99 protein-coding genes and 1 tRNA gene are annotated in these 89,156 nt (G+C 63.2%); 40 read left to right on the top strand and 60 right to left on the bottom strand.

All coding sequences use genetic code 11. From position 1 onward, the window contains the following. Positions 1–168: IS3 family transposase (locus J7I84_RS13170; protein ID WP_396020066.1), on the top strand; the 168-nt coding region annotated here is incomplete at its 5' end. A 344-nt stretch (positions 169–512) separates the two neighbouring features. Continuing rightward, positions 513–1,175 carry an isoprenylcysteine carboxylmethyltransferase family protein gene (locus J7I84_RS13165; RefSeq protein WP_214944989.1) on the top strand — a complete coding sequence of 221 codons (663 nt, stop codon included), beginning with the start codon at positions 513–515 and terminating at the stop codon, positions 1,173–1,175. Between the two features lie 141 nt (positions 1,176–1,316). Here the strand turns inward: J7I84_RS13165 and glmM are convergent, their stop codons facing one another. The 3 genes from glmM to rplM form a co-directional block, all read right to left on the bottom strand. Continuing rightward, complete coding sequence (glmM, locus tag J7I84_RS13160; protein ID WP_214944988.1) at positions 1,317–2,678, bottom strand: phosphoglucosamine mutase; 1,362 nt, start codon at positions 2,676–2,678, stop codon at positions 1,317–1,319. Positions 2,679–2,856: 178 nt separating this feature from the next. Beyond that, positions 2,857–3,363, bottom strand: a complete 507-nt coding sequence (rpsI, locus tag J7I84_RS13155; RefSeq protein WP_142117185.1) for a 30S ribosomal protein S9 — start codon at positions 3,361–3,363, stop codon at positions 2,857–2,859. 38 nt (positions 3,364–3,401) lie between these two features. Then, positions 3,402–3,845, bottom strand: coding sequence for a 50S ribosomal protein L13 (rplM, locus tag J7I84_RS13150; RefSeq protein WP_015937805.1), 444 nt, complete (start codon positions 3,843–3,845; stop codon positions 3,402–3,404). Positions 3,846–4,140: 295 nt separating this feature from the next. Here rplM and J7I84_RS13145 point away from each other — a divergent pair, with 295 nt between their 5' ends. The 18 genes from J7I84_RS13145 to J7I84_RS13060 all read left to right on the top strand — a co-directional run bounded on the left by J7I84_RS13145 (position 4,141) and on the right by J7I84_RS13060 (position 20,042). Beyond that, positions 4,141–4,806, top strand: a complete 666-nt coding sequence (locus J7I84_RS13145; RefSeq protein ID WP_214944987.1) for a prepilin peptidase — start codon at positions 4,141–4,143, stop codon at positions 4,804–4,806. A 280-nt stretch (positions 4,807–5,086) separates the two neighbouring features. Beyond that, complete coding sequence (locus J7I84_RS13140) at positions 5,087–5,296, top strand: Flp family type IVb pilin (protein ID WP_251046554.1); 210 nt, start codon at positions 5,087–5,089, stop codon at positions 5,294–5,296. Between the two features lie 106 nt (positions 5,297–5,402). Further along, positions 5,403–5,810, top strand: coding sequence for a TadE/TadG family type IV pilus assembly protein (locus tag J7I84_RS13135; protein WP_214944986.1), 408 nt, complete (start codon positions 5,403–5,405; stop codon positions 5,808–5,810). Continuing rightward, the gene (locus J7I84_RS13130; RefSeq protein ID WP_214944985.1) at positions 5,798–6,841 is read left to right on the top strand and encodes a pilus assembly protein TadG-related protein; all 1,044 of its coding nucleotides are present in this window, start codon (positions 5,798–5,800) and stop codon (positions 6,839–6,841) included. The genes J7I84_RS13135 and J7I84_RS13130 overlap by 13 nt, the downstream gene beginning before the upstream one ends. Positions 6,842–6,893: 52 nt before the next feature. Next, positions 6,894–7,670: an RcpC/CpaB family pilus assembly protein gene (locus tag J7I84_RS13125; RefSeq protein WP_214944984.1), complete on the top strand. Its 777-nt coding sequence runs from the start codon at positions 6,894–6,896 to the stop codon at positions 7,668–7,670. Continuing rightward, positions 7,667–8,866 (top strand): AAA family ATPase, encoded by a 1,200-nt coding sequence (locus J7I84_RS13120; protein ID WP_214944983.1) that lies wholly within the window; start codon positions 7,667–7,669, stop codon positions 8,864–8,866. The genes J7I84_RS13125 and J7I84_RS13120 overlap by 4 nt, the downstream gene beginning before the upstream one ends. Further along, positions 8,863–10,338, top strand: coding sequence for a CpaF family protein (locus J7I84_RS13115; RefSeq protein WP_214944982.1), 1,476 nt, complete (start codon positions 8,863–8,865; stop codon positions 10,336–10,338). The genes J7I84_RS13120 and J7I84_RS13115 overlap by 4 nt, the downstream gene beginning before the upstream one ends. 4 nt (positions 10,339–10,342) lie before the next feature. Further along, positions 10,343–11,284: a type II secretion system F family protein gene (locus tag J7I84_RS13110; protein ID WP_214944981.1), complete on the top strand. Its 942-nt coding sequence runs from the start codon at positions 10,343–10,345 to the stop codon at positions 11,282–11,284. A 9-nt stretch (positions 11,285–11,293) separates the two neighbouring features. Continuing rightward, a complete protein-coding gene (locus J7I84_RS13105) occupies positions 11,294–12,178 on the top strand; it encodes a type II secretion system F family protein (protein ID WP_214944980.1) in 885 nt (294 codons plus the stop codon). Between the two features lie 264 nt (positions 12,179–12,442). Beyond that, complete coding sequence (locus J7I84_RS13100; protein WP_214944979.1) at positions 12,443–12,658, top strand: Flp family type IVb pilin; 216 nt, start codon at positions 12,443–12,445, stop codon at positions 12,656–12,658. A gap of 71 nt (positions 12,659–12,729) precedes the next feature. After that, complete coding sequence (locus J7I84_RS13095; RefSeq protein WP_251046553.1) at positions 12,730–13,125, top strand: TadE/TadG family type IV pilus assembly protein; 396 nt, start codon at positions 12,730–12,732, stop codon at positions 13,123–13,125. Beyond that, positions 13,113–14,180, top strand: coding sequence for a Tad domain-containing protein (locus J7I84_RS13090; RefSeq protein ID WP_214944978.1), 1,068 nt, complete (start codon positions 13,113–13,115; stop codon positions 14,178–14,180). The genes J7I84_RS13095 and J7I84_RS13090 overlap by 13 nt, the downstream gene beginning before the upstream one ends. A gap of 28 nt (positions 14,181–14,208) precedes the next feature. Further along, positions 14,209–14,955 carry an RcpC/CpaB family pilus assembly protein gene (locus J7I84_RS13085; RefSeq protein WP_214944977.1) on the top strand — a complete coding sequence of 249 codons (747 nt, stop codon included), beginning with the start codon at positions 14,209–14,211 and terminating at the stop codon, positions 14,953–14,955. Then, a complete protein-coding gene (locus tag J7I84_RS13080; protein WP_214944976.1) occupies positions 14,952–16,145 on the top strand; it encodes an AAA family ATPase in 1,194 nt (397 codons plus the stop codon). Before J7I84_RS13085 ends, J7I84_RS13080 begins: the two co-directional genes overlap by 4 nt. Next, positions 16,145–17,629, top strand: a complete 1,485-nt coding sequence (locus J7I84_RS13075) for a CpaF family protein (RefSeq protein WP_214944975.1) — start codon at positions 16,145–16,147, stop codon at positions 17,627–17,629. The genes J7I84_RS13080 and J7I84_RS13075 overlap by 1 nt, the downstream gene beginning before the upstream one ends. Positions 17,630–17,639: 10 nt before the next feature. Further along, on the top strand, positions 17,640–18,572 hold the full coding sequence (locus tag J7I84_RS13070) for a type II secretion system F family protein (RefSeq protein ID WP_214944974.1): 933 nt from the start codon (positions 17,640–17,642) through the stop codon (positions 18,570–18,572). 7 nt (positions 18,573–18,579) lie between these two features. Continuing rightward, positions 18,580–19,464: a type II secretion system F family protein gene (locus J7I84_RS13065; protein ID WP_214944973.1), complete on the top strand. Its 885-nt coding sequence runs from the start codon at positions 18,580–18,582 to the stop codon at positions 19,462–19,464. A gap of 95 nt (positions 19,465–19,559) precedes the next feature. Then, positions 19,560–20,042, top strand: coding sequence for an Hpt domain-containing protein (locus J7I84_RS13060; RefSeq protein ID WP_214944972.1), 483 nt, complete (start codon positions 19,560–19,562; stop codon positions 20,040–20,042). A 3-nt stretch (positions 20,043–20,045) separates the two neighbouring features. Here the strand turns inward: J7I84_RS13060 and J7I84_RS13055 are convergent, their stop codons facing one another. Then, positions 20,046–20,831 carry a response regulator transcription factor gene (locus tag J7I84_RS13055; RefSeq protein ID WP_214944971.1) on the bottom strand — a complete coding sequence of 262 codons (786 nt, stop codon included), beginning with the start codon at positions 20,829–20,831 and terminating at the stop codon, positions 20,046–20,048. A gap of 248 nt (positions 20,832–21,079) precedes the next feature. On the opposite strand from J7I84_RS13055, the gene J7I84_RS13050 reads away from it, so the two are divergent. Continuing rightward, positions 21,080–22,747 (top strand): cell wall metabolism sensor histidine kinase WalK, encoded by a 1,668-nt coding sequence (locus J7I84_RS13050; RefSeq protein ID WP_214944970.1) that lies wholly within the window; start codon positions 21,080–21,082, stop codon positions 22,745–22,747. A 13-nt stretch (positions 22,748–22,760) separates the two neighbouring features. On the opposite strand, the gene J7I84_RS13045 is transcribed toward J7I84_RS13050, so the two are convergent. The 8 genes from J7I84_RS13045 to J7I84_RS13010 form a co-directional block, all read right to left on the bottom strand. Next, positions 22,761–23,654 (bottom strand): tRNA pseudouridine(38-40) synthase TruA, encoded by an 894-nt coding sequence (locus tag J7I84_RS13045; protein WP_214944969.1) that lies wholly within the window; start codon positions 23,652–23,654, stop codon positions 22,761–22,763. 32 nt (positions 23,655–23,686) lie between these two features. After that, complete coding sequence (rplQ, locus tag J7I84_RS13040; protein WP_214944968.1) at positions 23,687–24,265, bottom strand: 50S ribosomal protein L17; 579 nt, start codon at positions 24,263–24,265, stop codon at positions 23,687–23,689. A 68-nt stretch (positions 24,266–24,333) separates the two neighbouring features. Then, positions 24,334–25,344 (bottom strand): DNA-directed RNA polymerase subunit alpha, encoded by a 1,011-nt coding sequence (locus J7I84_RS13035; protein ID WP_013601812.1) that lies wholly within the window; start codon positions 25,342–25,344, stop codon positions 24,334–24,336. 130 nt (positions 25,345–25,474) lie between these two features. Then, entirely contained in the window at positions 25,475–25,876 is a 402-nt protein-coding gene (gene rpsK, locus J7I84_RS13030; RefSeq protein WP_018760435.1) for a 30S ribosomal protein S11, read from the bottom strand. A gap of 54 nt (positions 25,877–25,930) precedes the next feature. Continuing rightward, positions 25,931–26,305: a 30S ribosomal protein S13 gene (gene rpsM / locus J7I84_RS13025; protein WP_028275004.1), complete on the bottom strand. Its 375-nt coding sequence runs from the start codon at positions 26,303–26,305 to the stop codon at positions 25,931–25,933. 184 nt (positions 26,306–26,489) lie between these two features. Further along, the gene (gene rpmJ, locus J7I84_RS13020; protein ID WP_009358722.1) at positions 26,490–26,603 is read right to left on the bottom strand and encodes a 50S ribosomal protein L36; all 114 of its coding nucleotides are present in this window, start codon (positions 26,601–26,603) and stop codon (positions 26,490–26,492) included. Between the two features lie 71 nt (positions 26,604–26,674). Continuing rightward, positions 26,675–26,896: a translation initiation factor IF-1 gene (gene infA, locus J7I84_RS13015; RefSeq protein ID WP_009358723.1), complete on the bottom strand. Its 222-nt coding sequence runs from the start codon at positions 26,894–26,896 to the stop codon at positions 26,675–26,677. 171 nt (positions 26,897–27,067) lie between these two features. Beyond that, complete coding sequence (locus tag J7I84_RS13010) at positions 27,068–28,072, bottom strand: P1 family peptidase (RefSeq protein ID WP_214944967.1); 1,005 nt, start codon at positions 28,070–28,072, stop codon at positions 27,068–27,070. Between the two features lie 215 nt (positions 28,073–28,287). On the opposite strand from J7I84_RS13010, the gene J7I84_RS13005 reads away from it, so the two are divergent. From J7I84_RS13005 to J7I84_RS12995, 3 genes are all read left to right on the top strand, one after another. Beyond that, positions 28,288–29,247: a carbohydrate ABC transporter permease gene (locus tag J7I84_RS13005; RefSeq protein WP_214944966.1), complete on the top strand. Its 960-nt coding sequence runs from the start codon at positions 28,288–28,290 to the stop codon at positions 29,245–29,247. Next, a complete protein-coding gene (locus J7I84_RS13000) occupies positions 29,244–30,164 on the top strand; it encodes a carbohydrate ABC transporter permease (protein ID WP_214944965.1) in 921 nt (306 codons plus the stop codon). Before J7I84_RS13005 ends, J7I84_RS13000 begins: the two co-directional genes overlap by 4 nt. A 74-nt stretch (positions 30,165–30,238) precedes the next feature. After that, complete coding sequence (locus tag J7I84_RS12995; protein ID WP_214944964.1) at positions 30,239–31,588, top strand: ABC transporter substrate-binding protein; 1,350 nt, start codon at positions 30,239–30,241, stop codon at positions 31,586–31,588. Between the two features lie 106 nt (positions 31,589–31,694). On the opposite strand, the gene map is transcribed toward J7I84_RS12995, so the two are convergent. The 23 genes from map to rpsJ all read right to left on the bottom strand — a co-directional run bounded on the left by map (position 31,695) and on the right by rpsJ (position 44,695). Next, entirely contained in the window at positions 31,695–32,522 is an 828-nt protein-coding gene (gene map, locus J7I84_RS12990; protein WP_214944963.1) for a type I methionyl aminopeptidase, read from the bottom strand. A 72-nt stretch (positions 32,523–32,594) separates the two neighbouring features. Further along, a complete protein-coding gene (locus J7I84_RS12985) occupies positions 32,595–33,164 on the bottom strand; it encodes an adenylate kinase (RefSeq protein WP_214945009.1) in 570 nt (189 codons plus the stop codon). 5 nt (positions 33,165–33,169) lie between these two features. After that, positions 33,170–34,480 carry a preprotein translocase subunit SecY gene (gene secY / locus J7I84_RS12980; RefSeq protein WP_214944962.1) on the bottom strand — a complete coding sequence of 437 codons (1,311 nt, stop codon included), beginning with the start codon at positions 34,478–34,480 and terminating at the stop codon, positions 33,170–33,172. 212 nt (positions 34,481–34,692) lie between these two features. Next, positions 34,693–35,178 carry a 50S ribosomal protein L15 gene (gene rplO / locus J7I84_RS12975; protein WP_104998630.1) on the bottom strand — a complete coding sequence of 162 codons (486 nt, stop codon included), beginning with the start codon at positions 35,176–35,178 and terminating at the stop codon, positions 34,693–34,695. After that, on the bottom strand, positions 35,179–35,385 hold the full coding sequence (gene rpmD / locus J7I84_RS12970) for a 50S ribosomal protein L30 (RefSeq protein ID WP_056626615.1): 207 nt from the start codon (positions 35,383–35,385) through the stop codon (positions 35,179–35,181). Positions 35,386–35,387: 2 nt separating this feature from the next. Further along, positions 35,388–36,104 (bottom strand): 30S ribosomal protein S5, encoded by a 717-nt coding sequence (rpsE, locus tag J7I84_RS12965; RefSeq protein ID WP_214944961.1) that lies wholly within the window; start codon positions 36,102–36,104, stop codon positions 35,388–35,390. Beyond that, complete coding sequence (rplR, locus tag J7I84_RS12960) at positions 36,101–36,484, bottom strand: 50S ribosomal protein L18 (protein WP_159631366.1); 384 nt, start codon at positions 36,482–36,484, stop codon at positions 36,101–36,103. Before rplR ends, rpsE begins: the two co-directional genes overlap by 4 nt. A gap of 2 nt (positions 36,485–36,486) precedes the next feature. Continuing rightward, complete coding sequence (gene rplF, locus J7I84_RS12955; RefSeq protein WP_214944960.1) at positions 36,487–37,023, bottom strand: 50S ribosomal protein L6; 537 nt, start codon at positions 37,021–37,023, stop codon at positions 36,487–36,489. An 18-nt stretch (positions 37,024–37,041) separates the two neighbouring features. Next, the gene (gene rpsH, locus J7I84_RS12950; protein ID WP_015937843.1) at positions 37,042–37,440 is read right to left on the bottom strand and encodes a 30S ribosomal protein S8; all 399 of its coding nucleotides are present in this window, start codon (positions 37,438–37,440) and stop codon (positions 37,042–37,044) included. A gap of 82 nt (positions 37,441–37,522) precedes the next feature. Beyond that, positions 37,523–38,104, bottom strand: coding sequence for a 50S ribosomal protein L5 (gene rplE / locus J7I84_RS12945; protein WP_018769138.1), 582 nt, complete (start codon positions 38,102–38,104; stop codon positions 37,523–37,525). Then, positions 38,104–38,466 (bottom strand): 50S ribosomal protein L24, encoded by a 363-nt coding sequence (gene rplX, locus J7I84_RS12940; protein ID WP_015937845.1) that lies wholly within the window; start codon positions 38,464–38,466, stop codon positions 38,104–38,106. The genes rplE and rplX overlap by 1 nt, the downstream gene beginning before the upstream one ends. A gap of 3 nt (positions 38,467–38,469) precedes the next feature. Further along, the gene (gene rplN / locus J7I84_RS12935; RefSeq protein ID WP_003803789.1) at positions 38,470–38,838 is read right to left on the bottom strand and encodes a 50S ribosomal protein L14; all 369 of its coding nucleotides are present in this window, start codon (positions 38,836–38,838) and stop codon (positions 38,470–38,472) included. 504 nt (positions 38,839–39,342) lie between these two features. Then, entirely contained in the window at positions 39,343–39,648 is a 306-nt protein-coding gene (gene rpsQ, locus J7I84_RS12930; RefSeq protein WP_214944959.1) for a 30S ribosomal protein S17, read from the bottom strand. After that, complete coding sequence (gene rpmC, locus J7I84_RS21805; RefSeq protein ID WP_018760452.1) at positions 39,645–39,974, bottom strand: 50S ribosomal protein L29; 330 nt, start codon at positions 39,972–39,974, stop codon at positions 39,645–39,647. The genes rpsQ and rpmC overlap by 4 nt, the downstream gene beginning before the upstream one ends. Before the next feature lie 2 nt (positions 39,975–39,976). After that, positions 39,977–40,393: a 50S ribosomal protein L16 gene (rplP, locus tag J7I84_RS12920; protein ID WP_015937848.1), complete on the bottom strand. Its 417-nt coding sequence runs from the start codon at positions 40,391–40,393 to the stop codon at positions 39,977–39,979. Beyond that, positions 40,394–41,224, bottom strand: coding sequence for a 30S ribosomal protein S3 (rpsC, locus tag J7I84_RS12915; RefSeq protein ID WP_214944958.1), 831 nt, complete (start codon positions 41,222–41,224; stop codon positions 40,394–40,396). Beyond that, on the bottom strand, positions 41,225–41,590 hold the full coding sequence (rplV, locus tag J7I84_RS12910) for a 50S ribosomal protein L22 (RefSeq protein WP_009358304.1): 366 nt from the start codon (positions 41,588–41,590) through the stop codon (positions 41,225–41,227). It abuts the gene before it with no gap. 38 nt (positions 41,591–41,628) lie between these two features. Then, positions 41,629–41,910, bottom strand: coding sequence for a 30S ribosomal protein S19 (gene rpsS, locus J7I84_RS12905; RefSeq protein WP_003803803.1), 282 nt, complete (start codon positions 41,908–41,910; stop codon positions 41,629–41,631). Between the two features lie 12 nt (positions 41,911–41,922). Continuing rightward, positions 41,923–42,762 (bottom strand): 50S ribosomal protein L2, encoded by an 840-nt coding sequence (gene rplB / locus J7I84_RS12900; protein ID WP_026264302.1) that lies wholly within the window; start codon positions 42,760–42,762, stop codon positions 41,923–41,925. Between the two features lie 29 nt (positions 42,763–42,791). Beyond that, positions 42,792–43,097, bottom strand: a complete 306-nt coding sequence (gene rplW, locus J7I84_RS12895) for a 50S ribosomal protein L23 (protein WP_011692807.1) — start codon at positions 43,095–43,097, stop codon at positions 42,792–42,794. Continuing rightward, complete coding sequence (gene rplD, locus J7I84_RS12890) at positions 43,094–43,714, bottom strand: 50S ribosomal protein L4 (protein ID WP_214944957.1); 621 nt, start codon at positions 43,712–43,714, stop codon at positions 43,094–43,096. The genes rplW and rplD overlap by 4 nt, the downstream gene beginning before the upstream one ends. A 4-nt stretch (positions 43,715–43,718) precedes the next feature. Further along, a complete protein-coding gene (gene rplC, locus J7I84_RS12885) occupies positions 43,719–44,369 on the bottom strand; it encodes a 50S ribosomal protein L3 (protein ID WP_214944956.1) in 651 nt (216 codons plus the stop codon). 17 nt (positions 44,370–44,386) lie between these two features. Next, positions 44,387–44,695: a 30S ribosomal protein S10 gene (gene rpsJ, locus J7I84_RS12880; protein WP_003803825.1), complete on the bottom strand. Its 309-nt coding sequence runs from the start codon at positions 44,693–44,695 to the stop codon at positions 44,387–44,389. Between the two features lie 396 nt (positions 44,696–45,091). On the opposite strand from rpsJ, the gene J7I84_RS12875 reads away from it, so the two are divergent. Then, positions 45,092–46,528: a GH1 family beta-glucosidase gene (locus tag J7I84_RS12875; RefSeq protein ID WP_214944955.1), complete on the top strand. Its 1,437-nt coding sequence runs from the start codon at positions 45,092–45,094 to the stop codon at positions 46,526–46,528. A 19-nt stretch (positions 46,529–46,547) separates the two neighbouring features. Here J7I84_RS12875 and J7I84_RS12870 read toward each other — a convergent pair whose 3' ends face one another. The 9 genes from J7I84_RS12870 to J7I84_RS12835 form a co-directional block, all read right to left on the bottom strand. Then, the gene (locus J7I84_RS12870) at positions 46,548–47,798 is read right to left on the bottom strand and encodes an Nramp family divalent metal transporter (protein ID WP_214944954.1); all 1,251 of its coding nucleotides are present in this window, start codon (positions 47,796–47,798) and stop codon (positions 46,548–46,550) included. Positions 47,799–47,902: 104 nt separating this feature from the next. After that, complete coding sequence (locus J7I84_RS21800; protein WP_285291221.1) at positions 47,903–48,028, bottom strand: hypothetical protein; 126 nt, start codon at positions 48,026–48,028, stop codon at positions 47,903–47,905. 164 nt (positions 48,029–48,192) lie between these two features. After that, on the bottom strand, positions 48,193–49,383 hold the full coding sequence (tuf, locus tag J7I84_RS12865; RefSeq protein WP_003803827.1) for an elongation factor Tu: 1,191 nt from the start codon (positions 49,381–49,383) through the stop codon (positions 48,193–48,195). Between the two features lie 249 nt (positions 49,384–49,632). Beyond that, entirely contained in the window at positions 49,633–51,747 is a 2,115-nt protein-coding gene (gene fusA, locus J7I84_RS12860) for an elongation factor G (protein WP_214944953.1), read from the bottom strand. Between the two features lie 69 nt (positions 51,748–51,816). Beyond that, positions 51,817–52,287: a 30S ribosomal protein S7 gene (gene rpsG, locus J7I84_RS12855; RefSeq protein ID WP_003803829.1), complete on the bottom strand. Its 471-nt coding sequence runs from the start codon at positions 52,285–52,287 to the stop codon at positions 51,817–51,819. A 1-nt stretch (position 52,288) separates the two neighbouring features. Then, on the bottom strand, positions 52,289–52,663 hold the full coding sequence (rpsL, locus tag J7I84_RS12850; RefSeq protein ID WP_018773658.1) for a 30S ribosomal protein S12: 375 nt from the start codon (positions 52,661–52,663) through the stop codon (positions 52,289–52,291). A gap of 344 nt (positions 52,664–53,007) precedes the next feature. After that, positions 53,008–56,907, bottom strand: coding sequence for a DNA-directed RNA polymerase subunit beta' (locus J7I84_RS12845; RefSeq protein ID WP_214944952.1), 3,900 nt, complete (start codon positions 56,905–56,907; stop codon positions 53,008–53,010). A gap of 100 nt (positions 56,908–57,007) precedes the next feature. Beyond that, the gene (gene rpoB, locus J7I84_RS12840) at positions 57,008–60,517 is read right to left on the bottom strand and encodes a DNA-directed RNA polymerase subunit beta (RefSeq protein WP_214944951.1); all 3,510 of its coding nucleotides are present in this window, start codon (positions 60,515–60,517) and stop codon (positions 57,008–57,010) included. Positions 60,518–60,826: 309 nt separating this feature from the next. After that, positions 60,827–61,504, bottom strand: a complete 678-nt coding sequence (locus tag J7I84_RS12835) for a hypothetical protein (protein WP_251046551.1) — start codon at positions 61,502–61,504, stop codon at positions 60,827–60,829. 89 nt (positions 61,505–61,593) lie between these two features. Here J7I84_RS12835 and J7I84_RS12830 point away from each other — a divergent pair, with 89 nt between their 5' ends. Both J7I84_RS12830 and J7I84_RS12825 read left to right on the top strand, forming a co-directional pair. Further along, positions 61,594–62,793, top strand: a complete 1,200-nt coding sequence (locus J7I84_RS12830) for an acetyl-CoA C-acetyltransferase (protein ID WP_214945007.1) — start codon at positions 61,594–61,596, stop codon at positions 62,791–62,793. Further along, a complete protein-coding gene (locus tag J7I84_RS12825) occupies positions 62,793–63,290 on the top strand; it encodes an aminoacyl-tRNA deacylase (protein ID WP_214944950.1) in 498 nt (165 codons plus the stop codon). Before J7I84_RS12830 ends, J7I84_RS12825 begins: the two co-directional genes overlap by 1 nt. Positions 63,291–63,375: 85 nt before the next feature. On the opposite strand, the gene rplL is transcribed toward J7I84_RS12825, so the two are convergent. The 8 genes from rplL to J7I84_RS12785 form a co-directional block, all read right to left on the bottom strand. Next, positions 63,376–63,753, bottom strand: a complete 378-nt coding sequence (gene rplL, locus J7I84_RS12820; protein ID WP_214944949.1) for a 50S ribosomal protein L7/L12 — start codon at positions 63,751–63,753, stop codon at positions 63,376–63,378. 77 nt (positions 63,754–63,830) lie between these two features. Next, positions 63,831–64,412, bottom strand: a complete 582-nt coding sequence (rplJ, locus tag J7I84_RS12815) for a 50S ribosomal protein L10 (protein WP_214944948.1) — start codon at positions 64,410–64,412, stop codon at positions 63,831–63,833. Positions 64,413–64,709: 297 nt separating this feature from the next. Next, positions 64,710–65,828, bottom strand: coding sequence for a GNAT family N-acetyltransferase (locus J7I84_RS12810; RefSeq protein ID WP_214944947.1), 1,119 nt, complete (start codon positions 65,826–65,828; stop codon positions 64,710–64,712). Between the two features lie 274 nt (positions 65,829–66,102). Beyond that, positions 66,103–66,810, bottom strand: coding sequence for a 50S ribosomal protein L1 (gene rplA / locus J7I84_RS12805; protein ID WP_214944946.1), 708 nt, complete (start codon positions 66,808–66,810; stop codon positions 66,103–66,105). Between the two features lie 178 nt (positions 66,811–66,988). After that, entirely contained in the window at positions 66,989–67,420 is a 432-nt protein-coding gene (gene rplK / locus J7I84_RS12800; RefSeq protein WP_018760472.1) for a 50S ribosomal protein L11, read from the bottom strand. Positions 67,421–67,548: 128 nt separating this feature from the next. After that, positions 67,549–68,370: a transcription termination/antitermination protein NusG gene (gene nusG / locus J7I84_RS12795; RefSeq protein WP_214944945.1), complete on the bottom strand. Its 822-nt coding sequence runs from the start codon at positions 68,368–68,370 to the stop codon at positions 67,549–67,551. 114 nt (positions 68,371–68,484) lie between these two features. Further along, positions 68,485–68,769, bottom strand: a complete 285-nt coding sequence (secE, locus tag J7I84_RS12790; protein ID WP_142133076.1) for a preprotein translocase subunit SecE — start codon at positions 68,767–68,769, stop codon at positions 68,485–68,487. Positions 68,770–68,851: 82 nt separating this feature from the next. Beyond that, positions 68,852–68,924, bottom strand: a tRNA-Trp gene (locus J7I84_RS12785). A 277-nt stretch (positions 68,925–69,201) separates the two neighbouring features. Here J7I84_RS12785 and J7I84_RS12780 point away from each other — a divergent pair. Further along, a complete protein-coding gene (locus J7I84_RS12780) occupies positions 69,202–70,419 on the top strand; it encodes a pyridoxal phosphate-dependent aminotransferase (RefSeq protein ID WP_214944944.1) in 1,218 nt (405 codons plus the stop codon). Positions 70,420–70,552: 133 nt separating this feature from the next. Here the strand turns inward: J7I84_RS12780 and J7I84_RS12775 are convergent, their stop codons facing one another. After that, positions 70,553–71,242, bottom strand: a complete 690-nt coding sequence (locus J7I84_RS12775) for a response regulator transcription factor (protein ID WP_214944943.1) — start codon at positions 71,240–71,242, stop codon at positions 70,553–70,555. Beyond that, positions 71,239–72,591: an ATP-binding protein gene (locus tag J7I84_RS12770; RefSeq protein ID WP_214944942.1), complete on the bottom strand. Its 1,353-nt coding sequence runs from the start codon at positions 72,589–72,591 to the stop codon at positions 71,239–71,241. Before J7I84_RS12770 ends, J7I84_RS12775 begins: the two co-directional genes overlap by 4 nt. Before the next feature lie 125 nt (positions 72,592–72,716). On the opposite strand from J7I84_RS12770, the gene J7I84_RS12765 reads away from it, so the two are divergent. From J7I84_RS12765 to J7I84_RS12745, 5 genes are all read left to right on the top strand, one after another. Beyond that, the gene (locus J7I84_RS12765) at positions 72,717–74,186 is read left to right on the top strand and encodes a PspC domain-containing protein (RefSeq protein ID WP_214944941.1); all 1,470 of its coding nucleotides are present in this window, start codon (positions 72,717–72,719) and stop codon (positions 74,184–74,186) included. Between the two features lies 1 nt (position 74,187). Continuing rightward, positions 74,188–74,445, top strand: coding sequence for a hypothetical protein (locus J7I84_RS12760; RefSeq protein WP_214944940.1), 258 nt, complete (start codon positions 74,188–74,190; stop codon positions 74,443–74,445). Between the two features lie 3 nt (positions 74,446–74,448). Then, entirely contained in the window at positions 74,449–74,706 is a 258-nt protein-coding gene (locus J7I84_RS12755) for a PspC domain-containing protein (protein WP_214944939.1), read from the top strand. 184 nt (positions 74,707–74,890) lie between these two features. Further along, positions 74,891–75,916, top strand: a complete 1,026-nt coding sequence (locus tag J7I84_RS12750; RefSeq protein ID WP_214944938.1) for an ATP-dependent 6-phosphofructokinase — start codon at positions 74,891–74,893, stop codon at positions 75,914–75,916. Between the two features lie 27 nt (positions 75,917–75,943). Then, a complete protein-coding gene (locus tag J7I84_RS12745) occupies positions 75,944–76,660 on the top strand; it encodes a GNAT family N-acetyltransferase (RefSeq protein WP_214944937.1) in 717 nt (238 codons plus the stop codon). Here J7I84_RS12745 and J7I84_RS12740 read toward each other — a convergent pair. The 6 genes from J7I84_RS12740 to J7I84_RS12715 form a co-directional block, all read right to left on the bottom strand. Further along, positions 76,622–78,151: a DHA2 family efflux MFS transporter permease subunit gene (locus tag J7I84_RS12740; RefSeq protein ID WP_214944936.1), complete on the bottom strand. Its 1,530-nt coding sequence runs from the start codon at positions 78,149–78,151 to the stop codon at positions 76,622–76,624. The two genes, J7I84_RS12745 and J7I84_RS12740, sit on opposite strands and share 39 nt — an antisense overlap. 52 nt (positions 78,152–78,203) lie before the next feature. After that, positions 78,204–78,635, bottom strand: a complete 432-nt coding sequence (locus J7I84_RS12735) for an ankyrin repeat domain-containing protein (RefSeq protein WP_214944935.1) — start codon at positions 78,633–78,635, stop codon at positions 78,204–78,206. Continuing rightward, a complete protein-coding gene (locus J7I84_RS12730) occupies positions 78,635–79,717 on the bottom strand; it encodes a folate-binding protein YgfZ (RefSeq protein ID WP_214944934.1) in 1,083 nt (360 codons plus the stop codon). The genes J7I84_RS12735 and J7I84_RS12730 overlap by 1 nt, the downstream gene beginning before the upstream one ends. Positions 79,718–79,739: 22 nt before the next feature. Further along, complete coding sequence (locus J7I84_RS12725) at positions 79,740–80,477, bottom strand: flavodoxin family protein (RefSeq protein WP_214944933.1); 738 nt, start codon at positions 80,475–80,477, stop codon at positions 79,740–79,742. 40 nt (positions 80,478–80,517) lie between these two features. Further along, a complete protein-coding gene (locus J7I84_RS12720; RefSeq protein ID WP_214944932.1) occupies positions 80,518–81,126 on the bottom strand; it encodes an FABP family protein in 609 nt (202 codons plus the stop codon). A gap of 172 nt (positions 81,127–81,298) precedes the next feature. Further along, entirely contained in the window at positions 81,299–82,066 is a 768-nt protein-coding gene (locus J7I84_RS12715; protein ID WP_214945006.1) for a permease, read from the bottom strand. Between the two features lie 340 nt (positions 82,067–82,406). Here J7I84_RS12715 and J7I84_RS12710 point away from each other — a divergent pair, with 340 nt between their 5' ends. From J7I84_RS12710 to J7I84_RS12680, 7 genes are all read left to right on the top strand, one after another. After that, positions 82,407–83,105 (top strand): response regulator transcription factor, encoded by a 699-nt coding sequence (locus J7I84_RS12710; protein ID WP_133345752.1) that lies wholly within the window; start codon positions 82,407–82,409, stop codon positions 83,103–83,105. 34 nt (positions 83,106–83,139) lie between these two features. Beyond that, positions 83,140–84,108, top strand: a complete 969-nt coding sequence (gene mshD / locus J7I84_RS12705; protein ID WP_214944931.1) for a mycothiol synthase — start codon at positions 83,140–83,142, stop codon at positions 84,106–84,108. Between the two features lie 131 nt (positions 84,109–84,239). Continuing rightward, positions 84,240–86,489 (top strand): RNA degradosome polyphosphate kinase, encoded by a 2,250-nt coding sequence (locus J7I84_RS12700; protein WP_214944930.1) that lies wholly within the window; start codon positions 84,240–84,242, stop codon positions 86,487–86,489. An 11-nt stretch (positions 86,490–86,500) separates the two neighbouring features. Beyond that, complete coding sequence (locus J7I84_RS12695) at positions 86,501–87,469, top strand: NUDIX hydrolase (protein ID WP_214944929.1); 969 nt, start codon at positions 86,501–86,503, stop codon at positions 87,467–87,469. A 25-nt stretch (positions 87,470–87,494) separates the two neighbouring features. Then, a complete protein-coding gene (locus J7I84_RS12690) occupies positions 87,495–88,298 on the top strand; it encodes a thymidylate synthase (RefSeq protein WP_214944928.1) in 804 nt (267 codons plus the stop codon). Continuing rightward, positions 88,295–88,879 (top strand): dihydrofolate reductase, encoded by a 585-nt coding sequence (locus J7I84_RS12685; protein ID WP_214944927.1) that lies wholly within the window; start codon positions 88,295–88,297, stop codon positions 88,877–88,879. Before J7I84_RS12690 ends, J7I84_RS12685 begins: the two co-directional genes overlap by 4 nt. A 4-nt stretch (positions 88,880–88,883) precedes the next feature. Next, on the top strand, positions 88,884–89,102 hold the full coding sequence (locus tag J7I84_RS12680; protein WP_214944926.1) for an NF038396 family protein: 219 nt from the start codon (positions 88,884–88,886) through the stop codon (positions 89,100–89,102). Positions 89,103–89,156: the final 54 nt, after the last annotated feature.

Raw genomic sequence — 89,156 nt, 5'->3', positions numbered from 1 at the left:
AAAAACGTCCTGGACCGTCAGCCGTGGCTCAGCAGACAGGACCTCCGGCTGGCCATCACAACCTGGATCGAGAGGACCTACCACCGCCGGCGACGGCAAAGACGGCTGGGAAAACTCACGCCCATCGAATATGAAACAATCAACCGGATCGCGCTCACAGCGGCCTAAGACCCCGAGTCAACAAAAGCCGGGGCAGTCCCGCCCGTCTCCTTTGAGGAGGCGGGCCGCTTTTCTTGCTTCTAGTTTGAGGCCAGTTCGAGCGCTAGTTCGGTCCGGACAACGTGGGCCAGGTGTTCGGCGATGGACTGGGCGGTCTCTTCGTCTGCGGTCAAACGCCCTTGATGTTCTGAATATCTGCGGGAGCTTGGTCAGAACCGCTGGCAATTTATGGCAAGTTACACCCAATAATTCCCCGAGTCCTATTAGGCTCATTGCAACTGCCACCTCAACGGGGAGGCCGCGGAACTGTGACTGCAGATGTTGGGTCTGCAACTCTCTGGAAGGCTTTTTCGATGAAATTTCGCCAGCAGTTAAGGTCAATTGACATTGAACGGGTGATTCTGGTCCCGGTCATGGCGCTCTTGTTATTGTGGGCGGTCTCCGCACTATTCTCGGGTGTGAATGGCGATTCGGCTTCTGTGCCTGCCACCGCACTGCGCCTCACCTACCAAGTGTTGCTGACCGTTTTTTATATCCTGACTGTCTTCTTCCTTCTCACCAGGAAGCCTGCAAGTGCCCGGAGTGGAAGGATTGCTCCGACGGCCGCTGCCTACGTCGGGACCTTTCTGCCCTTCCTGTTCGCGTTTGCCGGTGGGTCGGAAGTATCTGAAGGATTTGCTTTGTTTGCGGTGGGGCTCATGGCCCTGGGAATGGTCTTCACTGTCTGGTCCCTGATGACGCTCGGTAAGAGTTTCGGCGTAGAGCCCCAGGTAAGAACGCTCGTGCAGCACGGCCCCTATCGGCTGATCCGCAATCCTCTCTACGTGGGAGAGATGGTGACTCTGACCGGCGCAGTGTGCTTCAGTCCCACATTGTTGAAGACGGCAATTCTTGTGGTGCTCGCCCTTCTTCAGGCCTACCGGGCCATGCAGGAGGAGCTGCTACTGGAGGAGAACTTGCCCGAATATGCCGCATACAAGCTACGAACTAAGCGATTTGTGCCCGGCCTGTTCTGACTATGCTGCTTGTGTTGCAGGCACCGCCTGCGGGGTGGGAGCTGACCGAAATCCGCGATTCCTAAGGGATTACGTGATGTACATCTACCAATCCAAAGTGGCCCGTCTCCCTTGGGAGGCGGGCCACTTTTCTTGCTGCGCCTAGTTTGAGGCCAGTTCGAGGGCAAGTTCCGTGCGGACCACCTGCGCGAGGTGTTCAGCGATGGACTGTGCGGTTTCTTCGTCAGCCGCCTCCACCATCACACGGACTACGGGCTCGGTGCCCGAGGGGCGGAGCAGGACGCGGCCGGTGTCACCCAGTGCGGCTTCCGCAGCTGCCACGGCCTGGGCCAGGACGTCGCTGCTGCCCACACGGCTCCGGTCAACGCCCTTGACATTAATGAGCACCTGCGGGAGCTTGGTCATCACCGTGGCGAGGTCCTTGAGCGGCTTTCCGGTCAGGGCCACCTGCGCGGCGAGCTGCAGTCCGGTGAGGAGGCCGTCGCCCGTGGTTGCATGGTCCGAAAAGATGACGTGGCCGGACTGTTCGCCACCAAGGTTGTAGCCGCCGTCGCGCATGGCTTCCAGGACGTACCGGTCCCCTACGGCGGTTTCCAGGATGGTGATGCCTGTTTCGCGGAGGGCGATCTTGAGGCCCAGGTTGCTCATGACGGTGGCCACAAGGACGTCGTCCTTGAGCTTGCCGGACTTCTTCAGCGCTACGGCGAGGATGGCCATGATCTGGTCGCCGTCCACCTCGTTGCCCTCGTGGTCAACGGCCAGGCAGCGGTCGGCGTCGCCGTCATGGGCGATGCCGAGGTTCGCACCGTACTTGATCACGGCCTCCTTGAGCGGGCCAAGGTGGGTGGAGCCCACGCCGTCGTTGATGTTCAGGCCGTCGGGATCGGCGCCGATGACTATGACGTCGGCGCCCGCGTCCTTGAAGAGCTGGGGCGAGCAGCCGCTGGCGGCACCGTTGGCGCAGTCCAGCACCACAGTGAGGCCGTCCAGTCGGTGTGGGAGGGTGCGGAGCAGGTGGACGATGTAGCGGTCCTCTGCGTCGGAGAAACGCTGGATGCGCCCGACGTCGGGGCCGGTGGGGCGGACGGCCTCCTTGCTCATCTGGGCCTCGATGGCATCCTCCACCTCGTCGGGCAGCTTCTGGCCGCCGCGGGCAAAGAACTTGATGCCGTTGTCCGGCGCCGGGTTGTGGGAGGCGGAGATCATGACGCCGAAATCGGCGTCCAGGTCTGCCACAAGGTAGGCGGCGGCGGGGGTGGGCAGAACGCCTGCGTCATACACGTCGATGCCTGAGCTGGAGAGGCCGGCTTCAACGGCAGCGGCGATGAATTCGCCGCTCGCACGCGGGTCGCGGGCCAGCACGGCGCGGGGCCGGGAGCCGTTGGAGTTGCGGTCGTGGCCAAGCACGACGGCGGCCGCCTGGGCCAGCTGCAGGGCCAGTTCTGCTGTCAGCAGGCCGTTGGCCAGCCCCCGGACACCATCAGTTCCAAATAATCTAGACACCGGTCAAGTGTAGAGGATGTGGTCGCCGCGGCTTTAAACGGCTGGCCAACGGCCTGTTCCATGCGCCTCTATGGGCGTCCAGCGAGAACACGAGGGTATACAGAAGTGAGCGGCGGTTCGCCTTAACGGCAGAAGCCCGCCCCACCAAACGGGGGGACGGGCTTCTACTTAAGCGGATTTAGCGCTTGGAGTACTGCTGAGCCTTACGGGCCTTCTTGAGACCGGCCTTCTTACGCTCGATGACGCGGGCGTCGCGGGACAGGTATCCGGCCTTCTTTAAGGTAGCGCGGTTGTTCTCGACGTCGATCTCGTTCAGGGAACGGGCGATGCCGAGGCGCAGGGCACCGGCCTGGCCGGAGATGCCGCCGCCATGGATGCGGGCGATAACGTCGTAGGCGCCTTCGAGATCAAGGATCTTGAAGGGCTCGTTGACGTCCTGCTGGTGCAGCTTATTCGGGAAGTAGTTGTCCAGCGCGCGGCCGTTAATTGTCCACTTGCCGGAGCCGGGCACAACGCGGACGCGTGCAACGGCTTCCTTGCGGCGGCCAACAGCCGCGCCGGCAACGGTCAGTGCCGGGCGCTCCTTCTTGGGAGCTGCAGCATCTGCTGCGGAGCTCTCAGAGGTGTAGCTGGTCAGGTTTTCCTCGGCCTCGACGACCTCGGTGGTCTCTTCGTTCTGAGCCACGATTCTCCTTGTATAGATAAGTTGTTTGGTGGCCAGGACTACTGGGCGACCTGGGTGATTTCGAAAGTCTTGGGCTGCTGGGCGGCGTGGGGGTGCTCAGCACCGCGGTACACCTTCAGCTTGCCGAGCTGCTGAGCAGCAAGGGAGTTCTTGGGGAGCATGCCCTTGATAGCCTTCTCAACGGCGCGGACCGGGTTGGATTCCAGCAGTTCCGCGTAGTTGACGGAGGTCAGGCCGCCCGGGTAGCCGGAGTGGCGGTATGCGCGCTTCTGCTCCAGCTTGGCGCCGGTCAGGGCTACCTTTTCAGCGTTGATGATGATGACAAAGTCGCCCATGTCCATGTGGGATGCGAAAGTGGCCTTGTGCTTGCCGCGCAGCAGGATTGCGGTCTGGCTTGCAAGACGACCAAGGACAACGTCGGTGGCGTCAATGACGTGCCACTGGCGGTTGATATCGCCGGGCTTCGGGGTGTACGTACGCACGGTGTTTGCCTCGTTCTTGTTCTGGCGTTCTTGTTTAGGTGTCGCTAGCTCGCGCACCTACTGTCTGCGCGCTACCGGAACAGAGGTGAGGGCTCCATGTAACCAGTCATCCTGAAGTTCCGAATGTGCACGTTGAGTAGTTATCCTGCAACCGGATTCTCAATCGGGCACGCACCATCGGAATAGGACACGCACAACGACTACCAAGATTAGCGCGTCAGGTGGTTCGGGGTCAAAATGAGGTAGCCGGAGGCGGTCTCAGCGCCTGCCGGCCTTACGGACGCAGGGGGTCGCGGTGGTTGCTGTGGGTAATGAGGGTTCTGCAGGGTGGCTTCTTGTCATTGGCGCGGGTCTCTTGGGTTTGACACTCTCCCCCATCGCGGAGCTCCTCATCGTCAAGCGGTTGACCAGACTAGGTGGGCGGTGCACCCTTCCCGTCCGGATAACGACCGCGACGCTCACCGGCGTCGCCTGCGCGGCCTTTGCGCTTCGGTTCGGAGCTACTTTGGGACTGCCGGCATTCCTATTCCTGGCAGTACTCGGCGTGCAGCTCGCCAGAATTGATATCTCGTTGCATCTCCTTCCAAATTCCCTGGTATTAATACTGCTCCTGGGTGGGTTTTTCTTGTTTTTGATGCCAGGGCTATTCAGTAAGCAGGCTGATGATACGCTCCGTGCGCTGCTCGGTGCCGTCATTTTGTTTGTTGGCTACCTAATTTTGGCATTGATTTCCCCCGGAAGCATCGGGATGGGCGACGTGAAGCTCGCAGCACCCGTAGGCCTTTACCTGGGGTACCTAGGTTGGAGCCAGCTGCTCTATGGGGGACTCCTCGGGTTCGTCCTGAACGGGGTAGTCACGGTGCTGATCCTTAGCCGAAAAGGGCGGGATAAAGCTTCAGAAGTAGCCCACGGGCCTTCGATGCTTGGCGCGGTCGTCGCCGCAGGCTTCTTCATTTTGTAGCTGCTTTCGGTGGCACTGCCGGTTCCTCTTCGGGCTCAAATGCGCCTCATAACCAAGTAGTAAAGCCTGGTACTCGCTTCTCTCTCCGAGTACTGCCGCAGTCTTTCGAGTACGTACTTTCTGTAGTCCCCAAAAAAGTCGAGTACCACTACGCATTGTTGCCCGGTACCCCCAAATGACAATCTCTTCTTAGCGAAGTCCAGCCGCTAAGGATTTATGGGGGCAGCTGGAAATTCGTTGAAATCAAACAAACCCATTTCACCGAATTAAGGAAATTACAATGACTTCTCTCATGGTCTCAATGACTGCTTTCATCGCCGGCATCAAGGATCGTCTCGCACCCGAAAAGGGCGCCACGATGGTGGAGTACGGCATCATGGTCGCTCTTATCGCTGTCGTCGTTCTTGCTGCCGTAGGTCCCCTTGGCACCACGATTCAGGGCTTGTTCAACGGAGTCACCACCTCGCTCGGTGGTACGCCCGCCCCGTAGGCGCCGTCGGCTGGCTTTGGGTACTCAAAGAGCACCCAAAGCCAGCCAATTTTCTCTTAGAAGAAAACTATAGGTTTATTTTGCGATGTAGGGCCGGGAGCGCGTTGTGAAACCGAAACGGAAAGAGCGCGGCGCGGTAGCCGTGGAGATGGCAATGATACTGCCGCTACTACTCCTAATAGTCATGGGAACTATCGAGTTTGGCCGTGTTTTCAATGTTCAGGTTTCAATGACTCAAGCTGCACGTGAGGGCGCACGTTATGCCGCGATCCACTACAAGGACGCTGGCCTGAATGTGACTGGCACCACCTTGGCGGCCGCTCCTTCGCTCTCCGGCCTTCCAGTAAGTGTCACGAACAATGCGAGCAGTTGCGGTGCTGGCAAAAACGTCACCGTTACCACGAGGGTCTCACTGACATCGCTTTCCGGATTCCTGGATGCCGGCTTTTTCGGGTCACCTGGGATCTTCCCAATGACCCTCACCGGAGTAGGAGTGATGAGATGCGGGGGTTGAAAAGCCTCAGAAGAAGGCAGGACCAAAGCTCTGATGACATGTCCGAGCATGGGGCAGCGAGTGTTCTTGTCGCGATCGTGTTGGTGGTTCTCTTGGGTTTCGCCGCACTCGCGGTTGACGTGGGTGCAATGTATGCCGAGAAAGCGCAGCTTCAAAACGGCGCAGATTCAGCCGCCCTGGCAATCGCCAACCAATGCGCAAATGGTCCGTGCGGCAACACGACAGATACCGGAAACCTTTTCGCGAACAGCAACGCTAACGACGGTACAAGCGGGGCCACGGTGACGTTTCCAAACTCAACCACCGTGCGCATCGTCACCAAAGCTCGCGCGGCTGGTTCCACGACTGACGGTTTTCCGCTGTTCTTCGCACGCGTGATGGGCATTAACAGCACAGAGATTGGTGCTACGGCGGAAGCTTCCTGGGGCGCCGTATCAGGGGCCACGTCCCTCCCCTGGACGATCAGTGACTGCGTGTTCAAAAGTTACCTAAGCGCATCTCAGCTGAGCGATTTCAATTCCACGGGTACGTTTACCGGCAGTCCAACGCCCACGCACATTCTTCTCCGTTATGACACTAATGCTCCCACCTACCCTGGTTGCGCGGCCCAGAACGGCTATGCACCAGGAGGTTTCGGCTGGCTCGACGCCGGCACCAACTGCTCAGCGACCGTAAATGCGGCAACATCCGTGGTCGGCGCCAAGCCAGGAATTTCCGTGCCAAGCGTCTGCTCGTCTCTGCCGTCGACTATCAAGGGCACGACTGTTTTGGTTCCAGTCTTTTCGTCGGCCGTATCACTCAACAACGGCAACAACACAAAGTACACGATCGTCGGCTTTCTAGCCTTTCACGTAACAGGCTATGCGTTCAGCGGCAACGTCACGGACCTGGATCCGGCTGCACCTTCGTGCACCGGCAACTGTCGCGGCATACAGGGCTATTTCACCCGCTTTGCGTCCCTTGCTGAAGGGCTGTCTACGAGTAGCGGGGTCAAGAACTACGGCGGTTCAGAGGTGTTCCTCAAGAACTAGAACCCGCCGCACCCGGCTAAATCGACGCAAACCCATTCAAAGGAGTACCACAGTGAAATCTCGCCTACTGGGAGGCATTGCAGCATTGGTGCTGGCAATCATTGGAACTGCCCTGTTGGTCGTCTATGTCCAAGGCGCCGACGCTAGAGCTGCACAGGGACTAAACCCCGTAAAAGTTCTCGTCATTAAGGATGCCGTCCCTGCCGGCACCAAGGTTGAAGACTTGGCCGGCAAGGTGAAGGTAGAAGAGCTTCCGCAGTCTGCCGTGCCGGCAGCCGCTCTGGAAAGCCTGGATGGCCAGACGGGACGCGTTACCGCATCCGCTCTGCAACCCGGCGAACAATTGCTTGCAGCAAAACTGGTGGATCCGAAAGAACTTGTTCCGGGGACCGTGCCGGTACCGGACGGAATGCAAGAAGTTACCTTTCTGTTGGCGCCTGAACGTATCCTCGGTGGCCGGCTCGAGGCTGGCGACGTGGTGACCGTCTTCAGCTCGTTCAAGACTGACGACAATATTCCCGCCGAGGCCAACGTGCCTGCTGAGATCAAAGGCTGGAAGCAATCGACTGGGCTGCTTTTTCACGACGTGCTTGTTACGGCCGTCCAACAGGCTGCACCAAATGACAGCAAGAACTCGCCCAACCCCTCGAGCGATTCCACAGTGGCGATGCCGAACGGTTCTGCCTTTGTAACGGTGGCCAGGAGCGACGCGGACGCCGCAAAGATGGTTTTCGGGGCCGAATACGGCACGCTCTGGCTCTCGAAGCAGACCGACAAGAGCACCAAGACGCAGCCGCCCGTGACGACCTTTGGTGGGCTGTACCGGTGAGTCGCTTCGTTGCCATAACAGGAGTACGCGACTTCGAGTCCCGGGTCCGTGAGTCCGTATCGACCGCTCTTCACGGCGACCTGGAAACACTCAGCCCTGCAATTCTGTCCGGCGGCCCGGAAGACGTATTCCGGCAGCTAACAGGAGCACCGCCTGAAGTTCTTATTCTTGGGCCAGGCGTCGGCGAAGAGGATGCGCTAAAACTCGCGACCGTCTTTGACCTCCAGTATCCGGAAATCAGCCTGCTCCTTGTTGCAGAGCCTTCACCAGAGTTGGTGCTCCGTGCAATGCACGCAGGCATTCGAGATGTATTGAAACCCGACATCGAGGTAAACGACTTACGCGTTTTACTAGAACGTGCGTGCCTGGCATCCGCCAGTCGTCGGCGTGGGATGTCGTTGCCCACAGACCCAGGGCAGGAACGCGGCAGGGTTATCGCCGTTATGTCGCCAAAGGGAGGAGTTGGCAAGACCACAGTCGCCACTAATCTCGCCGTTGGGTTGGGCAAAGTGGCGCCGATGAGCGTCGTCCTTGTCGATCTGGACCTGCAGTTCGGGGATGTTGCCTCAGGTTTGTTACTCGAGCCCGAGCACTCCATCACAGATGCCGTCCACGGAATTGCATCCCAAGACTCGATGGTCCTCAAGGCGTTTCTTACTGTCCATCCGGCCGGAATATACGCTCTTTGCGCCCCACGGACTCCCGCGGAAGCCGATTACATCACTGGCGAGCACGTGAGCCGGCTCCTCGAGCAATTGGCCAGCGAATTCAAATATGTTGTGGTGGATACCGCTCCAGGCCTGGGCGAGCATGTACTCGCAACTCTGGAGCAGGCAACCGACGGGGTTTGGGTATGTGGCATGGACGTTCCAAGTGTCCGTGGTTTACGGAAATGCTTTGGAGTGCTCAAAGAACTGCAGCTCATGCCGCAAGGAAGGCACACGATCCTCAACTTCGCCGACCGCAAAAGCGGACTTTCAGTCCAGGACGTGGAAGCTACCGTTGGCGTCCCTGTCGACACTGTCATCCCTCGCTCGCGGACCCTTCCATTTTCCACAAACCGCGGCATACCCGTCCTTCAGGGCTCAACAAGGGATTCCGCGGCCAAAGGGCTAAAGAAGCTCGTAGATCGGTTTGATCCGGAGTGGGTATCTTCTCCACGCACCAAGTTGCATCGAAGGGTGGTTGTGTCATGAAACTCTCAGATAGGCTCGCAGGCTCCCAAGGAAATTCCCGCAAACCAACTGCCAATACGCCCAACGTTCGAACTCTGTCTGAAATTTCGAGGACAGGCGCCGAGCCCGAAAGCACACCTTTTCCTGCAGTTGGTGGCCCTAGTTCTCCTGGTTCATCACTTGGCGGCAGTGTGGTGTCCCCGCCAGTTGATGCTCTTGCCGGACTAAAACAAAGAGCTGCCCTGGCACTATTCGACCGTCTGGGGACGCGTTTCGGCGACACATCTTCGTCCGACGAGGAGCTGCGAACCATAGCCGTCGATGAACTGTCGGCAGTCATCGACGACGAACAAGTGCCTCTTTCGCCCGAAGAACGTCGCAGGCTTATTCGCGAAATCGCAGACGAAGTGATGGGATACGGTCCCCTTCAGAAACTGCTCGAAGACCCGTCGGTGACGGAAATAATGGTCAACAAGTACGACCAGATATACATTGAGCGCAACGGCCAATTGAGCCTAACCGGATCACAATTCAGCTCGGACGACCATCTACGAAGAGTGATCGACCGAATCGTTTCGAGGGTGGGCCGGCGAATTGATGAATCCTCGCCGTTGGTGGATGCTCGGCTTGAGGACGGTTCGCGCGTCAATGCGATCATCCCTCCCCTGGCTGTCAACGGACCTTCTTTGACCATCAGGAAGTTCAGCCACGTACCTCTCACAGTCCGAAACCTCATCGAGTGGGGATCTCTGACACCGGAAATGGCCGAACTACTAAGCGCATGCGTACGCGCCCGCTTGAACGTCATCGTTTCGGGCGGAACGGGTACAGGCAAAACGACGCTCCTAAACGTACTTTCGTCGTTCATCCCCGAAGACGACCGCATCGTCACCATCGAGGACGCAGTGGAACTTCAGTTGCAGCAGGAGCACGTTGTCCGGCTGGAAAGCCGCCCTCCGAATATTGAAGGTAAAGGTGCTGTCGGGATCCGCGATCTTGTCCGTAACTCTCTTCGCATGCGCCCTGACCGAATCATCGTAGGTGAGGTCCGTGGCGGCGAGTCGCTGGACATGCTGCAGGCAATGAACACTGGCCACGACGGGTCCCTCTCCACGGTCCATGCAAACTCTCCACGAGATGCTATTGCTCGCTTGGAGACTCTGGTGCTCATGGCAGGTATGGATCTTCCGCTGAGAGCTATCCGCGAACAGGTTGCTTCGGCAGTTGACCTCATTATCCAGGTCACTCGCCTGCGTGATGGCAGCCGCAGAGTAACGCATGTCACTGAGGTTCAAGGTATGGAAGGTGAGATTGTTACCCTCCAGGACGCGTTTCTGTTCGACTACTCAGCGGGCGTTGACCAGCACGGCAGATTCCTAGGCAAACCGATCCCTACGGGCATCCGTCCCCGGTTCCTTGACCGGTTCTCTGAACTTGGTATAACTGTTTCCCCGTCCGTATTCGGGGCGGCAGTTGCGACCGGTAGGAGGTAGGTCGATGGACTCGCCATTGGTATTCATTGGCGCCATTAGCCTATGCTTCGGTGCGCTTTTTATCCTGGTGCTGGTTGTCCTCAGGCCACGCTATGCGGCTATTCCAATCGAACGCCGCAGGCCTGACGGACAGCCAGATCCGTCTACACTGTCAAGATTTTCCGAATCGGCGGCGAACGCGATGGGCGGTTTGATCGGTAAGTCCGGAGGGCCTTACAGCCGCGACTTGCTCTACAACGCAGGTGTCAAGATGACGCCCGCAGAGTTCAGCGCATTCGTGGCCGCAATGGCCATAGCTGTCGGGCTCCTGTCCAGCCTTCTCAGTAACCTCGCATTCGGAATATTGCTAGCGCTTGCGACCCCATTCGTGGCGCGGCTTGTACTAACAGTTCGAAGGGACAGGCGCCGGAGCAAATTCGACGCGCAACTGATAGGCACCATTCAAATGCTGATCGGCGGGTTGCGGGTTGGCCACAGCGTAATGCGGACAATTGAGGCTGCAGCAAACGAATCCGAAGCACCCACATCTGAGGAACTGTCCAGAATCGTTAACGAGACAAGAATCGGCAAAGATGCCAGGGAAGCCATCGACGACTCCGCCAGTCGTATGGACAGCGAAGACTTCCGATGGATTGGTCAGGCAATCCAAATCAATCGTGAGGTCGGGGGAGACCTTGCGGAAGTCCTGGAGCAGGTAGCCGGCACAATACGTGAGCGAAGCGAAATAAAGGGCCAGGTACGAGCACTAAGTGGGGAAGGAAAGATGTCCGCGTACATCCTTATGGCCTTGCCAGTCGGGGTCGCGTTCTTCGTCGGAATGATCAACCCGGGCTACTTGGATGTCCTTGTCCAGAAACCAATCGGCTGGTTCATGCTGGGCCTCAGCGCGCTGATGTTCATCATCGGCGGTTTCTGGATGAGCCGCATCGTCAAGATCAAGTTCTAAGGATCCAACATGACTCCAATTGTTTGGGTGATAATCGCCACGGTTATCCTTCCTCTCACCTATTTCGTGTGGTCCTGGGCCACGCTGGACCGAAAAGGGGCCCTCGCCGTCCGAGGAAACCTTGCTCGCGGCTTCAACACTGGAGGCCGCGACGCGGGACAGCAGGCTCCAATGCTCCTGGGAATATCAAAAAGACTTACGCCGGGCAGCTACGAATCCAAACTCGACCACTGGCTCTCGTTGGCAGGGCGGCCTGCCTCTATGCCTCTTGAGAAACTGATTGTCGCCAAACCCTTGCTCGCCCTTGCCGGTGCAGTCGTCGGAATACTACTCATCTCAAATAGCCCAACTTCGACCAACATTGCGGCCGGGCTATTTGCGACCGCCTTCCTATACTTTGTCCCGGATTTATTGGTCTACAACACGGCAGTCAAGAGACAGGAAGCAATAGAGCGTGAATTGCCCAACACTCTCGATCAGATGCTTATTTCTGTTGAAGCTGGGTTGGGTTTCGAATCGGCCATGGCCCGAGTGGCTTCTTACGGTGGCGGCCCATTGGCCCAGGAACTCACGAGGACCTTGCAGGATATCCAGGTAGGGCGACCCCGGCAGGAGGCCTATGAAGCCCTCGCAGCAAGATCGTCAGTTCAGGACCTCAAAGGTTTCGTTCGGGCTGTAGTACAAGCCGACAAGTATGGCATTGGTATAGCCAAGGTTCTACGCGCCCAGGCCAAAGACGCACGAGTTAAGCGCCGCCAGCGCGCCGAAGAAAAAGCCATGAAACTACCGGTCAAGGTCTTGTTCCCGCTGATCTTCTTCATCTTCCCTGTCCTGTTCATCGTTCTCCTCGGACCAGCAGCTATCAAAATCATCGAAGCCTTCAGTCACACCTGAGAGAACCACAAGCGCACCAATCGGTGCCACATAGACCGGACCCCCTCGGCACCCAGAACCGAGGGGGTCCTTTTTGTATGCATGAAGTTTCCGCAAAAGCCCAGCTTCAGCGCAGCAAAAACCAAGCAAAAGCGCAGGAAAAGCGCATGCTGTAAAGCGTTTGCACAGGATGTTGCAAGAACCGATCAAGCTGGCTAATTCCGTTGCTAGCTTCGTATCAGTGCTGGTGCTGGGCCAGCCAATCCGTCTCGCACAGGAGTCAAAATGCTTTCTCTCATCGCAACCCTTCAGACCCTCGGTTTCAACCTCAAGAACCGCCTCGCTGGCGAAAAGGGAGCAACCGCCGTTGAATACGGCATCATGGTTGGCCTCATTGCCGTAGCCATCATCGTTGCCGTCAGCACCTTGGGTGGCACACTCAACGACTTCTTCACGTCGATCAATGGGACGTTGGCCCCGAAGGTGCCAACTGCCGGCTAAGCACACCAAGGTCACATCCGGTTCCGAACCCCGTATCGGAATCGAACAACACAGTGCTCGGTAAAAGAGCGATGCAAGAGGAGGTGCAGCGGGTGAAAGGTGAATCGGAACGCGGCGCAGCCGCCGTCGAATTTGCCATTCTGCTGCCCCTCCTCTTGATGCTGGTGCTGGGAGTCATCGAGTTTGGCAGGGCGTACAACACTCAACTCACTCTCACGAATGCAGCGCGCGATGGCGTGCGTGTAATGGCGATTGGCAACAATCCAACGGCCGCCGCAACTGCAGTCCAAACCGCTGCCGCTTCCATAAGCACCACCATCCCCGCATCCGCCGTTACCGTCAGCCCCACAGTGTGCAGCACGGGCGTTCAAGTTACAGTTACCGTCAATTACACGCTTTCCAGCATTACCGGAATTGCCGGTCCGTTCGCCATGACGGGCAAGGGAGTCATGCTTTGCGGCGGCTGAAGACCATAACGCCAACAGGAAAATCCGCGGATGAGCGTGGCGCCATTTCGGTGATCATTGCGATTCTCCTGGTGGTTCTGCTTGGGTTTGCGGCAATCGCCATCGACGTTGGGGTGTTGTACTCAGAGCATTCGCAGCTTCAAAATGGTGCCGACGCAGCCGCTATCGGGATGGCCCAGAAGTGCGCCCGCAACGCCACAGATACGTTATGCACCACACCGACTTTGGCCGCAACGCTCGCGAACCAAAATGCTCTGGACGGCAGCAGCAACGTACGTTCCGTTGCGCTGGACACGCTTGGTCGCAAGGTAACGGTGTTTACAACGGCAGCGGAAAAGGGCGCACCCCCCGATTCTGTCTCTCTCTTTTTCGCCGACGTGCTGGGAATTCCGACGGCGAAGGTCGGAGCAAGCGCGTCCGCTCTCTGGGGTAGTCCCAACAAAGGGCCTACAGCGTTTCCGCTGGCTTTCTCCGTATGCCAGGTCCAGAACATGGTGGACCAAGGCCTGCAGGTACTTCAGAATAAGGACAGCAAATCCGCGAACCCTGGCTGCACCCTTCCTTCCGGAGGGACTGTTCCGGGAGGCTTCGGCTGGCTGGCCCAGGATTCCGGCAAGTGCGGAGCCAGTATCGATTTGAGCGTCGACAAAGGCGGCAGCGACCCGACAAGCACCAAAACGGGCAACAGTGCCCCCAGCAACTGCGAGGGCACACTCAACGGCTGGGCCGCCGACATCACAGCTGGACGCAAAGCTGTCGTGCTCCTACCGGTTTTCGACAGAGTCACCGGCACTGGCGCTGGCGCCGTCTATCACTTAACAGCCTTCGCCGCCTTCAACATTGTCGGCTGGAAGTTCAGCGGACAGGACAACACCACTCCCTACTCGTTCAACAACACCGCGCCGAAGGCTTCGGGCTCCACTGCTACAGCCTCATGCACAGGCGATTGCCGCGGCATCATCGGACAATTCGTGACGTACGTTTCGCTAGCCGATGGCTACATCCTGGGCCCCGTTAGTCCTTACGGGGCCACAATAGTCCGTCCGTCGCTCTGATCCAGCCAACAACACTACGGAGTCCAACGTGAAGTCTCGCCTGCTCGCCGGAACGGCCGCCGTCGCCTTGGCGCTTGTGGGAGCTCTCCTCATCATCGTCTACGCCAGCGGAGCAGACCAGCGGGCAGTAGCCAGCATCGAGCCCAAGGATGTGCTCGTAGTGTCAAAGGCAGTTCCCGCCGGCACCCCCGTCAGCGAAATGGCTGCTTCCTTGGTGACCAAAAAAGTCCCAGCATCCGCCGTTTCGACTAGCGCACTCAGCAGCTTGGACGGCAAGGCAGGCACAGTGTCCGCGATAGACCTCGTTCCCGGCGAGCAGCTTCTGGCCGAACGCCTTATAACGCCGGCGGATGCTACCGACAATGGCACCGTCAAAGTGCCAGCTGGGTTCCAGGAGGTTTCCTTCCAGCTGGATCCTCAACGAGTGGTCGGCGGCAGAATTGCTGTTGGTGACCACGTAGGAATTGCCCTCAATTTCAAAGACGGCACCGACAAGGCCAAGCCTGATGCACCAACTACCCAGATGACGCTCCGCAAGGTCCTGGTTACTAACGTGCAAGGGGCGCCTCAGGGTACGCCAAAGAACTCCGACACTAAGACACAGGACTCCACCACCCCAACAGGGGCAATTATCGTCACCGTCGGCGTCAACGATTTGGACGCCAACAAGATCATCTTCACCTCTATTAACGGCGAGCTCTGGCTCACCAAGGAACCCCTCGACGCCCAGGACAACGGACCCGCAATCGCCAGGAAGGACAACGTGTACAAGTGAGCCGCTTCGTCCTCCTCTCCCCCAGCGCCGAGTTCGACCACAAGCTGCGCGCCGCCGTCGCCAACGGCCTGCGCGGCAGCGTCCAAACCATCGCAAGTGACATCCTCCCAGCGGGCCCCGCGGAACTGTTCGCCCTCCTCAACCAGGAGCAGCCCGAGGTCCTGATCATCGGCCCGGACGTCCCTTATGAGGAAGCGCTCAGGTTCGCCAAGGTCTTCGACGTCCAGCTCCCCGGCCTCAGCCTGGTCCTGGTCAGTGACGTGGAGCCCGCCGCATTGCTGCACGCCATGCGCGCCGGCATCCGCGACATCCTCAGCCCGCAGGCTGACGCCGCGGAAATCAGGGTGCTGCTTGAACGCGCCTGCCAATCCTTCGCCACCCGCCACCGGAGCCCGGAAACACAAGCTGAACCAAACAGCAAGGGCCTGGTCATCGGCGTGTTCTCCCCCAAGGGCGGAGTGGGGAAGACCACCCTGGCGACCAACATCGCCATCGGCCTGGGCCAGATCGCGCCCATGAGCGTGGTCATCGTGGACCTTGACCTGCAGTTCGGCGACGTCGCCTCCGGCCTCTACCTCAACCCGGAACACACGGTCACGGACGCCGTCACCCCCGCCGCCGCGCAGGACTCCCTGGTCCTCAAGGCCTTCCTCACCGTGCACCCGGCGGGCATCTACGCCCTGTGCGCCCCACCCAACCCCGTGGACGCGGACCACATCACCCCGGACCAGGTCAGCCACCTCCTGGAACAGCTGGCCCAGGAGTTCCAGTACGTGGTCATCGACACCGCCCCGGGTATGCCGGAAATCGGTCTCGCCGCCATGGAACAATGCACCGACGTTGTCTGGGTCAGCGCCATGGACATCCCCAGCCTGCGGGGCCTGCGCTCCGGCCTGGAGGTCCTCCGCCAACTCGAGATCATGCCCGAATCCCGCCACGTGGTCCTCAACATGGCCGACTCCAAGGCAGGACTGAACGTCCAGGACGTCGAATCGACCATCGGCGCGCCGGTGGACGTCAGCGTCCCGCGGTCCCGCGCCGTGGCACTGTCGACCAACCGCGGCATCCCCGTCCTCCAGGAACCAAAAAAGGACCCCGCTGTCAAAAGCCTCCGCCAGCTCGTGGAGCGCTTCAACCCGGCATGGCGCACACAAACCCAGCGGAAACTTCACCGAAGGGTCGTCATCTGATGAAACTCTCCGAACGCATCAACGCGGTCCAGGGCCGCAACCAGGCATCCGGCACCGCGCTGCTTGAGGCACCCCGTCCGGCACCCGCGCCTTCACCGTCCCCGGCGGAAAGCACGGATAGGCGCCTTCCCGTCCAAGCCGCCGTCGTGCACTCAACGCACGACGCCGGCGCCCCCTCGGTGCCGACGGCACCGAAAGTGGACGTCTTCGCAGCCATGAAGCACAGGGCGGCCACAGCGCTTTTCGAGCGGATGGGGACGCGCTTCAACGACGGTGCCGTCACCGAACAGGAACTGCGGAGCACCGCCAAGGAGGAACTTACCCGCATCGTCGACGCCGAGCAGGTCCCGCTGACCCCCGAGGAACGCACCCGTCTGGTCCAGGACGTCGCCGACGATGTGCTGGGCTACGGCCCCCTCCAGCGCCTGCTGGACGATCCCGCCGTCACCGAAATCATGGTCAACCGCATGGACCAAATCTATGTGGAACGCAAGGGCAAGCTGACGCTCACCGAGTCGCGGTTCAGCTCTGAGGAACACCTGCGCAAAGTCATCGAACGCATCGTCTCCAAGGTGGGCCGGCGCATCGACGAGTCCTCCCCGCTGGTGGACGCGCGCCTGGAGGACGGCTCCCGCGTCAACGCGGTCATCCCGCCGCTGGCCGTGGGCGGCTCCTCGCTGACCATCCGTAAATTCAGCAAGACCCCCCTGACGGTCCGCAACCTCATTGACTTCGGCACACTCACGCCGGAGATGGCCGAACTTCTCAACGCCTGCGTCAAGGCCAAGCTCAACATCATCGTCTCCGGCGGTACCGGCACGGGCAAGACCACGCTGCTCAACGTGCTGTCCTCCTTCCTTCCCTCGGACGAACGGATCGTCACCATCGAGGACGCCGTGGAACTGCAGATCCAGCAGCAGCACGTGGTCCGGCTTGAGAGCCGCCCGCCGAACACCGAAGGCAAGGGCGAGGTCACCATCCGCGAACTCCTCCGCAACTCCCTCCGTATGCGGCCCGACCGAATCGTGGTGGGCGAGGTCCGCGGTGGTGAATCGCTGGACATGCTGCAGGCCATGAATACCGGCCACGACGGCTCCCTTTCCACCGTGCACTCCAACTCTCCCCGCGACGCCGTGGCCCGCCTGGAAACCCTGGTGCTCATGGCAGGCATGGACCTTCCGCTTCGCGCCATCCGCGAGCAGATCGCCTCCGCCGTGAACCTGATCGTCCAGATCTCCAGGCTGCGCGACGGCTCCCGCCGCATCACCCACGTCACCGAAGTGCAGGGCATGGAAGGCGACATCGTCACCCTCCAGGACGCCTTCGTCTTCGACTACTCGGCAGGGGTGGACGCACAGGGCCGGTTCATGGGAAGGCCTGTTGCCACCGGCATCCGCCCCCGGTTCATCGACCGGTTCGAGGACCTGGGCATCCACGTATCGCCTGCAGTGTTCGCCGGACCGCTGTCACCCGGCGCGAAGTAGGGACGCTGCCATGATCATCGCCATCGGAAGCGTCATCCTCCTCGCAGCCACCTGCCTGCTAGGCGTCGCCGTGCTCCTGCCGAGCGCCCCCTCGGTGCCGCTGGACCGCCGTCGTCCGTTTGAACCCGAGCCGCCCTCCTCGCTGTCCCGCCTGGCTCTCTCCGGCGTCAGGTCTTTCGAACGCCTCCTCTCCGGCCGGAACGTCAAGCTCTTCTCCCGCCCCGAACTGGAGAACGCGGGCCTGCGGCTCACCCAGGCCGAATTCTTCCTGCTGGTGGGGATCGGCGCCTGCGTGGGGATGCTGGTGGGTCTGGTGACCGTGGGCCCCCTCGTGGGACTTTTGCTCGCCCTGATGTCACCGTTCGTGGGCAAACTGGTCCTCGGGTTCCTCGCTGGCAAGCGACGCACCGCCTTCGACAGCCAGCTTGGCGACACGCTGCAGCTGCTCTCCGGCGGCCTGCGGGCCGGTCACAGCATCCTGCGGGCCATTGAAGCCGCGGCAACCGAGTCACAGAAGCCAACGTCCGAGGAGATGCGGCAGGTGATCACGGAAACCAGCCTGGGTCGTGACCTGCTCGCGGCCCTCAATGACACCGCGGACAGGATGAAGAACGAGGACTTCGTCTGGATCTCGCAGGCCATCCAGATAAACCGCGAAGTGGGCGGCAACCTGGCCGAAGTGCTGGACCAGGTGAACGAGACCATCCGCGAGCGCGCGGAGATCAAGGGCCACATCAAGGCCCTGGCAGCCGAAGGCAAGTTCTCTGCCTACATCCTCATCGCCATGCCGTTCGGCATCGTGGCCATGCTGCTGGCCGTGAGCCCAAGCTACATGAATGCGATGTTCACCCATCCCCTGGGCTGGGTGATGATCGGTGCCTCCTTTGTCCTCATGACCATCGGCGCGCTGTGGATGCGCAAGATCATCGACCTGAAGTTCTGAGACTGCCATGAACCTGATAGTCCTCCTCTCCGTCCTGCTGGTCTGCCTCCCCCTGGCGGGCCTGGCCTGGTCCGTCCTCACCGTGGACAAGCAGGGGCGCGTCGCCGTCACCGACCTGCTGTCCCGCGGCGCCCCGGCCATAGCTGCCGCGCCGGCATCCAAGCCGGGCCTGCTGGAAGGCATCGGCCGGCGCCTCACTCCGCCGGCGTATGTGGCATTCCTGGACCGGCTGCTTTCCCTCGCCGGCCGGCCCGCCTCCATGCCGCTGGGCAAGGTCCTGGGCTCAAAGCTCGGTCTCGGCCTGGTTGGCGTCGCCCTGGGCGGCTACCTGGCCTCCGTGGGCAGCAGCCCGATCATGAAACTCGCCGGGCTCTTCGTCCTGGTCCTTGGCTACTTCATCCCGGACCTGCTCCTGTACAGCAAGGGGCAGGAGCGGCAGAAGGCCATGCAGCTGGAACTGGCCAACACGCTGGACCAGATGCTGATTTCAGTCGAGGCCGGGCTTGGTTTCGAAGGCGCCATGGCCCGGGCGGGCGAAAACGGCAAGGGCCCGCTTGCTGAGGAACTGGTCCGCACCCTGCAGGACATGCAGGTGGGCCGCAGCCGGCGGGAGTCCTATATCGCGCTGGCGGAACGGACCAATATTCCGGAGCTGCGCAGCTTCGTGCAGGCGGTTGTCCAGGCCGACACGTACGGGATCGCCATCAGCCGGGTCCTGCGCGTCCAGGCCAAGGTCATGCGCGTCAAGCGGCGTCAGCGGGCCGAGGAAAAGGCCATGAAGCTGCCCGTCATGATCCTATTCCCGCTGCTGTTCTTCATCTTTCCGGTCCTGTTCATCGCCATCCTTGGACCGGCCGTGATCAACGCCATTGCGACGTTCAGCGGGCAATAAAGGGATACTCAGGGCGGCGGCAAGGTTGCCTCAAGGTTTACACAGAATGACCAGAAATTGGACGCCGACGGATTTCCAGGAAGTAGCCTTGAACAATGCAGAGTCAAGATCCCGGTCCCAGCGGAAAGAGCCCCGCTGTGGACTCCCCGCTGACCTGGGTCACGTTGCCTGCCGCCCCCGTTCCGGCCGCAGCCGCCGCCCACACACTGGAAGGGGTTGCCCTCTTGCCGCTCATTGATTCAGCAGTGCTGGACGAACTTGAGGATGAACTGGCCGGTTCCGGACTGGCACAGCGCTTCGCCCGTGACTACGCCGCCATGTGGGACCTGCGCCTGGCCCGGTTGGGAACAGCTGTGGACAGCGAGGACGAGGCCTCGGCCCTGGATGCCGTCATCAGCCTGAAGATCAGTTCCGCCATGGTAGGCGGCGTCCGCCTGGCACGGCTCGCCGAACTCCTCGAAGACCTGATCCGGCAGGGCGACTTTGTCCAGGGCCAGGCCATGATGGCCGGCGTGGCCCAGGACGGGGCACGGACGGTGTCCGAGCTGCAGTCAACCTACATCCTGGAAAAGGGCTGACGCTCAGGCATCGTCGGGCCGCCGCGGCGCCAGCCGGTACCCCACCCCGCGGACCGTCTGCAGCCAGCGCGGCGCCAGCTGGTCCTCCTTGAGCTTGCGCCGCAGGTTGCCCACATGGACTTCCACCGCCCGCTCGTCAGCCTCGCTGATGTACGTGTCCCGGTCATAAAAGTCGCCCCGTACGGCCCGCACCAGGTCAGCCCTGGTGCACACGGCACCGCCGCCCTTCAGCAGCACGTGCAGCAGGTCGAATTCACTGCGGGTCAGTCCCAGCGGTTCACCCTTGATTTCCACCGTGCGTGTCCGGTGGTTCAGCAGGAGCCCGTTGTGCTGCAGCACGCCGGGTTCCGGCTGCCGGGCCACAGGAGCCGGAGCCTGTCCCCAGTGGGCCGGAGACGGCCCTTGCCCCGTCACTTCGTGGCGCGGCCTGCGCATCATCGCAGCCACCCGGGCCCGCAGTTCCCTCGGCCGGAAGGGTTTGGCGATGTAGTCGTCCGCGCCCGCGTTAAGTGCTGACAGCAGGTCCGGTTCATCCGTACGCCCCGTCAGCATCACCACGTAGGCATTACTGAAATTCCGGATGCGCCGTAAAACTTCGAACCCGTCTATATCCGGCAGGCCGATATCGAGTGTCACAACGTTGGCCTGCTTGCTGCGGACCATCTCAACCCCGGCCCGCCCATCAACAGCTGTATGCACGTCGAAGCCCGCCTGGGTCAGTACGCCTTCAAGGAGGTTGCGTACATCCGCGTCATCTTCGATTACTACAGCTATACCAAGATCGTCCATTGCTATCCCTGTGCCAGGCGGAGATGGCCCCCCATCAGCCCAGCGCCAATGCCATTCCCGCTCCAACCATTTATACGCTACTAGTAAGCCTTGCTGATGACATCCGTATTTGCCCTAAAAATTGAAAAGTCAATTATTATGACAAGACGTGTGCAGTATGGGCGGGAAAGGGTAGTGCCGGGGTAAGAAAACCTAATGAGTGGCCCTGGGAACCCGCAATCCAATGTGAAGGGGTACGAGTCAGAAACATGGCTGAGGCATTGTTCCACCGTGGGCCCGGCCGCATCTTCCGCCGGCTGGGACCCCGTGCCCAAGTGGCGCTCTGCCAGCTCCCCCTCACCGTCCTTGTGGCTGTCATGGCAGCGATCACCCCGTCGGCCTGGCCCTCGCTCATGCATAGTCCGCTGTATGCGGCCGGCCTTGCCCTTCACGGGGTACTGTTCCTTGCCTGCTTCCTGGTCCCCTGGGAACGCTTGGCGCACCGCCTTTACCTGCTGATTCCGGTGCTGGACTTCGCGGCAATCGGGTTCCTGCGCAATGGAGCGGCACCGCTCCTGCCGGGTCTGGCGGTCCTGGTGGTCTTCCCGGTTATCTGGCTCTCCGCCTCCGGCATGCTGGCGCGCAGCAGCCTGGTGCTCAGCTTCCTGGGGCCGTTCTTCATCATGGTCCCCTCGGCAGCCGGGGACTTCCCTGCCCTAACCGCCTCGGACCTCACCACGGTGGTCCTCTTCCCCGTCATGATGCTCGCCGTTTCACTGGCAATCCGTTTCGCGAGCGTGAGCCTGCGGCTGCAGCAGCGCGAACTGGCGGAGAAGGACCGCGAGCTCCGGGAGCTGCTGGCGGCCAGCCGGGAACGTGAAAAGCTGCTCGAAACCGTCCTGGACGCCACAGACGTCGGCATTGCCGCCGTCGACCGCTCCGGCCACTTCCTGGTGTCCAACAGCCGCCAGCGGAATTTCCGCCGTGCCACGGGCGCTGACGAGGACGTCCCCGGCCAGGGGCACCAGCTCATCTTCGGCCAGGACCGGCGCACCCTGCTTCCCGTGGACCGCCGGCCCATCAGCCGGGCCATGGCGGGGGAATCCTTCGCCGACTACTTGGTGTGGGCGGGCGAGGGGCCGGAGCAGCGGGCCGTGTCCACAGCAGCGCGTCCGCTGGTCAGCGAGGAAGGCCGACTCACCGGGGCGGTGGTGGTTTACACCGACGTCACCGGCTGGGTGGAGTCCCTGGCCGCAAACCAGGAACTGATTTCCAATGTCTCGCACGAGTTCAAGAACCCGCTGAACTCCATCATTGGCAACGTGGACCTGGTGCTGGACGAGGCCGGCGGCCTCCCCCCGAACCTCGCCCAGCGCCTCCTGGTGGTCCAGCGCAACGCGGAGCGGCTGCTGGACCTGGTGGCCGACCTGACCGCATCCGCCTCCACCGCCCTCAACGTCCACCCCAAGCGCACCGACCTGGCCAGCCTGGTGGAGACCAGCCTCAGTTCCGCCCAGGCCTCCGCCCAGCGGTCCCACGTGGAGTTCGCCGCCGACGTCCCCTCTCCCCTGTGGGCGTACGCGGACCCGCTGCGGATCGGCCAGGTGCTGGACAACCTGGTGTCCAACGCCATCAAATATTCACCTGGCGGCGGCAGGGTCAGCATCAGCGCGGAAGCGGACATGCAGTGGGTGCGGCTGAGCGTCACAGACACGGGGATGGGCATGTCCCATGAAGATGTGGCAAACGTCTTCAACCGTTTCTTCCGGACTGAGTCGGCGCAAAAGGCAGCCATTCCTGGGGTGGGGCTGGGCCTCTCCATCACGCGGATGATCGTGGAGCGGCACGGCGGCAGCATCAGGTGCGAGAGCGGCGAGGGCCAGGGCAGCACGTTTACGGTGACCCTCCCCGCGGAGGGTCCCCCTCCGTCGTTCTAATCGCGGGTGGGGACTAGTACTCGCGGACAGCCCTGGTCTGCTCGGCGCGGGCCAGCAGTTCGCTGTCTGAGGGATAAGCCACTTCCTCCAGCACCAGGGGGTGTGGGGCCGCGAGGACAGACTTGGCATCCCTCTTCTGCAGCAGCAGCCTCTCGTGCAGCCAGCCCGGCTCAACAACGCCCTCACCCACGTAGAGCGCGGAGCCGATCAGCGCGCGGACCATGTTGTGGCAGAACGCGTCGGCCTGGACGGTGGCCACGATGACGCCGTCCTCGCCGCGTCGAAACTCAAAGCGCTGCAGTTCCCGGATGGTGGTGGCTCCTTCGCGCGGCTTGCAGAAGGACAGGAAGTTCTGCAAGCCCAGCAGTTGCGAAGCGCCTTGGTTGAGCAGTGAAACGTCCAGCGGGTTCTTGTGCCACAGCGTGAAGTACCGCTCCAGTGGATCCCAGAGGGCAGGCCCGTCAGCGATCCGGTAGCTGTAGCGCCGCCACAGCGCCGAAAAGCGTGCGTCGAAACCGGCAGGTGCCAGTGCGATGTCATCAACCTCTACTGCGCCGGTCAGGTCCCCCAGGACGCGGCTCAGGGCTCCCCGGAGGCGGCGCAACATGGCGACGGCGGGATCCAGCTCGTGCCCGCGCGGCAGTCCCAGCCATTCGGCTTCCGTGAGGTCCAGGTGGACCACCTGGCCGCGGGCATGCACGCCGGCGTCGGTCCTGCCTGCAACAGTGACCCGGATCTGGCGCCGGACCAAAAGCTCGATTGCTTCCTCCAGGACGCCCTGGACGGTGCGCCGGCCGGGCTGCAGGGCCCAGCCGCTGAAGGGGCCGCCGTCGTACGAAAGATCAAGCCGGATACGCAAAAACCCGCCGCCCCCTGTAACGGGGGCCGCGGGTTTCTGGTGGTTCACAGACCTAAGTCTATGCGAAGAGAATCAGCGAATTACTTCGCGTCCTTCTCCTCGGCAGCCGGAGCTTCGGCAGCTTCCTCAGCGGCCGGAGCCTCTTCGGTTGCAGCTTCTTCAGCGGCGACCGTCTCGGGAGCCAGGGCTTCCTCGGCGGCCGGAGCCTCTTCGGCGGGAGCTTCCTCGGCGGCAGGAGCGGCCGGAGCAGCCTTCGCAGCAGCCTGGGTAGCCTCGGCTACCACGGCCTGCTTGGCGGAAACCGGCTCGAGGACCAGTTCGATAACAGCCATGGGAGCGTTGTCGCCCTTGCGGTTGCCGATCTTGGTGATTCGGGTGTAGCCGCCGTCGCGGTTCTCCACAGCCTGCGCGATGTCGGTGAACAGCTCGTGGACGACGCCCTTGTTGCTGATCAGGCCGAGCACGCGGCGGCGGGAAGCGAGGTCGCCGCGCTTGGCGAAGGTCACCAGGCGCTCTGCGTACGGCTTAAGGCGCTTGGCCTTGGTCACCGTGGTGGTGATCCGCTTGTGCTCGAACAGTGCTGCTGCCAGGTTCGCGAGCATGAGGCGCTCGTGAGCCGGGCCGCCGCCGAGGCGCGGACCCTTAGTGGGGGTAGGCATAATTGTTTCTCCTCATGTGGAAGCCGTGGGCGGCACCCCGTGGTGCTGCCCGCCGGCCAAGGTCTGGTTTAGAGTTCGTCGTCGCCGAAGGCGGCGTCGTCCTCTTCGATTGCTGCGGCGCGTGCTGCGAGGTCAAAACCGGGAGGCGAGTCCTTGAGGGACAGGCCCAGTTCAACCAGCTTTGCCTTGACCTCGTCAATGGACTTGGCACCGAAGTTGCGGATGTCCATCAGGTCAGCCTCGGAACGTGCAACGAGTTCACCCACGGTGTGGATGCCCTCACGCTTGAGGCAGTTGTAGGAACGGACGGTGAGGTCCAGATCCTCGATCGGCAGTGCCATGTCGGCTGCCAGGGCAGCGTCGGTGGGCGACGGGCCGATCTCGATACCTTCAGCTGCGGTGTTCAGCTCACGGGCCAGACCGAACAGTTCCACCAGGGTGGTGCCTGCGGAAGCAACGGCATCGCGCGGGGCGATGGCCTGCTTGGTCTCGACGTCGACAATCAGCTTGTCGAAGTCGGTGCGCTGCTCAACACGGGTTGCTTCCACGCGGAAAGTAACCTTCAGCACCGGCGAGTAGATGGAGTCGACCGGGATACGGCCGATCTCTGCGTCGCCGGACTTGTTCTGAGCTGCCGAAACGTAGCCGCGGCCGCGCTCGATGGTCAGTTCGAGTTCGAACTTGCCCTTCGAGTTCAGCGTGGCAATGTGCAGATCCGGGTTGTGGAATTCGACGCCGGCCGGCGGAGCGATGTCCGCGGCGGTGACGACTCCGGGGCCCTGCTTGCGCAGGTAAGCCACGACGGGCTCGTCGTGCTCGGAGGAAACCGACAGGCTCTTGATGTTAAGGATGATCTCGGTGACATCTTCCTTGACACCCGGAACCGTGGTGAACTCGTGCAGCACACCATCGATCCGGATGCTGGTTACGGCAGCACCGGGGATGGAGGAGAGCAGGGTACGGCGGAGGGAGTTTCCGAGGGTGTAGCCGAAGCCCGGTTCCAGCGGTTCAATGATGAAACGCGAACGGTTTTCGGAGACTACCTCTTCGGAGAGGGTGGGGCGCTGTGCAATGAGCACTTAGGTTTCCTTTCGGCGAGCATCCGCTATATGACGCAACACAGGTGGTGGAAATTCGGTCTGAAGACTTAACGCGCTGGGCTTGCCCGGACCATCGCTGGCCCGGGCAAGCTCCTGCTGCGGAAAAGAATTAGACGCGGCGGCGCTTCGGCGGGCGGCAGCCGTTGTGCGCTGCGGGGGTGACGTCCTGGATGGAGCCAACCTCGAGCCCTGCGGCCTGCAGCGAACGGATTGCGGTCTCGCGTCCGGAACCCGGTCCCTTGACGAAAACGTCTACCTTGCGCATGCCGTGCTCCTGCGCACGCTTGGCAGCGGCTTCGGCAGCCATCTGGGCAGCGAACGGGGTGGACTTGCGCGAGCCCTTGAAGCCAACCTCACCGGAGGAAGCCCAGGAAATAACAGCGCCGCTCGGATCCGTGATGGAAACGATGGTGTTGTTAAAGGTGCTCTTGATGTGCGCCTGGCCAAGCGCGATATTCTTCTTGTCCTTCTTACGCGGCTTGCGAACCGCGCCACGAGTCTTCGGGGGCATTTTTTCTCCTACAGAAAGTTATTGGGGAAAGTTCCGTAAATCCCGGCCGGGATTTTAACGGGCCTTCTTCTTGCCTGCGACCGTGCGCTTCGGACCCTTGCGGGTACGGGCGTTGGTCTTGGTACGCTGCCCGCGGACCGGGAGGCCCTTACGGTGGCGAATACCTTCGTAGCTGCCGATTTCAACCTTGCGGCGGATATCAGCTGCTACTTCGCGGCGAAGGTCACCCTCAACCTTGTAGTTGCCTTCGATGTAGTCACGCAGCTCAACCAACTGGGCGTCAGTCAGGTCCTTGACGCGGACGTCAGCGCTGATGCCAGTGGCAGCCAGGGTTTCGTGTGCACGGGTCTTGCCCACGCCGTAGATGTAAGTAAGCGCAATTTCCAGCCGCTTTTCGCGGGGAATGTCTACGCCAGCGAGACGAGCCATAGTGGCAGAACTCCTTGATAAACCGGAGGTCGTAGGCAGTACACCCGCACGTAGCGTGCGGCCCCAGCCTCCGACCGGGGGTTAGCTGTCCGGACTCTTTCGAGCTCAATGTTCCAGATCAGCTTGTGCTGCCTTTATTTACTTGCGTGGGTTAGCAACCCAGGATTTCCTTCAGGGAAGGAAATTAGCCCTGGCGCTGCTTGTGGCGCGGGTTCTCGCAGATCACCATGACCCGGCCATTACGGCGGATCACTTTGCACTTTTCGCAGATCTGCTTGACGCTCGGCTTGACCTTCATGGCATTCCCTTTGCGTGTAGCAGTTGGTCAACTGGAACAGCAGTCAGCTTGCGCTGCCGCCGCCCAGCAATTTACTTGTAGCGGTAGACGATACGACCACGGGTGAGGTCGTACGGGCTCAGCTCCACCACTACGCGGTCCTCAGGGAGGATTCGGATGTAGTGCTGACGCATCTTTCCAGAGATGTGTGCCAGAACGATGTGCTTGTTGGTGAGCTCAACGCGAAACATCGCGTTAGGCAGCGCCTCGGTCACAACGCCTTCGATCTCAATGACCCCGTCCTTCTTGGCCATACCCTCCGCTAACTGTTGTTGCCGCAGCCCCGCCGGATAGCACCGGGCATGACCACGAACGTTTTTGTTGGATCGATTGCCAGCTCCAGGCCCAAAAGGGCGTGGCAGTCCAGACAACCAACAAGCAACACTACCCTGTTGGCGGGTAAAAGTTAAATCGGCCATAGTAGCCTACGCGGTGCCGTACGCACCATATTCAGCAGCCGGAGTGCTCACTGCAACAGCCGCGGCCACACCGTCAAGGATGGCCAAACGGACGACGTCGGCTGCCGCACTTTGCAGCGTAATAAGGCTGAGCTGCCGGGCAGCGTCGTCCGAGCGGTCGAGCGCACCGGCCTGGGTAGACAAACAAAAGACAGTGTCCCCGTCAGCCAGGGTATGGCTCGGATTCAAAGCACGGGCAATCCCGGCATGGGAAGCAGAGGCAGTCCGCCTGCACTCGGCGACATCCAGAACGGCGTTTGTAGCGACAACGACAAGAGTGGTGTTAAAGGGAACGTCTAAGGTGGGCCCACGCGAGCCGGGTTCCCTGGCCGAGCTTGCGAGGTTAGGGGGCTCGTGGGGCGGAACGACCGAGCGCGCGGAGGGTTCGTGATTCCCCGGCAGGGACACTGGCAGACCGAGGGCATTCACGACTGCGATTGCTCCGACGACAACCCCATTCTCCAGCGTGACCGAGGCCGTCCCTACTCCGCCTTTGTACGTCCGGCCGATGACTGCGCCGGTGCCGGCACCCACGTTGCCGCGTCCGACGTCATGCCCTTCCTTTTGTGCGGCCGCGGCCGCCGTTGCCGCGTAGCCCATGTCCGGCGTCGGCCGTGCGGAAAAGTCGCCTCCCCTGCCCAGATCAAAGATCGCGGCGGCGGGGACGATGGGCACCACTCCCCCGGGCACGGCGAAGCCGCGGCCGTTCTCCTCGCACCAGCGCTGGGCGCCGGCAGCGGAGGCCAGGCCGTAGGCGCTGCCGCCCGTGAGGACCACTGCGTCCACAGTGCTGACCAGTGTGGTGGGATCAAGGGCGTCTGTTTCATGCGTGGCCGGCCCGCCGCCCTGCACATCCACCGAGCCCACCGTGCCCGTCGGCGGCAGGACAACGGTGACGCCTGTCAGCCAGCCGTCAGTGTCCTTCTGGACGTGGCCCACGCGGATACCCGCGACGTCGGTAATGGTTCCCATGCCCCTATTGTCCCCTCTGCTGGCGCGCCCCTGCCGGAACGGCGAACTTTATGCGAGACTGCATTCAACACAGCGTTAACGGGCGACGAAGCCTTGGATAACAGTTCCCTGGCAAGGGCATATGCGGGTTTCAGCCCCCTGACGGTCTGGTGTAGTAGTCCCTAGATCAAGCCAGGGCCCGCCACGAGCAGGCTCCCAACCCGGGAGAGACACGCATGACCCGTCAACTCGCCCCACACCCCAACGCCAAACCCAAAAGGCCTCCGGGACACCCAGCGAAAGTTCCACGACGGCGGTGGACCGCACGGAGCCGCCGCGATTTCCTGGTTTTCCTTGCCATGGCGTTGCCCAACCTGGTGCTGATCGCCGTCTTCACCTACCGCCCGCTGTTCAGCAACATGTACTACTCCACGCTGGACTGGACCCTGGGTTCGCCCACCGCCACCGTGGTTGGATTCTCCAACTACGTCACCTTCTTCACCAGCAACGATGCGCCGAAAGTCCTGGGGACTACGGCAGTGTTCACCGTGGTCACGGTGGGCGGCTCAATGGTGCTGGGACTCCTGGTGGCGCTGGCCCTGAACGCGAAGGTCCGCGGCACCACCTTCGCCCGCTCCGCCGTCTTTGCCCCCTACGTCCTCTCCGGCGTGGGTGTGGGCCTGGTGTGGTTGTTCATCTTCGACCCCGGCTATGGCGTCCTGGCCTGGCTGCTCAGGGGCTTGGGACAGCAGAGCCCGCAATGGATCAACGATCCCCAACTGTCCCTGGTCATGGTGATCCTGGTCTACGTCTGGAAGAACCTGGGCTACTGCGCCGTGGTGTACCTCGCCGGGCTCCAGTCCCTTCCGCAGGACGTCATGGAGGCGGCGTCCCTTGACGGTGCCAACGGGTTCCGGCGCTTCGTCAGCATCTCGCTGCCGCTGCTCTCCCCCACCACGTTCTTCCTGCTGATCACCACCATGCTCAGCTCGCTGCAGGCCTTCGACCTCATCCGGATCATGACACCACTGGGCACCGGCACCAGCACGTTGATTTACGAGGCATACCTCCAGGCCTTCGGCGCCTACAACAGGGCCGGCTACTCTGCAGCCATTTCCGTGGTCCTGTTCGCCATCCTCCTGGTGATCACCGTGCTCCAGCTGCGGTTCGTGGAACGAAAGGTGCATTACTCGTGACCTCCCTATCACCGGTGAGCCCGGACCCCGCCGCCCCGGCTGTCGCCCCACCGGACCCAGGCCTTCGCCGTGACCAGCCGTTTTCGCGCCGGAACCTCATCCAGACCGTGGTGGGCGGCTACCTGCCGCTGCTCGTGGCCACGCTGGTGGTGTTCCTTCCCCTGCTCTGGATGGTGCTCAGCTCCTTCAAGCAGTCGGGGGAAATCGTCACCACTGACCTGAAGATCCTGCCGGAAAGCCTGAACCTGGAGAACTACGGGACCGCCATGACCACGGTCCCGTTTGGGCAGTTCTTCCTGAACAGCACCATCGTCACGTTGGCCGGAGCCACCATCAAGGTGCTGCTGGCCATCCTGACGGCCTACGCCCTCGTCTTTGTCCGCTTCCCGTTCCGGAACTTCATTTTCCTGCTGATCCTGGTGGCCCTCATGGTGCCGCCGCAGGTATCCATCCTGCCCAACTTCATCCTGATCGCAGGGATCGGCGGAAAGAACACCCTGTGGGGCATCATCCTCCCCGGCCTCGGCACCGCGTTCGGCACGTTCCTGCTGCGCCAGCACTTCCGGACCCTGCCCGCCTCCATCCTGGAATCGGCCGAGATGGACGGCGCCGGACACTGGCGCCGGCTGTGGCAGATCGTGGTCCCCGTATCCGTCCCCTCCATCGCCACTGTGGCCCTGGTAACCATCGTGACCGAATGGAACGACTACATCTGGCCACTGATCATCACGGACCGGCCGGAAACCATGACCCTTCCCGTGGGGCTGACGCTGCTGCAGAACAATGAGAGCAACGCCGCCGGCTGGGGCGTCCTCATGGCAGGGGCAGTCCTGGTCATCGTTCCCATCCTGATCATCTTCGCGGCCCTGCAGCGCTACATCGTGGCGGGGCTCACCCAAGGCAGCGTGACCGGCTGACCTGCCGGCCGCCGTCGTACTTCCCACCCCCCCGTACTTCTACCTTCCACCGGCAACAACCGAAAGGAACTGTCATGACACTTCACCTGGACCGGAGGCACTTCCTGGGCCTTGCAGGGGCCACCGCCGCTGCCGCCGCACTCGCCGCATGCGGCGGGCCCTCCACAAGTGGCGGCGGGCAGGCCACGTCCCAGGCCGCCGATATCGACTTCAGCGGCGTGAAGCCCGCGGCCAAGATCGACTTCTGGTCCAGCCACCCCGGCCAGTCGCAGGACGTGGAAAAGAGCCTGATCGAGAAATTCCAGGCCAAGAACCCGGGCATCGCCGTCAACCTGGTCACCGCCGGCGCAAACTACGAGGAAATCGCCCAGAAGTTCCAGACCGCCCAGGCAGCCAAGTCCGGCCTCCCCGGTGTTGTTGTCCTCTCCGACGTGTGGTGGTTCCGCTACTACACCAACGGCAGCATCATCCCCGTGGACAGCCTGACCAAGCAGCTGAACATGAAGATGGACGACTTCCAGCAGTCGCTGGTCAATGACTACAAGTACGACGGCAAGCAGTGGGCGCTGCCCTACGGCAGGTCAACACCGCTCTTCTACTACAACAAGGACCACTTCGCGGCAGCAGGCATCCCGGACCGTGCTCCGAAGACCTGGCAGGAATTCGGCGAATGGGCGCCCAAGCTGAAGGCAAGCTCCGGCGCCCAGTACGCGTACATCTACCCTGCGCTGGCCGGCTACGCTGGCTGGACGCTGCAAAACATGCTGTGGGGCTGGGGCGGTGGATGGTCCAACCAATGGGACATCACCTGCGACTCCGCCGAATCCGTCGCGGCGCTGCAGTGGGCCCAGGACTCGATCTACAAGGACAAGTGGGCGGGCGTCTCGTCCAAGGAGGCGGCGGACGACTTCTCCGCAGGCCTGACCTCCACCACCATCTCCTCCACCGGTTCCCTGCTGGGGATCCTGAAATCGGCCAAGTTCAACGTGGGGGTGGGTTTCCTGCCGGGCGGACCCAAGGCGCAGTCCAATGTGTGCCCCACCGGCGGCGCGGGGCTCGGCATCCCCAGCGGCATCACCAAGGAGGAACAGCTCGCCGCCGGGATGTTCCTGGACTTCGTCACGCAACCGGAAAGCACCGCTGAGTTCTCCGCCGCTACCGGTTACATGCCCATCCGCAAGTCCGCGGACATGACGGCAGTCCTGGCCAAGACCCCGCAGATCAAGACGGCCATGGACCAGCTCGCGGTCACCAAGGTCCAGGACAACGCCCGCGTGTTCCTGCCGGGCGCCGACCAGGAGATGGCCAAGGCCGCCGCGAAAATCCTGACCCAGCAGGGCGACGTCAAGTCCACCATGACGGACCTGAAGAGCACGCTGCAGGGCATTTACGACCGGGACGTGAAGCCGAAGCTGAAGTCCTAGCCGCTTTCGATGCGCAAAAGCCCTGGCGGGCCCCGGATTCGGGTCCCGCCAGGGCTTCGTCGTTTCATGCAGGAAGATGCGCGTCGAAAAGGGGGAAGCGTGTCCCCTAGGGGATCGGCACGGGGGTGACGCCGAGGGGCACCAGCTGCTCCGCACCGCCGTCGGGCGCTGAAAGCACCCAGATGCCCTTCTCGTGCACGGCCACCGAGTGCTCCCATTGGCAGGAGCGCTTGCCGTCGGTAGTCACCACGGTCCAGTCGTCCTCCAGGACCGCAGTGTCGATGCTGCCCCGGACCAGCATGGGTTCGATGGCAAGGCACAGGCCCGGCTTGATCTTGGGGCCGCGGTGGTTGGTGCGGTAGTTCAGGACGTCGGGAGCCATGTGCATCTCGGAGCCGATCCCGTGGCCCACGTAGTCCTCCAGGATGCCCAGCGGCTTGCCGGGGACTGAGGAGACGTAGTCGTCAATGGCAGCGCCGATGTCACCTACGTGCGTGCCGTTGGCCAGCGCAGCAATCCCCCGCCACATTGCAGCCTGGGTGACGTCGGAGAGCCGCTGGTCCTCGGGATCCGCTGCGCCAACGATCACTGTGCGCGCGGAATCCGAGTGCCAGCCGTCCACAATCGCCCCGCCGTCGATGGAGATGATGTCGCCGTCCTTCAGGACGCGGCTGCCCGGGATGCCGTGCACCACCTCCTCGTTGACGGACGTGCAGATGGTGGCCGGGAAGCCGTGGTAGCCCAGGAAGTTGGACTTGGCGCCTGCCTCATTAAGCACGGCAGCGAAGACGTCGTCCAGGTGCTTGGTGGTGACTCCCGGCACCGCGGCGGCAACGGCGGCATCCAGTGCACGGCTAAGCACCAGGCCTGCCTCGTGCATGGTGCGCATCTGGGCGTTGTTCTTGAATTCGATGCGGGGCTGGCCGAAGGCCATGATGTGTCCTTTCAAATGGCTGAGGCTCCTCCCGGATGCCGGGAGGAGCCTCGATAAAACCGGGCGCCTTGGTCAGGCTGCCTGTGCGGCCTTGATGGCCTGCATCACGCGGTCGGTTACTTCGTCGATGGGACCGATCCCGTCAACCTTGGTGAGGATGCCGCGTTCGGCGTACTTCGCCACCACAGCTTCGGTCTGCTCGTGGTACAGGTCAAGGCGGTGGCGGATGACGGCTTCGTTGTCGTCGCTCCGGCCCGTTTCCTTGGCGCGGCCAAGGAGCCGGTGAACCAGCTCCTCGTCGTCGGCAGTCAGCTGCAGGACCACGTCGAGCTTCTCGTCGCCGTCGGCGAGGATCTCGTCAAGGTAGTCCACCTGCGCGGTGGTGCGCGGGTAGCCGTCCAGCAGGAAGCCGTTTTCGACGTCGGACTCGTTCAGGCGGTCGCGGACCATCTTGTTGGTCACGCTGTCCGGGACGAAGTCACCGTTGTCCATGAACTTCTTGGCCTCGAGGCCAAGCGGGGTTTCACCCTTCACGTTGGCGCGGAAAATATCGCCGGTGGAGATGGCCACAACGCCGAGGCGTTCTGAAATCCGCTCCGCCTGCGTTCCTTTTCCGGAACCCGGAGGTCCAATAATCAGCATTCTCGTCATCGCAAAAGCCCTTCGTAGTGACGTTGTTGTAGCTGCGCATCAATCTGCTTTACGGTCTCCAACCCAACGCCCACCATGATCAGGATCGAGGTGCCACCGAACGGGAAGTTCTGGTTTGCGTTGATCAGCACAAGTGCCACCAGCGGAATCAGTGCCACGAAGCCCAGGTAAAGGGCGCCGGGCAGGGTGATCCGTGAGAGCACGTACTGAAGGTAGTCCGCGGTCGGCCGGCCGGCGCGGATACCTGGAATGAAGCCGCCGTACTTCTTCATGTTGTCTGAGACTTCTTCAGGGTTGAAGGTAATCGCGACGTAGAAGTAGGTGAAGAACACGATCAGGAGGAAGTAAACAACCATGTAGATCGGGTGGTCACCGCGGGTCAGGTTGTTGTTGATCCATTCAACCCACGGTTGCATTGGCTCGCCGTTCCGGGGCTGGTTGAACTGTGCGATCAGCCCGGGAATGTAGAGCATGGAGGAAGCGAAGATCACCGGAATGACACCGGCCATGTTCACCTTGATAGGGATGTAAGTGCTGGTGCCGCCCACAGTGCGCCGGCCGATCATCCGCTTGGCGTACTGCACCGGGACGCGGCGCTGTGACTGCTCGACGAAGACCACCAGGGCGACGGTCAGGAGGCCCACCACCAGGACGAGGAAGAAGGTTCCCGGTCCCTGCGCGGTCCAGATGGCACCCAGCGAGGTGGGGAACTGGGCGGCGATGGAAGTGAAGATGAGCAGCGACATGCCGTTGCCCACACCCTTTTCCGTGACGAGCTCGCCCATCCACATGATCAGGCCGGTGCCGGCCGTGAGAGTGATGATGATCAGGATGGTGGTGATGATGCTGGTGTCGGGGATCACCTGCAGCTGGCAGCCGGGAAGCAACTGCCCGGAGCGGGCCAGCGAAACCAGGGTGGTGGCGTTGAGCAGGCCCAGCGCGATGGTGAGGTAACGGGTGTACTGGGTCAGCTTGGACTGGCCCGACGCGCCTTCGTCGTAAAGCTCCTGGAACCGGGGAATGACCACCCGGAGCAGCTGGACGATGATGCTGGCCGTAATGTAGGGCATGATGCCCAGGGCGAAGATTGACACCTGGAGCAGCGCGCCGCCGCTGAAGAGGTTGACGAGCTGGTACAGCCCGCCGGCGGTCTGACCGTTGTGCAAGCATTGCTGGACATTCTGGTAGTTCACACCTGGCGAGGGAATGAAAGCACCCAAGCGGAAGATGGTGATGATTGCCAGCGTGAACAACAACTTGCGTCGCAGATCAGGCGTGCGAAAGGCCCGGCCAAATGCGCTAAGCAAGCGTCCTCCTGTGTGGTGTCAATAAGAGTGGGGTGAGGGGAATCGATAGATCCCGACATCCGAGTCTAACGGGTCCATGCGCCGAGCGAACAATCCTATCGGGCGGGGATGCGCCGGATGGCAGGAATTGTTCGCCCGGCGGATATGGAAAACTCCCGGCATCCGGGGCCAAAGCCCACGGATACCGGGAGTTCAACAGCTGGCGCCGTCCCTTACAGGGCGGTGGTGCTTCCGCCGGCTGCGGCAATCTTTTCAGCGGCGCTGGCCGAGAATGCGTGGGCGGTGACGTCAACTTTGACGGTGATGTCGCCGGTGCCCAGCACCTTGACGGGCTGGTTCTTGCGAACGGCACCCTTTTCGACCAGGTTCTCCACGGTGACTGCGCCACCTTCCGGGAACAGCTCGTTGAGCTTGTCCAGGTTTACAACCTGGAACTCAACCCGGAACGGGTTCTTGAAGCCACGCAGCTTGGGCAGGCGCATGTGCAGCGGCAGCTGGCCGCCGGCAAAGCCAGCCTTGATCTGGTAGCGGGCAGCAGTACCCTTGGTACCGCGACCGGCGGTCTTACCCTTGGATGCCTCACCACGACCCACACGGGTCTTGGCGGTCTTGGCACCCGGAGCGGGACGCAGGTGGTGAACCTTCAGGGCGTTCTGCTTCTCAGCAGCCTGTGCCTTATCAGCAGTGTTCTCTGCCATTTACTTCGCCTCCTCTACCTTTACCAGGTGCGGAACCGTGTTGAGCATTCCAACGGTCACGGCGTCGGCGGTGCGGACAACGGTGTGTCCGATCCGCTTCAGGCCGAGGGACCGCAGGGTGTCGCGCTGGTTCTGCTTGCCGCCAATGGCGGACTTGATCTGTGTGATCTCCAACTGAGCGTCGGAGGGGATCAGGTTCTTAGCCATGACTAGACACCTGCCTTCGGGGCGAGGAGGGCCTTCACCAGTGCTGCCGGGGCAACCTCGTCCAGCGGCAGGCCGCGGCGTGCTGCCACGGCTGCCGGCTCTTCGAGGCGCTTCAGGGCATCAACGGTCGCGTGAACGATGTTGATGGCGTTGGAGGAACCGAGCGACTTGGAGAGGATGTCGTGGATGCCCACGCACTCCAGTACTGCACGGACCGGACCACCGGCGATAACACCGGTACCGGCGGAAGCCGGACGCAGCATTACGACGCCGGCAGCGGCTTCACCCTGAACGCGGTGCGGGATGGTGTTGCCAACGCGGGGAACGCGGAAGAAGGACTTCTTGGCCTCTTCAACGCCCTTGGCGATAGCAGCGGGAACTTCCTTGGCCTTGCCGTAGCCCACGCCGACCATGCCGTTGCCGTCACCAACGACCACCAGTGCGGTGAAGCTAAAGCGACGACCACCCTTGACGACCTTGGAAACGCGGTTGATGGTGACAACGCGCTCTACGAACTGGTTCTTTTCGGCTTCACGGCCACCGTCGCGGCCGCCACGGCCACCACGGTCTCCGCGGCCCTGGCCACGGTCGCCACGCTCGCCACGACGGGCGCCACCACGGCGGTCCTCGGCAGCGGGGGCAGTGGTCTCAGCAGCTGCGGCTTCGGGCGCCTTCTGATCTGCAGACACAGTGTCCTTTTCGTTGTTTGCTTCGGTCACAGTGACAGCCCACCTTCGCGTGCACCGTCAGCGACGGCGGCAATCCGGCCGTGGTACTTGTTACCACCACGGTCGAAGACAACAGCCTCGACGCCGGCAGCCTTGGCACGTTCGGCAACGAGCTCGCCGACGCGCTTGGCCTTGGCAGTCTTGTCACCGTCGAATGCACGAAGGTCAGCTTCCAGGGTGGACGCGCTTGCTACGGTCTGGCCGATGGTGTCGTCGACAACCTGGACAAATACGTGGCGTGCGGAACGGTTAACCACCAGGCGGGGGCGGACAGCCGTACCGGAAATGCGCTTGCGGATACGAAGCTGGCGGCGGCTGCGACCAGCAGCCTTGCTCTTGTTCGTACGCTTCTTGTTAATGGAGATGGCCATGGTTACTTACCAGCCTTTCCGACCTTGCGGCGGATGACTTCGCCTGCGTAACGGATGCCCTTGCCCTTGTACGGGTCAGGCTTCCGCAGCTTGCGAATGTTGGCAGCAACTTCGCCGACCTGCTGCTTGTTGATACCTGAGACAGAGAGCTTGGTCGGTCCCTCTACTGCAAAGGTGATGCCGGCCGGAGCCGAAACGTTGACCGGGTGGCTGTAGCCAAGAGCGAACTCAAGGTCAGATCCCTTGGCCTGAACGCGGTAACCGGTACCAACGATTTCAAGCTTCTTCTCGTAGCCTGCCGTGACGCCCTGGATCATGTTGGCGATCAGGGTGCGGGTCAGGCCGTGGAGTGAACGGGAGGCGCGCTCGTCGTTCGGGCGGCTGACGGTCAGGGTGCTGTCATCCAGGGCAACCTCGATGGGGCTGGCCACAGTGTGGGTCAGCTCCCCCTTGGAACCCTTGACGCTGACGACAGAGCCGTCAACCTTGACCTCAACGCCGGCAGGAACGGTGATGGGGAGACGTCCAATACGTGACATTATTCTCTTCCTTTCCCGTTACCAGACGTACGCGAGGACTTCGCCGCCCACGCCCTTCTTGCCGGCCTGCTTGTCAGTCAAGAGGCCGGAAGAGGTGGACAGGATTGCGATACCCAGGCCACCGAGGACGTGGGGCAGGTTGGTGGACTTCGCGTAAACGCGGAGGCCCGGCTTGGAGATGCGGCGTACACCGGCGATGGAACGCTCGCGGTTCGGACCGAACTTGAGGTCGAGGGTCAGCTTCTTGCCAACCTCAGCGTCCTCTTCCTTCCAGCCGGCGATGAAACCTTCGGCCTTGAGGATGTCGGCAACGCGTGCCTTGAGCTTGCTGTAAGGCATAGACACGGAGTCGTGGTATGCCGAGTTTGCGTTACGCAGGCGCGTAAGCATATCTGCGACAGGATCTGTCATTGTCATGTGGGCTCATGCCCTTCCTCATAACGGTTTCCGCCGTTCCGTCCTTCAGGGAGCGGAGCGGCCGGACCTTTTATGTAGTTAATTAAGCTTCGGTTTTGAACGGGAAACCAAGCGCCTTGAGCAGCGCGCGGCCTTCGTCGTCAGTCTTGGCAGTGGTCACAACCGTGATGTCCATACCGCGGACGCGGTCGATCTTGTCCTGGTCGATTTCGTGGAACATAACCTGCTCGGTCAGACCGAAGGTGTAGTTGCCGTTGCCATCGAACTGCTTGCCGCTGAGGCCGCGGAAGTCGCGGATACGGGGCAGTGCCAGGGTGACCAGGCGGTCCACGAATTCCCACATGCGGTCGCCACGCAGGGTTGCGTGCGCACCGATGGGCATGCCTTCGCGCAGCTTAAACTGTGCGATCGACTTGCGGGCTTTGGTAACCTGCGGCTTCTGGCCGGTGATCTGGGTGAGGTCGCGGACAGCGCCGTCGATCAGCTTGGAGTCCTTGGCGGCATCTCCAACACCCATGTTCACAACAACCTTCACCAGGCGGGGTACCTGGTTCACGTTCTCGTACTTGAATTCATCCTGGAGCGTTGCCTTGATGGATTCGGCGTACTTGGTCTTCAGACGAGGAACGATCTTCGTTGCCGGAGTCTCGAGAGTCTCAGTCATTAGATGTCCTTCCCGGAGCTCTTGGACACGCGGATGCGGACGGTCTTCTTGACGCCGTTCTTCTCCACGGTGTCGAGGCGGAAGCCCACGCGGGTCGGCTTCTTGGTCGACGGGTCAACCAGGGCCACGTTGGAAATGTGGATCGGGGCCTCTACAACCTCGATGCCGCCGGTCTTGGTGCCGCGCTGCGACTGTCCAACACGGGTGTGCTTGGTAACGCGGTTGATACCCTCAACCAGCACGCGGTTGGTGTCGGTGAACACGCGCAGAACCTTGCCCTGCTTGCCGCGGTCGCCGCCGCGCTCAGCCTTGGCGCCAGTGATGACCTGAACCAGGTCACCCTTCTTGATCTTTGCAGCCATGGACTAGAGCACCTCCGGAGCCAGAGAAACGATCTTCATGAACTTCTTGTCACGCAGTTCACGACCAACCGGTCCGAAGATACGGGTACCGCGGGGGTCACCGTCGTTCTTCAGGATCACAGCTGCGTTCTCGTCAAACTTGATGTAGGAACCATCCGCACGGCGGCGTTCCTTCTTGGTACGGACGATGACGGCCTTGACCACATCGCCCTTCTTTACGTTGCCGCCCGGGATTGCATCCTTGACGGTGGCGACAATGACGTCACCGATGCCTGCGTAGCGACGGCCGGATCCACCGAGAACGCGAATGGTAAGGATTTCCTTAGCACCCGTGTTGTCGGCGACCTTGAGTCGCGACTCCTGCTGAATCACTATTTACTCCTTGCGTCGCGCCGGTTCTCAGACCGAAAATCTTCCTACGGAATGAGCCTTGCGGAACGGTTGATCGGGGTGTCTCTTGACCTGCCTGGATTTTGCCAGACCAGGCCTAAACTCCCGTGCCAGAAGCAGTTGCTCCCACCCTGTCCGGGACGGATCCCGGGCGCACAGGGGCACTATGCTGTGGCACGCTTGTTTACGAGGTTGATGACGGCGCGCGAAAGGCGCCATACAAACTCAATATCCTAGCACGTTTTCCGCCGGTCCCCATATCACCACCGTCCCCAGCCCCGCAAGACGGAGGCGCCCCTCCCCCGCGGGACGGACGACGGCGTCACGCAGGGCAGCCCTTCGGCCCACCCGGGGCGCCCCTCCCACGCCAGCCCGGGCGCCGCCGTCGTCCGCTGCCCGGAAAGGCTGCCTGGCGTGACGTGTGCCTTAAACGAGGAAGCCCCCGCTCCCGGAACGAAGCAGGGGCTTCCAGCGAAGCAGCAGGTGCTACTTGGCCTTTTCGAGGATTTCCACGAGCCGCCAGTTCTTGGTGGCGGACAGCGGACGGGTCTCGGCGATGACAACGAGGTCGCCGATGCCCGCGGTGTTCCCTTCGTCATGTGCCTTGACCTTGGAGGTACGGCGGATAACCTTGCCGTACAGGGCGTGCTTTACGCGGTCCTCAACCTCGACAACGATGGTCTTTTCCATCTTGTCGGAGACCACGTAGCCGCGACGCGTCTTGCGGTAACCGCGCTCCCCAGCCTTGGCGGCGGTAGCAGTTTCCGTCACGTTCTCGTCCTTTTCACTCACTTGGCATCCTCCTCGGTCTCAACCGTTTCAGCCTTTTCGGCCTTCTTGGTTGCAGCCTTCTTGGACTTCTTCTCTTCCTTGGCTTCCACAACCGGTGCGGCCACCTCGGCACGAATGCCCAGCTCGCGTTCGCGGAGAACGGTGTAGATGCGTGCAATGTCCTTCTTTACTGCACGCAGGCGGCCGTGGTTCTCCAGCTGTCCGGTGGCGGACTGGAAACGCAGGTTGAACAGCTCTTCCTTGGCCTTGCGGAGTTCTTCAACGAGACGCTCGTTGTCAAAACCGTCCAGTTGTGCGGGAGCCAGATCCTTGGATCCTACTGCCATTTCTACTCACCACCTTCGCGACGCACAATGCGTGCCTTCAACGGCAGCTTGTGGATTGCCAGGCGCAGGGCCTCGCGAGCTACCTCTTCATTGACACCGGAGAGTTCGAAGAGAACCCGGCCCGGCTTGACGTTGGCGACCCACCATTCCGGTGAACCCTTACCGGAACCCATGCGGGTTTCGGCCGGCTTCTTGGTCAGCGGACGGTCCGGGTAGATGTTGATCCAGACCTTACCGCCACGCTTGATGTGGCGGGTCATGGCGATACGCGCGGACTCGATCTGGCGGTTGGTGACGTATGCCGGGCTCAGAGCCTGGATACCCCACTCACCGAACGAAACCTCGGTGCCGCCCGTAGCAGCGCCGGAACGACCCGGGTGGTGCTGCTTACGGTGCTTTACTCGACGTGGGATAAGCATTTAAGCCTGTCCTCCTTCTACAGCGGCCGGAGCCGCCTCAGCTGCCGGAGCTTCGGCAGCAGGAGCTGCGTCAGCGGCCGGGCGGTCGGTGCGACGACGGCGGTCACCACGGTCAGCGCCACCCGGGCGTCCGCCACGATCGGAACGGGGTCCGCGGGACGGTGCTGCGGCTGCCTGTGCTGCCAGTTCCTTGGCAGTGACATCGCCCTTGTAGATCCAGACCTTCACGCCGATGCGGCCGAAGGTGGTCTTGGCTTCGTAGAAGCCGTAGTCGATGTTCGCGCGGAGGGTGTGCAGCGGCACACGGCCTTCGCGGTAGAACTCCGAGCGGGACATTTCAGCGCCACCCAGGCGGCCCGAGCAGGCGATACGGATGCCCTTGGCACCTGCACGCTGTGCGGACTGCATGGCCTTCTTCATCGCACGGCGGAATGCCACGCGGGAAGTCAGCTGCTCTGCAACGCCCTGGGCCACAAGCTGGGCTTCCATCTCGGGGTTCTTGACCTCGAGGATGTTCAGCTGAACCTGCTTGCCGGTGAGCTTTTCGAGCTCGCCGCGGATGCGGTCTGCTTCTGCTCCACGGCGGCCGATGACAATGCCGGGACGGGCCGTGTGGATGTCCACGCGGACACGGTCACGGGTGCGCTCGATCTCGACCTTGGCGATGCCGGCGCGCTCCATGCCCGTGGACATGAGCTGGCGGATGCGGATGTCTTCGCGAACGAAGTCCTTGTACCGCTGTCCGGCCTTGGTGCTGTCAGCGAACCAGTGCGATACGTGATCGGTGGTGATGCCGAGTCGGAACCCGTGCGGGTTTACTTTCTGTCCCACTTAGCGAGCCTCCTCTTTCTCCGGGGTAGCGACTACCACGGTGATGTGGCTGGTGCGCTTCTTGATCTGAAATGCACGACCCTGGGCACGCGGCTGGAACCGCTTCATGGTCGGGCCTTCATCAACAAACGCTTCGCTGATGATGAGGTCGCCTTCGTCAAACGCCACGCCGTCGCGGTCCGCGAGGACCCGGGCGTTGGAGATTGCCGACTGAACTACCTTGAATACCGGCTCCGAAGCTGCCTGCGGGGCAAACTTCAGAATTGCCAGAGCCTCATTCGCTTGCAATCCACGAACAAGGTTGACGACGCGCCGGGCCTTCATAGGCGTTACGCGGATGTGGCGCGCAATTGCCTTGGCTTCCATTGCTTTCCTTCTCTCGTCTTTGACGTAAACGCAGGCGCCTAGCGGCGCTTGCCCTTACGGTCGTCCTTGACATGGCCGCGGAATGTCCGCGTGGGAGCGAATTCGCCGAGCTTGTGCCCGACCATCGACTCAGTGACAAACACCGGGATGTGCTTGCGTCCGTCGTGTACGGCGATCGTGTGTCCGAGCATGTCGGGGATGATCATCGAACGGCGGGACCAGGTCTTGATGACGTTCTTGGTGCCCTTTTCGTTTTCCCTGGCTACCTTCACAAAGAGGTGCTGGTCAACGAAAGGACCTTTTTTCAGGCTGCGTGGCATGTGTCCAGGCTCCTATCGCTTGTTCTTGCCAGTACGACGGCGACGCACAATAAGCTTGTCGCTCTCTTTGTTGGGGCGGCGGGTGCGGCCTTCACGCTTACCGTTCGGGTTGACGGGGTTACGTCCACCGGACGTCTTACCCTCACCACCACCGTGCGGGTGGTCAACCGGGTTCATGGCGACACCACGGACGGTCGGGCGGACGCCCTTCCACCGCATACGGCCGGCCTTGCCCCAGTTGATGTTGGACTGCTCGGCGTTGCCAACCTCGCCGACGGTTGCGCGGCAGCGCACGTCAACGTTGCGGATTTCGCCGGAAGGCAGGCGCAGCTGGGCGAAGCGGCCTTCCTTGGCAACAAGCTGGATGGATGCGCCGGCGGAGCGGCCCATCTTGGCGCCGCCACCCGGACGCAGCTCAACTGCGTGGATAACAGTACCCACCGGGATGTTGAGCAGCGGCAGGTTGTTACCGGGCTTGATGTCAGCACCGGCACCTGCCTCAACAACATCGCCCTGGGAGAGCTTGTTGGGAGCGATGATGTAACGCTTGGTGCCATCAACGTAGTGCAGGAGGGCGATGCGAGCTGTGCGGTTCGGATCGTACTCGATTTCGGCAACGCGGGCGTTGACGCCGTCCTTGTCGTGGCGACGGAAGTCGATCAGACGGTACTGGCGCTTGTGCCCACCACCCTTGTGGCGGGTGGTGATCTTACCGGTGTTGTTACGGCCGCCCTTTTTGGGCAGCGGACGTACCAACGACTTTTCCGGCGTCGACCGCGTAATTTCGATGAAGTCCGCTACGCTCGAGCCACGACGGCCCGGGGTAGTCGGCTTGTACTTACGGATTCCCATAATTTATTTCCTCGTTAAAGTGGTCTCCGCTACGCGAGCGGACCGCCGAAGATGTCGATGGTGCCTTCTTTGAGGGTGACAATCGCACGCTTGGTGTTCTTGCGGGTACCCCATCCGAATTTGGTGCGCTTGCGCTTACCGGCACGGTTGATGGTGTTGATCGATTCGACCTTGACGGAGAAAATCTTCTCCACGGCCAGCTTGATCTCGGTCTTGTTCGAACGGGGGTCCACCAGGAAGGTGTACTTGCCCTCGTCGATCAGGCCGTAGCTCTTTTCCGACACGACGGGTGCAAGCACGACGTCGCGGGGATCCTTGATGGTGGCTGCACTCACTTGGCATCCTCCTCGTTCTTAGCTGCCTTAGCGGCAACGAATGCGTCGTAGGCAGCCTTGGTGAAGACAACGTCATCAGAGACGAGAACGTCGTAGGTGTTCAGCTGGTCTGCGTACAGAACGTGAACGCCACTGAGGTTGCGCACGGACAGTGCCGCAACGTCGTTATCGCGCTCGATGACGACCAGCAGGTTCTTGCGGTCGGAAACACCGCGGAGCGTTGCGAGAGCGTTCTTGGCGGAGGGCTTGGTGCCTTCAACCAGTTCCGCGACAATGTGGATGCGGCCGTTGCGGGCCCGGTCAGACAGTGCGCCGCGCAGTGCAGCAGCAATCATCTTCTTGGGGGTGCGCTGGCTGTAGTCACGCGGGGTGGGACCGTGGACAACGCCACCGCCGGTCATGTGGGGAGCACGGATGGAACCCTGACGGGCGCGGCCGGTGCCCTTCTGCTTGAACGGCTTGCGTCCTGCACCGGAAACTTCAGCGCGGGTCTTGGTCTTGTGGGTTCCCTGGCGGGCAGCAGCGAGCTGGGCAACGACGACCTGGTGCAGCAGCGGCACGTTGGTCTGAACGTCGAAGATCTCTGCAGGCAGGTCAACCTGGACAGTGTTAGCCATTGAACTAGGCTCCCTTCACGGCGGTGCGTACGAAGACGACCTGGCCGCGGGCGCCGGGAACGGCACCCTTGATAAGGAGCAGCGACTTCTCGACGTCAACCGCGTGGACCGTGAGGTTCAGCGTGGTGTGACGAACGGCGCCCATGCGGCCGGCCATTTTCATGCCCTTGAAGACGCGGCTCGGGGTGGATGCGCCACCGATTGAACCGGGCTTACGGTGGTTCTTGTGTGCACCGTGGGAAGCTCCAACGCCGTGGAAGCCGTGACGCTTCATAACACCGGCGAAGCCCTTACCCTTGGTGGTGCCGACGACGTCGATCTTCTGGCCGGCTTCGAAGAGCTCTACGGAGAGCTCCTGGCCCAGCTCGTACTCGGCAGCATCTGCTGTACGAAGTTCAACGACGTGGCGGCGAGGCGTGACGCCTGCCTTTTCAAAGTGACCAGCCAGCGGCTTGGTGACCTTGCGGGGATCGATCTGGCCGTAGCCGATCTGAACGGCGACGTAGCCATCAACTTCTGCGTTGCGCAGCTGGGTGATGACGTTCGAGTCTGCCTGGACCACAGTGACGGGGATGAGCTTGTTGTTCTCGTCCCAGACCTGGGTCATGCCGAGCTTCGTGCCCAGCAGGCCCTTTACTTTACGGGTTGCGGTCATAGTCTCTCAGCACCTCCCTACAGCTTGATTTCGATGTTCACGTCAGCCGGCAGGTCGAGACGCATGAGCGAGTCAACAGCCTTCGGCGTGGGATCGATGATGTCGATAAGACGCTTGTGCGTGCGCATTTCAAAGTGCTCGCGGCTGTCCTTGTACTTGTGCGGAGAGCGGATAACGCAGTACACGTTCTTCTCCGTAGGCAGCGGCACGGGGCCAACTACCGTTGCGCCTGCGCGCGTGACCGTCTCAACGATCTTCCGTGCTGAAACGTCAATGACCTCGTGGTCGTATGACTTCAGCCGGATGCGGATTTTTTGTCCCGCCATGTCGCCTGACTCTCTTTCAGTCTGTGCTTCCCCGGTTTAGGGCTGCCCTGTTCACTTACTCGTTGTATGGCTGCCGAAGCATTTGAGGTCGTAACCACCATCCGCCGCACAAACTGAATCCGGATGGATCCGGGTTCCTCACCTTGCCGGCGCAACCGACCCCCGCGGTCGGGCGTGTCGCGCTGAACACGCATACAAATCCGCAAATCCATTGGGGTGGGTTATGTTTGGTCTCCTACTTGGACCCTGCATCCGGCATTATCCGGATCGGGACGCGAAGAAGCGCTTGAACAACTCATCTAGTATGCCGGAAAAGCTGGTCAGATGCGAATTGGCCCCGAATAGTTCCCCTCCTGCCCCGTTGCAGTGGAAGGAAAGCGGCTGGATGATAGGGGCATGACCCTGGAAGACACGGAAACGGTGACGGAACTGGCCGGGCGCGTGCCGCCGTCGTTCACCCTTGGCGTCGCTGCCGCGGCGTTCCAGATCGAAGGCGCGCTGAAAGCAGGGGGCCGCGGGCCCTCCGGGTGGGACGCCTTCGCGGAGAAGCCCGGCGCCATCATGGACGGCCACTCCCCTGCGGTGGCGTGCGACCACTACAACAGGCTGCCGGAGGATGTTGCGCTGCTCAAGGAGCTGGGCGTTGACTCCTACCGGTTCTCTCTTTCCTGGCCCCGCATCCAGCCCGACGGCCGGGGCAGTTTCAATGCTGAAGGCCTGGACTTTTACGACCGCCTGATCGACCAGCTCCTCGACGCCGGCATCTCCCCCATGGCCACTCTGTACCACTGGGACACCCCCTTGCCCCTGGAGCACCGCGGCGGCTGGCTGAACCGGGACACTGCCCAGCGGTTCGGCGAATACGCCCGGGCAGCCGGCGAGCGGTTCGGCGACCGGGTGGATCAGTGGGTCACACTCAATGAACCCGTCTCGGTCACCCTCAACGGATACGCCCTGGGGGTCCACGCGCCCGGCCGCCGGTTGATGTTCGATGCCCTTCCCGCCATCCACCACCAGCTCCTGGCACACGGGCTCGGCGTGCAGGCGCTGCGGGCGGCCGGAGTGGCGGGCGGCGTTGGTTTGACCAACCTGCACTCCCCCGTTAGGCCCGCCACCCGGAAGGTCGGGGACCGGCTGGTCGCACACCTGTACGACCTTTTGATGAACAGGCTCTACGCAGACCCCGTCCTGCTGGGCCGGTACCCCTCGCTGCCCCTGTACGCCAGGCCCTGGCTGCGCTCGATCGGCAGGATATCCGATGCCGACCTCAAGACCATCCACCAGCCCCTGGACTTCTATGGGCTCAACTATTACTTCCCGGTGAAAGTGGCCCTGGGCCCGGGCATCACCCCGATGCCTGCGGACATGCACAAGGAAATGGCCAAGCTGCCGTTCCACGAGGTGGGGTACCCCGAGTACGGCAGCACCGGCTTCGGGTGGCCCGTGGCGCCGGAGCATCTGGGCGTCGTGCTGCGGGAGATGCGGGACCGGTACGGGGAGGCCCTCCCGCCGCTTTACATCACCGAGGGCGGGGCGAGTTTTCCTGAACCTGACAGCGTCTCGGAGACGCTGGAAGATACGGACCGGGTTGAGTACCTGGCGGCGCATCTGGGGACGGCACTTGAGGCCACTGCTCCGGGCGGCATTGCGGAGGGCGTGGACCTGCGCGGCTACTACGTATGGACGCTGATGGACAACTTCGAGTGGGCTGCCGGATACTCACAGCGTTTTGGCCTGGTACATGTGGACTTCGATTCGCTGGAACGGACTCCCAAGCGGTCCTTCTACTGGTACCAGGCGCTATCCCGGGCCCGGAGCCACCGGCAGGACTAGCCGGCGCGTTTCTGGCAGATCACTGCCGCCCCAGCACTGTCAGGAAGATCAGCACACAGTTCAGCCCCACGATCAGTGTGGCGCTGGTCCAACCGGCGATCCTGAGCGGTTTGGAGTCGGCATGGATGCCCATCACCTTGCGGCTGCCGGTGAGACGGATCAGCGGGATGAGTGCGAACGGGATGCCGAAGCTCAGGAGGACCTGGCTAAGCACCAGCGCCAGTGTAGGTTCAATTCCTGCGCCCAAGACCAGCAGCGCCGGAATGAGCGTGACAGTGCGGCGGACCAGCAGGGGAATCCTTACCTTCAGCAGGCCGCCCATGATCGTGGCCCCTGCATAGCACCCCACCGAGGTGGATGCCAGTCCCGAAGCCAGGAGGCCCACAGCGAATACGACGCCGATAACCGGCCCCAGCGCCGATGTCACGGCAGCGTGCGCACCGGCGATGGTATCGGTTCCCTCCACGCCGCGGAGGCTGGTGGCAGCCACCAGCAGCATGGCGATGTTCACGATTCCGGCAAGCAGCAGGGCCCCGGCGACATCCACGCGGGTGGCCCGGATCAACCGCGTCCTGATCGCCGGATCTTCCGAGAAGCCATGACGGTCCCGGGCCAGCGCTGAGTGCAGGTAGATCGCATGCGGCATGACGGTTGCCCCCAGCATGCTGGCTGCGAGCAGGACGGTGTCAGTTCCCTCGAAGCGCGGCACCAGGCCTGCAAGGGCGCCGCCCGCATCCGGCGGCGCAACGAACAGGCCTGAGACAAACCCGACGGCGATGACGCCGAGCAGGGTCAGGATGGCAAGCTCGAAGGACTTCTGGCTCCGGTGCGACTGCAGAGCCAGCAGCAGCATGGACGCCAGACCGATGACGACTCCACCCGTCAGCAGGGGCAGTCCGAACAACAGGTTGAGCGCGACGGCACCGCCGATAACTTCGGCCATGTCCGTGGCCCCGGCAACGATCTCGGCCTGCACCCAGTAAGCACGGCGCCGCCCGTTCCCCAGGCTCTTGCCGAGGATCTCCGGCAGGCTCATTCCGGTAGCGAGCCCCAGCTTGGCTGACTGGTACTGGATCAGTACGGCCATGGCATTGGCAGCAACCAAAACCCAGACGAGCAGATACCCGAAGCTCGCCCCGGCCGTCAGGTTTGCTGCGACATTGCCCGGGTCCACGTAGGCGATCGCCGCCACGAAAGCCGGCCCGAGCAGCAGGAGGCGGGACCAGCCTTTCGTGGTGGCGGATGCCGCCGTCGTGGTTGAAACAGCCATGAGGTGTCCTCGTCGGTGCGGGCGTCAATACAACGAGGATACCGCTAGTTTAGGCATACCGAAAAGTAGGAATAAGGGCAGCCAACATACCTAGCAGCCCTTCACTATTGGTTCTTGTTTGCCCTGTTGATCCGCTTTGCCCGGTCTATCTCGCGCCGAAAATTCCTTCTGACCCAGAACACCCCGGCCACAACGGCAACCGCGATGACCAGGAAGATAAGCCATCCCATGATGATCTCCTTTCAGTGCTGCAACAGTATCAGGGGCCCGTTGCGGCAGCGCCGGCAGGAACCGGCTGAAAAAGGGCAAAGGAAAGCCCCGCTGCTTGGAGCAGCGGGGCTTTCCCGTGGATTCAGCGTGGGCCTGTGCCCGGCAGATCCTTGATCAGCAAGTACTACTTGATGATCTTGGTAACGCGTCCCGAACCAACGGTGCGGCCGCCTTCGCGGATAGCGAAGCCGAGGCCCTCTTCCATAGCGATGGGCTGGATGAGCGCAACGGTCATCTCAGTGTTGTCGCCAGGCATAACCATTTCCGTGCCCTCGGGCAGGGTGATAACGCCGGTTACGTCCGTGGTGCGGAAGTAGAACTGCGGGCGGTAGTTGGAGTAGAACGGGTTGTGACGTCCGCCTTCGTCCTTGGAGAGGATGTAGACGTTGGCCTCGAAGTCGGTGTGCGGGGTGATGGAACCCGGCTTGACGACAACCTGGCCACGCTCGACATCGTCGCGCTTCAGACCGCGGAGCAGCAGGCCACAGTTCTCGCCGGCCCATGCTTCGTCGAGCTGCTTGTGGAACATCTCGATACCGGTAACCGTGGTCTTCTGGACCGGGCGGATGCCGACGATCTCGACCTCGGAGTTGATGGCGAGGGTTCCACGCTCGGCGCGGCCCGTAACAACGGTGCCACGACCGGTGATGGTGAAGACGTCCTCAATCGGCATCAGGAACGGCTTGTCGCGGTCACGTACGGGGTCCGGAACGGACTCGTCGACAGCAGCCATCAGGTCCTCAACGGACTTGACCCACTCGGGGTCGCCTTCCAGTGCCTTCAGGCCTGAAACGCGGACAACCGGTGCTTCGTCGCCATCGAAGCCCTGCGAGCTGAGGAGCTCACGAACTTCCATTTCGACGAGGTCGAGGAGTTCCTCGTCATCGACCATGTCAGCCTTGTTCAGCGCGACCAGCAGGTAGGGAACACCAACCTGGCGGGCCAGCAGAACGTGCTCGCGGGTCTGAGCCATCGGGCCGTCGGTCGCAGCAACCACGAGGATTGCGCCGTCCATCTGGGCAGCACCGGTGATCATGTTCTTGATGTAGTCAGCGTGGCCGGGGGCGTCAACGTGTGCGTAGTGACGCTTCTCGGTCTGGTACTCCACGTGGGAGATGTTGATGGTAATACCGCGCTGACGCTCTTCAGGTGCAGAGTCGATCGACGCGAAGTCACGCTTCTCGTTGAGAGTCGGGTACTTGTCGTACAGCACCTTGGAAATGGCGGCCGTCAGCGTCGTCTTACCGTGGTCAACGTGACCAATGGTGCCGATGTTGACGTGCGGCTTAGTCCGCTCGAACTTTGCCTTTGCCACAGGTTCCTCCTAGAACGTTTTCAAATGACATACCCTTCCACCGCTCTTGTCGCGGCAGAAACTCAGGTAAGTCTACTTGGGGGGCTTTGGATTGGTGAAATCGCAGATTCAGGAACTAATACTAGTCCCTAGAGCCTGTTCGTGCAGATGGCCGGCAATCGGCGTGAACCGTGACCGGCCACCTGCACCGGCTGTGCTTTCCGTCGCCGGCAAGCGCACCCGAGTTTGTCGCTTTGAGAAGTCCGGGGACTATTCGCCGCGGGTCTTCTGGATGATCTCGTCGGCAACTGCCTTCGGGACCTCCGCGTAGCTGTTGAACGTCATGGAGTACACAGCACGTCCCTGGGTCTTCGAACGCAGGTCACCGATGTAGCCGAACATGCCGGACAGCGGAACGTGCGCGCGGATAACCTTGACGCCCTGTGCATCTTCCATGGACTGCATCTGGCCACGGCGGGAGTTGAGGTCACCGATAACTTCACCCATGTATTCCTCAGGGGTGCGGACCTCGACATCCATCAGCGGTTCGAGCAGAACCGGGTTCGCCTTGCGTGCAGCTTCCTTGAAAGCCATACGGCCGGCAATCTTGAACGCCATTTCCGAAGAGTCAACATCGTGGTACGCGCCGTCAATCAGCGTGGCCTTGATGCCGACAACCGGGTAACCGGCCAGGACGCCGTCGTTCAGCGCGTCCTGGATGCCCGCGTCAACAGACGGGATGTACTCGCGGGGAACGCGGCCACCGGTGACCTTGTTCTCGAACTCGTACAGCTCGCCTTCGGCGGTGTCCAGCGGCTCGATGGCAATCTGGATCTTTGCGAACTGGCCCGAACCACCGGTCTGCTTCTTGTGCGTGTAGTCGTGGCGTTCGACGGCGCGCTTGATCGTTTCGCGGTAGGCAACCTGGGGCTTGCCCACGTTTGCCTCGACCTTGAATTCGCGGCGCATGCGGTCCACCAGGATGTCCAGGTGAAGCTCGCCCATTCCGGCGATGATGGTCTGGCCGGTGTCTTCGTTGAGGGACACCTGGAAGGTGGGGTCCTCAGCGGAGAGCTTCTGGATAGCCGTGGAGAGCTTCTCCTGGTCACCCTTGGTGTTCGGCTCGATGGCAACCGAGATCACGGGCTCCGGGAAGCTCATGGACTCGAGCACGATCTGGTTGGCGGAGTCGCACAGGGTGTCGCCCGTGGTGGTGTCCTTCAAGCCGATCGCGGCGTAGATGTGGCCGGCGGTAGCGCCCTCAACGGGCATTTCCTTGTTGGCGTGCATCTGGAAGAGCTTGCCGATGCGCTCCTTCTTGCCCTTTGTGGAGTTGACCACCTGGGCACCTGCTTCCACGTGACCGGAGTACACGCGGATGAACGTCAGCTGGCCGAAGAAGGGGTGCGCAGCAATCTTGAACGCCAAGGCCGAGAACGGCTCGTCAGCAGAAGGCGCGCGGGTCAGTTCCTTCTCTTCGTCGCGAGGATCGTGGCCGACCATCGGGGGGACGTCGAGCGGGTTCGGCAGGTAGTCCACAACTGCATCGAGCATGGGCTGAACGCCGCGGTTCTTGAAGGCGGAACCGCAGAAGATCGGGTAGAGCTCGGAGTTGATGGTCATCTTGCGGATGCCGGCCTTGAGCTCATCGATGGAGATCTCTTCACCCTCGAGGTACTTCTCCATGAGTTCCTCGGAAGACTCAGCGACAGTCTCGACGAGGTTCGCGCGGTATTCCTCTGCCTTCTCCTGGAGGTCAGCCGGGATCTCGCGGATCTCGTACTTGGCACCCATGGTGACGTCACCCTTGGCATCGCCGGGCCACACCAGGGCACGCATGTAGAGCAGGTCGACGACGCCGATGAAGTCGTTCTCAGCGCCGATGGGCAGCTGCATGACCAGCGGCTTGGCACCGAGGCGGCTGATGATGGTATCTACCGTGAAGTAGAAGTCAGCACCGAGCTTGTCCATCTTGTTGACGAAGCAGATACGCGGAACGTTGTACTTGTCAGCCTGGCGCCACACGGTCTCGGACTGCGGCTCAACGCCTTCCTTGCCATCGAAGACGGCAACCGCGCCGTCGAGGACGCGCAGGGAGCGCTCAACCTCAACGGTGAAGTCCACGTGGCCGGGGGTGTCGATGATGTTGATCTGGTTGTTCTCCCAGAAGCAGGTCACGGCGGCAGACGTGATGGTGATGCCGCGTTCCTTTTCCTGTTCCATCCAGTCAGTGGTCGAAGCGCCGTCGTGCGTTTCGCCGATCTTGTGGTTCACACCCGTGTAGAACAGGATGCGCTCGGTTGTAGTGGTCTTGCCGGCATCGATGTGGGCCATGATGCCGATGTTGCGGACCTTGCTAAGGTCGGTAAGCACGTCCTGTGCCACGGGGTCTCCTTTTGGGATGGACTACGCGTCCGCCGCCGGCTCGGTTGAGCCGGCGGCGTCCGGGGAGTATTACCAGCGGTAGTGTGCGAAGGCCTTGTTGGACTCGGCCATCTTGTGGGTGTCTTCGCGACGCTTCACAGCGGCACCGAGACCGTTGGACGCATCCAGGATTTCGTTCTGGAGGCGTTCGGTCATCGTCTTTTCACGGCGGGCCTTGGAGTAGCCCACCAGCCACCGCAGGGCGAGTGCAGTGGAGCGGCCCGGCTTGACCTCAACCGGAACCTGGTAGGTGGCGCCACCGACGCGGCGGGAGCGGACCTCGAGCGAAGGCTTGACGTTGTCCATGGCCTTCTTCAGGGCTGCAACGGGGTCGCCGCCGGACTTGGCGCGTGCGCCTTCGAGTGCACCGTAGACAATGCGCTCTGCCGTGGACTTCTTGCCGTCAACAAGCACCTTGTTGATGAGCTGGGTTACCAGCGGGGAACCGTAAACCGGATCCGAAACGAGCGGCCGCTTGGGGGCCGGACCCTTGCGAGGCATATTACTTCTTCTCCATCTTTGCGCCGTAACGGCTGCGGGCCTGCTTACGGTTCTTCACACCCTGGGTATCGAGGGCGCCACGGACGATCTTGTAGCGGACACCGGGAAGGTCCTTCACACGACCACCGCGAACGAGCACAATGGAGTGCTCCTGCAGGTTGTGGCCGACACCGGGGATGTAGGCGGTAACTTCGATGCCGCCGTTGAGGCGCACACGGGCGACCTTACGCAGAGCCGAGTTCGGCTTCTTCGGGGTCGTGGTGTAGACGCGGGTGCAAACACCGCGGCGCATCGGGCTGCCGTTAAGCGCGGGAGCCTTGGTCTTCTTGACCTTAGGCGTGCGGCCCTTGCGGACCAGCTGGTTAATCGTAGGCACTCTCGTGTTCTCCGTTGGATTGATCTCTACCGGCGCATCCAGGCGTCAACCGTCGATGCACCGATTTTGGCGTTGTTTCTGCAGTCTGCACATTTGGAATCGTACTTAGGCGTGCAAAAGCGTGGCATTCGTTGCGCACCTAGCCCGCAACCCGGAAACAAGCTCACACCCGGCATCATGAGAACAAAACCAAAATGATGCTGCGGCGGCCTTCATCCACTGCCACACAAACAATTACCTACAGTCTAGCACGGCTTGATCCCGGGGCTTAATTGGGTGTATACGAAAGGCCCCGCCCCTCCCCGGCAAACTGCCGAAGAGAAACGGGGCCTTCGCCGGGCTGGTTACCGGAAGTCGTTGCCTAGGTCGTAGTCATCCAGCGGGATGGCGTGGAACTCAGGAGCTCCGTCACCGCCCAGGGTGTCGTACGAGAAGTCACTGAACGCGCTGGGGCCGGTGAACAGGTTGGCCTTTGCTTCCTCAGTGGGCTCCACGGTGACCTCGGTGTAGCGCGGGAGGCCCGTGCCGGCCGGGATCAGCTTACCGATGATGACGTTCTCCTTGAGGCCCAGCAGCGGATCGCTCTTGCCTTCCATGGCCGCCTGCGTCAGGACGCGGGTGGTCTCCTGGAAGGAAGCTGCAGACAGCCAGGACTCGGTGGCCAGCGACGCCTTGGTGATGCCCATGAGCTCAGGACGCCCGGAAGCCGGCGTCTTGCCCTCGGACACAACGCGGCGGTTGGCGTCCTCGAAGCGGCTGCGCTCGGCGAGCTCGCCGGGCAGCAGGTCCGATTCGCCGGACTCGATGACCGTGACGCGGCGCAGCATCTGGCGGACGATAACCTCGACGTGCTTGTCGTGGATACCGATGCCCTGGCTGCGGTACACGCCCTGGACCTCGTCCACCAGGAACTTCTGTGCCGCACGGGGACCCATGATGCGCAGGACCTGCTTGGGGTCCACCGGACCGTTGATCAGCTTCTGGCCAACGGAGACGTGGTCACCGTCTTCGATCAGCAGGCGTGAACGGCGGAGAACCGGGTAGGCGATCTCTTCCGTTCCGTCATCGGGAGTGATGACCAGGCGCATCTGTCGCTCGGACTCTTCGATGGTGATGCGGCCGGCTGCTTCAGCAATCGGTGCGACACCCTTCGGAGTACGGGCTTCGAAGAGCTCCTGGATACGGGGCAGACCCTGGGTGATGTCGTCGCCACCGCTGGCGGAAACTGCACCACCGGTGTGGAACGTACGCATGGTCAGCTGGGTACCGGGCTCACCGATGGACTGTGCGGCGATGATGCCCACGGCCTCGCCGATGTCCACGGTCTTGCCTGTGGCCAGCGAACGGCCGTAGCACAGGGCGCAGGTGCCGACGCTGGACTCACAGGTGAGCACGGAGCGGACCTTGACCTCGGTGATGCCGGCCTTGAAGAGCTCCGCGATGACGACGTCACCGCAGTCAGTGCCGGCGGCTGCGAGGACCTTGCCCTCGGAGTCCACGACGTCGACGGCCAGCGTACGTGCGTAGGCGCTGTTCTCGACGTTCTCGTCAAGAACCAGCTCACCGTTGGAATCGGCGACGGCGATGGGCGTGACCAGGCCACGCTCCGTGCCGCAGTCCTCTTCACGGACGATGACGTCCTGCGAGACGTCCACCAGGCGACGGGTCAGGTAACCCGAGTTGGCGGTACGCAGCGCGGTATCGGCCAGGCCCTTACGGGCGCCGTGCGTGGCGATGAAGTATTCCAGCACCGACAGGCCCTCACGGTAGGAGGACTTGATGGGACGGGGAATAATTTCACCCTTCGGGTTGGCCACCAGGCCACGGATACCTGCGATCTGGCGGACCTGCATCCAGTTACCACGTGCACCGGAGGACACCATGCGGTTAATGGTGTTCATCGGCGACAGGCTGTCACGCATAGCTTGGGCGATCTCGTTGGTTGCCTTGTTCCAGATTTCGATAAGTTCCTGGCGGCGCTCGTCGTCGTCGATCAGGCCCTTGTCGTACTGGCCCTGGATCTTGGCAGCCCGCTCCTCGTAACCGGCAAGGATCTGCGGCTTGGCAGCCGGAACCTCGATGTCGGAGATGGCAACGGTGACGCCTGAACGGGTGGCCCAGTAGAAGCCGGCATCCTTCAGGTTGTCCAGCGTTGCTGCGGTGACAACCTTCGGGTAGCGCTCGGCAAGGTCGTTGACGATCCGGGACAGTTCGCCCTTGTCGGCAACGGCTTCAACCCACGGGTAGTCCTCGGGCAGGGTCTGGTTGAACACAACCTGGCCCAGGGAGGTCTGGACCAGCGCCGGCTGACCGGGCTCCCAGCCTTCCGGAGCCTCCCAGCCCGCGTAGGGAACGAACCCTTCGAGCCGGATCTTGACCTGCGAGTTCAGGTGCAGCTCGCGTGCATCGAAGGCCATGATGGCTTCCGATACGGAGGAGAAGATCCTGCCTTCGCCGGCTGAACCCTTGCGCTTGGTGGTCAGGTGGTAAAGGCCGATGATCATATCCTGCGAAGGCAGGGTGACCGGGCGTCCGTCGGAGGGCTTCAGGATGTTGTTCGAGGACAGCATCAGGATGCGGGCCTCAGCCTGCGCCTCCGGGCTCAGCGGCAGGTGGACTGCCATCTGGTCGCCGTCGAAGTCGGCATTGAAGGCACCACAAACCAGCGGGTGAAGCTGGATTGCCTTGCCTTCAACAAGCTGCGGCTCGAAGGCCTGGATGCCCAGGCGGTGCAGGGTAGGTGCACGGTTGAGCAGCACCGGGTGTTCGGTGATGATCTCTTCGAGCACGTCCCAGACCTGCGGGCGGTAGCGCTCCACCATCCGCTTGGCCGACTTGATGTTCTGGGCGTGGTTGAGGTCAACCAGGCGCTTCATCACGAACGGCTTGAAGAGCTCCAGGGCCATCTGCTTGGGCAGGCCGCACTGGTGCAGCTTCAGCTGCGGGCCGACGACGATGACCGAACGGCCGGAGTAGTCGACGCGCTTGCCGAGGAGGTTCTGGCGGAAACGGCCCTGCTTGCCCTTGAGCATGTCGCTCAGGGACTTCAGCGGACGGTTGCCCGGTCCGGTGACCGGACGGCCGCGGCGGCCGTTGTCGAAGAGGCTGTCAACGGCTTCCTGAAGCATGCGCTTCTCGTTGTTGACGATGATCTCCGGAGCACCCAGGTCAAGCAGGCGCTTGAGGCGGTTGTTGCGGTTGATCACGCGGCGGTACAGGTCGTTGAGGTCGGAGGTCGCGAAGCGGCCACCGTCCAGCTGGACCATGGGGCGCAGTTCCGGCGGGATCACCGGGACGGCGTCGAGGACCATGCCGAGCGGGCTGTTGTTGGTGGTCAGGAACGCGTTGACCACCTTCAGGCGCTTGAGGGCACGGGTCTTGCGCTGGCCCTTGCCGTTGGCAATGATGTCGCGCAGCAGGTCGGACTCGGCCTGCATGTCGAAGTTCTCAAGACGCTTCTTGATGGCCTCGGCACCCATGGAGCCTTCGAAGTACATGCCGTAGCGGTCGCGCAGTTCGCGGTACAGGCCTTCGTCACCTTCGAGGTCGGCGACCTTAAGGTTCTTGAAGCGGTCCCAGACCTGCTCGAGTCGCTCGATGTCGGCGTCGGCACGCTTGCGCACGTTGGCCATCTGGCGGTCGGCGGAGTCGCGGGCCTTCTTCTTGTCCGCAGCCTTGGCGCCTTCGCCCTCGAGGCGTGCAATTTCGCCTTCGAGGTCGCGGGCGATGGCGGCGATGTCGCCGTCGCGGTTGTCGATCAGCTGCTTCTTCTCGATGTCGTGCTCAACCTGCAGGTTGGGCAGTTCCTCGTGGCGGGCAGCCTCATCGACGCTGGTGATCATGTAGGCAGCGAAGTAGATGACCTTTTCGAGGTCCTTCGGTGCCAGGTCAAGGAGGTAGCCCAGGCGGGACGGAACACCCTTGAAGTACCAGATGTGCGTGACGGGGGCGGCCAGTTCGATGTGGCCCATGCGCTCACGGCGGACCTTGGCGCGGGTGACTTCAACGCCACAGCGCTCACAGATGATGCCCTTGAAGCGCACGCGCTTGTACTTGCCGCAGTAGCATTCCCAGTCCCGGGACGGGCCGAAGATCTTCTCGCAGAAGAGGCCGTCCTTCTCGGGCTTGAGCGTGCGGTAGTTGATGGTTTCCGGCTTCTTAACCTCGCCGTACGACCAGCCGCGGATGTCTTCCGCGGTGGCGAGGCCGATCTGCATGAGGCCGAAGGAGGATTCGCTGGACATATGGTCCCTGTTCTCTCTTGTTCTCTAAATTCTGAAGTCTTGACGAATGAGGGAGGTCAGGCCCGACGGCGGGTGGGCACCCGCCGTCGGACCGGACCTGCTAGACCTCTTCTACGGAGCTGGGCTCTGCGCGAGACAGATCGATGCCCAGTTCTTCCGCAGCCGTGAAGACTGCGTCATCAGAGTCACGCATTTCAATTGTGGTTCCGTCCGTGGAAAGAACTTCCACGTTCAGGCACAGCGACTGCATTTCCTTGATCAAGACCTTGAAGGATTCGGGAACGCCCGGCTCGGGGATGTTCTCGCCCTTGACGATCGCTTCGTAGACCTTCACACGACCGTGGATGTCATCGGACTTGATCGTGAGGAGTTCCTGGAGCGTGTAGGCGGCGCCATAAGCTTCGAGCGCCCACACTTCCATTTCACCGAAGCGCTGGCCACCGAACTGTGCCTTACCACCCAGCGGCTGCTGCGTGATCATGGAGTACGGGCCGGTGGAGCGCGCGTGGATCTTGTCGTCCACCAGGTGGTGGAGCTTCAGGATGTACATGTAGCCGACCGAGATCGGATCCGGGAACGGCTCGCCGGAGCGGCCGTCAAACAGGCGGGTCTTGCCCGAGGAGTTGATCAGGCGGTCACCGTCGCGGGTCACGTTGGTGGAATCGAGCAGGCCCGTGATTTCCTCTTCGCGGGCGCCGTCGAACACCGGCGTTGCAACAGTGGTGGGACCACTCTCGCGCGGCAGGTTGGGCAACTGCTTGACCCACTCGGGCTCGCCTTCGATCTTCCAACCGGTCTTGGCAACCCAGCCGAGGTGCGTTTCGAGCACCTGGCCCACGTTCATGCGGCCCGGAACACCCAGCGGGTTCAGGACGATGTCGACGGGGGTGCCGTCGGCAAGGAAGGGCATGTCCTCGATCGGGAGGATCTTGGAGATAACACCCTTGTTGCCGTGGCGGCCGGCGAGCTTGTCGCCGTCGGTGATCTTGCGCTTGGCGGCCACGTAGACGCGGACCAGCTGGTTCACGCCCGGGGGCAGTTCGTCGTCGTTGTCGCGGTCGAAGACGCGTACGCCGATGACGGTGCCGGACTCGCCGTGGGGAACCTTCAGTGAGGTATCGCGGACTTCGCGCGACTTCTCACCGAAGATGGCGCGCAGCAGGCGCTCTTCCGGGGTCAGTTCGGTTTCACCCTTCGGGGTGACCTTTCCAACCAGGATGTCCCCTGCTTCAACCTCGGCACCGATGTGGATGATGCCGCGCTCGTCCAGGCCGGCCAGCACTTCCTCGGACACGTTGGGGATGTCACGGGTGATTTCCTCGGCACCAAGCTTGGTGTCGCGGGCATCGATCTCGTGCTCCTCGATGTGGATGGAGGAAAGGACGTCCTCGGCAACGATGCGCTGCGAGAGGATGATGGCGTCCTCGAAGTTGTGGCCTTCCCATGACATGAATGCCACGAGCAGGTTCTTGCCCAGTGCGAGTTCGCCCTGGTCCGTTGCCGGGCCGTCGGCGATGATGCCGCCAACTTCCAGGCGCTGGCCTTCGTTGACCAGGACGCGGTGGTTGTAGCAGTTGCCCTGGTTGGAACGGGCGAACTTGTTGATGCGGTAGTTGGTTTCGGTGCCGTCGTCGTTGAGCATGATGACGAGCTCGGCGGAAACCTCGGTGACCACACCGGCCTTCTTGGCGATGACGACGTCACCGGCGTCGACGGCGGCGGCGCGCTCCATGCCGGTGCCCACGAAGGGGGCCTCGGAACGGACCAGCGGCACAGCCTGGCGCTGCATGTTGGCACCCATGAGTGCGCGGTTGGCGTCGTCGTGCTCCAGGAACGGAATCAGGGCCGTAGCCACGGACACCATCTGGCGCGGGGAGACGTCCATGAACTCGACGTCGGCGGCGGGAACCAGGACCGGCTCGCCTCCACCACCGCGGGCACGGACCAGGACGGTCTCTTCGGCGAACTTCTTGTTCTCGTCGAGCGGGGCGTTGGCCTGGGCGATCAGCACCTCGGCCTCGTCGTCGGCCGTCAGATATTGGACGTCGTCGGACACGACGCCGTCCTTGACCAGCCGGTACGGGGTCTCGATGAAGCCGAACGGGTTGATGCGTCCGTAGGAAGCCAGCGAACCGATGAGCCCAATGTTCGGGCCTTCAGGGGTTTCGATGGGGCACATGCGTCCGTAGTGGGACGGGTGCACGTCACGGACTTCCATGCCGGCGCGGTCACGGGACAAACCACCGGGGCCAAGGGCCGACAGGCGGCGCTTGTGGGTCAGGCCCGAGAGCGGGTTGTTCTGGTCCATGAACTGCGACAGCTGGGACGTTCCGAAGAACTCCTTGATGGCTGCAACCACGGGGCGGATGTTGATCAGGGTCTGCGGCGTGATGGCCTCGACGTCCTGGGTGGTCATCCGCTCGCGGACAACGCGCTCCATCCGGGACAGGCCGGTGCGGACCTGGTTCTCGATGAGCTCGCCAACGGCGCGGATGCGGCGGTTGCCGAAGTGGTCAATGTCGTCGATCTCGACGCGCAGGTCCACTTCCTGGCCATCGCGGGTGCCCTTGATGGTCTTCTCGCCGGCGTGCAGCGCGACGAGGAACTTGATCATGGCGACGATGTCTTCAACGTGCAGGACAGAGGCTTCCTTGTCGCCAAGGGAGCGGTCGATGCCCAGCTTGCGGTTGATCTTGTAGCGGCCAACCTTGGCCAGATCGTACCGCTTGGAGTTGAAGTACAGGTTGTCCAGCAGGGACTGGGCCGCCTCGACGGTGGGCGGCTCGCCCGGACGCAGCTTGCGGTAGATGTCCAGCAGGGCGTCTTCGCGGGTTTCGGTGGCGTCCTTCTCCAGGGTTGCCCGCATGGAGTCGTACTGGCCGAACTCTTCGAGGATCTGCCCCTCGGTCCAGCCCAGGGCCTTCAGCAGGACGGTGACGGACTGCTTGCGCTTGCGGTCCAGCCGGACACCGACCTGGTCGCGCTTGTCGATCTCGAGCTCAAACCAGGCACCGCGGGACGGAATGATCTTGGCGGTGAAGATGTCCTTGTCGCTGGTCTTGTCAGCGGTGCGCTCGAAGTAGGCGCCCGGCGAACGGACCAGCTGGGAGACGACGACACGCTCGGTGCCGTTGACGACGAAGGTGCCCTTCTCGGTCATCAGCGGGAAGTCGCCCATGAACACGGTCTGCTGCTTGATTTCGCCCGTGTTGTTGTTCATGAACTCGGCCTTGACGTACAGCGGAGCCGAGTACGTTGCATCCCGGTCCTTGCACTCAGCCATCGTGTACTTGGGGTCAGCGAACTCCGGATCGGAGAAGCTCAGGGACATTGTGCCCTGGAAGTCCTCGATCGGGGAGATCTCTTCGAAGATGTCCGACAGGCCGGACGTGGTGGCGACGCTGAGATCGTTTTCTTCGACAGCCTTTGCCACGCGTGCCTGCCAGCGCTCATTGCCGACCAGCCAGTCAAAGCTGTCCGTCTGCAGGGCAAGCAGATTCGGAACGTCAAGAGGTTCGTGAATCTTTGCGAATGAGAGCCGGCGAGTGGCACCATCAGTGCTGTCGGCAGTGTTAGCGGTTTCGTTATTAGAGGTGCTCGAGGCGACCAAGAGGGATCCTTCCACAGACCTTCAGGCGTTTTCAGATCTCCCCCGCTGTGCACCCTGCGAAGTGACTCCGCAGCGCTACCATCCGGTTCCGCTATATGACCCGGGGCCTGGACCGACTATGCTGTGACCGTTGTTGGGCACGTTGGTAGTCAGCTGCCAGGCAAAGCCCACCGCTATATGAAGGCTGAAGGTAAACAGGGAAGACGCAAATATCTACGATACGGCAAAACAACCTACGTGTCTACCCCACATCCCGCCGGATTGCAAGCACCTTGTTTTCAGTCTTGGCATTGCGCCTCGCGGGCCAGCCTAGAGGCGCAGCGTGACGCCCGCGGCCGTGCAGGTTCCCGCATTGGCAAACACTGCGTCCCGTACGGCGTCCTGCGATTCCTGCGACGCCTTGCCCCCGGAGTCCGCCGCCGACGAGCGGTTGATGGCCAGCAGGCCCAGCGAGGTGAAGAGCCCCCGCAGGTCCCCGGAAACGGTGTCCTTGGCATCCTGGGCCTTCGAGTAGACGTCTTCGTAGCCCTTGGAATCGGTGGGGGGAACGGCAGCGTAGTCCGCCACCAGTTCGTTGAAGAGTTCGCAGGCTTCCCTGGTTCCACCCGACCGGGCCGCCGCACTGTGGCTTCCGGGACCAGTGGAAGCGGCGGAGCTGCTGCGTTGAGTGCCGGGGTCCGAGGGCGACGGCACTGCCGAGGACTGGCTGGATTCCGCCGGCGCCGGTGTGGACACCGAGCAAGCGGCCAGTGCACTGCCCGTCAACGCAGCCATGACCGCGGTTGCCGCCGCTGTACTTGTCTTCTTCACGATGTGGCTCCGTCCGTCCCGGCCCCGGACCTGGTGTCCCCCTGCAAAGCGCGCCCCCTGCAAAGCCTCGCCGTCCACCCTACGCAACCGGCCGCCGTCGTGCATCATCCGCCAATGGGGACTCTTCCCCTGCGCCTGCAGCCAGACGGGCAGGTCGATGATGCGGCAGGAATGCACATAGCGCTTCCAGCGTTTGAATAGATGGGGTGACCAGGCTCACGATAGCCTTGGTGGCCTACACCGAAACCGGATTGAAAGTGGTAACCATGGGCAACTTTTCCGACAGCAGCGACGTTGTCATCCTCGGGGCGGCGCGGACTCCGCAGGGCCGGATCAACGGCCAACTGTCCAGTCTCACGGCAGTGGATCTGGGTGCCCACGCCATCAGGGCCGCGCTGGAATCCAGCGGCGTTGATGCAGCGGATGTGGAGGCCGTCATCATGGGCCAGGTCCTTCAGGCAGGCGCCGGGCAGAACCCTGCGCGGCAGAGCGCCATCGGTGCCGGCATCGGGTGGAACGTCCCTGCGGTGACGGTCAACAAAGTGTGCCTTTCCGGCCTCACCGCAGTCATCGACGCCGCACGGATGATCCGCGCAGGCGAGGCGGCCGTCGTGGTGGCGGGAGGCCAGGAGTCGATGAGCCGGGCACCGCACCTGCTTCCCGGGTCACGCCAGGGGTGGACGTACGGTTCCATCCAGGCGCTGGACGCTGCCGCCCATGACGGGCTGACCGATGCCTTCGATGGGGCCTCGATGGGCCTGTCCACCGACACGCGGAACCTGGCGCTGGGCATTGACCGCACCTCCCAGGACAACGTTGCCGCCCAATCGCACCAGCGCGCGGCGCTTGCGGCAAAGAATGGAACGTTCGACGGCGAGATCGCACCTGTGAGCGTCAAGCAGCGGAAAGGCGAGCCCCTGGTGGTGGACACCGATGAAGGGGTCCGTCCCAATACCTCGGTTGAATCGCTGGCCGGCCTGCGGGCAGCTTTCGTCACCGACGGCACCATCACGGCGGGCAACTCCTCTCCCCTGTCCGACGGCGCCGCCGCCCTGGTCCTCGCATCCCGTACTTACGCCGAGGAGCACGGACTGGAATACCTGGCCGTGGTCGGGAAGCCGGGACAGGTGGCCGGCCCTGACAACTCCCTGCATTCCCAGCCTTCGAACGCCATCATGAACGCCCTCGGCAAAGCGGGCTGGAGCACTGCCGACCTTGACTTCATCGAAATCAATGAAGCATTCGGTTCGGTTGCGGTGCAGTCCCTCAAGGACCTGGACTACCCGCTGGAGAAGTGCAACATCCACGGCGGCGCCATCGCCCTGGGGCATCCGATCGGTGCCTCGGGTGCCCGGCTGGCCGCCCACGCCGCCCATGAGCTGAAGCGGCGCGGGAACGGCAAGGCTGCAGTATCCCTTTGCGGCGGGGGCGGGCAGGGCGAGGCCCTCCTGCTGTACCGCGACTGATGGCGGCCCCAGCCGGAAACGGTGCGGACGGCGTCGGACGGGAACGTTTCCTGGCCGACGCCGCCGCACGTGGCCTGGAAGTGGACGTGGTGGAAAGGCCGGCAGCGAAGAGCCTTGAAGAGGCTGCGGCCATCCTGGGGATCAGCCCGGCGGACATCGTGAAGTCCCTGGTGGTCAAGCACAAGGACGGAACGTTCCTGTTCGCGCTGATCCCGGGTGACCGGCAGATTTCCTGGCCCAAGCTCCGTGCCCTGGTGGGGGTGAACAAGCTGTCCCTTCCACCCGCGGGCACCGCCCTGGAGGCCACCGGCTACGAGCGGGGCACCATCACGCCGCTGGGCAGCACCACCGCGTGGCCCGTCTATGCCGACAGCACGATCATTGGACGGCGCATCTCCATGGGCGCCGGCGCGCACGGCTACAGCGCGTTCGTGGAGGCCGATGCGCTGACCGCTGCCCTGGGCGCCGTTGTGGCTGACATCAGCGATCCCGCTTAAGCCGGGACGCCGGTCGAGGGCCCGCGTTAAAGCAGGAAACCCCGTCCACCGGAGTGGACGGGGTTTCCGAAGGAAAAAGGCGTTGTTACTTGAGGGTAACGGTGGCGCCTGCAGCCTCGAGCTGCTCCTTGGCCTTCTCGGCAGCTTCCTTGGTTGCGCCTTCGAGGACAGCCTTGGGTGCGCTGTCAACCAGGTCCTTGGCTTCCTTGAGGCCGAGGGAGGTGATGGCGCGAACTTCCTTGATGACCGCGATCTTCTTGTCGCCGGCAGCTTCGAGGATGACGTCGAAGTCAGTCTTCTCTTCAACCTCTTCAGCAGCGCCGCCGCCGTCGGGGCCGGCAACAGCTACAGCAGCAGCGGTAACTTCGAAGGTCTCTTCGAAGAGCTTGACGAACTCGGAGAGCTCGATGATGGTCAGTTCCTTGAAAGCTTCAATGAGCTCTTCGTTGCTGAGCTTCGCCATGGTTGGCGTCCTTCCTGTTGTGGTGTCCGAACGGCGTGGAGCCGGGCATACACCGGAGTCTGGTGGGGTAAAGAGAACTAGTTCTCTTCGGCAGCGGGAGCTTCGGCGGCAGCTTCAGCTTCAGCGGCAGGGGCTTCTTCAGCGGCGGGCGCTTCGGCAGCTGCCGGTGCACCGTTCTCTTCTTCAAGCTTGAGGCGCAGTGCGTCGATGATGCGTGCAGCTGCGGCGGCGGGTGCCTTGAGGACGCCTGCAACCTTGGCGAGCTGCAGCTCGCGGGACTCGAGGGCAGCCAGTGCGGCGACCTCGGTGGCGTCCAGTGACTTGCCCTCGAAGTAACCAGTCTTGATGACCAGCTGCTTGTTGGCCTTGGCAAAATCCGTCAGGCTCTTGGCAGCGGCAACTGCGTCACCCTTGATGAACGCGATTGCAGTGGGGCCGGCAAGCTGGCCGTCGAATGCTTCGACACCGGCTTCCTTGGCTGCAATGGCGGTCAGGGTGTTCTTGACGACCGCGAACTTGGTGTCCTGGCCGAGAGAAACACGCAGCTGCTTGAGCTGTGCAACGGTGAGCCCGCGGTATTCGGTCAGGACAGCGGCGTTCGATTCCTTGAAATCGTTAGTGATCTCAGCTACTGCTGAAACCTTGGTAGGCGTTGCCATAACCCTCCTTCCGGGGATAGTGCCGGTATTCGACGGTCCCCGCTCAAGAGAGCTAAAACTAAAAACGCCCCGCGCAGATGCACGGGGCTTGGCTCAACACGGTCATGCCGTGGAGCTTTGCTTCGTTCACCTGCGCCGGCCGCCCTGCGTTGAGGGTCCTTCGTCTGGAAAGCCACTGTGGTCCCCTGCGCACAACTGCAGAGTTGAGCCATGTTCAGGAGAGTGGATTTCCAACAACCGACGGTCTTTGGTGCTCCCAGCTTACGCGAGGCTTTGCCGGTCCGCCAAATCGGCCGCTCAACTGGTGCTGGTGTGCAGCGTGGGGAGCTCCTTCTGCCAGATTCCGGTCACCCCGGCCGTCTGGAATCCGAGCTGCTTGTTGACCGTCAGAAGGTACCGGTTCTCTGGCGCATTCCAGGTATAGATGATGCGCGCGTCCGGGAACTGCTCGCTGAGCCGTTCCATGTTGGCTACCTTGATCAGCAGCCCGAGTTTGTTGCCCCGGTGTTCCTGCAGGACCAGGGTGTCGTCCTGGAACACGACGTCAGCCCGGTGCGCCAGGACGGTGATGGTTGTCAGGCCCACCAGTGTTCCGGTGGCGATGTGCTCGACGGCGGTGACCACCGTTCTCCTGCCCTGCGCGATGGCGACCTCCTCCGCCTCGCGCAGGATGCCGCCGTCGAACACCAGGTCCTGTTCAACGGGCACGTCGAGTGAGGGGTCCATGTCGGCGCCGGCCTGGTTTTCCAGGGCGGCCACGGCCTCCAGCCAGAGGTCGGGGCAGCGGTCCGTCCAATGGTGCAGCCGGTACCTGCCGTTGTTTGCCTCCCCGGCTTCTGCCTGGAGGTCGGCCACCAGCTTGGTATCCAGCGGCAGCAGGCAGGAGCTGAACTGCTCGATGTGCTGCAGGGTGTATCCGGTCTTCTGCGCGAACTCCACTTCGCGGCTCTCCAGGGGCACAAACCCCTGCCCGGAGCCGGGAACCAGCTGGGCCCGTTCAAACTCGTGCAGTGAGGCGCCCGGGTGGTTGGTGTCAACCAGGATCATGGTGCGGCCTTCGCCCCTGGCCAGCTGTTCGGCGGCCTCGAGCAGACGGCGGCCCACACCCTGCCGCTGGAACTCGGGCAGGATGTCCAGGGTGAGCTCAGCAAGGTCCAGGTGATCTGTCAGGGGCAGCGCGATATCAACTGTGCCCACGATGGCGCCGTCCACTTTGGCAACGAGGATAAGCTGGCGCTCATACGGGTCTGCGAACTCAAGCAGCTTTTCCTGGGGACCGTAAGCAAGATCGTCACTGCCCCAGGTCTGCATCCGCACCTTGCGGCCAACCTCCACGGCGGCGAGGAAGTCCGCTGCATCCGGGGTGTCCAGTGAGTCGGGAATCCATAGCTGCTCGATCTTCACGTCTATTGCCATTCGGGCATCATCCCAGCCGTTTCTGCCACTCACCTTCAGAGCCAGCGGACCTGAATCCAAGTGCGGTATTTATCGCCAGCATATGCTGGATTTCACTGGCATTCCATGTGTCTACCGAGCGCGCCGGGTGCCTTTTGTTCCACGGGGGGCGCAGGTTGGCCGCCTTGCAGCCACGGGCCGGTCCGCAAAAAAGAAGACCGTCCCGGCGCACAAGCGGCGGGACGGTCTTCGGTTGCTCCCGAATCAATCCGGGAGCAGGAGCGTCAGTGAGGGATTACGCCTCGGTGAGCACCTTGGTGACGTTGGGGTCGACAGAGATGCCGGGGCCGAACGTGGTGGCAACGGTTGCCTTCTGGATGTAGCGGCCCTTCGCAGCGGACGGCTTGAGGCGAAGCACCTCTTCCAGTGCTGCCGCGTAGTTCTCGGCCAGCTTGATGGCGTCGAAGGAAACCTTGCCGATGATGAAGTGCAGGTTGGAGTGCTTGTCGACGCGGAAGTCGATCTTTCCACCCTTGATGTCGTTGACGGCCTTGGTGACGTCCGGGGTCACGGTGCCCGTCTTCGGGTTCGGCATCAGGTTGCGCGGGCCCAGGACCTTACCGAGGCGGCCAACCTTGCCCATGAGGTCAGGGGTGGCAACGGCGGCGTCAAAGTCGGTCCAGCCGCCGGCGATCCTTTCGATCAGGTCGTCGGAACCAACGAAGTCGGCGCCGGCTGCGATTGCGGCCTCAGCCTTGTCACCCGTTGCGAAGACCAGGACGCGGGCAGTCTTACCGGTGCCGTGGGGCAGGTTGACGGTGCCGCGGATCATCTGGTCCGCCTTGCGGGGGTCCACGCCGAGGCGGAAAGCGACCTCAACGGTGGCGTCGAACTTGGACGGGTTGGTGTCCTTGGCCAGCGTTACTGCCTCGAACGGTGCGTAGTGCTTCTCCGCATCGATCTTGGCGGCTGCTGCCTCATATGCTTTGCTGCGCTTTGCCATGCTGCTTATTTCTCCTTGTGCAGTTGTGGTCTGCGGACCGCGCTGGGCCCTGCCACAGTCAGCGCTCCGGTTCGTTATCCGGCCCGGATGGCCAACATTTCAATTGTGTGGGTGCCGGTTTCCCGGCGGTGCCGCCCGTCGTCGTCAATTACCCGACGCTGGACAGCGATAGAGGGTATTAGCCCTCGACGGTGATGCCCATGGAGCGGGCGGTACCGGCGATGATCTTCGCTGCGCCTTCGAGGCTGGTGGCGTTGAGGTCCTCCATCTTGGTGGAGGCGATCTCGTTGACCTGGGCCTGGGTAAGCTTGGCAACCTTGACGGTGTGCGGGGTGGATGAACCCTTGGCAACGCCTGCAGCCTTCTTGATGAGCTCTGCGGCCGGCGGGGTCTTGGTGATGAACGTGAAGGAACGGTCTTCGTAGACCGTGATTTCCACGGGGATGACGTTTCCGCGCTGGGCTTCCGTGGCAGCGTTGTACGCCTTGCAGAATTCCATGATGTTGACACCGTGCTGGCCAAGCGCAGGACCGATCGGCGGGGCCGGGTTGGCGGCACCTGCCTGGATCTGCAGCTTGATGAGGCCGGTGACCTTCTTCTTGGGAGCCAATGTAGGGTCCTTCTCTCAATAACGTCCTGGGGCACAGGAGCGTGCCTCAGGTTTTTGGCCGCCATGGCAAGGCGGCCGGCCGTTCCGGTGCCACTAAGCGGGCGGCACCGGGACGAATTCTAGGATGCTCAGATCTTGGTGACCTGGTTGAACGCCAGGGTGACCGGCGTTTCGCGCTCGAAGATGGAGACCAGCACTACGAGGGTCTGGGACTCGGGCTTGATTTCCGAGATCGTGGCGGGGAGGGTCTCGAACGGACCTTCCTTGACGATGACGGACTCGCCGACCTCGAAGTCGACTGCAACAGGAGCCTGGTGCTGCTTGTTGACCGGCTTGCCCTTCTCGGCCTGCTCTTCCTCGAAGACAGGGGCGAGCATGGAGAAAACCTCGTCAAGGCGCAGCGGGACCGGGTTGTGGGCGTTGCCCACGAAGCCGGTGACACCGGGGGTGTGGCGGACGGCGCCCCAGGAGGCATCGGTGAGGTCCATGCGGACCAGGACGTAGCCGGGAATGCGGACGCGGTTGATCACCTTGCGCTGGGCGTTCTTGATCTCCACGACTTCTTCCATGGGCACCTGGATTTCGAAGATGTAATCTTCCATGTCCAGGGTCTGGATACGGGTTTCAAGGTTGGCCTTCACGCGGTTTTCGTAACCGGCGTAGGAGTGGATGACGTACCAGTCACCCTCCTGGCGGCGCAACTTGGCCTTGAACTCCTCGGCGGGATCCACCTCGGCCTTGGCGGCGGCTGCGGCGAGGGCGTCGGCGGACTCGTCTTCAGCATCTGAAGCGTCGGCCCCGGCAGCGTCAGCAACTGCTGCGTCGGAAGCGGCGTCGTCGTCGGATTCGGGCACGGAGGACTCAACCTCGGACTCTTCACCGGCTTCTGCCGTGACGTCCTGGGACTCTTCCATCCCAGTCTCGGTTACCTCGAGCTCCTGCTCAGACACTTGGTCTCCTGCTTCCTCATTGCCTAACATGCCTATTTAAATGGCTCAATTCCGCACGCCGGCGGTTCCTTCCGGTCTCCCGGGTGAATCACGCGGCCTGCGGACTGTGCAGCCTTAGCTGTCCTTGGAGCCGGTACCGCCGAAGATCCAGCTGACAGCGGTTCCAAAACCAATGTCCAGCAGGCTGACGATGACCATCATGATGGCCACGAACACCAGCACCACGAGCGTGTAGTTGATCAGTTCCTTGCGGGTGGGAGCAACAACCTTCTTCAGTTCGCCGATGATCTGGCGGACGAAGAGTGCAATGCGGGCGAAGAAGTTTGCCTTGGCTTCCTTCTTAGCTGGGCGGCCCTTGGAGCTGCTGGCAGCTGTTTCGGTCACCTGGTCCTCGCTCATCTTTGCAATGGTGGATTACCCGGCCCTGATCAGAACCATGGTTGCTGCGCCTGCCCCGGGCTTTCGCCCGGAGCAGCTTGCGCAGGGCAGACAGGACTCGAACCTGCAACCTGCGGTTTTGGAGACCGCTGCGCTACCAATTGCGCCACTACCCTATGGAGTGAAGTGCACTCTTTGATGACTAAACACCAGCTTGAACTGGGGCGCACGCCATCATCCGTGTTTCAACACCGGTGAACCAGTCTACGCAAGAACTTCGCCCAGGTAAAACCAGCCCGCCCCGGTCCATCCGAAGTCCGGCCTGAAACGTGCTGCGCGGGGCAGTCATAAATCAAAACCGGCACCCCGGAGGGCCCGGTGAACAGCATAGAGTAGAACTCGTCGAATCCCACATTCCAGCCTCCGGGCTGCAAGCGAAGAACGGACCTGCCAATGTCTGCCGCCCGCGTTTCCCAACGCATTTCCGCAATTGCCGAATCCGCGACCCTGGCCGTTGATGCCAAGGCCAAGGCGCTGAAGGCAGCTGGCAGGCCGGTTATTGGCTTCGGTGCAGGCGAACCCGACTTCCCCACCCCGGACTACATTGTCCAGGCGGCCATCGAGGCAGCGGGCCAGCCCAGGTTCCACCGCTACTCCCCCGCCGGCGGCCTGCCCGAGTTGAAGAAGGCCATCGCCGGGAAGACCCTGCGCGACTCCGGCTACCAGGTTGACCCCTCGCAGGTGCTGGTGACCAACGGCGGCAAGCAGGCCGTATACAACACCTTCGCCACCTTGGTGGATCCGGGCGACGAAATCATCGTGCCCACCCCGTTCTGGACCACGTACCCGGAGGCCATCCGGCTGGCAGGCGGCGTCCCCGTGGAGGTTTTCGCCGGGCCGGAACAGGACTACCTGGTGACCGTCGAGCAGCTCGAAGCAGCCGTGACGGACCGCACCAAGATCCTGCTGTTTGTCTCGCCGTCGAACCCCACCGGCGCTGTCTACTCCCCCGAGCAGGTGGCGGAGATCGGCAAGTGGGCCGCGGCCAAGGGCCTCTGGGTGGTCACGGATGAGATCTATGAGCACCTGACCTACGACGGCGTCCCCTTCACCTCCATCGCCACCGCCGCACCGGAACTGGGCGACAAGGTGGTCATCCTCAACGGCGTTGCCAAGACATATGCCATGACCGGTTGGCGTGTGGGCTGGATGATCGGTCCCGCCGACGTCATCAAGGCGGCCACCAACCTGCAGTCGCACGCCACGTCGAACGTCTCCAACATCATGCAGATCGCTGCCCTGGCTGCCGTGTCCGGCCCGCTGACGGCCGTCGACGAAATGAAGGTGGCGTTCGACCGCCGCCGCAAGGCCATCGTCGCCGGCCTGAATGCCATTGAAGGCGTGGAATGCCCGACGCCGAAGGGCGCCTTCTACGTGTACGCGGACGTCCGCGCGCTGCTGGGCAAGGAATTCCCGACGACGTCCGGCACCGCCACCCCACAGACCTCCGCCGAGCTGGCCGCACTGATCCTGGACGAGGTTGAGGTGGCAGTGGTTCCGGGCGAGGCCTTTGGCCCCTCAGGTTTCCTCCGCCTCTCCTATGCCTTGGGCGACGACGACCTCGCCACGGGCGTCCAGCGCCTGCAGGACTTCCTCGGCAAGGCCCAGTAGACGCCCGCTCACTTTCCGCAGGTAAACCCCAAACGCCCGCTCACTCCCTTAGGGGGAGTGAGCGGGCGTTTTGGTTTAAGAGGCGAAAGGTGAGCGGGCGTTTTGGTTTAAGGGGCGAAAGGTGAGCGGGCGTTTAGAGGAGGCGGCGCTCCGCGGCCCACTTGGTGAGTTCGTGCCGGCTGGAGAGCTGGAGCTTCCGGAGCACCGCCGACACATGGGTCTCTACGGTTTTGATGCTGATGAAGAGTTCCTTGGCCACTTCCTTGTAGCTGTAGCCCCGTGCGATGAGCCGCATGACCTCCAGTTCCCGCGCTGAGAGCTTGTCCAGTTCGTCATCGGCAATGTCCGCGGGGGCAGTACCAAAGGCGTCCAGGACAAAACCGGCAAGGCGGGGCGAAAAGACCGCATCGCCACCGGCCACCCGGAACACGGCATCCGTGATCTCGGCGCCGGAGATGGTCTTGGTGACATAGCCGCGGGCGCCGGCGCGAATGACGGCAACCACGTCCTCCGCCGCGTCGGAGACGCTCAGGGCCAGGAACCGGGTAGTGGCCAGGAGTGCGGCGGAGCCTGCGATGACTTCCCGGCCGCCGCCGCCCAATCCGCCGGGCAGGTGCACATCCAGCAGGACGACGTCGGGCCGCTGCCGGGCAATCACGGCGATGGCCTCCTCAACGGTGGCGGCCTCCCCCACCACCTCGATACTGGCGTCCAGGTCCGCCTTCAGTCCGGACCGGAAGATGGCGTGGTCGTCCACGATGACCACCCGCGCAGACCTGACCGGCCGGGCACCACCGGCGCCTGTTCCCTGGGCTGTGTTCATGACTTTCCTTCCGCGTGTTCTGCTGCAGCGGGCAGCCTGAGACGGACCTCGGTGCCGTCGCCGGTACTGAGGATGGCCGCAGAGCCGCCGTGCCGTTTCATCCTGCCGATGATTGATTCGCGGACGCCCAGCCGGTCCGCCGGAACGTCCCCCAGTTCAAAGCCGGGCCCCCTGTCCTTGATGAAGATTTCGGCCTGCCCGTCAGACGCCTCAAGGTAGACCGAGACCGTCCCGCCACCATGCCGTGAGGCATTGAGCATGGCCTCCCGGCTGGCCTGGACAAGGGCCTCGTGTGCCTCGGTCATGGCGGCATCACCAACGGTGACCACCTCCACGGCGTTGCCGAGCAGGTCCTCCACCTCGCCTGCGACGGCCTTGATCCGGTCTGAAAGCTGTCCGCTTTCGCGGCCGGGATCCTGGAACAGCCAGCCACGCAGCTCGCGTTCCTGCGCACGGGCCAGGCGGACGACGTCGTGCTCGCTGCCTGCACGACGCTGGATCAAGGCGAGGGTCTGCAGCACGGAATCGTGGAGGTGGGCGGCGATCTCGGCACGTTCCGTCTCCCGGATCCGGCCGGCGCGCTCCGCTTCCAGGTCCCGCCAGAACTTCAGGGCCCAGGGCAGCAGGACCAGCACCACCCCGCCGAGGACGGCCACCGAAGCGAGCAACGCGAGCCAGGTCTGCTCCCATGAACCCGATCCGGACACCATCACCAGGACACCGGCCACCACCAGCGCAAGTCCGGCAGCAAGCCTGCCCCAGCCGCCGGCCTGGTCGGCTTTGGTCTTGTCCACCAGGCCGGCGCGCCGGGTCTCGTCCAGCTGCATCCACGCGATCGACGCACCACCCAGGACGGCGGCAGCGGGAATCAGCGTCCCGAGGGACACATCCACGCCCAGCAGCTGGGCGATCATGATGCCCGCCACCAGCAGGAGGCCGCAGCCCAGCAGGATTTCCTTGCCGTAACGCATTCCGCGCGCCCGGAACCAGGGTGGACCGGCAGTCCCACCCGAGCCGCCCGGAACGGGACCTGCCGCACCTGCGGGTGTTCCGCCGTCGTGCGCCGTTCCGTCGTGCGCCGTTCCATGGGGCGGCTGGCTCACCGTCGGGGCAATGGGCGACGCCGGGCGGCGGGCGTTGCGGCGGGCGGCCTCGTCCGCGGTGGGCACCATGATCCAGAGCCATGCATAGAAGACCAGGCCTGCCCCTCCTGCGAACGACGCAAGAACCATGCCCAGGCGGACGTTCTTCACCGGCCAGCCCAGGTGGGCGGCCAGGCCGGAGCACACCCCGGCAATGACACGGTCGCTGCTCCGTGCCAGGGGCGGCCGCACCGGGAGGGTTGTCATGCGTCAATCCAAGCATGGATCAGGGTTGCCCGGACCGCATTCGGCCGCTTCCCGGGGACAGCTCAGGGACGGTTCAGGGTTTCCCCCAATAGAGCGCCAACCGGCCTGGACGGGAGGATCGAGGTATGAACTCGCAGACCCCTTCCCCTGACGACGAACACCCTGCCGAGCCCCTCCCCGACGGGCAGCCCGGCCCGGGCGCAGAGCGGCCCACCGAGCCGCTTCCCTCCGCTGCCTCCACCCCTCCGGACCCCTCGACGGGTGCCCCGGCGGACTCTTCCCCGGGCTACTCCTACCAGGGCAGCCCCACCCCGGCTCCTTCCACCGATTTCTTCGGCTGGATCCGCAGCAACGGTATCTACCGGGGCAACGACCGGTGGATCAGCGGCGTGTGCAGCGGCATCGCCCACCGGCTGGGCGTTGACCCCATCATCATCCGCGGCGTCTTTATTGTCTTGACCCTCCTGGCGGGCATCGGAGTCCTGCTGTACGGCCTGGCCTGGGCCTTCCTTCCGGAACCTGACGGCAGGATCCACATCCAGGAAGCCGGCGCCGGCCGCTGGTCCAGCGGCATGACTGGTTCCCTCATCGCCACAGTCCTGGGCCTCACGGGCCTGGGCGGAGGCTTCTGGGGCTGGAGCCACAACGGCCTGAGCGGACTGCTGTGGACCCTCTTCTGGGTGGGCGGCGCCATCTACCTGATCTACTACCTCTCCCAGCGCAACAAGGCCCACCCCACCATGGCCGGCCACGGCACCGCCGCTCCAGGCGGGACCTATCCGATGGCAAGCCCCGCGGGTCACACCTCGACATTCTCCGCAGGCACCGCCTCCGGGCCCGCTGCCGCACCCCCATTCGGCAGCAGTTCCGCCGGAGCAACGGGCACCGGTCCCTACGGCCAAGGCAGCTACAGCCCTTCCGGAAGCAGCTACCCCGCCCCCTGGGTTCCGCCGCGGCCGCCGAAGCCCCGGCCATCCGGCCCCGGCGCCCCGGCAGTGGCCATCGCAACGGGATCTGCCCTGCTGGTGGGCGGCGGGCTCAAGGCGCTCGACGCCGCGAACATCATCAACCTGGGCGGCTCCGCCAACGCCATCGTCTGGGCCAGCGCGGCGGCAGTCCTGGGCCTGGGCATCCTGGTGGCGGGCTTCCGCGGCCGGACAGCCGGCATCCTGAGCCTCTTTGCCGTGATCGCCCTGGTCACCGGCGGCATCTACAACACGCTGGGCGACGGCCGGGCGCGTTTCCAGCAGGTGGACTGGAGCCCTGCCAGCATTGAGGAGGCACGCGGCGGCATTGACATCACCGCCGGCCGGGGAACCGTGGACCTCACGGGCCTCTCCCCCACCGCCCCCCTGACGGCCGACGTCGTGGTTCCCCTGGACATCACCGCCAGCAATGTGACCGTGGTGATTCCGCAGAACGTGCCCGTGGACGTCAAAGCGGACATGACGATGGGGAACCTGAACGAGGCAAGCGGGCAGCGCGGCGGCACCACCACCCGTGAAAGCAGCTACAACACGGACAGGCCCGGCAACCACCTGGTGGTGCGGATCGACGGAACCTTCAGCAACGTCACAATCCAGGAAGGCAACTGACATGGACAACAGCAGTACCCCGACGACGGCGGGCCAGGACATTGCCGGACCGGCACCTGCCAGGGTGGGAACGGTGGTGTGGGGACTGATCGTCCTGGCCCTGGCCGCGCTGATCATCGTGGCCCAACTGGGCATCGTCACCCTCAACGGAACCTACGTCCTGATCGGCCTCATGATCGGCGCGGGCGTAGCCCTGGTGGCAGGTGGCCTCCTTTCCGCCCGCAGACGTGACAACGAACCAACTACAGGGAAGTCTTGAACCATGGATAAGTTCTTCAGCATTGTCAGGGGCTTCGGCCTGAAGCGCGGCCCGCAGCGCTGGGTCGGTGGAGTCCTGGGAGGCATCGCCGCTCAGCTGAACGTGGATGTGGCGTATGTCCGCATCGCTTTCCTGCTGTTCTGCCTGCTCCCCGGGCCAGCCGTGATCTTCTACCTCCTGGCCTGGATCATCATTCCGGACCAGCGCAATGAGATCCTGCTGCAGACGTTCCTGGACCGGCGGTCGCTCAACCGGCCCTGACCGCCAGAACGCCGGCCCCTGCCCTCGTGGATCTTTTACCGGGGCAGGGGCCTTTCCGTGTCCGCGGCAGCGATGGCCCCCGTGTAACCGGTTTGTGTCGTACCCCACACCCCCCACTACACTTCTAGGTGAGCTCAGCGTGGCGCTCTGCCTGTAAACCTTCTCCCCAGGATTTGAGCCGAACATGAAAATTGGAATCCTCACCAGCGGTGGCGACTGCCCCGGATTGAACGCCGTGATCCGAGGTGCGGTGCTTAAAGGCATCGCGGTCCACGGCCAGGAATTCGTCGGATTCCGGGATGGCTGGCGGGGCGTGGTGGAGGGGGACATCATCGACATCCCCCGAACCCTGGTCCGCGGCATCGCCAAGCAGGGCGGCACCATCCTTGGCACCTCCCGCACCAACCCGTTCGAAAACGGCGGCGGCCCGGAAGCCATCAAAGCCCACATGGACCGGCTGGGCATCGACGCCATCATCGCCATCGGCGGTGAGGGCACCTTGGCGGCAGCCAAGCGCCTGACTGATGCCGGGCTCAAGATCGTGGGCGTACCCAAGACCGTGGACAACGACCTTGACGCCACCGATTACACCTTCGGGTTCGATACCGCCGTCCAGATCGCCACCGAGGCGATCGACCGCCTCCGCACCACGGGCGAGTCCCACCACCGCTGCATGATCGCTGAGGTAATGGGCCGGCACGTGGGCTGGATTGCGCTGCACGCAGGCATGGCCGCCGGTGCCCACGCGATCCTCATCCCGGAGCAGAAGGTCAGCATCGAGCAAATCACCGAATGGGTGAAGGAAGCCCAGCACCGTGGCCGCGCGCCCCTGGTGGTGGTGGCCGAAGGCTTCGTGCCGGAACACATGGAAAGCCCGCACTCCGAGCGCGGCCTGGACACCTTTGGCCGTCCCCGCCTGGGCGGCATCGCCGACCAGTTGGCCCCCGAGCTCGAAGCCCGCACCGGCATTGAAACCCGCGCCACCATCCTGGGCCACATCCAGCGCGGCGGCGTCCCCTCCGCCTTCGACCGGGTCCTGGCCACCCGGCTGGGCATGGCCGCCATCGACTCCGTGGTGGAAGGCTACTGGGGCACCATGGTGGCACTGAAAGGCACCGACATCCGGCACGTCGCCTTCGAAGAGGCCCTGGGCCAGCTCAAGACCGTCCCGCAAAACCGGTACGACGAAGCCGCGGTCCTGTTCGGCTAGGCCTTCGGGCCGCCCTAGGCTGGGACCATGACACTTGATCCCGGCTCCGCGGCCATCATCCAGCTGGCGTGGGCGCGCCGGCTGGGCCTTGACGACGACGCCTTCGGGGACGCACTGGCATCCGGCGAGAGGATTGTCCGCGCCGACGAATCGGCCAGGGCCGTCGAGTTTGTGCGGTTGTTCGGAAGCTCCGCGCTGGTGGGACCACAGAGCGTCATCGACGCCGCGACGGACATCCCTGACGAGGAGATGGCGCACCATGTGACGCTCCTGAAACTGACCCGGGAACAGGGCGGCCACGGGCTCGGAGCCGCCGCCCTGTTCTTCGCCGACGACCTGCCGCTCCAGCAGCCGTCCGAGGAGCTGACGGTCTCACACGGGAATCCGGAGGCAATCGAGTTGGAGGGCAGATGCCCGCCGGACGACGTCAACGAGGTGGGCCTGTCCGACCTCGAGAACCGCTACACCATCGTGCACGAACTGGACGGCAGGCGGGTGCCCCTGGCCTGCGGAGCCTACGGGGAGTGGGAGGGCCTGCTGGCCAACATGGGCGTGCTGGTGGACCCCGAGTGGCGGCGCCGCGGCCTGGGCTCGTTGGCGGGTTCCATTGCCGCCCACGAGGCCCTTGCCGCCGGCCTGACGCTGCAATGGTGTGCGGACGTCAGCAACACCGGATGCCTGGCGCTGGCGCGGAAGCTGGGCCTCTCAGCCGGCGGAATCCAGACCAGCGTCCACCTTCGCTGACGCCTGTCCCTGCTGCTGCCCCTGCCCGCCCCAGCCCTGGACCGGTTGCGGCTTGGCGAAGAACAACGCCACCGCCGCGCCGACCAGGATCACTCCGGCCGGCAGCAGGATGGACTGGCCCATCGCCGTCGAGAATCCAGCATGCAGGAACTCCGGCAGTGAACCGCCCATTGCCAGTCCTTCGCCGGCGGACCCGCCCGGCCCCCTCGACGGAAGCTCTGCGGCCAGCCGGGACTGGATCAGCACGGCAATGGCGGCGCTGCCCAGGACCGCGCCGATCTGGCGGGTGGTGTTGTAGACACCCGACCCTGCCCCGGCCTGTCGCGGCGGCAGGTTCCTGGTGGCGGTGGTGCTCAAGGGAGCCCAAATACCGGCGTTGGCGAAGCCCAGGACCGCGCTGGGAAGGAGGAACATCAGGATGGGCGTGTCCGGCTGCATCAGCGCCGAGTTCCACAGCAGCGCTACTGCCATGAGGACCAGTCCGGTGGCGGTGATGTATTTGGGGTTCACCCGGTCCACCAGTTTCCCCACCACGGGAGCCAGGCCGCCGGAGATCAGTGCCATGGGCACCATCATCAGGGCGGACTGCGTGGGGGTGAGGCCCCTGACCAGCTGGTAGTAGAAGATCAGCGGCAGGCTGAAGGCCGTCACGGTGAAGCCCACAGTGGTGATGCCGATGTTCGCCAGAGAGAAGTTCCGGTCCCGGAAAAGCGCCAGCGGCAGCAGCGGTTCGCCCTTGTTGAACCGCTGCCACAGGACAAAGGCGGCGAGCACGACGATGCCGGCGATGATCAGGCCCCACACGCTGATGGGTCCGGTAATGGTGCCCCAGTTGTAGGTCTCCCCCTCCTGGATCCCAAAGACCAGCAGGAACAGCCCGACGGCGCTCAGCAGGACGCCGGGGATATCGAACCGGTGCGGGTGGGTGGTGAGGGCCGGAACGTTGCGCATTGCCAGGATGAAGCCCACGACGCCGATGGGCACGTTGATGAAGAAGATCCACTCCCAGCCAAGGCCGTCCACCAGGACGCCGCCGAGGATGGGCCCCACGAGGGTTGCCATTCCGGCGGTAGCCCCCCAGACGGCCATCGCTGAACCGCGGCGGTCCGGCGGGAAGATCCGGGTGATCACGGCCATGGTCTGCGGTGTCATCATGGCCGCGCCAAGGCCCTGGAGGACGCGGGCAAGTATCAGGATCCGGACGTCGCCGGCGAAGCCGCACCACAGGGAGGCGAGGGTGAACACCACCAGGCCGGAGAGGTAAAGCTTCTTGGGCCCGAACCTGTCACCGAGCCGGCCGGTGATGAGCAGGGGGACGGCGTACGCCAGCAGGTAGGCGCTGGTCACCCAGATCACCGAGTTGATGTCGGCGTTCAGGCCCTCCATGATCCGGGGGTTGGCAACGGACACGATGGTGGTGTCGATCAGGATCATGAAGAACCCGATCACCAGGGACCACAGGGCCGGCCAGGGCTTTGCTACGTTTTCCACTCGGTCATCCTTTGGGAAGTTTTGGTTGGTGCCGGGCGGAAACCCGGAAAGATCAGCCCAGCAGGTCCAGGATCTCCGTGCGGGCAAACATTTGCGCCGCGGCCCGGGCCGACGGCGTACCGGCGTCCGGATCCGCTCCGGCGTCCAGCAGGACCCGGGCCACATCCGTGTAGCCCTTGAATGCCGCCCCGGCGAGGGGGGTCTGGCCCCGGTCGTTGGCGGTGTTGGCGTCGGCGCCGTGCTGCAGGAGAAGCTGCGCGGTCCCGGCATGGCCATGGTACGCGGCCAGCATGAGCAGGGAGTCGCCGGCGGAGTTGGTCATGGTGGCGGGAACACCGGCGTCCAGGTAGGCACCCAGCAGCGTATCGCTTCCTTCACGGGCAGCCTGGAAGAGCGTATGCGCCAGGGCCAGCGCGTCGTCGTCGTGCCCTGCCGCTGCCTCTGTCCCCGCGCCCGCGGGTGTGGTCCCGGTGTTCTCGGTCATCAGTGTGGCCCCCTCAGGAATCCGGTCTGGCGCCCCACTACCTGGCCGGCGTCAGGGGCGACAATGAGTTCCTGGGCGGCAGGGTACGGCTCATCGCCGTCCAGGACCGTCAGTATTTCATCCGGGGCCACGGAGCGCTTTATGACTGCCAGGGCGACCGGGCCCATTTCGTAGTGCTGCACCACGGAAGTCACTGTTCCCACTTTCCGCTCCCCGGCCAGGATGGGGCTGCCGGCCGCGGGCAGGGTGTGCTGCGAACCGTCCAGCTGCAGGAAGACCAGCCGGCGGGGCGGGTGGCCGAGGTTGTGGACGCGGGCGATGGTTTCCTGCCCCTTGTAGCAGCCCTTGGCCAGGTGCACGGCGGTGCGCAGCAGGTCCAGTTCGTGCGGAATGGTCTTGTCATCCGTCTCGGCACCGATCCGGGGGCGCCACGCGGCGACCCGGAGGGCCTCGGCGGCGAGCACACCGGCCAGCGCGCGCCCGGCGACGGCGTCCTCAAGCCCGGCGGCGGGGATGAGGTACTCGAACCAGGGACGTTCATGTCCGGGATGGTTCTCCTCCGGGACGGTGGCGTAGGAGTATCCCCCTGCGGAAACGTGCGGCCAGGGGTCCTGCCAGGCGAGCCGGCCGGACCATTCGGGGACGGCCCGGGTGCTGCCCACTACGGCCCAGTCCGCCGAGGCGTCGGCAATCTCCACGCGCAGCATGAACTTCATCCGGTTGAGGTACTCGGCAAGCGGCGCGGCCTCGGCGGCCTCAACGATCAGCCAGGTGGTCTCCCCGTCGTCGATGACGCGGGCGTCGAAGTCAATGCGGCCCTGGACGCTCAGCAGCAGCAGTTCGCTGGACTCGCCTGGTTTCAGGGCCGCCACCTGCTGCGAGGACAGGGTATTGAGCCAGCTGAGCCGGTCCGGCCCGGTAACGGTGACCACGCCGCGGTTCGAAAGGTCGACGACGGCGGTTCCGGCGGCGAGTGCGCGCTGCTCGCGCAGCGGCTCGCCATAGTGGGCGGCGACTCCGGCGTCGGGGCCGGTGGCCTCGACGGCGCCGGGGCGCGACAACAAAGGGCTGGGCGTAGTCATATGAAGTAGAAGTCCTTGGAGGTCAGCGGTATTCCGGGTTTTCGAAACCGAAATGGGTGCCGGCGTTCCACTCATTCGGCAGGTTGCCGTAAGCGGGGTAGCCCCCGGCGTCCTTGAGGATCCTCGCCAGGTGCAGGAGGTTCCAGGTCATGAAGGTGGTGTTCCGGTTGGTGAAGTCCGTCTCCGGGCCGCCCGAGCCTTCGTCGAGGTAACTTGGTCCCGGACCCACGGGCCCGATCCATCCGGCGTCGGCCTGCGGAGGAATGCTGAACCCGATGTGCTGCAGGCTGTAAAGGACGTTCATGGCGCAGTGCTTAATGCCGTCCTCGTTTCCGGTGATCAGGCAGCCGCCCACTTTCGGGTAGAACGCCCATTGGCCTTTGCTGTTGAGCTCACCGGAATGGGCGTAAAGGCGTTCGATCAGCTTCTTGGTCTGGGAGGAGTTGTCCCCCAGCCAGATGGGGCCAGCCACCACGACAATGTCCGCTTCCCGGACCGCGGGATACAGCTCCGGCCACTCGTCGGTGGCCCATCCGTGCCCGGTCATGTCCGGGTAGACGCCGCTGGCGATGTCGTGGTCCACCGTGCGGATCACCGTGGTGCTGACGCCCTGCTTTTCCATGATCAGGCGGCTGATGCGGATCAGTCCGTCCGTGTTGGAAGTCTGGGGCGACTTTTTCAGCGTGCCATTGAAGAAGACGGCCTTGAGGTCGCTGTAACCAACCGGCGCTCCTGCTGCTTCTTCGGTGCTTTCGTCCACGGTGCCGCTCCCCTCTTATGGTTCAGGAAACCTCTCCCGGTCAGGAAACCTTGTGCAGGAACGCGGAGGCGTGCGCCTCCAGCCCCTTTCCTGCTTCGCCGCCCGCGGCAACGTCCCACCGCCACAACAGGTTCCCGTCCACCAGGCCGAAGATCCGGGTTGCTGCACTGTAGTCCTTCGAGTGGCTGCCGCGCATCACCATGTCTGTGGTCAGCTGGATCTGCGGGCCCTTGATCTGGCCGTAGTACAGCTCCGAAATTCCGCCGGGGTGCGAGATGGACACCGAGATATCGAAGCCGCCGTCCTTGTTGCGCAGTGCTTCAACCTCGTCGGCGCTCTTCAACACCGGCACGATGTCTGCAGGCACCAGCCCGGGACCGCCGTCGGCATCCAGCTGCTTGCGCTCCAGTGCCCAGAAGCCCGTCTCGACGGTGAGCGGCCGCAGGCGCGTGCCGTCGTCGTCGGTCAGCCAGCTTTCGGCCCGGTACTGGAGGTACGGCAGGCCGTTGTGGGTGAAGGAAACGTGCTGCAGGAAGTGCTCGGAATCCTCGTCGCCGCTGCCCAGCCGGCCGCGGCCCTCCCACTCACCGATGAGCCAGGAAAGGGGGACGAGTTCGGGGGTCAGGTCTGTAGGAATCTCAATGGGCATTGGTCTTACCTCCAGATGTGGCTCGTCCTGGGTAAGGGGTGGCTACTGCTGGCCCTTGAAGAGACGGTAGACCACGAAGCCGGCGAACCAGGCCATGGACAGGCTCGCGATGCCGAGCAGGACAAGGAAGAAGATTTCAAAAGCAAGTACGGACATGGTGCCATCCTAACCGTTAGTAGATGAGTAGTTTGTCTATGAAGTACGCCAGGGACCCGACGGCCGAGACGGGGGCAAGGCCCATGCCCAGCGCGGCCGGGATGTTCAGCGGTGCGCCGCGGAGCGTGGCCAGCCGGCGGAAGCTCGCCAGGACCGCGCCGACAACCACACCGAAGACGGCGGCCGGGAGGACGGCAATATCTGACAGGACCAGCCCGGCGAGCGGGCCGGCCAGTCCGGCAAGCACGACTCCAAGAGGAGCAACGATGCTGTCCGGCCAACGGATGAGTCCCGCCATCAAGGCCACTGCCGCGCTGATCGCCGCCACCAGAAGCATCTCGCGGACGCCGTTGAAGCGGGAGCCGGCAATCCAGCCGGCGCCGAGGCAGGAAAGCAGGACGCCGGCGCAGCATCCCAGGGTGGACTCCAGCCTCTGCGCCTGCCCGGTGCCGCGGATCAACTGCACCACGAAGACTGCCATCATCCCAAGCGCCACAAAAGCCGGCGTCCAGTCCAGGTAACCCGGCGCCGGCGTTAGGGCGGCCGCCACTGCGGCACCTGCACCCGGCAGGGCGATGACCGCGGCGAGGGTCTTCTTGGCTGGGATGCGGAGGAAGTGCGGCCAGCCGATGCCCACCGCGGCGGCGATCAGGACGCCCACTACGACGAGTGCCTCCGGCGAGGCGTAGACCCCCGCGATGATGGCAACGAGGCCGGCGATACCGACGACCCCGACGGTCCAGGACCCAAGCGAACGCACGGGTGCCTGCAGTTCCGCCGTCATGCGGGGCCCGGCCTGTGCTTCGTCGGTGCACTCACTGCGCTGTTTTCCCATCCTGGCGGTCGGCCGGAAGGCTGGTCAGCCCCCTCATGGCAGGGCTGGTCCGCCCTGGTCCAATCCTGCCCTATATGAACTGGATATGTCGCAAAACGTGCCTGTCCACGTTCTGAATCTGTGGCCTGGAAGGGGCTGCCGGGTATACTCAAAGCTCAGCTACGCTCCCTGCTGAGGTGGCTGGCCGGCGGCGCGCTGACGGACCAAAACCTCCCGCAGGAAGCCAGTACCGGCCGGTGAGAATCCGGTTCAGTCGCCCAATGATGCGCGGACGGCCCTTGGAGGAACAATGTCGCACATCCTGTTACTGACCAACAGCACTGGTTCTTCGGTGGACATTCTGCCTGCCCTCGAGTTGCTGAACCACAGGGTGCATATCCTCCCCGCCGAGCCCACGGCACTCCTGGAAACAGACCCCTGCGACATTGTCCTGCTGGACGCCCGCAAGGACCTGGTGGGCGCCCGCTCCCTCACCCAGCTCCTGAAAGCCACGGGCCTCAGCGCCCCGCTCGTGCTGATCCTGACCGAAGGCGGCATGGCAGCGGTGTCCTCGGCCTGGGCTGTGGACGACATCGTCCTCGATTCCGCCGGCCCGGCTGAGGTGGAAGCCCGCATCCGGCTGTCCGTTGCCCGGGCGGTGCCCGAGCAGGAGGACGCCCCGAGCGAAATCCGTGCCGCCGGCGTCGTCATCGATGAGGCAAGCTACACCGCCCGGGTCAATGGGGCGCCGCTGAACCTGACCTTCAAGGAGTTCGAACTCCTGAAGTACCTGGCCCAGCACCCCGGCCGCGTCTTCACCCGCCAACAACTGCTGACCGAGGTCTGGGGCTACGACTACTACGGCGGCACGCGCACCGTGGATGTCCACGTCCGGCGGCTTCGGGCCAAGCTCGGGGCGGACCACGAAAACCTGATCAGCACGGTCAGGAACGTCGGCTACCGCCTCACCCTGGTCCGGCAGCAGGAAGACGAACTGACCGAGGCCTGAGCCCCCGGCCGCCGTCGGCGTATAGCCTTGGCTCATGACTCCAGCGCATCCGCAGAAGTGGCCCGTCCATGTCGTCCGGGGCGGAGTTGACCAGCAACTGCTGAAAGACTGCCGCGACCTGTTGGCCGCTGCTGAGGAATCGGACGGCAATCCTTCCATTTCCGAACAGACCCTGGTGACCATGCGTGCCGGGGATTCGGCGGAGCACACGCTGCTGACGCTGGCCCTCTACGCGCCGGACGAGGACTCTGATCCGGTGACCGGCCAGGACCTGGCGGGCTTCGCCGTCGTGGTTGACGAACCGGACGCCCACGGCATCCTGGAGATCGCCGTCCATCCCTCGTACCGGAACCAGGGCGTAGCGGACCGGCTGGTGGGCGCGCTGAAGGAGGTCAGGGGCTTTGACGGGCTCAAGGCCTGGTCCCACGGCAACCACGAGGCCGCGGCAGACCTTGCCGCCCGCTACGGGTACGCGCCGGTGCGCGAGCTCTGGAAGATGCGGATGACCACCACGGGCGCGGACCTGCCCGACGCCGGCCTCCCGGACGGCATAGCCATCCGCACCTTCGTCCCCGGCAAGGATGAGGAGTCCTGGCTGGCTGCCAACCGGGCAGCGTTCGCCCACCACCCCGAACAGGGCAACCTCACCAGGGCCGATCTCGAGGCGCGCATGGCGGAGGAATGGTTTGATCCGTCCGGGTTCTTCCTGGCGGAGGACCGGGACGGCCGCCTCCTGGGTTACCACTGGACCAAGGTCCACCCCCGGCATGGGTCGCACCCGGCAATCGGCGAGGTCTATGTGGTGGGCGTGACACCCGGGGCGCAGGGCATGGGCCTGGGAAAGGCACTCACTATTGCCGGCATCAAACACCTCCGCGACTCAGGGTTGAACGGGGTCATGCTCTATGTGGATGCGGACAATGCCGCGGCCGTTGCCCTGTACCGGCGGCTTGGCTTCACCCGCTGGGACATGGACGTCATGTACGGCCCCGCCCGCGGTTAGGCAGGGCGGCTGGAACAATCCCTGGCGCGGCGTAAATCAAAGGCCGTGGTGACCGTTAATGCTTGTAAGGTTGAAATGGAGCCGCGCGGGGCGGAAGCGCCGGCACCGGAGCGCCAGCCGAAGGAGAAGCCATGAACCCGGAACCGTCCGGAACAGCCACGTCCCAGGATGTTGCGGTGCCCGTCCGGGCCCGCTTCGGCTCCTCCGAGGTACCGGCGGCCAGGGCCACCCAGGACCGCATCGACATTCCTGAATTCGCACCGAACCTCCAGCCGGAAGGCGACATCCGGCCTGACCGCTTCCTGGACCGGGAACTGAGCTGGCTCGCCTTCAACTCCCGGGTGCTGGAGCTGGCCGAGGATCCCACCTTGCACCTGCTGGAACGGGTCAGCTTCCTTTCCATCTTCGCCTCCAACCTGGACGAGTTCTTCATGGTCCGCGTGGCCGGCCTCAAGCGCCGCATCGCCACCGGACTCGCCGTCCCCTCCCCCGCCGGCCTGAGCCCCGTTGAGGTGCTGGAGCGGATCAGTGAAGAAGCCCACCGGCTCCAGCAGCGGCACGCGCAGGTTTTCGCTGAGCAGATCCGCCCGGCCCTTGCCTACGAGCACATCCACGTCATGCAGTGGGAGGAACTGGACGACGCCGCCCAGCAGCAGCTCAGCGTCATGTTCGCGGAAAAAGTCTTCCCCATCCTCACGCCCCTTGCCGTGGATCCGGCGCACCCTTTCCCCTACATCTCAGGGCTGTCGCTGAACCTTGCCGTCGTGGTGCGGAACCCCGTCAGCGACAAGGAGCTCTTCGCCCGCGTGAAGGTCCCCGACCAGTTGCCGCGGCTGATCTCCATCGACGGCCCCCGCGCGGGTGCAGTGCCGGGCCGGGTGGCACGGTTCATTGCACTCGAGGAAGTCATCGCCGTCCACCTGGACAAGCTGTTCCCCGGCATGGAGGTCCTGGAGCACCACACCTTCCGCGTCACGCGCAACGAAGACGTGGAGGTGGAGGAGGACGACGCCGAGAATCTCCTGCAGGCACTGGAGAAGGAACTCCTCCGCCGCCGGTTCGGCCCGCCCGTCAGGCTGGAAGTCACCAATGACATCAACCCCAACATCCGGGCGCTGCTGATCCGTGAGCTGGGCGTCGAGGAGTCCGAGGTGTATTCGGTGCCGGCGCCGCTGGACATGCGGGGCTTGTCCGTCATTGCCGGCATCGACCGGGCGGACCTGCACTACCCCAAGCACGTCCCGCACACCTCGCGGTACCTGAACGAATCCGAAACCTCCAAGGCCGCCAACGTCTTCGCTGCAATGCGCCGCCGGGACATCCTGCTGCACCACCCGTACGATTCGTTCTCCACCTCGGTGCAGGCGTTCCTGGAACAGGCCGCAGCGGATCCGAAAGTGCAGGCCATCAAGCAGACCCTGTACCGCACCTCCGGTGACTCACCCATTGTGGACGCCCTGATCGACGCCGCTGAGGCCGGCAAGCAGGTCCTGGCCCTGGTGGAAATCAAGGCGAGGTTTGATGAGCAGGCCAACATCTCCTGGGCCCGCAAACTGGAACAGGCCGGCGTGCATGTGGTGTACGGGATCGTGGGCCTGAAAACGCACTGCAAGCTTTCGCTGGTGGTCCGGCAGGAAGTGGACGGGCTGCGCCGCTACTGCCACATCGGCACCGGCAACTACCATCCGCGCACCGCACGGTACTACGAGGACCTGGGCCTGCTGACTGCCAATGACCAGGTAGGCCAGGATCTTTCCAAGCTGTTCAACCAGCTTTCCGGCTACGCCCCCAAGTCAACCTTCAAGCGCCTCCTGGTGGCCCCCCGCTCCGTGCGCTCCGGACTCATCGACCGGATCGAGACAGAGATCCGCAACGCCCGGGCAGGTGTGCCGGGCCATGTTCAGATCAAGGTGAACTCGATGGTGGACGAGGCCATCATCGATTCCCTGTACCGTGCGTCCCAGGCGGGCGTGAAGGTGGACGTGGTGGTCCGCGGCATCTGCTCGCTGCGCCCCGGCGTTCCTGGCCTGAGCGACAACATCACCGTCCGTTCCATCCTGGGCCGGTTCCTGGAGCACTCGCGGGTGTTCGCCTTTGCCAACGGCGGGGACCCCGTGGTGTACATCGGTTCCGCGGACATGATGCACCGCAACCTGGACCGCAGGGTGGAGGCACTGGTGCAGCTGGAGAGTCCTGATGACATCACGTACGTCCTTGACCTCCTGGGGCGCTACATGGATCCGGACACTTCCAGCTGGCATCTTGACAACGAGGGCCGCTGGATACGGCACCACCTGTCCGAGGACGGGAAGCCGCTCGAAGACGTCCAGTCCTGGCTGCTGGCGTCCCGGCCGCGGCAACGCAGCCTGAGCCGGCGATAAGGGCCGCCGCGTTGTCGAGCGATGCACTCATAGCCGACCAGACTGACCACCCGGGGGAACCCGTAGCCGTCACTGCAGCGGGCGCCATTCCCTGGCGCGCCGGCAAGGACGGACTCGAGGTCCTGCTGATCCACCGGCCCCGCTATGACGACTGGTCGTGGCCCAAGGGAAAGATCGACGCCGGCGAGACAGTCCCCGAATGCGCCGTCCGTGAGGTGTGGGAGGAGATTGGCCTCAGGGCACCACTGGGTATACCGCTGCCGCCCATTCATTACCACGTGGCGTCCGGCCTCAAGGTAGTCCACTACTGGGCGGTCAAGGTCAACGGCGACAGCCTGGTGCCGGACGGCAAAGAGGTGGACAGCGTCATGTGGTGTGCCCCCGACAAGGCCGCCCGCCTCCTGTCCAACCCGTCCGACGTCGCCCCGCTTGAATCCCTGCGCGACGCGCACGAACGCGGGGAGCTGGACACGTGGCCCCTGCTGGTGCTCCGCCATGCGAAGGCCAAGCCGCGCTCATCCTGGAGCAAGGCTGAAGGTGAGCGTCCGCTGGCGGCCACCGGCTCCCGGCAGGCCCAGGCGGTGGGCCGGCTCCTGCAGGCATGGAAACCGATGCGGATAGTCTCCAGCCCATGGTTGCGCTGCGTTGCCACCGTTGCCCCGTACGCGCGGGCCACGGGCGCGAAGGTGAAGCTGGCGGAGGGCCTCACCGAGCACAAGCACCAGCGCACTCCCAAGAAGACCGCGGCCGTCATCGAATCCCTGGTCGACAAGCAACGGCCCGTGGTGGTGTGCACCCACCGGCCCGCCCTGCCAACGGTGTTGAAGCAACTGGCCACCCATATGCCCTCACACCTCGTGCAGTTGCTGCCGGCACACGAGCCTTTCCTGTCGCCCGGCGAACTGGTGGTGTGCCACCTGGCCAACAGCGGGAAGAAACGGGTCGTGGCGGTAGAGCAGTTCAAGCCCTTCGATGATTAGGCGAACGCTTCAGTAGACTTGGGGCGTGAGCATCCCAACGCCCTATGAAGACCTCCTGCGCGATGTCCTGGCCACCGGCACCCATAAATCGGACCGCACGGGCACCGGAACCACCAGCGTTTTCGGCCGCCAGATCCGCTTTGACCTCTCCAAGAGCTTCCCGCTGATCACCACCAAGCGGGTCCACTTCAAGTCCGTCGCGGTGGAACTCCTGTGGTTCCTGCGCGGCGAAACGAACATCAAGTGGATGACGGACCAGGGCGTCACCATCTGGAACGAGTGGGCGGATGAGGACGGCGACCTGGGCCCCGTGTATGGCGTGCAGTGGCGCAGCTGGCCCACCCCGGACGGCGGCCACATCGACCAGATCGCCGAACTCATCGAGAACCTGAAGTCGAATCCGGACTCCCGCCGGCACATCGTGTCCGCGTGGAATGTCTCCGAACTCAACGACATGGCCCTGCCGCCATGCCACGCGTTCTTCCAGTTCTACGTGGCCGACGGCAAGCTCTCCTGCCAGCTCTACCAGCGCTCCGCTGACATGTTCCTGGGCGTCCCGTTCAACATCGCCTCGTACGCGCTGCTCACTTGCATGGTCGCCCAGCAGGTGGGCCTCGAACCCGGCGAATTCGTGTGGACGGGCGGGGACGTGCACATCTACGAGAACCACATGGACCAGGTCCTCAAGCAGCTGGAACGCGAGCCGTACGAGTACCCGCAGCTGAAGATCACCCGCAAGCCGGCGTCGATCTTCGATTACACCCTGGAAGACTTCGAAGTGCTGGGCTACAGGCACCACCCCACCATCAAGGCACCGATTGCCGTATGAGCACCGAAAACTTCACCGATCCGCAGTCCTTCAGTGAGGAACTGGCCGCATCGATCACCGGCGTCGGCCTGGTCTGGGCCCAGACGTCCGACGGCGTCATCGGCAAGGACGGGGACATGCCCTGGCACCTGCCCGAGGACCTCAAGCACTTCACCCGGCTCACCACCGGGCACCCGGTGATCATGGGCCGCAAGACCTGGCTGTCGTTTCCGGATAAGTACCGTCCTCTGCCCGGGCGCACCAACATCGTTATCACCCGGCAGAAAAGCTGGGCCCAGACGCCTGAGGCGGCGGGCGCCGTCGTGGTTCCTTCTTTGGATGACGCGCTCCTTGAGTCGCAGTTTGTCGACGGCGGCGAAACAGTCTGGATCCTGGGCGGCGGTGACGTCTTCCGCCAGTCCACCGAGCTTGCCAACGTCGCGGTGGTCACCACCATCGACGTGAAGGCCGACGGCGACACGTTCGCTCCGGAGCTTGGTACCAGTTGGGAGGCCACCGCCTCCGTCCCGCCGGACGGCTGGCTGACCGCCGCCAACGGCACACGCTACCGATTCACCAAGTGGTCACGGACCGAGGGCTAGGAACATGCTGAAGAAACCGGAAACCCTGTTCGTCCTGGGATATATGCTGCTGCCCCTGCTGGCGTTGCTGTCAGCGATCGTGGGGCTCACCATGATCCTGGGCGGCAACAAGATCGCCGGGGCCATCGTGCTGGTGGTGGTCACGCAGGTGTTCACCTTCGGGGCGTTCTTCGCGCTGCGTGCGCGGAAGGCAGCTGTGTTGGAGGAGTCGGACCGGGGCTAGCGGCAGCCGCTGAATGGTTGCATGGGGAGGCTTCCCCATCGCGGCAGCATTGAT

The sequence above is a fragment of the Arthrobacter sp. ISL-85 genome (assembly GCF_018613675.1).
GTDB lineage: Bacteria > Actinomycetota > Actinomycetes > Actinomycetales > Micrococcaceae > Arthrobacter.
This window is presented reverse-complemented; position numbering and strand designations above follow the sequence as displayed.

Coding starts and splice junctions, on each gene's coding strand:
- J7I84_RS12745 (WP_214944937.1), top strand. CDS start 75,944: ATGACACTTGATCCCGGCTCCGCGGCCATCATCCAGCTGGCGTGGGCG.
- J7I84_RS13115 (WP_214944982.1), top strand. CDS start 8,863: ATGAAACTCTCAGATAGGCTCGCAGGCTCCCAAGGAAATTCCCGCAAA.
- rpsS (WP_003803803.1), bottom strand. CDS start 41,910: ATGCCACGCAGCCTGAAAAAAGGTCCTTTCGTTGACCAGCACCTCTTT.
- J7I84_RS12760 (WP_214944940.1), top strand. CDS start 74,188: ATGGACAACAGCAGTACCCCGACGACGGCGGGCCAGGACATTGCCGGA.
- J7I84_RS13095 (WP_251046553.1), top strand. CDS start 12,730: ATGCAAGAGGAGGTGCAGCGGGTGAAAGGTGAATCGGAACGCGGCGCA.
- rpsG (WP_003803829.1), bottom strand. CDS start 52,287: ATGCCTCGCAAGGGTCCGGCCCCCAAGCGGCCGCTCGTTTCGGATCCG.
- J7I84_RS12710 (WP_133345752.1), top strand. CDS start 82,407: ATGTCGCACATCCTGTTACTGACCAACAGCACTGGTTCTTCGGTGGAC.
- infA (WP_009358723.1), bottom strand. CDS start 26,896: ATGGCCAAGAAGGACGGGGTCATTGAGATCGAAGGCGTTGTGACCGAG.
- rplX (WP_015937845.1), bottom strand. CDS start 38,466: ATGGCTGCAAAGATCAAGAAGGGTGACCTGGTTCAGGTCATCACTGGC.
- J7I84_RS12810 (WP_214944947.1), bottom strand. CDS start 65,828: ATGGCAATAGACGTGAAGATCGAGCAGCTATGGATTCCCGACTCACTG.
- J7I84_RS12715 (WP_214945006.1), bottom strand. CDS start 82,066: ATGACGGCGGAACTGCAGGCACCCGTGCGTTCGCTTGGGTCCTGGACC.
- rpsH (WP_015937843.1), bottom strand. CDS start 37,440: ATGACAATGACAGATCCTGTCGCAGATATGCTTACGCGCCTGCGTAAC.
- J7I84_RS13140 (WP_251046554.1), top strand. CDS start 5,087: ATGACTTCTCTCATGGTCTCAATGACTGCTTTCATCGCCGGCATCAAG.
- J7I84_RS12825 (WP_214944950.1), top strand. CDS start 62,793: ATGGCGGCCCCAGCCGGAAACGGTGCGGACGGCGTCGGACGGGAACGT.
- J7I84_RS12700 (WP_214944930.1), top strand. CDS start 84,240: ATGAACCCGGAACCGTCCGGAACAGCCACGTCCCAGGATGTTGCGGTG.
- rplJ (WP_214944948.1), bottom strand. CDS start 64,412: ATGGCAACGCCTACCAAGGTTTCAGCAGTAGCTGAGATCACTAACGAT.
- rplD (WP_214944957.1), bottom strand. CDS start 43,714: ATGGCTAACACTGTCCAGGTTGACCTGCCTGCAGAGATCTTCGACGTT.
- rpmD (WP_056626615.1), bottom strand. CDS start 35,385: ATGGCTAAGAACCTGATCCCCTCCGACGCTCAGTTGGAGATCACACAG.
- rplE (WP_018769138.1), bottom strand. CDS start 38,104: ATGACTGAGACTCTCGAGACTCCGGCAACGAAGATCGTTCCTCGTCTG.
- rplP (WP_015937848.1), bottom strand. CDS start 40,393: ATGCTTATCCCACGTCGAGTAAAGCACCGTAAGCAGCACCACCCGGGT.
- J7I84_RS13130 (WP_214944985.1), top strand. CDS start 5,798: ATGCGGGGGTTGAAAAGCCTCAGAAGAAGGCAGGACCAAAGCTCTGAT.
- J7I84_RS13100 (WP_214944979.1), top strand. CDS start 12,443: ATGCTTTCTCTCATCGCAACCCTTCAGACCCTCGGTTTCAACCTCAAG.
- J7I84_RS12735 (WP_214944935.1), bottom strand. CDS start 78,635: ATGACCGAGAACACCGGGACCACACCCGCGGGCGCGGGGACAGAGGCA.
- J7I84_RS12685 (WP_214944927.1), top strand. CDS start 88,295: ATGAGCACCGAAAACTTCACCGATCCGCAGTCCTTCAGTGAGGAACTG.
- J7I84_RS12765 (WP_214944941.1), top strand. CDS start 72,717: ATGAACTCGCAGACCCCTTCCCCTGACGACGAACACCCTGCCGAGCCC.
- J7I84_RS12780 (WP_214944944.1), top strand. CDS start 69,202: ATGTCTGCCGCCCGCGTTTCCCAACGCATTTCCGCAATTGCCGAATCC.
- J7I84_RS12995 (WP_214944964.1), top strand. CDS start 30,239: ATGACACTTCACCTGGACCGGAGGCACTTCCTGGGCCTTGCAGGGGCC.
- J7I84_RS13110 (WP_214944981.1), top strand. CDS start 10,343: ATGGACTCGCCATTGGTATTCATTGGCGCCATTAGCCTATGCTTCGGT.
- J7I84_RS13105 (WP_214944980.1), top strand. CDS start 11,294: ATGACTCCAATTGTTTGGGTGATAATCGCCACGGTTATCCTTCCTCTC.
- rpmJ (WP_009358722.1), bottom strand. CDS start 26,603: ATGAAGGTCAAGCCGAGCGTCAAGCAGATCTGCGAAAAGTGCAAAGTG.
- rplQ (WP_214944968.1), bottom strand. CDS start 24,265: ATGCCTACCCCCACTAAGGGTCCGCGCCTCGGCGGCGGCCCGGCTCAC.
- J7I84_RS13070 (WP_214944974.1), top strand. CDS start 17,640: ATGATCATCGCCATCGGAAGCGTCATCCTCCTCGCAGCCACCTGCCTG.
- rpsK (WP_018760435.1), bottom strand. CDS start 25,876: ATGCCCCCGAAGACTCGTGGCGCGGTTCGCAAGCCGCGTAAGAAGGAC.
- J7I84_RS21800 (WP_285291221.1), bottom strand. CDS start 48,028: ATGGGATGGCTTATCTTCCTGGTCATCGCGGTTGCCGTTGTGGCCGGG.
- rplA (WP_214944946.1), bottom strand. CDS start 66,810: ATGGCAAAGCGCAGCAAAGCATATGAGGCAGCAGCCGCCAAGATCGAT.
- mshD (WP_214944931.1), top strand. CDS start 83,140: ATGACTCCAGCGCATCCGCAGAAGTGGCCCGTCCATGTCGTCCGGGGC.
- J7I84_RS13005 (WP_214944966.1), top strand. CDS start 28,288: ATGACCCGTCAACTCGCCCCACACCCCAACGCCAAACCCAAAAGGCCT.
- J7I84_RS13165 (WP_214944989.1), top strand. CDS start 513: ATGAAATTTCGCCAGCAGTTAAGGTCAATTGACATTGAACGGGTGATT.
- J7I84_RS12845 (WP_214944952.1), bottom strand. CDS start 56,907: ATGTCCAGCGAATCCTCCTTCGGCCTCATGCAGATCGGCCTCGCCACC.
- J7I84_RS12730 (WP_214944934.1), bottom strand. CDS start 79,717: ATGACTACGCCCAGCCCTTTGTTGTCGCGCCCCGGCGCCGTCGAGGCC.
- J7I84_RS12775 (WP_214944943.1), bottom strand. CDS start 71,242: ATGAACACAGCCCAGGGAACAGGCGCCGGTGGTGCCCGGCCGGTCAGG.
- J7I84_RS13060 (WP_214944972.1), top strand. CDS start 19,560: ATGCAGAGTCAAGATCCCGGTCCCAGCGGAAAGAGCCCCGCTGTGGAC.
- rpsM (WP_028275004.1), bottom strand. CDS start 26,305: ATGGCTCGTCTCGCTGGCGTAGACATTCCCCGCGAAAAGCGGCTGGAA.
- rplO (WP_104998630.1), bottom strand. CDS start 35,178: ATGGCAGAGAACACTGCTGATAAGGCACAGGCTGCTGAGAAGCAGAAC.
- J7I84_RS13055 (WP_214944971.1), bottom strand. CDS start 20,831: ATGGACGATCTTGGTATAGCTGTAGTAATCGAAGATGACGCGGATGTA.
- secE (WP_142133076.1), bottom strand. CDS start 68,769: ATGAGCGAGGACCAGGTGACCGAAACAGCTGCCAGCAGCTCCAAGGGC.
- J7I84_RS12830 (WP_214945007.1), top strand. CDS start 61,594: ATGGGCAACTTTTCCGACAGCAGCGACGTTGTCATCCTCGGGGCGGCG.
- J7I84_RS12680 (WP_214944926.1), top strand. CDS start 88,884: ATGCTGAAGAAACCGGAAACCCTGTTCGTCCTGGGATATATGCTGCTG.
- J7I84_RS12985 (WP_214945009.1), bottom strand. CDS start 33,164: ATGCTGATTATTGGACCTCCGGGTTCCGGAAAAGGAACGCAGGCGGAG.
- rplV (WP_009358304.1), bottom strand. CDS start 41,590: ATGGAAGCCAAGGCAATTGCGCGCCACATCCGCGTAACGCCTATGAAG.
- rplC (WP_214944956.1), bottom strand. CDS start 44,369: ATGACCGCAACCCGTAAAGTAAAGGGCCTGCTGGGCACGAAGCTCGGC.
- J7I84_RS12870 (WP_214944954.1), bottom strand. CDS start 47,798: ATGGCTGTTTCAACCACGACGGCGGCATCCGCCACCACGAAAGGCTGG.
- rpmC (WP_018760452.1), bottom strand. CDS start 39,974: ATGGCAGTAGGATCCAAGGATCTGGCTCCCGCACAACTGGACGGTTTT.
- rplB (WP_026264302.1), bottom strand. CDS start 42,762: ATGGGAATCCGTAAGTACAAGCCGACTACCCCGGGCCGTCGTGGCTCG.
- J7I84_RS12770 (WP_214944942.1), bottom strand. CDS start 72,591: ATGACAACCCTCCCGGTGCGGCCGCCCCTGGCACGGAGCAGCGACCGT.
- J7I84_RS13065 (WP_214944973.1), top strand. CDS start 18,580: ATGAACCTGATAGTCCTCCTCTCCGTCCTGCTGGTCTGCCTCCCCCTG.
- J7I84_RS12755 (WP_214944939.1), top strand. CDS start 74,449: ATGGATAAGTTCTTCAGCATTGTCAGGGGCTTCGGCCTGAAGCGCGGC.
- J7I84_RS12750 (WP_214944938.1), top strand. CDS start 74,891: ATGAAAATTGGAATCCTCACCAGCGGTGGCGACTGCCCCGGATTGAAC.
- rplL (WP_214944949.1), bottom strand. CDS start 63,753: ATGGCGAAGCTCAGCAACGAAGAGCTCATTGAAGCTTTCAAGGAACTG.
- rpsJ (WP_003803825.1), bottom strand. CDS start 44,695: ATGGCGGGACAAAAAATCCGCATCCGGCTGAAGTCATACGACCACGAG.
- rplF (WP_214944960.1), bottom strand. CDS start 37,023: ATGTCACGTATTGGACGTCTCCCCATCACCGTTCCTGCCGGCGTTGAG.
- rplR (WP_159631366.1), bottom strand. CDS start 36,484: ATGGCCATCTCCATTAACAAGAAGCGTACGAACAAGAGCAAGGCTGCT.
- J7I84_RS12720 (WP_214944932.1), bottom strand. CDS start 81,126: ATGCCCATTGAGATTCCTACAGACCTGACCCCCGAACTCGTCCCCCTT.
- J7I84_RS12875 (WP_214944955.1), top strand. CDS start 45,092: ATGACCCTGGAAGACACGGAAACGGTGACGGAACTGGCCGGGCGCGTG.
- map (WP_214944963.1), bottom strand. CDS start 32,522: ATGGCCTTCGGCCAGCCCCGCATCGAATTCAAGAACAACGCCCAGATG.
- J7I84_RS13010 (WP_214944967.1), bottom strand. CDS start 28,072: ATGGGAACCATTACCGACGTCGCGGGTATCCGCGTGGGCCACGTCCAG.
- J7I84_RS13075 (WP_214944975.1), top strand. CDS start 16,145: ATGAAACTCTCCGAACGCATCAACGCGGTCCAGGGCCGCAACCAGGCA.
- J7I84_RS13050 (WP_214944970.1), top strand. CDS start 21,080: ATGGCTGAGGCATTGTTCCACCGTGGGCCCGGCCGCATCTTCCGCCGG.